The organism is Variovorax saccharolyticus, assembly GCF_030316765.1.
Lineage (GTDB): Bacteria > Pseudomonadota > Gammaproteobacteria > Burkholderiales > Burkholderiaceae_C > Variovorax > Variovorax saccharolyticus.
In genome coordinates, this window is sequence record NZ_JASZYT010000010.1 from 1 (window position 1) to 110,933 (window position 110,933).

The 110,933-nt window shown below is 67.8% G+C and carries 111 protein-coding genes; 42 read left to right on the top strand and 69 right to left on the bottom strand.

Translation table 11 applies throughout. The features are described 5' to 3' along the window. Nucleotides 1-249 precede the first annotated feature (249 nt). On the top strand, nt 250-1,605 hold the full coding sequence (locus QTI45_RS26495; protein ID WP_286656448.1) for an LLM class flavin-dependent oxidoreductase: 1,356 nt from the start codon (nt 250-252) through the stop codon (nt 1,603-1,605). Between the two features lie 20 nt (nt 1,606-1,625). Here QTI45_RS26495 and QTI45_RS26500 read toward each other — a convergent pair whose 3' ends face one another. Both QTI45_RS26500 and QTI45_RS26505 read right to left on the bottom strand, forming a co-directional pair. Further along, nucleotides 1,626-2,207, bottom strand: coding sequence for a cupin domain-containing protein (locus QTI45_RS26500; protein ID WP_286656449.1), 582 nt, complete (start codon nt 2,205-2,207; stop codon nt 1,626-1,628). A gap of 34 nt (nt 2,208-2,241) precedes the next feature. Then, nucleotides 2,242-3,066: a MetQ/NlpA family ABC transporter substrate-binding protein gene (locus tag QTI45_RS26505; RefSeq protein ID WP_286369704.1), complete on the bottom strand. Its 825-nt coding sequence runs from the start codon at nt 3,064-3,066 to the stop codon at nt 2,242-2,244. 226 nt (nt 3,067-3,292) lie between these two features. Between QTI45_RS26505 and QTI45_RS26510 the strand changes: the two genes are divergently transcribed. The 5 genes from QTI45_RS26510 to QTI45_RS26530 all read left to right on the top strand — a co-directional run bounded on the left by QTI45_RS26510 (nt 3,293) and on the right by QTI45_RS26530 (nt 7,933). Then, nucleotides 3,293-4,114 (top strand): MetQ/NlpA family ABC transporter substrate-binding protein, encoded by an 822-nt coding sequence (locus QTI45_RS26510; RefSeq protein WP_444813313.1) that lies wholly within the window; start codon nt 3,293-3,295, stop codon nt 4,112-4,114. A gap of 17 nt (nt 4,115-4,131) precedes the next feature. Continuing rightward, nucleotides 4,132-5,118 (top strand): aliphatic sulfonate ABC transporter substrate-binding protein, encoded by a 987-nt coding sequence (locus QTI45_RS26515; protein ID WP_286369705.1) that lies wholly within the window; start codon nt 4,132-4,134, stop codon nt 5,116-5,118. A gap of 40 nt (nt 5,119-5,158) precedes the next feature. Beyond that, nucleotides 5,159-6,355: an N-methyl-L-tryptophan oxidase gene (gene solA / locus QTI45_RS26520; RefSeq protein ID WP_286656450.1), complete on the top strand. Its 1,197-nt coding sequence runs from the start codon at nt 5,159-5,161 to the stop codon at nt 6,353-6,355. A gap of 11 nt (nt 6,356-6,366) precedes the next feature. Further along, entirely contained in the window at nt 6,367-7,326 is a 960-nt protein-coding gene (locus QTI45_RS26525) for a ketopantoate reductase family protein (protein WP_286656451.1), read from the top strand. A gap of 106 nt (nt 7,327-7,432) precedes the next feature. Beyond that, nucleotides 7,433-7,933, top strand: a complete 501-nt coding sequence (locus QTI45_RS26530; protein ID WP_286369708.1) for a hypothetical protein — start codon at nt 7,433-7,435, stop codon at nt 7,931-7,933. 19 nt (nt 7,934-7,952) lie between these two features. Here QTI45_RS26530 and QTI45_RS26535 read toward each other — a convergent pair whose 3' ends face one another. The 21 genes from QTI45_RS26535 to QTI45_RS26635 form a co-directional block, all read right to left on the bottom strand. Beyond that, nucleotides 7,953-8,825 (bottom strand): ABC transporter permease, encoded by an 873-nt coding sequence (locus tag QTI45_RS26535; RefSeq protein WP_286369709.1) that lies wholly within the window; start codon nt 8,823-8,825, stop codon nt 7,953-7,955. After that, a complete protein-coding gene (locus QTI45_RS26540) occupies nt 8,822-9,649 on the bottom strand; it encodes an ABC transporter ATP-binding protein (protein WP_286656694.1) in 828 nt (275 codons plus the stop codon). Before QTI45_RS26540 ends, QTI45_RS26535 begins: the two co-directional genes overlap by 4 nt. Before the next feature lie 89 nt (nt 9,650-9,738). After that, nucleotides 9,739-10,752 (bottom strand): ABC transporter substrate-binding protein, encoded by a 1,014-nt coding sequence (locus QTI45_RS26545; protein WP_286656452.1) that lies wholly within the window; start codon nt 10,750-10,752, stop codon nt 9,739-9,741. A 1-nt stretch (nt 10,753) separates the two neighbouring features. Beyond that, on the bottom strand, nt 10,754-11,764 hold the full coding sequence (locus QTI45_RS26550) for an ABC transporter substrate-binding protein (RefSeq protein WP_286656453.1): 1,011 nt from the start codon (nt 11,762-11,764) through the stop codon (nt 10,754-10,756). Nucleotides 11,765-11,786: 22 nt separating this feature from the next. Then, on the bottom strand, nt 11,787-12,647 hold the full coding sequence (locus QTI45_RS26555; RefSeq protein ID WP_286656454.1) for a TauD/TfdA dioxygenase family protein: 861 nt from the start codon (nt 12,645-12,647) through the stop codon (nt 11,787-11,789). 131 nt (nt 12,648-12,778) lie between these two features. After that, nucleotides 12,779-14,653 carry a family 2A encapsulin nanocompartment cargo protein cysteine desulfurase gene (locus QTI45_RS26560; protein WP_286656695.1) on the bottom strand — a complete coding sequence of 625 codons (1,875 nt, stop codon included), beginning with the start codon at nt 14,651-14,653 and terminating at the stop codon, nt 12,779-12,781. A 93-nt stretch (nt 14,654-14,746) separates the two neighbouring features. Continuing rightward, nucleotides 14,747-15,685 (bottom strand): family 2A encapsulin nanocompartment shell protein, encoded by a 939-nt coding sequence (locus QTI45_RS26565; protein WP_286656455.1) that lies wholly within the window; start codon nt 15,683-15,685, stop codon nt 14,747-14,749. A 67-nt stretch (nt 15,686-15,752) separates the two neighbouring features. After that, nucleotides 15,753-16,022, bottom strand: coding sequence for a helix-turn-helix domain-containing protein (locus QTI45_RS26570; protein WP_286369715.1), 270 nt, complete (start codon nt 16,020-16,022; stop codon nt 15,753-15,755). After that, complete coding sequence (gene epsC / locus QTI45_RS26575) at nt 16,019-16,951, bottom strand: serine O-acetyltransferase EpsC (RefSeq protein ID WP_286656456.1); 933 nt, start codon at nt 16,949-16,951, stop codon at nt 16,019-16,021. Before epsC ends, QTI45_RS26570 begins: the two co-directional genes overlap by 4 nt. 37 nt (nt 16,952-16,988) lie before the next feature. After that, nucleotides 16,989-17,468, bottom strand: a complete 480-nt coding sequence (locus tag QTI45_RS26580; RefSeq protein WP_286369717.1) for a rhodanese-like domain-containing protein — start codon at nt 17,466-17,468, stop codon at nt 16,989-16,991. Between the two features lie 118 nt (nt 17,469-17,586). After that, complete coding sequence (locus QTI45_RS26585) at nt 17,587-18,942, bottom strand: LLM class flavin-dependent oxidoreductase (protein ID WP_286656457.1); 1,356 nt, start codon at nt 18,940-18,942, stop codon at nt 17,587-17,589. Next, a complete protein-coding gene (locus QTI45_RS26590; protein WP_286656458.1) occupies nt 18,939-19,802 on the bottom strand; it encodes a CmcJ/NvfI family oxidoreductase in 864 nt (287 codons plus the stop codon). Before QTI45_RS26590 ends, QTI45_RS26585 begins: the two co-directional genes overlap by 4 nt. Before the next feature lie 28 nt (nt 19,803-19,830). Further along, nucleotides 19,831-20,928, bottom strand: coding sequence for an ABC transporter substrate-binding protein (locus QTI45_RS26595; RefSeq protein ID WP_286656459.1), 1,098 nt, complete (start codon nt 20,926-20,928; stop codon nt 19,831-19,833). Between the two features lie 37 nt (nt 20,929-20,965). After that, nucleotides 20,966-21,775 carry an ABC transporter ATP-binding protein gene (locus tag QTI45_RS26600; protein WP_286656460.1) on the bottom strand — a complete coding sequence of 270 codons (810 nt, stop codon included), beginning with the start codon at nt 21,773-21,775 and terminating at the stop codon, nt 20,966-20,968. A gap of 28 nt (nt 21,776-21,803) precedes the next feature. Next, entirely contained in the window at nt 21,804-22,616 is an 813-nt protein-coding gene (locus QTI45_RS26605) for an ABC transporter permease (protein WP_286656461.1), read from the bottom strand. A 3-nt stretch (nt 22,617-22,619) separates the two neighbouring features. Then, entirely contained in the window at nt 22,620-23,459 is an 840-nt protein-coding gene (locus QTI45_RS26610) for an ABC transporter permease (protein WP_444813314.1), read from the bottom strand. Between the two features lie 45 nt (nt 23,460-23,504). Beyond that, nucleotides 23,505-23,726 carry a TOBE domain-containing protein gene (locus QTI45_RS26615; protein ID WP_286369723.1) on the bottom strand — a complete coding sequence of 74 codons (222 nt, stop codon included), beginning with the start codon at nt 23,724-23,726 and terminating at the stop codon, nt 23,505-23,507. A gap of 50 nt (nt 23,727-23,776) precedes the next feature. After that, the gene (locus QTI45_RS26620; RefSeq protein WP_286656462.1) at nt 23,777-25,060 is read right to left on the bottom strand and encodes an O-acetylhomoserine aminocarboxypropyltransferase/cysteine synthase family protein; all 1,284 of its coding nucleotides are present in this window, start codon (nt 25,058-25,060) and stop codon (nt 23,777-23,779) included. A 34-nt stretch (nt 25,061-25,094) separates the two neighbouring features. Further along, complete coding sequence (locus QTI45_RS26625) at nt 25,095-26,060, bottom strand: aliphatic sulfonate ABC transporter substrate-binding protein (protein WP_286656697.1); 966 nt, start codon at nt 26,058-26,060, stop codon at nt 25,095-25,097. Nucleotides 26,061-26,098: 38 nt separating this feature from the next. Then, the gene (locus tag QTI45_RS26630; RefSeq protein WP_286656463.1) at nt 26,099-27,127 is read right to left on the bottom strand and encodes a sulfonate ABC transporter substrate-binding protein; all 1,029 of its coding nucleotides are present in this window, start codon (nt 27,125-27,127) and stop codon (nt 26,099-26,101) included. Nucleotides 27,128-27,232: 105 nt separating this feature from the next. Then, on the bottom strand, nt 27,233-27,667 hold the full coding sequence (locus tag QTI45_RS26635) for a DoxX family protein (RefSeq protein WP_286656464.1): 435 nt from the start codon (nt 27,665-27,667) through the stop codon (nt 27,233-27,235). A 200-nt stretch (nt 27,668-27,867) separates the two neighbouring features. Between QTI45_RS26635 and QTI45_RS26640 the strand changes: the two genes are divergently transcribed. Continuing rightward, the gene (locus tag QTI45_RS26640) at nt 27,868-29,223 is read left to right on the top strand and encodes an LLM class flavin-dependent oxidoreductase (protein WP_286656465.1); all 1,356 of its coding nucleotides are present in this window, start codon (nt 27,868-27,870) and stop codon (nt 29,221-29,223) included. Here QTI45_RS26640 and QTI45_RS26645 read toward each other — a convergent pair. Continuing rightward, nucleotides 29,201-29,842 (bottom strand): peroxiredoxin, encoded by a 642-nt coding sequence (locus QTI45_RS26645; RefSeq protein ID WP_286656466.1) that lies wholly within the window; start codon nt 29,840-29,842, stop codon nt 29,201-29,203. The two genes, QTI45_RS26640 and QTI45_RS26645, sit on opposite strands and share 23 nt — an antisense overlap. Before the next feature lie 216 nt (nt 29,843-30,058). On the opposite strand from QTI45_RS26645, the gene QTI45_RS26650 reads away from it, so the two are divergent. Both QTI45_RS26650 and QTI45_RS26655 read left to right on the top strand, forming a co-directional pair. Then, nucleotides 30,059-31,069, top strand: a complete 1,011-nt coding sequence (locus QTI45_RS26650; RefSeq protein ID WP_286656467.1) for a CysB family HTH-type transcriptional regulator — start codon at nt 30,059-30,061, stop codon at nt 31,067-31,069. Next, nucleotides 31,066-32,286, top strand: coding sequence for an acyl-CoA dehydrogenase family protein (locus QTI45_RS26655; RefSeq protein ID WP_286656468.1), 1,221 nt, complete (start codon nt 31,066-31,068; stop codon nt 32,284-32,286). The genes QTI45_RS26650 and QTI45_RS26655 overlap by 4 nt, the downstream gene beginning before the upstream one ends. Before the next feature lie 14 nt (nt 32,287-32,300). Here the strand turns inward: QTI45_RS26655 and msuE are convergent, their stop codons facing one another. The 8 genes from msuE to QTI45_RS26695 form a co-directional block, all read right to left on the bottom strand. Continuing rightward, nucleotides 32,301-32,879: an FMN reductase gene (gene msuE, locus QTI45_RS26660; RefSeq protein WP_286656469.1), complete on the bottom strand. Its 579-nt coding sequence runs from the start codon at nt 32,877-32,879 to the stop codon at nt 32,301-32,303. A gap of 113 nt (nt 32,880-32,992) precedes the next feature. Then, nucleotides 32,993-34,207, bottom strand: coding sequence for a YeeE/YedE family protein (locus QTI45_RS26665; RefSeq protein WP_286656470.1), 1,215 nt, complete (start codon nt 34,205-34,207; stop codon nt 32,993-32,995). 82 nt (nt 34,208-34,289) lie between these two features. Beyond that, a complete protein-coding gene (locus QTI45_RS26670) occupies nt 34,290-35,237 on the bottom strand; it encodes a sulfurtransferase (RefSeq protein ID WP_286656471.1) in 948 nt (315 codons plus the stop codon). 122 nt (nt 35,238-35,359) lie between these two features. Then, nucleotides 35,360-36,652 carry a TRAP transporter large permease gene (locus tag QTI45_RS26675; protein WP_286656472.1) on the bottom strand — a complete coding sequence of 431 codons (1,293 nt, stop codon included), beginning with the start codon at nt 36,650-36,652 and terminating at the stop codon, nt 35,360-35,362. A gap of 1 nt (nt 36,653) precedes the next feature. After that, the gene (locus tag QTI45_RS26680) at nt 36,654-37,166 is read right to left on the bottom strand and encodes a TRAP transporter small permease (RefSeq protein ID WP_286656473.1); all 513 of its coding nucleotides are present in this window, start codon (nt 37,164-37,166) and stop codon (nt 36,654-36,656) included. After that, nucleotides 37,163-38,203 carry a DctP family TRAP transporter solute-binding subunit gene (locus QTI45_RS26685; RefSeq protein ID WP_286656474.1) on the bottom strand — a complete coding sequence of 347 codons (1,041 nt, stop codon included), beginning with the start codon at nt 38,201-38,203 and terminating at the stop codon, nt 37,163-37,165. The genes QTI45_RS26680 and QTI45_RS26685 overlap by 4 nt, the downstream gene beginning before the upstream one ends. 18 nt (nt 38,204-38,221) lie before the next feature. Beyond that, on the bottom strand, nt 38,222-39,214 hold the full coding sequence (locus QTI45_RS26690; RefSeq protein WP_286656475.1) for an alpha-ketoacid dehydrogenase subunit beta: 993 nt from the start codon (nt 39,212-39,214) through the stop codon (nt 38,222-38,224). Next, on the bottom strand, nt 39,211-40,212 hold the full coding sequence (locus QTI45_RS26695; RefSeq protein WP_286656476.1) for a thiamine pyrophosphate-dependent dehydrogenase E1 component subunit alpha: 1,002 nt from the start codon (nt 40,210-40,212) through the stop codon (nt 39,211-39,213). The genes QTI45_RS26690 and QTI45_RS26695 overlap by 4 nt, the downstream gene beginning before the upstream one ends. Before the next feature lie 203 nt (nt 40,213-40,415). Here QTI45_RS26695 and QTI45_RS26700 point away from each other — a divergent pair, with 203 nt between their 5' ends. Next, complete coding sequence (locus QTI45_RS26700) at nt 40,416-40,826, top strand: hypothetical protein (protein ID WP_286656477.1); 411 nt, start codon at nt 40,416-40,418, stop codon at nt 40,824-40,826. Between the two features lie 53 nt (nt 40,827-40,879). After that, a complete protein-coding gene (locus QTI45_RS26705; RefSeq protein WP_286369740.1) occupies nt 40,880-41,170 on the top strand; it encodes a DUF1330 domain-containing protein in 291 nt (96 codons plus the stop codon). A gap of 13 nt (nt 41,171-41,183) precedes the next feature. Here QTI45_RS26705 and QTI45_RS26710 read toward each other — a convergent pair whose 3' ends face one another. From QTI45_RS26710 to QTI45_RS26730, 5 genes are all read right to left on the bottom strand, one after another. Further along, nucleotides 41,184-41,615 carry a universal stress protein gene (locus QTI45_RS26710; RefSeq protein ID WP_286656478.1) on the bottom strand — a complete coding sequence of 144 codons (432 nt, stop codon included), beginning with the start codon at nt 41,613-41,615 and terminating at the stop codon, nt 41,184-41,186. 9 nt (nt 41,616-41,624) lie between these two features. After that, nucleotides 41,625-42,338 carry a TerC family protein gene (locus QTI45_RS26715; RefSeq protein WP_286369742.1) on the bottom strand — a complete coding sequence of 238 codons (714 nt, stop codon included), beginning with the start codon at nt 42,336-42,338 and terminating at the stop codon, nt 41,625-41,627. Nucleotides 42,339-42,482: 144 nt separating this feature from the next. Beyond that, entirely contained in the window at nt 42,483-43,874 is a 1,392-nt protein-coding gene (locus QTI45_RS26720) for a sensor histidine kinase (RefSeq protein ID WP_286656479.1), read from the bottom strand. Further along, nucleotides 43,861-44,535: a response regulator transcription factor gene (locus QTI45_RS26725; protein WP_286369744.1), complete on the bottom strand. Its 675-nt coding sequence runs from the start codon at nt 44,533-44,535 to the stop codon at nt 43,861-43,863. The genes QTI45_RS26720 and QTI45_RS26725 overlap by 14 nt, the downstream gene beginning before the upstream one ends. Before the next feature lie 84 nt (nt 44,536-44,619). Further along, a complete protein-coding gene (locus QTI45_RS26730) occupies nt 44,620-45,189 on the bottom strand; it encodes a thioredoxin family protein (RefSeq protein WP_444813315.1) in 570 nt (189 codons plus the stop codon). A gap of 199 nt (nt 45,190-45,388) precedes the next feature. Here QTI45_RS26730 and QTI45_RS26735 point away from each other — a divergent pair, with 199 nt between their 5' ends. Genes QTI45_RS26735 through QTI45_RS26745 form a run of 3 tightly spaced genes read left to right on the top strand, consistent with a single transcriptional unit; the run spans nt 45,389 to nt 49,281 of the window. Then, nucleotides 45,389-46,279 (top strand): 1-acyl-sn-glycerol-3-phosphate acyltransferase, encoded by an 891-nt coding sequence (locus QTI45_RS26735; RefSeq protein WP_286656480.1) that lies wholly within the window; start codon nt 45,389-45,391, stop codon nt 46,277-46,279. A gap of 20 nt (nt 46,280-46,299) precedes the next feature. Next, a complete protein-coding gene (locus QTI45_RS26740) occupies nt 46,300-48,210 on the top strand; it encodes an FAD-binding monooxygenase (RefSeq protein ID WP_286656481.1) in 1,911 nt (636 codons plus the stop codon). 12 nt (nt 48,211-48,222) lie between these two features. Then, entirely contained in the window at nt 48,223-49,281 is a 1,059-nt protein-coding gene (locus QTI45_RS26745; RefSeq protein WP_286656482.1) for a DUF3500 domain-containing protein, read from the top strand. A 15-nt stretch (nt 49,282-49,296) separates the two neighbouring features. On the opposite strand, the gene QTI45_RS26750 is transcribed toward QTI45_RS26745, so the two are convergent. The 4 genes from QTI45_RS26750 to QTI45_RS26765 are packed head-to-tail and all read right to left on the bottom strand — an operon-like array spanning nt 49,297 to nt 53,024. Continuing rightward, complete coding sequence (locus QTI45_RS26750) at nt 49,297-50,289, bottom strand: Bug family tripartite tricarboxylate transporter substrate binding protein (RefSeq protein WP_286656483.1); 993 nt, start codon at nt 50,287-50,289, stop codon at nt 49,297-49,299. 46 nt (nt 50,290-50,335) lie between these two features. Beyond that, nucleotides 50,336-51,217 carry an isocitrate lyase/PEP mutase family protein gene (locus QTI45_RS26755; RefSeq protein WP_286656484.1) on the bottom strand — a complete coding sequence of 294 codons (882 nt, stop codon included), beginning with the start codon at nt 51,215-51,217 and terminating at the stop codon, nt 50,336-50,338. Further along, nucleotides 51,214-51,738 carry a LeuD/DmdB family oxidoreductase small subunit gene (locus QTI45_RS26760; RefSeq protein WP_286656485.1) on the bottom strand — a complete coding sequence of 175 codons (525 nt, stop codon included), beginning with the start codon at nt 51,736-51,738 and terminating at the stop codon, nt 51,214-51,216. The genes QTI45_RS26755 and QTI45_RS26760 overlap by 4 nt, the downstream gene beginning before the upstream one ends. Further along, nucleotides 51,735-53,024 carry a 3-isopropylmalate dehydratase large subunit gene (locus QTI45_RS26765; RefSeq protein WP_286656486.1) on the bottom strand — a complete coding sequence of 430 codons (1,290 nt, stop codon included), beginning with the start codon at nt 53,022-53,024 and terminating at the stop codon, nt 51,735-51,737. The genes QTI45_RS26760 and QTI45_RS26765 overlap by 4 nt, the downstream gene beginning before the upstream one ends. Nucleotides 53,025-53,133: 109 nt before the next feature. Between QTI45_RS26765 and QTI45_RS26770 the strand changes: the two genes are divergently transcribed. Then, a complete protein-coding gene (locus QTI45_RS26770) occupies nt 53,134-54,015 on the top strand; it encodes an IclR family transcriptional regulator (RefSeq protein ID WP_286656487.1) in 882 nt (293 codons plus the stop codon). Nucleotides 54,016-54,045: 30 nt separating this feature from the next. Here QTI45_RS26770 and QTI45_RS26775 read toward each other — a convergent pair whose 3' ends face one another. Both QTI45_RS26775 and QTI45_RS26780 read right to left on the bottom strand, forming a co-directional pair. Then, nucleotides 54,046-54,603 (bottom strand): cytochrome b/b6 domain-containing protein, encoded by a 558-nt coding sequence (locus tag QTI45_RS26775; protein WP_286656488.1) that lies wholly within the window; start codon nt 54,601-54,603, stop codon nt 54,046-54,048. 3 nt (nt 54,604-54,606) lie between these two features. Continuing rightward, nucleotides 54,607-54,882 (bottom strand): PepSY domain-containing protein, encoded by a 276-nt coding sequence (locus QTI45_RS26780; RefSeq protein WP_286656489.1) that lies wholly within the window; start codon nt 54,880-54,882, stop codon nt 54,607-54,609. Between the two features lie 139 nt (nt 54,883-55,021). Between QTI45_RS26780 and QTI45_RS26785 the strand changes: the two genes are divergently transcribed. Then, nucleotides 55,022-55,495 carry a DUF411 domain-containing protein gene (locus QTI45_RS26785; RefSeq protein ID WP_286656490.1) on the top strand — a complete coding sequence of 158 codons (474 nt, stop codon included), beginning with the start codon at nt 55,022-55,024 and terminating at the stop codon, nt 55,493-55,495. A 25-nt stretch (nt 55,496-55,520) separates the two neighbouring features. On the opposite strand, the gene QTI45_RS26790 is transcribed toward QTI45_RS26785, so the two are convergent. Together QTI45_RS26790 and QTI45_RS26795 are read right to left on the bottom strand one after the other, a co-directional pair. Continuing rightward, complete coding sequence (locus QTI45_RS26790; protein WP_286656491.1) at nt 55,521-56,459, bottom strand: tripartite tricarboxylate transporter substrate binding protein; 939 nt, start codon at nt 56,457-56,459, stop codon at nt 55,521-55,523. A gap of 105 nt (nt 56,460-56,564) precedes the next feature. Then, complete coding sequence (locus tag QTI45_RS26795; RefSeq protein WP_286656492.1) at nt 56,565-58,100, bottom strand: class I adenylate-forming enzyme family protein; 1,536 nt, start codon at nt 58,098-58,100, stop codon at nt 56,565-56,567. Nucleotides 58,101-58,437: 337 nt separating this feature from the next. On the opposite strand from QTI45_RS26795, the gene QTI45_RS26800 reads away from it, so the two are divergent. The 5 genes from QTI45_RS26800 to QTI45_RS26820 all read left to right on the top strand — a co-directional run bounded on the left by QTI45_RS26800 (nt 58,438) and on the right by QTI45_RS26820 (nt 62,462). Further along, nucleotides 58,438-59,166, top strand: coding sequence for an SDR family oxidoreductase (locus QTI45_RS26800; protein ID WP_286656493.1), 729 nt, complete (start codon nt 58,438-58,440; stop codon nt 59,164-59,166). Then, a complete protein-coding gene (locus QTI45_RS26805) occupies nt 59,166-59,939 on the top strand; it encodes an enoyl-CoA hydratase-related protein (RefSeq protein WP_286656494.1) in 774 nt (257 codons plus the stop codon). Before QTI45_RS26800 ends, QTI45_RS26805 begins: the two co-directional genes overlap by 1 nt. After that, complete coding sequence (locus tag QTI45_RS26810) at nt 59,932-60,549, top strand: 2-hydroxychromene-2-carboxylate isomerase (RefSeq protein WP_286656495.1); 618 nt, start codon at nt 59,932-59,934, stop codon at nt 60,547-60,549. The genes QTI45_RS26805 and QTI45_RS26810 overlap by 8 nt, the downstream gene beginning before the upstream one ends. Before the next feature lie 46 nt (nt 60,550-60,595). Continuing rightward, entirely contained in the window at nt 60,596-61,588 is a 993-nt protein-coding gene (locus QTI45_RS26815; RefSeq protein ID WP_286656496.1) for an NAD(P)H-dependent flavin oxidoreductase, read from the top strand. Between the two features lie 121 nt (nt 61,589-61,709). Then, entirely contained in the window at nt 61,710-62,462 is a 753-nt protein-coding gene (locus tag QTI45_RS26820) for an IclR family transcriptional regulator (RefSeq protein ID WP_286656497.1), read from the top strand. Between the two features lie 210 nt (nt 62,463-62,672). On the opposite strand, the gene QTI45_RS26825 is transcribed toward QTI45_RS26820, so the two are convergent. The 10 genes from QTI45_RS26825 to QTI45_RS26870 all read right to left on the bottom strand — a co-directional run bounded on the left by QTI45_RS26825 (nt 62,673) and on the right by QTI45_RS26870 (nt 72,291). Further along, nucleotides 62,673-63,254, bottom strand: coding sequence for a cupin domain-containing protein (locus QTI45_RS26825; protein ID WP_286656498.1), 582 nt, complete (start codon nt 63,252-63,254; stop codon nt 62,673-62,675). Nucleotides 63,255-63,292: 38 nt separating this feature from the next. Next, nucleotides 63,293-64,231, bottom strand: coding sequence for a Bug family tripartite tricarboxylate transporter substrate binding protein (locus QTI45_RS26830; protein WP_286656499.1), 939 nt, complete (start codon nt 64,229-64,231; stop codon nt 63,293-63,295). 89 nt (nt 64,232-64,320) lie between these two features. Then, entirely contained in the window at nt 64,321-65,301 is a 981-nt protein-coding gene (locus tag QTI45_RS26835; RefSeq protein WP_286656500.1) for a Bug family tripartite tricarboxylate transporter substrate binding protein, read from the bottom strand. Then, nucleotides 65,298-66,497, bottom strand: a complete 1,200-nt coding sequence (locus QTI45_RS26840) for an alpha/beta hydrolase family protein (RefSeq protein ID WP_286656501.1) — start codon at nt 66,495-66,497, stop codon at nt 65,298-65,300. Before QTI45_RS26840 ends, QTI45_RS26835 begins: the two co-directional genes overlap by 4 nt. A gap of 111 nt (nt 66,498-66,608) precedes the next feature. Further along, nucleotides 66,609-67,409, bottom strand: coding sequence for an SDR family NAD(P)-dependent oxidoreductase (locus tag QTI45_RS26845; RefSeq protein WP_286656502.1), 801 nt, complete (start codon nt 67,407-67,409; stop codon nt 66,609-66,611). Next, a complete protein-coding gene (locus QTI45_RS26850; protein WP_286656503.1) occupies nt 67,390-68,385 on the bottom strand; it encodes a Bug family tripartite tricarboxylate transporter substrate binding protein in 996 nt (331 codons plus the stop codon). The genes QTI45_RS26845 and QTI45_RS26850 overlap by 20 nt, the downstream gene beginning before the upstream one ends. Nucleotides 68,386-68,456: 71 nt before the next feature. After that, complete coding sequence (locus QTI45_RS26855) at nt 68,457-69,461, bottom strand: NAD-dependent epimerase/dehydratase family protein (protein ID WP_286656504.1); 1,005 nt, start codon at nt 69,459-69,461, stop codon at nt 68,457-68,459. A gap of 2 nt (nt 69,462-69,463) precedes the next feature. Next, complete coding sequence (locus QTI45_RS26860) at nt 69,464-70,249, bottom strand: cyclase family protein (RefSeq protein ID WP_286656505.1); 786 nt, start codon at nt 70,247-70,249, stop codon at nt 69,464-69,466. An 18-nt stretch (nt 70,250-70,267) separates the two neighbouring features. Beyond that, nucleotides 70,268-71,257, bottom strand: a complete 990-nt coding sequence (locus QTI45_RS26865) for a fumarylacetoacetate hydrolase family protein (RefSeq protein ID WP_286656506.1) — start codon at nt 71,255-71,257, stop codon at nt 70,268-70,270. Then, on the bottom strand, nt 71,254-72,291 hold the full coding sequence (locus QTI45_RS26870; protein ID WP_286656507.1) for an SMP-30/gluconolactonase/LRE family protein: 1,038 nt from the start codon (nt 72,289-72,291) through the stop codon (nt 71,254-71,256). Before QTI45_RS26870 ends, QTI45_RS26865 begins: the two co-directional genes overlap by 4 nt. Before the next feature lie 136 nt (nt 72,292-72,427). Between QTI45_RS26870 and QTI45_RS26875 the strand changes: the two genes are divergently transcribed. Together QTI45_RS26875 and QTI45_RS26880 are read left to right on the top strand one after the other, a co-directional pair. Beyond that, a complete protein-coding gene (locus QTI45_RS26875; protein ID WP_286656508.1) occupies nt 72,428-73,342 on the top strand; it encodes a LysR family transcriptional regulator in 915 nt (304 codons plus the stop codon). A gap of 330 nt (nt 73,343-73,672) precedes the next feature. Then, a complete protein-coding gene (locus tag QTI45_RS26880; RefSeq protein WP_286656509.1) occupies nt 73,673-74,674 on the top strand; it encodes an SDR family NAD(P)-dependent oxidoreductase in 1,002 nt (333 codons plus the stop codon). A 242-nt stretch (nt 74,675-74,916) separates the two neighbouring features. Here QTI45_RS26880 and QTI45_RS26885 read toward each other — a convergent pair whose 3' ends face one another. Together QTI45_RS26885 and QTI45_RS26890 are read right to left on the bottom strand one after the other, a co-directional pair. Beyond that, on the bottom strand, nt 74,917-75,423 hold the full coding sequence (locus tag QTI45_RS26885; protein WP_286656510.1) for an ester cyclase: 507 nt from the start codon (nt 75,421-75,423) through the stop codon (nt 74,917-74,919). Nucleotides 75,424-75,532: 109 nt separating this feature from the next. Next, nucleotides 75,533-76,027 carry a cupin domain-containing protein gene (locus tag QTI45_RS26890; RefSeq protein WP_286656511.1) on the bottom strand — a complete coding sequence of 165 codons (495 nt, stop codon included), beginning with the start codon at nt 76,025-76,027 and terminating at the stop codon, nt 75,533-75,535. Nucleotides 76,028-76,145: 118 nt separating this feature from the next. On the opposite strand from QTI45_RS26890, the gene QTI45_RS26895 reads away from it, so the two are divergent. Next, nucleotides 76,146-77,057 carry a LysR family transcriptional regulator gene (locus QTI45_RS26895; protein ID WP_286656512.1) on the top strand — a complete coding sequence of 304 codons (912 nt, stop codon included), beginning with the start codon at nt 76,146-76,148 and terminating at the stop codon, nt 77,055-77,057. A 139-nt stretch (nt 77,058-77,196) separates the two neighbouring features. On the opposite strand, the gene QTI45_RS26900 is transcribed toward QTI45_RS26895, so the two are convergent. The 3 genes from QTI45_RS26900 to QTI45_RS26910 all read right to left on the bottom strand — a co-directional run bounded on the left by QTI45_RS26900 (nt 77,197) and on the right by QTI45_RS26910 (nt 79,791). Then, the gene (locus tag QTI45_RS26900; RefSeq protein ID WP_286369753.1) at nt 77,197-77,937 is read right to left on the bottom strand and encodes a GntR family transcriptional regulator; all 741 of its coding nucleotides are present in this window, start codon (nt 77,935-77,937) and stop codon (nt 77,197-77,199) included. A 93-nt stretch (nt 77,938-78,030) separates the two neighbouring features. Beyond that, nucleotides 78,031-78,792, bottom strand: a complete 762-nt coding sequence (locus QTI45_RS26905; protein WP_286656513.1) for a glutathione S-transferase family protein — start codon at nt 78,790-78,792, stop codon at nt 78,031-78,033. An 18-nt stretch (nt 78,793-78,810) separates the two neighbouring features. After that, nucleotides 78,811-79,791: a quinone oxidoreductase family protein gene (locus QTI45_RS26910; protein ID WP_286656514.1), complete on the bottom strand. Its 981-nt coding sequence runs from the start codon at nt 79,789-79,791 to the stop codon at nt 78,811-78,813. A gap of 150 nt (nt 79,792-79,941) precedes the next feature. Between QTI45_RS26910 and QTI45_RS26915 the strand changes: the two genes are divergently transcribed. The 9 genes from QTI45_RS26915 (at nt 79,942) to QTI45_RS26955 (ending at nt 89,994) form a co-directional block, all read left to right on the top strand. Then, nucleotides 79,942-80,991 carry an ABC transporter substrate-binding protein gene (locus QTI45_RS26915; protein ID WP_286656515.1) on the top strand — a complete coding sequence of 350 codons (1,050 nt, stop codon included), beginning with the start codon at nt 79,942-79,944 and terminating at the stop codon, nt 80,989-80,991. 7 nt (nt 80,992-80,998) lie between these two features. Continuing rightward, nucleotides 80,999-82,717, top strand: a complete 1,719-nt coding sequence (locus QTI45_RS26920) for an ABC transporter permease (RefSeq protein WP_286656516.1) — start codon at nt 80,999-81,001, stop codon at nt 82,715-82,717. 11 nt (nt 82,718-82,728) lie between these two features. Further along, a complete protein-coding gene (locus tag QTI45_RS26925; protein ID WP_286369758.1) occupies nt 82,729-83,784 on the top strand; it encodes an ABC transporter ATP-binding protein in 1,056 nt (351 codons plus the stop codon). Nucleotides 83,785-83,814: 30 nt separating this feature from the next. Next, a complete protein-coding gene (locus QTI45_RS26930) occupies nt 83,815-85,443 on the top strand; it encodes a carboxylesterase/lipase family protein (RefSeq protein ID WP_286656517.1) in 1,629 nt (542 codons plus the stop codon). A gap of 61 nt (nt 85,444-85,504) precedes the next feature. After that, nucleotides 85,505-86,707 carry a CaiB/BaiF CoA transferase family protein gene (locus QTI45_RS26935; RefSeq protein WP_286656518.1) on the top strand — a complete coding sequence of 401 codons (1,203 nt, stop codon included), beginning with the start codon at nt 85,505-85,507 and terminating at the stop codon, nt 86,705-86,707. Beyond that, nucleotides 86,704-87,513, top strand: coding sequence for an enoyl-CoA hydratase (locus QTI45_RS26940; protein ID WP_286369761.1), 810 nt, complete (start codon nt 86,704-86,706; stop codon nt 87,511-87,513). Before QTI45_RS26935 ends, QTI45_RS26940 begins: the two co-directional genes overlap by 4 nt. Before the next feature lies 1 nt (nt 87,514). Then, nucleotides 87,515-88,261: an enoyl-CoA hydratase/isomerase family protein gene (locus tag QTI45_RS26945; RefSeq protein WP_286369762.1), complete on the top strand. Its 747-nt coding sequence runs from the start codon at nt 87,515-87,517 to the stop codon at nt 88,259-88,261. Nucleotides 88,262-88,281: 20 nt separating this feature from the next. Continuing rightward, a complete protein-coding gene (locus tag QTI45_RS26950) occupies nt 88,282-89,244 on the top strand; it encodes a Bug family tripartite tricarboxylate transporter substrate binding protein (protein WP_286656519.1) in 963 nt (320 codons plus the stop codon). Nucleotides 89,245-89,289: 45 nt separating this feature from the next. Beyond that, the gene (locus tag QTI45_RS26955) at nt 89,290-89,994 is read left to right on the top strand and encodes a glutathione binding-like protein (RefSeq protein ID WP_286656520.1); all 705 of its coding nucleotides are present in this window, start codon (nt 89,290-89,292) and stop codon (nt 89,992-89,994) included. An 82-nt stretch (nt 89,995-90,076) separates the two neighbouring features. Here QTI45_RS26955 and QTI45_RS26960 read toward each other — a convergent pair whose 3' ends face one another. Further along, a complete protein-coding gene (locus QTI45_RS26960; RefSeq protein ID WP_286369765.1) occupies nt 90,077-91,006 on the bottom strand; it encodes a LysR family transcriptional regulator in 930 nt (309 codons plus the stop codon). Between the two features lie 133 nt (nt 91,007-91,139). Here QTI45_RS26960 and QTI45_RS26965 point away from each other — a divergent pair, with 133 nt between their 5' ends. The 7 genes from QTI45_RS26965 (at nt 91,140) to QTI45_RS26995 (ending at nt 98,343) form a co-directional block, all read left to right on the top strand. Further along, the gene (locus QTI45_RS26965; protein WP_286656521.1) at nt 91,140-92,096 is read left to right on the top strand and encodes a hydroxymethylglutaryl-CoA lyase; all 957 of its coding nucleotides are present in this window, start codon (nt 91,140-91,142) and stop codon (nt 92,094-92,096) included. Nucleotides 92,097-92,115: 19 nt separating this feature from the next. Next, complete coding sequence (locus QTI45_RS26970; protein ID WP_286369767.1) at nt 92,116-93,270, top strand: CaiB/BaiF CoA transferase family protein; 1,155 nt, start codon at nt 92,116-92,118, stop codon at nt 93,268-93,270. A 30-nt stretch (nt 93,271-93,300) separates the two neighbouring features. Further along, nucleotides 93,301-94,281, top strand: a complete 981-nt coding sequence (locus QTI45_RS26975; protein ID WP_444813135.1) for a Bug family tripartite tricarboxylate transporter substrate binding protein — start codon at nt 93,301-93,303, stop codon at nt 94,279-94,281. A gap of 114 nt (nt 94,282-94,395) precedes the next feature. After that, nucleotides 94,396-95,481: a 4-hydroxyphenylpyruvate dioxygenase gene (hppD, locus tag QTI45_RS26980; protein ID WP_286656522.1), complete on the top strand. Its 1,086-nt coding sequence runs from the start codon at nt 94,396-94,398 to the stop codon at nt 95,479-95,481. Nucleotides 95,482-95,514: 33 nt separating this feature from the next. Further along, complete coding sequence (gene fahA / locus QTI45_RS26985; protein WP_286656523.1) at nt 95,515-96,789, top strand: fumarylacetoacetase; 1,275 nt, start codon at nt 95,515-95,517, stop codon at nt 96,787-96,789. A 25-nt stretch (nt 96,790-96,814) separates the two neighbouring features. Continuing rightward, nucleotides 96,815-97,873 carry an Ldh family oxidoreductase gene (locus QTI45_RS26990; RefSeq protein WP_286656524.1) on the top strand — a complete coding sequence of 353 codons (1,059 nt, stop codon included), beginning with the start codon at nt 96,815-96,817 and terminating at the stop codon, nt 97,871-97,873. Nucleotides 97,874-98,091: 218 nt separating this feature from the next. After that, nucleotides 98,092-98,343, top strand: a complete 252-nt coding sequence (locus QTI45_RS26995) for a hypothetical protein (protein WP_286656525.1) — start codon at nt 98,092-98,094, stop codon at nt 98,341-98,343. 19 nt (nt 98,344-98,362) lie between these two features. On the opposite strand, the gene QTI45_RS27000 is transcribed toward QTI45_RS26995, so the two are convergent. Continuing rightward, nucleotides 98,363-99,367 carry a Bug family tripartite tricarboxylate transporter substrate binding protein gene (locus tag QTI45_RS27000; RefSeq protein WP_286656526.1) on the bottom strand — a complete coding sequence of 335 codons (1,005 nt, stop codon included), beginning with the start codon at nt 99,365-99,367 and terminating at the stop codon, nt 98,363-98,365. Between the two features lie 379 nt (nt 99,368-99,746). Here QTI45_RS27000 and QTI45_RS27005 point away from each other — a divergent pair, with 379 nt between their 5' ends. Both QTI45_RS27005 and QTI45_RS27010 read left to right on the top strand, forming a co-directional pair. Next, nucleotides 99,747-100,577: a phosphate/phosphite/phosphonate ABC transporter substrate-binding protein gene (locus tag QTI45_RS27005; protein ID WP_286656527.1), complete on the top strand. Its 831-nt coding sequence runs from the start codon at nt 99,747-99,749 to the stop codon at nt 100,575-100,577. A 371-nt stretch (nt 100,578-100,948) separates the two neighbouring features. Continuing rightward, nucleotides 100,949-101,587: a DUF2238 domain-containing protein gene (locus QTI45_RS27010; protein ID WP_286371440.1), complete on the top strand. Its 639-nt coding sequence runs from the start codon at nt 100,949-100,951 to the stop codon at nt 101,585-101,587. Here the strand turns inward: QTI45_RS27010 and QTI45_RS27015 are convergent. From QTI45_RS27015 to cheZ, 7 genes are all read right to left on the bottom strand, one after another. Then, a complete protein-coding gene (locus QTI45_RS27015; RefSeq protein WP_286656528.1) occupies nt 101,575-102,678 on the bottom strand; it encodes a porin in 1,104 nt (367 codons plus the stop codon). The genes QTI45_RS27010 and QTI45_RS27015 overlap by 13 nt on opposite strands. A gap of 80 nt (nt 102,679-102,758) precedes the next feature. After that, on the bottom strand, nt 102,759-103,493 hold the full coding sequence (locus QTI45_RS27020) for an RNA polymerase sigma factor FliA (protein ID WP_286656529.1): 735 nt from the start codon (nt 103,491-103,493) through the stop codon (nt 102,759-102,761). A gap of 42 nt (nt 103,494-103,535) precedes the next feature. Further along, nucleotides 103,536-104,417: a P-loop NTPase family protein gene (locus QTI45_RS27025; RefSeq protein WP_286656530.1), complete on the bottom strand. Its 882-nt coding sequence runs from the start codon at nt 104,415-104,417 to the stop codon at nt 103,536-103,538. Between the two features lie 10 nt (nt 104,418-104,427). Then, entirely contained in the window at nt 104,428-106,938 is a 2,511-nt protein-coding gene (flhF, locus tag QTI45_RS27030; protein WP_286656531.1) for a flagellar biosynthesis GTPase FlhF, read from the bottom strand. After that, complete coding sequence (flhA, locus tag QTI45_RS27035; RefSeq protein ID WP_286371445.1) at nt 106,935-109,031, bottom strand: flagellar biosynthesis protein FlhA; 2,097 nt, start codon at nt 109,029-109,031, stop codon at nt 106,935-106,937. The genes flhF and flhA overlap by 4 nt, the downstream gene beginning before the upstream one ends. Beyond that, nucleotides 109,028-110,167 (bottom strand): flagellar biosynthesis protein FlhB, encoded by a 1,140-nt coding sequence (gene flhB, locus QTI45_RS27040; RefSeq protein WP_286371446.1) that lies wholly within the window; start codon nt 110,165-110,167, stop codon nt 109,028-109,030. Before flhB ends, flhA begins: the two co-directional genes overlap by 4 nt. A gap of 119 nt (nt 110,168-110,286) precedes the next feature. Further along, nucleotides 110,287-110,928 carry a protein phosphatase CheZ gene (gene cheZ, locus QTI45_RS27045; RefSeq protein ID WP_286371447.1) on the bottom strand — a complete coding sequence of 214 codons (642 nt, stop codon included), beginning with the start codon at nt 110,926-110,928 and terminating at the stop codon, nt 110,287-110,289. Nucleotides 110,929-110,933 lie beyond the last annotated feature (5 nt).

Consider the following 110,933-nt stretch of genomic DNA (forward strand, 5'->3'; position numbering starts at 1 on the left):
TGGCGCGCGCAGCATGGTCGTGAACGGCGTCAACTACTACCAGGCCGGACCGACCTGGTACAAGCCCTACTTCGGCTCCAGCGGCGTGTACTACGAGGTCGTGCCGGCGCCGTAGGCCGGGCCCTAGCATTGCCGCCGCGACCGCTGCGGCGGCATAGGTGCGCCGCGCATATCGATGCGCGCGAATCTTCGTTCGCCCGGCGCGAGGGCGGCCCTACAGTGCGGTGCCTGCCCCTGCGATCCTCCAAGATGAACCGCTCCCGCGCCGCGCGCGCGCCACGCCGCCTGCACCTCAACGTCAACATCCTTCACTCGGGCTTCCTGCCCTCGGCCTGGCGACCGGCGGGCAGCGACCCGCGCGCCTTCATCGACGTGCAGCACTACATCCGCGTCGCGCAGATCGCCGAGGCCGGCAAGCTCGACGCCGTGTTCCTCGCCGACAACGCGGCCATCGTCGAGCAGATCCACTTCCGGCCGATCACCGCGCTCGAACCCACCGTGCTGCTGGCGAGCGTGGCCGCGGCGACGCGCCATATCGGGCTGATCGCCACGGCATCGACCAGCTACAACGAGCCCTACAACATCGCCAGGCGCTTCGCCACGCTGGATCACGTGAGCGGCGGGCGCGCAGGCTGGAACGTCGTCACCACCGCCGACCTGGCCTCGGCGCGCAATTTCGGCCGCGACGCGGTGCCCGACCACGCCCAGCGCTATGCGCGGGCGGCCGAATTCACCTCGGTCGTCAAGGCGCTTTGGGACAGCTGGGAAGACGACGCCTTCATCGGCGACCAGGCCGCCGGCCGCTTCATCGACACCGCCAAGGTGCAGCCTGTCGCACACCAGGGGGAATTCTTCTCGGTGCAGGGGCCATCGACCCTGCCGCGCACGCCGCAGGGCCATCCGGTGCTGGTGCAGGCCGGTGGCTCGGGCGACGGCCGCACGCTGGCGGCGCGCCACGCGGAGGCGGTGTTCTCGGCCTCGCAATCGTTCGAGGAGGCGCTGGCCTATGCGCGCGACCTCAAGTCGCGCGCCGAAGCGCTGGGCCGGGGTCCCGAAGCACTGCGCGTGCTGCCGGGCCTGACCACCATCATCGGCGACACCGAGGCGGCCGCGCGCCGCCGCCGCGACGAACTGGTCGACCTGATCCCCTGGGACTACAGCCTGGCGCGACTGGCCGGCATCCTCGGCATCACGCCGGATCGGCTCGGGCTCGACCAACGCCTGCCCGAGAACCTGCCGCTGCCCGGCGGCGGCAATGGCAACCACACCTTCTTCAATGCCACGCTGGCGACAGCCAGGCGCCTCGACCTGACGACCCGCGAACTGATCCGCGAACTCGCGGGCGGCGGCGGCCACCGCGTGATCGTCGGCACGCCCGAACAGATCGCCGACGACATCGAGCGCTGGTTCAGGGCCGGCGCCGCCGACGGCTTCAACCTGATGCCGGACGTGCTGCCCGACGGCCTGCAGGCCTTCGTCGAGGGCGTGGTGCCGCTGCTCCAGCAGCGCGGCATCTTCCGCACCGATTACGAAGGCCCGACGCTGCGCGATCACCTGGGACTGGCGCGGCCGCCGGGCCGAAGCGCCGAGCGCGCCGCGGCCTGAGGCGCAGCGCTGCCGGCCGGCTATTCGTCGGCGGCGTGGCCGGTCAGCTCGAGCATCGTGTCGACGAACTCGTCGAGCGAAGGCAGCCCGGCATCGCCTTGTCCGTGCGGAGCCGGCCCGATGCCCGCGCCGGGCTGCGACAGCACGAGCAGGTCGAGCTCGGGCGCTTCGCCGGCATCGCGCAGATGCCGCAGGCCGGCCGGGATCGCCAGCCACTCGCCGGCTTCGCAGAGCACGGCCAGATACCCGCTCGCCGCCTGGAGGTAGACCAGCAGCGTGCCTTCGAGCACCCAGTGCACCACCCAGCCATCGCGTGCGTCCAGCCGCCGCCAGCCGCGCCGGCGTTCGGGCCAGTGGGCGGCTTCGGGCAGGAGCCGGATGCGCTCGACGGATCCGGTCCCGAAGCGCGCGCCGAACTCCGCGACCTCATCGCGCCGGCTGTCGAGCAAGGCTGCCAGCGCGGCATCTGCCGGCCAGGGCGACTCGACCTTCGATCGCCCCCAAGCCGCGCCGAGCCGCTCGACCCTGCCGAGCAGCAGGCTGTCGCACACATGGGTCTCGGCCCAGTTCGCCTGGGCATCGAATGCAACCAGCACACCCATGGCGTGTCTGCCTTGGCCCGGCGGCGCCTGTCGCCTACTGCAGGAAGGTGGGCTTGGCGTAGCCCTGGAACTTGCTGTCCACCACGCTCTGGAAATCCTTGGAGCGATAGGCTTCGACCAGGTCCCTGGCCCACGGCGCGTCCTTGTCGGCGCGCTTCACCGCGACCACGTTGAGGTAGTGGTCGGGCGTCTTCTCGAGGGCCACCGCTTCGGTGAGCTTGAGGCCGGAGGAGATCGCGAAATTGCCGTTGATGATCGCGTACTCCGTGTCGCCCAGCGAGCGCGGCAGCTGCGCCGCCTCGAGCGGGATGAACCTGAGCTTGCGCGGGTTCTCCGCGATGTCCTTCTCGGTGGCGCGGATCGGGTCGATGCCGGCCTTCAGCGTGACCAGCTTGTTCTGCTCCAGCAGCACCAGCGCGCGGGCCAGGTTGCTCGGGTCGTTGGGCAGGGTGAAGCGGTCGCCTTCGCGCGCTTCGGCCAGGGTCTTGCGCTGGGTCGAGTAGACGCCCAGCGGCGCGATCGGGCCCTGCACCAGTTCGACGATGTCGAGCTTCTGGTCGGCCGCGAACTTCTTGAGGTAGACGAGGTGCTGGAAGAAGTTGGCGTCGAGCGAGCCCTGTGCCAGCGCCAGGTTGGGTTGCACGTAGTCGTTGAACTCGACCAGCTTCACCTTGTAGCCCTTCTTCTCGAGGATCGGCACGATGCCGGCCTTGAGCTGGTCGATGTTGGAGCCGGCGGTGCCGCCGATCACCAGCTCCTTCTTGGCCGCGGCCTGGGCCTGCGCTTCGAGCGAGAGGCCACCGAACGACAGTGCGAGCACCGAGAGGGCGAGGATGGAACGACGAGCAAGAGAGGTCATGGGCTGGTTGCGGCCCGCCGATCGGGCCGGGTAAAGCCAGCGAGTATCGGGGCCGGCCGGCAGCGGGGGAACGACGCATTCAGAGGCTGCTTATGCGGATTTCGCGCAAGGCCGATCGAACGCCGCCGCTCGACACCGAGCGCATAAGGTTGCGCGTTTTCCTTCGTTCCCCGCCGCACCGGCGGCCGGCACAGTGGCGGGTCTTCCATTCGACATGCTCATTCCCATGCTTCCTGTCCGCCGCCGCGCCGCGCTGATCGCCGCGCTCTCCCTTGCCTCCATGGCCCTTTTCACCACCAGCGGCACACTGCACGCGCAGGACAGGAAAGCCCTCAAGATCGGCGTCTCCGTCGGCAGCGGCGAGCAGATCTGGGAAGTCGTCAAGAAGGCGGCGGCACGCGACGGCCTGGCCGTCGAGGTCGTCGTGTTCAACGACTACCAGCTGCCCAACGCCGCGCTGGCGGCCGGCGATCTCGACGCCAACGCCTTCCAGCACCAGCCCTTCCTCGACAACCAGAACAAGTCGCGCGGCTTCGACATCGTGCCGGTCGGTCTCACGATCACGGCGCCGCTGGGCTTCTATTCGCGCAAGATCAAGTCGATCGATGCGCTGCCCGACGGCGCGTCGGTCGGCATCCAGAACGACCCGTCCAACGGCAACCGCGCGCTGCTGCTGCTGCAGGAGGCCAAGCTCATCACGCTCAAGCCCGAGGCCGTGAAGAACAACAACGCGACCCCGCTCGACGTGGTGTCCAACCCCAAGAAGCTCAAGCTGGTGCCGCTCGACGCCGCGCAGCTGCCGCGCTCGCTGGACGACCTGACGATCGCCTCGATCAACAACGACTATGCCGAGAAGGCCGGGCTGACGCTGGCCAGGGACGCGGTGATCAAGGAGTCGCCCAAAGGCCCGTACGCCAACATCATCGCGGTGCGCCGCGCCGACAAGGACAAGCCCTGGGCGCAGCAGCTCGTGAAGGCCTACCACTCGCCCGAGGTGAAGAACTTCATCGAGACCAAGTTCAGCGGCGCGCTGGTGCCGGCATTCTGAAGCGGGCCGATCTCTCCATGACCTCCTCCCTGTCGCGCCGCCGTGCGCTGCTCCAGGCCGGCGCCGGCGCGCTCGCCGCCGCCGCGGTGCCGGGCTTCGCCTGGGCCCAAAGCCCCGCCGCACCCGCCAGGACCCTGCGCATCGGCTACCAGAAGTTCAACACGCTCAACATCCTCAAGGGCACCGGCAATCTGGAGAAGGCGCTGGCGCCGGCCGGCGTCACGGTGGAGTGGCGCGAGTTCCTCGGCGGCAGCCAGCTGTCGGAGGCGCTCGCCGCCAACGCCATCGATTTCGGCCATGCCTCGGACGGCATCGGCGTGTTCCAGCAGGCCAGCGGCAAGGGTCTGGCGTACCTCGCGGCCGAAAGCCCGTACCCGGGCGGCGTCGGCTTCCTGGTGCCGAAGGACTCGCCGATCAGGACCGTGCGCGACCTCAAGGGCAAGAAGGTGGTCACGGGCCGCGGCTACAACACCCAGTACGTCCTGATCAAGGCGCTGCAGGCCAACGGCCTGCGCTACGAAGACATCGAGCCGGTCTACATCCTGACCGCCTCCGACAGCGTGGCTGCCTACCAGTCGGGCAGCGTCGCGGCGCTCGGCCTGTGGGACCCGTTCCTGGCCGGGGCCCAGATCGCCACCGATTCGAGGCTGCTGTTCGACGGCACGGGCCTGAGCGGCAATCGGACCTATCACTTCGCCCAGCCGGGTTACGCCCGGGCCAACCAGGCCACGCTCAGGACCGTGTTCGCCGAACTGGCGAAGGCCAACCAGTGGGCCCAGGGCAATCCGAAGGAGGTGGTGGAGCTGCTGTCGCCGCAGCTCAAGGTCGAGCCCAAGGTGCTCGCGCTCGCCACCGGCCGCCGGCAGTACGGCGTGGTCGCGCTGACGCCCGAGATCGCGCGCGAGCAGCAGGGGCTGGCCGACGCCTTCGCCGAACTCAAGCTGATTCCCAAGCCGATCGAGGTCAAGGACGCATTCCTGAACCTGGACCTGGGCCTGGCCTGATGCATCCGCATGCCGCGGCGCGGGCGGCGCGTCCAAGACCATGAAGGACTCGACCCACTACGACGCCATCGTGGTCGGGCTCGGAGCGGTGGGCGCCGCCACGCTCTGCCAGCTCGCGCGGCGCGGCGCGCGCGTGCTCGGCATCGACCGCTTCGCGCCGCCGCACGACCATGGGTCCTCGCACGGCGAGTCGCGCATCACGCGGCTGGCCATCGGCGAAGGCGAGGCCTACGTGCCGCTGGTGCGGCGTTCGCACGCCATCTGGCGCGAGCTCGAGGCCGCCACCGGCCGCTCGATCCTGACGCAGACCGGCGGCCTGGTCCTGGCGCCTCGCGACGGCGCGGCCGACCACCATGGCAAGCCGGATTTCGTGCGCCGCACCATCGCGAGCGCGCAGCGCTTCGGCATCGCCCACGAGGTGCTCGATGCCGTTGGCATCCGCGCCCGCTTCCCGCAGTTCCACCTGCAGGGCAACGAGATCGGCTACTACGAGCCCGAGGCGGGCTTCGTGCGCCCCGAGCAGGCGATCGCCGCGCAGCTCGATGTCGCGCGGGCCTCGGGCGCGCGGGTGCACGTGGACGATCCCGTGCTCGCGCTCGACGGCGGCGCAGAAGGCGAATCGGTGACGGTGCGCACCGCCGGCGCGACCCATACGGCCCGTCAGGTGGTGGTCGCTGCAGGCCCGTGGCTGCCTGAATTCCTGCCACAGGCCGCGCGCGATGCATGGCATGGCGAGTTCGAGGTGTACCGGCAGGTGATGTACTGGTTCGATGCCGGCAACGCGGCGGGCGACTTCGTGCCCGGCCGGATGCCGATCTTCATCTGGATGTACGGCGACGCGGAGGAAGACTACATGTACGGCTTCCCCTCCGCCGACGCCGGCCGGCCCGCGCTCAAGGTGGCGAGCGAGCAGTACGCCCGCACCACCTCGCCGGCGGCGCTGGCGCGCGAGGTCGACGCCGCCGAGGTCGAGGCGATGTTCCGCAGCCGCGTCGCCGGGCGCTTTCCGGCGATCGACGGGCGCGTGATCGACGCCCGTGCCTGCATGTACACCGTGACGCGGGACCGCCATTTCGTGGTCGACCGCCTGCCCGACGCACCGCAGGTGCTGGTGGCCTCAACCTGCTCGGGGCACGGCTTCAAGCACTCCGCCGGCCTCGGCGAGGCGATCGCGCAGCGCGTGCTGGGCCAGGCATCGGACTTCGATCTTCGTGCATTCGCACACCGACGGACTTGAAAGGACGACCCATGAGAATCCTCGTGGTGGGCGCTGGCGCCCTGGGCGGCTACTTCGGCGGCCGGCTGCTGCAGGCCGGCCAGGACCTGACCTTCCTGCTGCGCCCGCGACGCGCGGCCCAGCTCGCCGCCGGCGGGCTGCGCATCCACAGCCCCGCGGGCAACGCGCACCTGCCTTCGCCGCCGGTGCTGCTCGCGCATCAGATCCGGTCGACCTACGACCTGGTCATCGTGGGTTGCAAGGCCTACGACCTCGAGGGAACCATCGCCGCGTTCGCGCCCGCGGTCGGGCCCGGAACCGCGATCCTGCCGCTGCTCAACGGCCTGCGCCACCTGGACCGGCTGACCGAACGCTTCGGCTACCGCAATGTGCTGGGCGGCCTCGGCGTGATCTCCGCCGCCCTCGACGAGAGCGGGGATGTGGTGCACCTGAGCCGGGACCACACGCTGGCCTTCGGCGAACTCGACGGCGAGCGCAGCGCGCGCAGCGAAGCGATCGCGGCCGCCTTCGCCACGGCCAATTTCGAGAGCAGGCCGAGCGACAGGATCCTGCAGGCGATGTGGGAGAAGTGGGTGCACATCGCCACCCTCGCCGGGGCCACCAGCCTGATGCGCGCGAGCGTGGGCGACATCGCGCAGGCCGGGGCGCAGCACGTCGCCCTCGAACTGCTGAACGAATGCAGCCGCATCGCTGCGCACAACGGCTTCCCGCCCAGCCCCGAGGCCGTGGGCCGGACCCGCGCCACGGTCACCGCGCCGGGCTCGGCACTGACCGCCTCGCTGCTGAAGGACATCGAGCGCGGCGCCCCGACCGAGGGCGATCACATCCTCGGCGATCTGCTGCGCCGGGGCCGCTGGTCGACCGCCGACACCGTGCTGCTGCCGCTGGCCTGTGCGCAGCTGCGCAGCTACGAGGCCCGCCGCTCGCGCGAGGCCGCCGAATCCGCCCCCGCGCAACGCCTGGTCGCCTGACCCGCATCGGCTCGAGGGCCCCGCCCTGGCGCGGAGGCTTCCGACAAGATCAAGCGGCGCCGGCGTACACGGCGATGCATGCGAAGCGGCGAGCATCGCCGCACTCATGAAGCTCGTCCTCGGCCTCTATTCCGCGATCCACGCATTGATGGCGGGACTGTTCGGCATCGCGGCCCTGATGCTGATCGCCATTGCCGCCCGGGTCGCCTGGGAAGCCTTCGGCAGCAGCCTCGACGCGTCCTCCGCCGAGGCCATCATCGAGGCCATGGGCCTGCTGGCGGCGGCCGTCGTCGCCTTGCAGATTTCCCAGACGATCGCCGAGGAAGAAGTCATCCGCGATGCCCACATCAGCGCACCCACGCGCGTGCGCAGGTTCCTTTCGCGCTTCATGGTGGTGATCGTCGTTGCGGTCGCGATCGAAGCGCTGGTCGCCACCTTCAAGGCGCGCGAGGATCCCCAGCTTCTTCTCTACGCCGCGGCGACGCTCTGCGCCGTCGGGGTGATCCTGGCGGGCTGGGGCCTGTTCGTGCGGCTCAACCGGTACGCGGAGGAACTCGAACCGGAAGCGATGGCCGAGGCCAAGCGGGAGGACGCCAAGCTGAAGTAGCCCGGCGCCGACCTACCTGCTAGCGCTGCTGCCCCCACTTGCGGACCGTGAGCCGCTCCAGCGTCGCGAAGCCCAGGCTCTCGACCGCCAGGCCGATCAGCACCACCAGCGCAAGCCCTGCGAAGACGCGGTCGGTGTAGAGCTCGTTGCGATTCTGGAAGATGTACCAGCCCAGTCCGCCCTTGCCCGACGAGGCGCCGAACACCAGCTCGGCGGCGATCAGCGTGCGCCAGGCGAAGGCCCAGCCGATCTTGAGCCCCGACAGGATCGCCGGCAGCGCGGCCGGCACCAGGATCTGCAGCACGTAGCGGAATCCCTTGAGGCCGTAGTTGCGGCCGGCCATGCGCAGCGTCTCGGGCACGCCCTGGAAGCCCGCGTAGGTGTTGAGCGCCAGCGGCCACAGCACCGAATGGATCAGCACGAAGACCAGGCTGCCGCGCCCGAGGCCGAACCACAGCAGCGCCAGCGGCAGCAGCGCGATCGCGGGCAGCGGGTTGAACATCGAGGTCAGCGTGCCCAGCAGGTCGCGGCCGATCTGCGTCGACACCGCGAGCGTGGTGAGGCCGAAGGCCAGCAGCACGCCGGCGACATAGCCCTGCAGCAGCACGGCCAGCGAGATGCGAACCTTCTCGATCAGCTCGCCGCTCGCGAGGCCTTCGACCAGCGCCCGCGCGGTCGCGGTGAAGGTCGGCAGCAGCAGGTCGTTGTCCTGCCAGCGCGCGGCCGCTTCCCAGACCAGCGCGAGCACGATCAGGATCACGCCCTTGCGCAGCCAGCCCTGCGCCCAGAGCCGGGTGGCGAAGGGCAGTGAACGCTCGACCGGCAGTTCGGTGAAGGGCTCGAGGCGGCGCTCGTACTCGGGCCGCACGGGTGGGTCGATGACATAGCTCATCGCGCCACTCCCTGCGCCACCGGCTCGTCGAACAGCAGCCGATGGATGCGCTGCGCCACGGCCTGGAACTCGGTGCCGCCCTGGCTCTCGAGCGTGAAGCCGTGGCTGTTGATCTCGGCCCGCATGCGGCCCGGGTGCGGCGACAGCAAGGCGATGCGGTTGCCGACCACCAGCGCCTCCTCGATCGAATGCGTGACGAAAAGCAGCGTGAAGCGCACCTCGCTCCACAGCTCGAGCAGCTCTTCCTGCATCTTGCGGCGCGTGAGCGCGTCGAGTGCGGCGAAGGGCTCGTCCATCAGCAGCACGCGCGGCTGCATCGCCAGCGCCCGGGCGATCGCCACGCGCTGCTTCATGCCGCCCGAGAGCTGGTGCGGATGGACATCGGCGAACGGCGCGAGGCCGACCTTGTCGAGGTAGTGCAGCGCGCGCTCCGCGGCTTCCTTGCGGCCGAGCGTGCGCGACGCCAGCAGCGGGAACATCACGTTCTGCCGCACCGTCTTCCACGGCGGGAGCTGGTCGAACTCCTGGAACACCACGATGCGATCGGGCCCGGGCGCCGTGACGGCGCGGCCGTCGAGCCGGATCTCGCCCTCGACCGGCGCGATGAAGCCGCCGATCGCCTTGAGCAGCGTCGACTTGCCGCAGCCCGAAGGGCCGAGCAGCACGAAGCGGTCAGCCTCGTGGAGCTCGAAGCTCACGCGGTGCGTGGCCCGCACCACCCGCTCGGGCGTGCGGTACTCGAGGCTGACGCCGTCGACCTGCAGCAGGGCGGCGGGGTTGCCCGCCACTGCCGCGCCGTGCGTCGAAGCCGCGCCCGCGAGCACCGGCGCCGACTCGCGCTCCGCCACCGGATCCACGCTGCGCCAGAAGGCCGAGCCCGCGACGCGCGGGGCATGAAGAACGGGCGACACCATCACGATCCCGGCTGCGCGTAGGCTTCTTCGAAGAAGTAGTCCTTCCACGAAGCCGCCTTGTTCTTGACGACGCCGAGCTTCTGCAGTTCCTCGGCATAGACGAAGGTGCGGTGCGGCGACACCGTGAAGTCGTTCTCCGGGTCTTCGACGATGCTGCGCACCAGCTCGGGCGCCAGCTTCGACTTCTGCACCCGGATGAAGATCTCGGCCGCCCGGGCCTTGTCGGCCTTCACCAGCTGCGCCGCCTCGACCAGCGCGGCATAGAACGCCTTGTAGGTCTTGGGGTTCTCGTCGTGGAACTTCTGCGTCGTGTAGAGCACGTTGAAGGTGGCGGGGCCGCCCAGGATGTCGTAGGAGCTGATCAGCTTGTGGACGTTCTTGTTGGCAGCCAGCGCCTGGTAGTAGAACGGCGCGCTCGAGAAATGGGTGTTGATCTCGGACCCGCCGGCGATCAGCGCGGCGGTCGCCTCCGGGTGCGGCAGGCTCACCGAGATGGTGTCGAAGCGCTTGAAATCATCCTTGCCGAAGACCCGCGCAGTCTCGATCTGCAGGGTGCGCGACTGGAAGCCGACGCCCGCGGCCGGCACCGCGATCCGGTCCTTGTCGCTCAGGTCCTTGAGGGTCTTGACCTTCGGGTTGTTCGACAGCAGGTAGTTCGGCAGCGAGCCCAGCGCCGCGACCGCCTTGACGTTCTGCTTGCCCCGGGTGCGGTCCCACAGCGTCAGCATCGGCGGCACGCCGGCCGACACCACGTCCAGCGCGCCGGCCAGCAGGGCTTCGTTCATGCCGGTCGAACCCGAGATGCTGGCCCAGTCGACCTGGATGTCGATGCCCTGCTGCTTGCCGTGTTTCTCGATCAGCTGCTGGTCGCGCACCACGTCGAGGATCAGGTAGCCGATGCCGAACTGCTGGGCGATGCTGATCTTGCCTTCGGCCCGGGATGCCAGCGGCACGAGGCCGATGGCCGCGGCGGCGAACAGCGCGAGTCCGCGCCGAAAGTGGGGCAGGCGCATCTCAGTTGCCTCCCGAGACCAGCGCGTCGTCGAAGAAGTAGTCCTTGACCGAAGCCGGCTTGTTCTTGATGGCGCCCACGCGGTGCATGAACTCGGCCAGCGCATAGGTGTTCTGCGGCGTGGTCTTGAACTGCACCTCGGGGTTCTTGATGATCTTCAGCAGCAGATCGCGGTCGATCTTCGCGTTGCTGACCTTGATGTAGATGTCCGCCGCCTTCTCCGGGTTGGCGGTCACGAAGGCGGCGGCCTCGTTCAGCGCGTCGAGGAAGGCCTTGTAGGTCTTCGGATTCTCGCTGCGGAATTTCTCGGTCGCGTAGAGAACGGTGGCCGAGGCCGGTCCGCCCAGCACCTGGTAGGAGTTCAGGACGATGTGCGCCTGCGGATTGCCGGCCAGCTCCTGCTCCTGGAACGGCGGGTTGCCGAAGTGGGCGCTGATCTCGGTGCCGCCCTTGATGATCGCTGCCGCCGCATCGGGATGCGGAACGGCCACGCTGATCTTGTCGAGCCGCGCGAAGTCCTTGTCGCCCCACAGCTTGGCCGAGGCGAACTGCAGCACGCGCGATTGCACCGAGACGCCGACCGCGGGCACCGCGATGCGGTCCTTGTCGCTGAAGTCGGCAATGGTCTTCACCGCCGGGTTGTTGCTCACGAGGTAGTAGGGGAAGTTGCCCAGCGAAGCCACGCCCTTGACGTTCTGCCGGCCCTTGGTGCGGTCCCAGATCGTCAGCAGCGGGCCGACGCCGGCGCCGGCGATCTCGATGTTGCCGGAGAGCAGCGCGTCGTTGACGGCGGAGCCGCCCGAAAGCTTGACCCATTCGACCTTGGCGTCGATGCCCTCGGCCTTGGCGTGCTTCTCGATCAGCTTCTGCTCCTGCGCGACATTGAGCAGCAGGTAGACGATGCCGAACTGCTCGGCGATGCGGATCTGACCCTCCGCGTGGGCGGCGAGGCTGCCGGCCAGCAGGCCCAGGCCGACGGCCAGCGAAGCGGCCTTGCGTGCGATGTGATTCATGGGATGCGGTGTCCTTGGGAGTTCAATGGGGCAGGTCGCCCACGATCGTGGTGCGGTAGAGCTTGCGGCGCAGGTGGTCGGGCGTGCCGGCCGCCAGGTGCATCAGCGAGCGGTTGTCCCAGAACACGAGGTCGTGCGGCTGCCACTGGTGGCGCAAGACGAACTCCGGCTTGACGCTGTGGGCGAACAGCTCGGCCAGCAGGGCGTCGCTTTCGTCCTTCGGCAGGCCGACGATGCCGGTCGTGAAATGCTCGCTGACGAACAGCGCCTTCCTGCCGGTCTCGGGGTGCGTGCGCACCACGGGCTGCACCGCGGGTGCCACCTGGTCGATCTGCTGCTGCGAGAGCTTGGGCCGCCACGGGTTCTTCGCGCGCAGCTCCTCGTACTTGGCGAGGTAGCTGTGCTCGGCCTTCAGCGGCAGCAGGCGCGCCTGCAGCGCCGGATCGAGTGCTTCCCAGGCCAAGTGCTGGTCGGCGAACAGCGTGTCGCCGCCTTCGGAAGGCAGCTCCTGCGCATGCAGCAGCGAGCCGAGGCTGGGCCTGGTCTTGTACGAGATGTCCGAATGCCAGTAGACGCCGGCATCGCCGAGGCCGATGGGTTCGCCGTCCTGCTTGATGTTCGAGACGATCAGGATCTCGGGATGATTCGGCAGCTGGAACTGGTGCAGGACGTGGATCTCGAGCGGCCCGAAGCGGCGGCTGAACGCGACGTGGTCGGCCGGCGACACCTGCTGGTCGCGGAACACCACCACGTGGTGATCGAGGTGGGCGCGGTGGATGCGCGCGAAATCGGCGTCGTCGATCGGCTTGGAGATGTCGAGGCCGACGATCTCGGCGCCGACCGGGGCGTCGAAGGGACGGATCTCGAAAGACTGGGCAGGCATGAAGAAAACTGTTGTGGATGAGAGCGACCCGCGACTTTAGGTGTCGCGTTTGCTATCAGGAACAACCGTTTTCTCGCTTGCTTATGAAAAAACTATCTGAGACGCCCGCCGCGCCACGTCCCCGCAGCGGGTCAGCCGGCCCTGCGCTGGGCCGCCAGCTTGCGCACCACCGCCACCAGCCGGTCGATCTCGTCGAAGGTGTTGTAGAACGCGAGCGAAGGCCGCACCGTGGTCTCGACGCCGAAGCGCCGCAGGATCGGCTGGGCGCAGTGGTGCCCGGTGCGCACCGCGATACCCTCGTCGTTGAGCGCGTGGCCCACCTCCTCGGTGCTGTAGCCGGCCAGCACGAAGGACATCACGCTGGCCTTGTCGTCCGCGGTGCCGATCAGCCGCACGCCCGGGATCGCGCCCAGCTGCTGCATGCCATACACCAGCAGCTCGTGCTCGTAGCGCGCGATGTTCTCGATGCCGACCCGGTTCACGTAGTCGATCGCGGCGCCCAGACCCACCGCGTCCGCGATGTTGCCGGTGCCGGCCTCGAACTTGTTCGGGATCGGCTGGAACACCGTTTTCTCGAAAGTCACGTCGGCGATCATGTTGCCGCCGCCCTGCCAGGGCGGCATGTCCTCGAGCAGCTCGCGCTTGCCCCAGACCACGCCGATGCCTGTCGGTCCGAACACCTTGTGGCCCGAGAACACGAAGAAGTCGGCCCCGATGTCCTGCACGTCGACCCGCATGTGCGAGACCGACTGCGCGCCGTCGACCAGCGCCACCGCGCCGGCGCGGTGCGCGAGCTCGACGATCTCCTTGACCGGCACCACCGTGCCGAGCGCGTTCGAGACCTGCGTGACGGCGACGATCTTCGTGCGGTCGTTGAGCAGCTTGCGGTACTCGTCGAGCAGCACCTGGCCCGAGTCGTCGACCGGGATCACGCGCAGCTTCGCGCCCTTGGCCGATGCGAGCTGCTGCCACGGCACGATGTTGGCGTGGTGCTCGAGGTTGCTGACGATGATCTCGTCGCCCTCGCCCACGTGCTGGCCGCCCCAGCTCTTGGCCACCAGGTTGATGGCCTCGGTGGTGCCGCGCACGAAGATCACTTCGTCGACCTCCGGCGCATTGATGAACTTGCGCACCCGCTCGCGCGCGCCCTCGTAGGCATCGGTCGCGCGGGCCGCGAGTTCGTGCGCCGCGCGGTGGATGTTCGAGTTCTCGTGCTCGTAGAAATACGAGATGCGGTCGATCACCGACTGCGGCTTGTGCGTGGTGGCCGCGTTGTCGAACCAGACCAGCTGCCGGCCGTTGACGCGCTCCTGCAGGATCGGGAAGTCGCGCCGCACCGCATTCACGTCGAAGGGCTGGCGCTGGCCGGCCGCCACCGCCGGCACGTCGCCGTGCGGCGAGGGCTTGGCCGGCGTCACGTAGCCGCTGGTGAGGCGCACCGAGTCGACGAAGTAGTACTGCGGCTGCGCCGAGGCTTCGGTCGCCGGCACGGACGGCACTGGCGGCTTCGCCCCCGGCAGGCCCTGGACAGCGGCGGCATCGGGCCGCGCGAGCGGCAGGCCCGCCAGCGCATCGTGCACCCGCGGCGCGCTGTCGGTGCCCCGGCCGCCGGCCGAGGGCTGGCCGTAGCTGTCGCCCAGGAAGTAGAACGGCGACGACTGCGAAGGCGTTGCCGCCAGCGCTTCGGGCACGCCGAGAACGGCGCCGCCCAGGCGCGGCTCGTAGGCCGGCAAGGCGCCCAGCAGGTTCTCCGGCACGCCGTTGCCGGCCTGCGCGTGCGGCTGCAGCGCCGGTGCGCGGTTGCCCAGCGACAGCACCTGCGTCGGCGAAGCCGGGATCAGGTTGCTGCCCGGCAGCTGGCCTTGCGGGATCGGCGTGCCCGGCACGCTGGGCCCGAACCCGGCCGGGCTCGCGAGCGGCGAGCCGGGCGGCGCGAGTTGCGAAGGCGCCTGCACGCCGGGCGGCTCGGCCTGGCCCGGCAGGGCCGCGAACAGCTGGCTCGCCATCCGCGCCAGCACGGCCGGGTCGAAGGGCGCCTCGGTCTGCTGTGGCACTTGGGGCAGCCCCGGTGGAGAAAGTGAGGTGCTCACTGCGCGGCTTTACTTGTACGTGTCGAGGACGGTGTAGTCGTGGTACTTGCCGATCTCGACGTCGTCGAGCACGGCCAGTGCGTCGCTGGTCAGCACCGCGACCGAGCAGTACAGCGAGATCAGGTAGGACGCGATCGCATGATTGTTGATGCCCATGAAACGCACCGACAGGCCCGGGCTCTGCTCGCCGGTGAGCCCCGGCTGGAACAGCCCGACCACGCCCTGGCGCTTGTCGCCCACGCGCAGCAGCAGGATCTTGCTCTTGCCGTCGGCCACCGGCACCTTGTTCGACGGGATCAGCGGAATGCCGCGCCAGGTGATGAACTGCGAGCCGAACAGGCTCACGGTCGGCGGCGGCGTGCCGCGGCGCGTGGCCTCGCGCCCGAAGGCGGCGATCGCCAGCGGATGGGTCAGGAAGAAGGCCGGCTCCTTCCAGACCTTGGTCAGCAGCTCGTCGAGGTCATCGGGCGTCGGCGCGCCGGTCAGCGGGAAGATCCGCTGCTCGTCGGTCACCTGCGACAACAGGCCGTAGTCCGGGTTGTTGATGAGCTCGCTCTCCTGGTTCTCCTTGATCGTCTCGATCGTCAGGCGCAGCTGCTCCTTGATCTGGTCGTGCGGGCTGCTGTAGAGGTCGGAGATGCGGGTGTGGACGTCGAGCACCGTGCTGACCGCATTGAGGTAGTACTCGCGCGGCTTCTCCTCGTAGTCGACGAAGGTGCGCGGCAGCTGGTTCTCGCTTTCCTTGGCCGTGCAGACGACCTGGATCGACTCGGGATTCTTGACCTTGTTGAGGCGGTAGATGCCGGCCTCGACCGGAACCCATTGCAGCAGGTGCGTGAGCCAGCGCGGGCTGATCGTTTCGAGCTGGGGAACGCTCTTGGTGGCATTGGCTAGCTGGCGGGCGGCGTTGTCGCCAAGGGCGGTGGTACCACCGACGGTTGCGGTCATGGGGAGGGACTCCGTGGTTTCAAGAAAGGACGATTGCAGGAAAGTGTCCGGGGATCCGGGTTTTCCCTCAACGGGCTATAGCCGCCAAACTGATGAGCTGGCCGGCACGCTGCTGGTCGAGCAGCTGGCAGCGCGAGAGCAAGGCGGCGACGTCGATCTGCAATGCGAAGGCCAGCTTCTCGGCCGTGACGATCGAGGCGATCACGCGGCCGCGCTCGATCTCGCCGACATAGGAACGATCCAGTTCCGAGCGTTCGGCCAGCTGCACCTGCGACCAGCCGTTCTGCACCCGCAGCTGGCGCACGGTCACGCCGAAGCGCTCGACCAGCGCGCTCACCGCGCGGCCACCGCGAGGGCTTCGCCGACCGGCGCGGCGTTCTGCACGCCGGCCTGGGTCACGCTGGCGCCGGCCGGCACGTCGCCGGTCAGCCAGACGTTGCCGCCGATGACCGCGCCGCGGCCGATCGTGACCCGCCCGAGGATCGTCGCGCCCGCATAGATCACGACCTCGTCCTCGACCACCGGATGCCGCGGCAGGCCCTTCTGGAGCAGGCCGTGGGCATCCACGGGAAAGCGCTTGGCGCCGAGGGTCACCGCCTGGTAGACCCGCACGCGCTGGCCGATCACCGCGGTCTCGCCGATCACGACACCGGTGCCGTGGTCGATGAAGAAGCCGCTGCCGATCTGCGCGCCCGGATGGATGTCGATGCCGGTCTGTCCGTGGGCCAGCTCGGCCACGATGCGCGCCAGCAGCGGCAGCTGCAGCCTGTAGAGCTGGTGCGCCAGCCGGTGGTAGATCATCGCCAGCACGCCCGGATAGCACAGCAGCACCTCGTCGACGCTGTGCGCCGCCGGGTCGCCCTGGTAGGCCGCGGTCACGTCGCTGTCGAGCAGCCGGCGAATGCCCGGCAGGGCGGCGCCGAATGCATGCACGGCCTCGCGCGCCTGGGCATCGATCTCGGTCGCCGCGCGCGGCGCATGGCGCCCGACGTACTGAAGTTCGAGCCGCGCCTGCTCCAGCAAGGCATGCAAGGCGGCATCCAGCGTGTGGGCGACGTAGAAGTCCTCGCCGTCGTGGCGCAGGTCCGAGGGGCCGAGCCGCATCGGAAAGAGCGCGCCCTTCAGCTGCTCGATCACCACCGACAGCGCGTCGCGCGACGGGAACTCCCGACCGGCGGGCTCGCGCGAACGCTTCTGCGCATCGCGCCATTCGCCGCGCACGCTGCGCAGCGCCCCGACCACCTGGTCGACATCGAATCCCGACATTGTTTTCCTCCTCGATTCGGTCGCGCGCCGCGCGTGCTCAGTCCTGGACCCAGGGCAGCTTGTGAAAGCGCCAGCCGTCGGCCGAGCCGCGGTGCTGGTCGGCATCGATCTCGCCCTCGAATCCCTCCAGCACGTTGAAGACATGTGTGAAGCCCGCCTTGGCCGCCGCCTCGGCCGCCAGCGCCGAGCGCTTGCCGCTGCGGCACAGCAGCAGCACCACGGCGTCCTTGCCGCCGTCCTTGGCCAGCTTGGCCTCCAGCTCGCGCACGAAGCGCGGGTTGCGCGTCAGCGCGGTGCCGGTGGCCCATGGCACATGCAGGCTCTCGGGCACGTGGCCGACGAACTTGCGTTCCTCGCCCGAACGCACGTCGACCAGCACCGCTTCGCGCCGCTGGACCAGCTGCCATGCGACCGGCGGCGCGACGCCGCCGGCATAGGCCAGGTTGTGTTGCTCGGCTGCGGCCTGGGCTTGCTCCAGCGCGGCCGGAAGTGCGAGGGTCTCGACGTCCGATGACATGAAAGGATGCTCCGTTGTAGGGTGGTTGCTTGGCTCGCCGTGATGGCGATAGCCCACTTTAGGCGTCGTCACAGCCAGCACAAACTACTGAAAAGTCAATTCTTAACAACCATCTCATCTATGGGCCCGTGGCCCGATGCCGTGCACCAGGATGGACGGGCCGCGCCAGTCCCAGGTGCTCGCGAAGCGTGCGGCCCTCGTAGGCCGTGCGGAACAGGCCGCGCCGCTGCAGCTCGGGAATCACCAGCTCGGCAAAGTCCTTGAGGCCATGCGGCAAGGTCGGCGCCAGCACGTTGAAGCCGTCGGCCGCGCCGGTGCTGAACCAGTGCTCGAGCTGGTCGGCGATCGATTCGGCGGTGCCGACCAGGGTCCAGTGGCCCCGTGCACCGGCCACCTTCTCGTAGAGCTGGCGGATCGACAGGTTCTCGCGCCGGGCCATTCCCTCGAACAGTTCCTGCCGGCTCTTCCAGCCTTCCGTGACCGGAAGGTCCTGCGGAAAGGGCCCGTCGATGTCGTAGCCCCTCAGGTCGACATTGCCGAGGAAGGTCGACAGCAGGCCGATGCCCAGCACCGGATCGATCAGGCCCTGCAGCTGCTCGAACTTCTCCTGGGCCTCCTGCTGGCTGCGGCCGACGAAGGGCGAGATGCCGGGCAGGATCTTGAGCTGGTCGGCGTTGCGGCCGTGCGCGGGGAGCCGGCCCTTGAGGCCGCCGTAGAACGCCCTCGCCGCCTCGGCGCTCTGCTGCGCCGTGAACACCACCTCGGCCGTGGCAGCGGCCAGGTCCTGGCCATCGCCCGAAGAACCCGCCTGCACCAGCACCGGATAGCCCTGCGGCGATCGCGGCGTCTGCAGCGCGCCATGCACCTTGTAGTGCTCGCCCTGGTGCGCCACGCGGTGCAGCCTGGCCGGGTCGAAGAAGCGGTTGGCCTCCTTGTCGTGGATGAAGGCATCGTCCTCCCAGCTGTCCCACAGGCCCTTGACGACCTTCACGTACTCGTGGGCGCGGGCATAGCGGTGCGCATGCGCGAGCTGCTGGTCGAGGCCGAAGCTGCGGGCCTCGAAGTCGCTGCCCGATGTCACGAGGTTCCAGCCGCTGCGGCCCTGGCTGACCTGGTCGAGCGCCGCGTACTTGCGCGCCAGGTGATAGGGCGGCAGGTAGGTCGACGAGACCGTGGCCACCAGCCCGATGTGCGTGGTCGACTGCGACAGCGCCGCCAGCGTGATGAGCGGATCGAGCGGATACCACAGCGCATTCTTCGCCACCACCTCGTCGGGCGGGCCCGGCATGCCCACGTTGTCGGCAAAGAATATGGCGTCGAACTTCGCGTCCTCCGCGATGCGCGTCCAGGCCTTCAGCGACTCGATGCTGCTGGCCGCGCCGGGGTCGACGTCCGGGTGGCGCCAGGCCGCCAGGTGATGGCCGACGCCGAAGAAGAAGGCACCGAGGTGCATCTGCCTGCGCGGATTGCTCATGCGGCCTCCGGGGCCCAGAACACCAGCGCCCGCAGCTCGATGCTGCGGCGCGGCGCCGCGTCGGCGGGCGTGTCGGGAAGGTCGAAGGCGGTGTGCGCCGTCAGCCGCGCGGTCCCGTCCTCGCGCGAGTCGTAGATCTTCAGCAGCAGCGCCTCGTCGCTGCGCAGCCGCGGAAACCAGTACCAGCGGTGATCGGGGTTGTGCAGGAACGAATAGGTCTCGCCGACCTTGTCGGGATAGACCAGGTCGCTGGGCACCAGGTCCGAGGGCGCGATCGAGCGCGCATCGCAGAGCGCCAGCGGCAGCCGCTCCACGGTCGCCAGCGGACGCCACAGGTTGATGATCGCGAAGCGGTGCTGCAGGCGTTCGGCCGCCTCGTCGGCCGGCAGATGGTCGCGCACGCGGCGCGGGCCCGAGACAAGGGTCTGGTCGTTGTGCACCCGCTGCACGGGTTCGCGCAGGCTCCGCGTGGCGCGCGAGCCGTTGGCGCTGTCGCGCAGCGTGTGATCGAAGACGACCACCTTCTCGGCACCGGTCTCGGCCCGCAGCAGTTCGGCCGACTCCGCGTAGTACTGGTCGCGGATGAGCGCATCGTCGCTGAAATCAGCGACGCTGCTGCGGTGCGCGAGCGGGGAGAAGCCGCTGCGATCGAGCGACAGTTCGCCCAGCGCTGCCAGCGCCCGGCCGTCCTGGATCGTCACCCGTTGCGGCCGTATGTCGCCGGTGCTCCAGGGCACGCCCGCGGGCGGCTCGAAGGTGTAGCTGACCGGGCGGGCAACGCCCGGCGCCAGGTAGTTGAGCTCGGCCTTCACGGCCGGGATCGTCGCGGCGCCGGGCCACGGGTTCAGGACGGCACTCATGGCTGCTCCCGGCCAGCGGTCCGGCCGCTCATCGCGCCGCCACCAGGCCGGCGGCATTGGTGGGTGCCCAGTAGCCCTCGAGCTTGAGCTCCTTCAGCGCGCGGTTCAGGAAGGAGGGATCGACCCAGGCCTGCGCATCGAAGGTCTGGCGGATGATGCCGACCTTCTTCGCGCCGTCGATCACGTCGGCGTAGTGCGACACGAAGCCGTTGTCGAGCAGCGGCGAGTAGCGGTCCTTGAGGATCGTCCCTTCGAAATCGGTGGCGAACAGCGCCACCGGCAGGCCGCTGATGTCATGGAAGCGGGCGAACAGTTCATTGCGCTTGCCCTCGTCGAGCGAGGCCGCATGCGCCTGCCGGACCAGCACCTTGACCAGCCGCGTGAGCGCCTCCGGGTACCTGGTCGCGAAATCGTCGGTCGCGATCGTGCCCGAGTTGATGCCGTAGATCGGCCCCTTGCCGCGGGTGCTGACCGGGATGTCGGCCGTCCCCGCGAGCTTCAGCAGCTGCAGGTCGGAGCCGCCGAAGGTGGCATCGATGTCCTTGCTCACGAGCGCCGCCTTGGAGGTCGGCCAGTCGAGATTGGTGAAGCGCACGTCCTTCTCGGTCAGGCCCTGGTCTTCGAGCAGCCGGTTGAACGAGAGCTGGTAGGCCGTCCCGCGCAGCACCGCCACCCGCTTGCCCTTCAAGTCCTTGAAGCTCTGGATGTTCGAGCCCAGCGCGGTCGCGAGATAGCTGTTGCTGCCGCGGCCGCCGGCATGCACCACCCGGGTCTTGAGGCCACTGGCGCGGCCGATGACGCCCGCCAGGTCGCCGAGGAAGACGACGTCGAGCTGGCCGGTGGCGAGCGCCTCGTTGATGGCCGGGCCGGCGCCCTTGAAGAACTTCCATTCGACCTTGACGCCGTCCTTCTCGAACTCGGCCTCGATCGCCTTGCTCGCGTAGGCCAGCGACACCGGCCCGGCACCGGCGAACGACTTGCCGGCACTGCCCTGTTCGGGCGCCGCCAGGCGGATCACCCGTGGCAGGTCGGCGGCATGCGCGGCGGCCGCTCCTCCCAGGGTGGCGAGGGCGACGGCGAAAGCCACGAACGGCCGGCGGCCGACTGAAGCGAGAGAGAAGCTCATGGGAGGGTCCTGGGTTCGAAGAAACGGAAGGGATGGGTCAGAGCGCGCCCGCCAGCGCGTCGTGCTCCGCCAGGGAGACGGCTGCCCCGGACGAGGCGCCGAACTCCGCCAGAACGGCTTCCTTGAGCTCGGCGAAGTCCGGCGACGTGCGGTTGCGCGGATGCGGCAGCGGCACCGGCACCACGCGGCGGACCCGGCCCGGCCGCGGCTCCATGACCACCACCTTGTCGCCGAGGAACACCGCCTCCTCGACGTCGTGCGTGACCAGTACCGTCGTGATGCCCTCGGCCTGCCAGATGCGCTGCAGTTCCTGCTGCAGCTGCGAGCGCGTGATCGCGTCGAGCGCGCCGAAGGGTTCGTCGAGCAGCAGGATCTCCGGCCGGTTCACGAGCGCACGGGCGATCGCCACGCGCTGTGCCATGCCGCCCGACAGCTGGTGCGGCCATGCGTTCTCGAAGCCCTTCAGGCCGACCAGCGCGATGTGGTCGCGCACGGCGAAGCGCTTCTGCCCTTCGGTCAGCGGCGCGTTGAGGAGCCCGAGCGCGATGTTGTCCTCGACCGTGAGCCAGGGAAACAGCCGGTGCTCCTGGAACACGATGCCCCGGTCCAGGCTGGTGCCGACGATGCGCCGGCCGTCGAGCAGCAGCTCGCCCTGGTAGTCCTCTTCGAGCCCCACCAGCAGGCGCAGCAAGGTCGACTTGCCGCAGCCGCTGGTGCCCACGATGCTGACGAACTCGCCCGGCTCGATCCGCAGGGAGATGTCGTCGAGCACCTGCAGCGGCGCGCCGTCGACGTCGTATTGCTTGCTCAGGTGCCGGATGTCGAGCGTGCCTGCGTTGTTCGCCATGATGATGGGATCTCTCTCGGGTTGCCGTTCAGAACTGCGCCACCGACCGGCCGCGCCATGCCAGCAGGCGCTGCTCGACCCGCGTCGCGATCCAGTTGAGCGTGAAGCCGACCAGGCCGACCACGATCACGCCGAAGATCACCAGGTCCATCTCGAAGTGTTCGCGGCCGTCGATCATGGTGTTGCCGATGCCGACGCCGGCCACCAGCAGGTACTCCGCTCCGAGCGTCGCCAGCCAGGCGTAGATGAGCGCCAGGTGGATGCCCGCGAAGATCGACGGCGAGGCGCTCGGCAGCACCACCCGCGTCAGCATCTGGCGGCGATCGAAGCGCAGCACGCGCGCCACCTCGATGAACTCGCGCGGCACGCTGCGGATGCCTTCGAAGGTGTTCAGCACCACCGGAAAGAAGGCCGCGAGCGACAGGAAAGCCACCTTGGCCGCATCGCCCAGGCCGAACCAGACGGAGATCAGCGGGATCCAGGCAAACAGCGAGATCTGCTTGAGCGTGTGAAAGCTCGGCCCCACCGCGCGTTCGAACAGCCGCGAGAAACCCAGAGCGGCGCCGAAGACCAGCCCGCCGGTCGCGCCGATCGCGAATCCCGCCAGGTTGCGCCACAGGCTGGCGCCCAACGCCGCCTTCAGCTCGCCGCTGGCGGTGTAGCGCAGCGCACGCTCCCACACTGCAGCGGGCGAAACCAGCAGCGCCGAGCTGCTCCAGCCGAAATGGAAGGCCGTCCACCAAAGGACCAGCAGGCCGGCCGGGATGACCCAGCCGCGCAGCGCCTTCGGCACCGGATGGCGGGCCGGCCGCTGCGCGCTCAGTGTCTGCCCTCGAGCCATCACTCAGAATCCGGCCCGGCGCCAGCGCGTGAGCCGGGTCTCGATCAGCGCCAGCGCCCGGTCGAGCGCGAAGCCCACGGTACCGACCACCACCACCGCGGCCAGCACGACGTCGAGCTGGAACAGCTGCCGGCCATAGACGATCAGGAAGCCGATGCCCTCGCTGGAGGCCAGCAGCTCGACCACCACCAGGGCCAGCCAGGCATGGGTGAAGCCGTAGCGAACGCCGTTCCAGATCGGCGCGAAGGCGGACGGGAAGACCACCTTGGTCAGGAGCTGCCAGCGCGTGAACCGCAGTACGCGGGCGACCTCGATGTAGCGGGTCGGCACGCCCTCGATGCCTTTCAGGGTGTTGAGCGCCACCGGCACCAGCGCCGCCTTCGCGATCAGGATCACCTTGAGCGCCTCGTCGATGCCGACCAGCAGCATCAGGAGCGGCAGCCAGCCCAGCACCGGGATCTGGCTGAAGGCCTTGAAGAGCGGATAGACGTAGTCCTTGAAGGTCGGCCACAGGCCCATCGCGACACCGAGCGCGCCGCCGGCGACCAGGCCGACCGCGAAGCCGGCGAAGACGCGCGTGAGGCTGACCCGCAGATGACCCCAGATCTCTCCGGTGTCGAAGAGGTCGAGCAGCGTGCTCCAGACGGCAGCCGGCGACGGCAGCACCTGCGGTGCGATCCACTCGAAGCGTGCGCCCAAGTACCACAGGAGCAGGACGGCCAGCGGAAAGGGCCAGCCGGCCAGGCGTGGCAGCAGCTGCCGGCTCCAGCGGCGCCAGGCGGGCTGTCCCGATCCGGCCGCGCGGGCCAGGACGACGGGAAGGCGGGCGGACGGCGTCGACACGGGGGATCGGGGCAGCGGGAAATCGGGCGCGAAGCGGCGATGGCCTCAGAGCTTGGCGATCGAGACCTCGGTCGACTTGACGAGGGCCACCACGTCCGAGCCGATCTTCAGCTCGAGTTCGTCGACCGAGCGCGTGGTGATGACCGAGGTGACGATGCCGAACGGCGTCTCGACATCGACTTCGGAGACGACGTTGCCGCGGATGATCTCGCGGACCTTGCCGCGGAACTGGTTGCGGACATTGATGGCGGTGATGGTGGGTGGCATGGGGTCCTGCTTGAATCGGGATGGGAGATCGGGGTTGGACGGCAAGGGGGTCAGGCGGCCGCCAGGGCCTGGTCGAGATCGGCCAGCAGGTCGTCGATGTGCTCGATGCCGACCGACAGGCGGACCGTGTCCTCGGTCACGCCGGCGCGGGCCAGTTCCTCGGGCGAGAGCTGGCGGTGCGTGGTCGACGCCGGATGCGTCGCCAGCGAGCGCACGTCGCCGATGTTGACCAGCCGCGTGAAGAGCTGCAGCGCGTCGAGGAACCTCGCGCCGCCTTCGCGGCCGGCGCCGATGCCGAAGGTCAGCACGCCGCTGGCCTTGCCGCCGAGGTACTTGCGCGCCAGCGCGTGGTCGGGATGGTCCTCGAGCGCCGCGTAGTTGACCCACTTCACGGACTTGCTCTGCTTCAGGTGCTGCGCCACCGCCAGTGCGTTGCTGCTGATGCGGTCCATGCGCAGCGCCAACGTCTCGATCCCCTGCAGGATCAGGAAGGCATTGAAGGGCGAGATCGCCGCACCGGTGTTGCGCAGCGGCACGACGCGAGCGCGGCCGATGTAGGCCGCGGCACCGAGCGCCTCGGTGTAGACCACGCCGTGGTAGCTCACGTCGGGCTCGTTGAGCCGCTTGAAGCGCTCCTTGTGCTGGCCCCAAGGGAACTTGCCCGAGTCGACGATGGCACCGCCGATGCTGGTGCCGTGGCCGCCCAGGTACTTGGTGAGCGAATGCACCACGATGTCGGCCCCGTGCTCGATCGGCCGGCTCAGGTAGGGCGAGGGCACGGTGTTGTCGACGATCAGCGGCACGCCGTTCCGGTGCGCGATCTCGGCGATGGCCGCGATGTCGGTGATGTTGCCGGCCGGGTTGCCGAGCGACTCGACGAAGATGGCCTTGGTCCTGCCGTCGATCAGCGGCTCGAAGCTCTTCGGGTCGCGGTGGTCGGCGAAGCGCGTCGTGATGCCGTACTGCGGCAGCGTGTGGGCGAACAGGTTGTAGGTGCCGCCGTAGAGCGCGGTGCTGCTGACGATGTTGTCCCCCGCCTCGGCGATGGTCTGGATCGCGTAGGTCACGGCCGCCTGGCCCGAGGCCAGCGCCAGCGCCGCGATGCCGCCCTCGAGCGCCGCGACGCGCTGCTCCAGCACGTCCTGGGTCGGGTTGTTGATGCGCGAGTAGATGTTGCCCGGCACCTTGAGGTCGAACAGGTCTGCGCCATGCTGCGCGCTGTCGAACGCATAGGCCACGGTCTGGTAGATCGGCGGCGCGACGGCGCGCGTGGTCGGCTCGGGCGAATAGCCGGCGTGCACCGAGAGGGTTTCGAATTTCCAGTTGCTCGACATCGGGCCTCCTCGGGCCTGCCTCATGGCGTTGGGTTTATCGGATGGGTTGAAAGAGCGCGGACTGCAGGGTGTCGACGCGACGCGGCAGCAGCTTCTCGGCGAAGAAGGCATCGGCGATGCGCTGCTGCTCGCCGAGGCCGGCGGGCACGACCCGGCGGACCTCGTAGCTGCGCCGCGCGTTGGCCTGTTCGACGGTGGCGACGTCGAGCCCCCACACCGGGGCCAGCAGTTCCGCGGCCTCCCGCGGGTTGCTCTTGACCCACTTGCCCGCCTTGTCGAGCGCGGCGTAGATCACGCGCAGCACATCCGGGCGCGACTGCGCGAACTTGGTCGAGGCGAGGTAGTAGCGCTGGTAGGAGGCGATGCCGGTACCGTCGGCAAGCACGCGCACGCCGGCCTGGCGCTGCGCCGCCGACAGGAACGGGTCCCAGATCACCCAGGCATCGATCGCCCCCTTCTCGAAGGCCGCGCGACCGTCCGCGGGCGTCAGGTAGGCGACCTCGATGTCCTTCAGCGGCACCCCGCCCTTGTCGAGCGCGGCCAGCAGCAGGTAGTGGCCTCCGGAGCCCTTGGCCACGCCGATCTTCTTGCCCTTGAGGTCACCGAGGGACTTGAGCGGCGAGTCGGCGCGCACCACGATCGCTTGCGCGGTCGGCGAAGGCGCCTCCTGGGCCACGAAAGTGAGCTGCGCCCCTGCGGCCTGCGCGAACACCGGCACGGTGTCGGCGACATCGGCGCTGAAATCGAGGTTGTCGAGGTTGAGCGCCTCGAGCAGCGGCAGGCCGCTGGTGAACTCGTGCCAGGTCAGCTTCACGCCCAGCGGCGCGAGCTCGCGCTCGAGCGCGCCCTGCGCCTTGAGCACGGCGATCAGCGTGGACGACTTCTGATAACCGATGCGAACCGGCGCCTGGGTCTGGGCCACGGTGACCGTCGCGGCCAGCGCGATGCCGGCGGCCAGCAGCGTGCGCCGCAGGAGTCGGGAGAAGGGTCGGGTTGTCATGTCGTTCATGCGCGTTGGACTCCGTCGGTGCCGGCCGCTCAGGGCTTGGCCACGACGACCGCGTCGCTGACCTTGATCGCCTTCGGGATCAGCTTCAGGTCGAAGAAGACATCCGCGATCTTCTGCTGGTCCGCCGCGACCTCGGCCGTGATCGGCTTCACGTTGAACTCGTAGCGCTGCAGCGCGAGCTCGACCACGTCGATAGGCAGGCCCTGCAGCGGCGCGATCTGCTCGGCCGCCTGGCGCAGGTTCTTCTTGAGCCAGATGCCCTGGGCCACCGAGTCCTCGAACAGCGCCTCGATCACCTTCGGATGCTTCGTGACGAAACCGCGCTCGCCCAGGTAGTACTGGTAGTTGTTGACCACGCCGGGCGTGCCGTCGGCCAGGACACGGGCGCCGGTCGCCTTCTCGGCAGCGGCCTGGAACGGATCCCAGATGACCCAGGCATCGACGTTCTTGCTCTCGAATGCGGCGCGGCCGTCGGCCGGAGCGAGGTAGACGGGCTGGATGTCGCTGAACTTGAGGCCGTTCTTCTCGAGCTGCTTCACCAGCAGGTAGTGCACGTTGCTGCCCTTGTTGAGCGCCACCTTCTTGCCCTTGAGGTCGGCGACCGAGCGGATCGGCGAATCCTTCGTGACCAGGATCGCCTCGGCCCTCGGCGCCGCCGGATCGTGGCCGAAGTAGACGAACTTCGCGCCCGCGGCCTGGGCGAAGATCGGCGGCGCCTCACCCACGTAGCCGACGTCGACGGCGCCGACGTTGAGGCCCTCGAGCAGTTGCGGGCCGGCCGGAAACTCGACCCACTTCACGCCGAAGCCGAGCGGCTGCAGCTTCTTCTCCAGGCTGCCTTGCGCCTTCTGCAGCACGAACAGGCTCGCCGACTTCTGGTAGCCGATGCGCAGTTCTCCCTTGGGCGCCTGTGCATGCGCCGAGGTGGCGGCCAGGAAGCCGGTGATGAGCGCGATGGCGCAGACCACGAGCGTACTGAGCGCGATGTCGCGCAGGATCTGCCAGATGGAGCCATCCGGGGAGTCAGGCTTGAAGTCTTTGGTGGAAGCGTGTGGCATGGAAGAGCTCATGGAGTCGTCAGGAAAAAGCGATCGCGATTGTCCGAAGCGCCGGCGCGAAGTGGAACGACCGTTAAGTCAGTTGCATATAGCCAAATCAACCGACTACGCCGCCGCGGGCGAAGGCGCCGTGGCCGAGCCCCTGGTGCGCAGCGCGTCGACGCTCCACGGACCGGCACCCGCCGCGGCGATGTACAGGAACACGAACGAGAACAGCACCGCGGCCTCGCCCTGGTTCAGGAACGGGACCAGCACGAAGCCCTTGGTCGCATGGCCGAGGAAGTAGGCGAAGGCCAGCAGGCCCGAGAGGACGAACGCGGTCGGCCGCGTGAACAAGCCGATCAGCAGCAGCACGCCGCCCACCAGTTCGAGGATGCCGGCGACGCCGAGCAGCGAGAAGATCTGGAGGTTGTCGAAGAAGGCCACGCGAGGAAAGCCGAGCAGCTTGGCCGAGCCATGCTGGATCAGCAGGAAGGCCGAGACGATGCGCAGCACGGACAGCAGGCGGGGTGCGAGGACTTCGGGATTGCGAAAGGACATGGTGAGCCGATCAATGAAGAAGGAGTGGATGCCGGCGAATTCTGCGCACGCGCAGCGGGCCCGCCAACGAACGAATGCGAGTTTGCAGATGCGCTTTCCGTTGGGGCCGCGCGTGCGGGACGGGCTCGGACAGGCAAGGCATAAGCTTCGAGGAAATCCGTCTTTGGCGGCATCGATGGCCATCGCGTACAAGTGCAGCCATGTCCTCGAACCGCCAACTCAAGCTCGGCGCCTTCATGCGCCCCGTCAGCATCCACACCGGCGCCTGGCGCTACCCGGGCGCCTTCGCCGACGCCAACTTCAACTTCGCCCACCTCAGGCGCTTCGCCCAGACGCTGGAGCGCGCGCGCTTCGACGCCTTCTTCATGGCCGACCACCTCGCGGTGCTCAACATGCCGATGGAGGCGCTCCAGCGCAGCCACACCGTGAGCTCGTTCGAGCCCTTCACGCTGCTGTCGGCGCTGAGCCAGGCCACCGAGCGCATCGGCCTGGTGGCGACCGCCTCGACCACCTTCGACGAGCCCTTCCACGTGGCGCGCCGCTTCGCCTCGCTCGATCACCTGAGCAATGGCCGCGCCGGCTGGAACATCGTCACCACCTCCAACCCCGATGCCGCGCTCAACTTCGGCCTCGAACACCACATGGCGCACGACGAGCGCTATGCGCGGGCGCGCGAGTTCCACGACGTGGTGACCGGGCTCTGGGACAGCTGGGCCGACGACGCCTTCGTCCGCGACGCCGCGAGCGGCCGCTACTTCGATCCGGCGCGCCTGCACACGCTGGCCCACAAGGGGCCGTACTTCTCGGTGCGCGGCCCGCTGCACATCGCGCGGCCGGTGCAGGGCTGGCCGGTGATCGTGCAGGCCGGTGCCTCCGAGCCCGGGAGGCAGCTCGCGGCCGAGACGGCCGAGCTCATCTTCGCCGCGCACGGCACGCTCGACGAGGGCCGCAGCTTCTATGCCGACGTCAAGGGCCGGCTCGCGGCGCTGGGCCGCGAGCGCGATCACCTCAAGATCCTGCCGGCGGCCTTCGTGGTGGTCGGCGACACGGTCGAGGAGGCGCGCGCCATCCGCGCGCGGCTCGACAGCCTGGTGCACTGGGAGAGCGCGATCGCATCGCTGTCGATCTCGCTCGGCGTCGATGCATCGAAGTTCGACCCCGACCGGCCGCTGCCCGCGGTGCCCGACACCAACGCGAGCAAGAGCAGCCAGCAGCGCGTGATCGCGCTGGCCGAGCGCGAGGGCTTCACGGTGCGCGAGCTGGCGCAGCGCCTCGGCGGCTACGGCGGCCTGGCCTTCGTCGGCACTGCGCAGACCATCGCCGACGAAATGCAGGAGTGGCTGGACAGCGAGGGCTCCGACGGCTTCAACATCATGTTCCCGTGGCTGCCGGGCGGGCTCGACGCCTTCGCCGACAAGGTGGTGCCCGAGCTGCAGCGGCGCGGGATCTTCCGGCGCGAGTACGAGGGCGCCACCTTGCGCGAGAACCTCGGCCTGCCGCGCCCCGCCAACCGCTACTTCCCGGGCCCGACGGCTAGCGGTTCGGCTGCGGCGTGATGCGCAGGTAGGGCCGGATCGCCTTGAAGCCCTTCGGAAAGCGCTCGGCCAGCTCGGCCGGGTCCTGCAGGCTCGGGAGGATCACGACGTCGTCGCCGTCCTTCCAGTTCACCGGTGTCGCCACCTTGTGGCTGTCGGTCAGCTGCAGCGAGTCGATCACGCGCAGGATCTCGTCGAAGTTGCGCCCGGTGCTCGCCGGATAGGTGATGGTGGTGCGGATCACCTTCTTCGGATCGATCACGAAGACGCTGCGCACGGTGGCCGTGGTCGAGGCGTTCGGGTGGATCAGGTCGTAGAGGTCGGCCACCTTGCGGTCGGGGTCGGCCAGGATCGGAAAGTCGACCGTGGTGTTCTGCGTCTCGTTGATGTCGCCGATCCATTGCTTGTGCTTGTCCACCGGATCGATGCTGACCGCGATCGGCTTCACGCCGCGCTTGGCGAACTCGCCCGACAAGGCCGCGGTCTTGCCGAGTTCGGTGGTGCACACGGGCGTGAAATCGGCGGGATGCGAGAACAGCACCACCCACGAGTCGCCGGCCCATCGGTAGAAGTCGATCTCGCCTTCGCTGGAGTCCTGGGTGAAATTGGGGGCGGTGTCGCCGAGTCGCAGGGTGGCCATGGAATTTCCTGGGTGATGAAAGCCTGCGATTGTCGAAAGACATGGTTCGAACGCCAACGAACGACTTGTTCTTTCGATATGGAGATTCCGCATGGAAGCGAGGCCTCAGATGATTCCCTTATTTGGAAGCAACGAATCGGTAGTTCGCGGCTTGAAGCCGCGCCAGCAGAATCGGCCCCCGAGCGCTGACCCTCGGCGCTCCATTTTCCCGGCTTCATGAATTTCCAACAATTGCGCTCCGTTCGCGAGGCCGTTCGCTGCGGCTTCAATCTCACCGAGGCAGCCCAGGTGCTGCACACTTCGCAGCCGGGCGTCAGTCGACAGATTCGCGAACTGGAGGACGAGCTCGGCATCGCCCTGTTCGCGCGGCTGGGCAAGCGGCTGACCGGACTGACGGCACCGGGCGACCATCTGCTGCCGATCATCGAGCGCGTGCTGCTCGAGAGCCGGAACCTGCGCCAGGCCGGCCAGGAGTTCCTCGCGCAGGAGGAAGGCTACCTGTCGATCGCCGCGACCCACTCGCAGGCCCGGTACGCATTGCCGGTGGCGGTGCAGGAGTTTCGCCGCCGCTTCCCCAACGTGCGGCTGCATCTGCACCAGGGTTCGCCCAAGCAGATCGCACAGATGCTGCTCGAGGGAGAGGCCGACGTCGGCATCGCGACCGAGGCCTTGAGCGACTATCCGCAACTCGTCGCCCTGCCCTGCTACCGCTGGACCCATTCGTTGATCGCCCCCCCGGGCCATGCCCTGCTCGAAGGTCCCCTGACCATCGAGCGCCTGGCCGCCTACCCGCTGGTCACCTACGACAGCGGCTTCACGGGCCGCACGCGCATCGACCTGGCTTTTGCCGCGGCCGGGCTGAAGCCCGACCTGGCGATCACCGCGATGGATGCCGACGTCATCAAGACCTATGTCGAGCTCGGCATCGGCGTCGGCATCGTCGCCAACGTCGCCTTCGAGGCCGAGCGCGACACGCGCTTGCGCGCGGTCGACGCCGGACACCTGTTCGGCATCAACCAGACCAAGCTCGCGGTGCGCCGCGGCGTCTATCTGCGCGCCTACGTCTATGCCTTCATCGAAGCCTTCGCGCCGACCCTGACGCGCGCCGCGGTGGACGAAGAGCTCGGCGGCAGCGCGGCCGAGGAGCCCGAAGCGCTGCCCGCGGCGGCGTTGGCGCAGTTGCTGGCGCAGGCCCCGAACGCAGCGATCGCACCCCAGACACGATGACACTTCCAGCCACTCCATCCTCCGCCGCGCTCGCCCGGCGATTCCGCCCCATCTTCGATCGCATCGCCGAGGGCGCGCTGCAGCGCGAGAACGACCGCGCACTGGCCTACGAGGCGGTCGGCTGGCTGCGGCAAGCAGGCTTCGGCGCCTTGCGGGTGCCGGTCGCGGCCGGCGGTCTTGGCGCCTCGGTCGAGCAGTTCTTCGATCTGCTGGTGGAGCTCGGCGAGGCCGACTCAAACTTGCCGCAGGTGCTGCGCGCGCATTTCGGCTTCATCGAGCGGCTCTTCGCCGAAGTCGATCCCGGCCTTCATGGGCCCTGGTTGCGCCGCGCGGTCGACGGTTCGATCTTCGGCAACGCCACGACCGAACTGGGCCATGGCGCGCTCGGCACGCTGCAGACCACGCTGCGCCGCGAAGGCAGCGACTGGCTGCTCGAGGGCGACAAGTTCTACAGCACCGGCACGCTCTACGCCGACTGGATCGGCGTCGCCGCCCAGCGCGTGGCGGACGACGGCGCCGGCGAGCGCGTGCTGGTGCTGGTGCCCGCCGACGCCGTGGGCGTCGAGCGGCTGGACGACTGGCGCGGCTTCGGCCAGCGCCTGAGCGCCTCCGGCACGACCCGCTTTCGCGGCGTGCGCGTCGACCCGGCCCACGTGCTGCCCAGCGCACGCGTCGGGCCGACGCCGATGACCGCCTTCTTCCAGCTGGTGCATCTGGCGACGCTGGCCGGGATCGCGCGCGCCATCGAGCGCGATGCCGTCGCCTTCGTGCAGGCCCGCAAGCGGGTCTACAGCCACGGCAGCGGGAACACGCCGCGCGAAGACCCGCTGGTGCAGCAGCTCATCGGCCAGCTCGCCAGCGCCGCCTTCTGCGCCTCGGCCACGGTGCGGGCCGTGGCGGCGGGCCTGGGCGACATCGACCGGCTGCGCGCGGCCGGCGAACCGGTCCCGGAGCAGACGCTGATCGATGTCGAACTGCGGATGGCCAAGGCCCAGGTCGTGATCGGCGACGCGGTGCTGCAATCGGCGACCCGGCTGTTCGATGTCGGTGGCGCCTCCGCTCTCCAGGAGGACCTGCGGCTCGACCGCCACTGGCGCAACGCCCGCACCCTGGCCTCGCACAACCCGGTCATCTACAAGGCACGCGTGGTCGGCGACCATGCGCTCAACGGCATCGACCCGACCTTCTACTGGACCGTGGGCGCGAACGCTTCCTGATCCGCTCGCCCCCGTCAGGCGAGCGCGAGCGTCGGCACGGCATGCGCGCGCTCGCCGCGCGGCCGCAGCACGGGCACCGCGCGTTCGATCGCCAGGGCGATGCGCGCGCGCAGCGCCTCGCTGGTGATGCGGTAGTTGTCGAACTCCTTGTCGGTCGCATAGACGCCGATCGGCAACGTGTGCGCCTGGAAGAAGCTGAACAGGGGCCGCAGCTGGTGATCGATCGCGAGCGCATGGCGGTCACTGCCGCCGGTGGCGGCGAGCAGCACCGGCACGTCGATCAGCGACTCGTGGTGCACGAAATCGAACAGGTGCTTGAACAGACCGGTGTACGAACCGCGATAGATCGGGCTCGCCACCAGCAGCAGGTCGGCCGTCTCGATGTCGCGCAGGACCGCTTCCACCTCGCGCGGCAGCTGCGCGCGCTGCAGCACGCTGCCGAACTTCGGGACCAGCTCGCCGAGCTCGATCAGGCGGGTCTTGGCGGGCACCGCGTCGTTCAATCCCTCGAGCAGCTGCTCGACCAGCGCGAGGGTGCGGGAGGGACGCTGGAGGCCGCCGGAAACGGCGACGATCTTGAGTGTTTTGGCCATGTCTTGAACTCGATTGAAAAGGGGTCCCTGCCGGGCCTTCAGACTGCGCGGCGGGGAGAGTTGCAACTGTGCCGCCGCCGGGCGCTCCCCGGCGGGGTCCGGCTAGAAGCTTTTCAGCTATGGATATTCGGATTTCCGGGTCGGTCGATGGGCAGCAGGCGCTGCGCGGGCGGGCTGCCCAGGCGCAATCGCAGACCGGCCCAGACGGCGAACAGCAGGCTGGCGCCGAAGACCCAGCCCGACAGCGCGCCGGCCATGGTCCCCGACAGCAGGTTTCCGACCGTGCACCCCAGCCCGGTCATGGCGCCCCAGCCCAGCAGCACGCCACCGCCGAGGCCGCGCGCGACCTGCCGCCCGCTCGGCCACCCGGGCCTGAACTGGCCGCTGGCCAGTGCGGCCGCCAGCGCGCCGATGACGATGCCGCCGACCAGCAGCGCGTTCGGGGTCTGCCACAGGCTCTCGGCGACCGCCGTCACGCAGCCGCCGAAACTGTCGAGCCCTTCGAGCCGCGTCGGCAACAGCGCGTGGTGGTCGCCGAAGCCGCGCGCCCCGCTGCCCAGCGCTGCAGTGACGCCCAGCGGGCGCATGCGCAGCACCGCGACCACCGCGATGGCGCCGACCAGCAGGCCCCCCCAGGCGAAGTTCCAGCGTCCCTCGATCAGGGACCGCAGCGCGGCGCCGAAGCTGCGGGTCGCGGGTGAGGACTGCGGCACGGTCCCGGAAGCCGGCAGCCGGCGCCAGAGCAGTGCGCTCACGAAGCCCAGCACGAGGAGTTGCAGCGCCGCCGAGCCCGCATAGCCGAGATGGTGCGGCAGCCAGACCACGGGGGCGGTGGCGATGGTCGCGCTGTAGAGCCAGTTCCAGCTGCCGAAGCCCAGCAGGAAACCGGCGGCCGCGCCCGCCAGCGCGAAGGGCGCGGTCGGCGAGCCTTCGCCGAGGCGGTACCAGTGCGCGCTGATGCAGGAGCCCGAGATCACCATGCCGAGGCCGAAGGCCAGCCCGGCCGCCACCAGCGCCCAGCTGACCGGTCCGATGTGCGCATCGGGCGGCAGGCGGCCCGCCAGCGGCACCGGCAGCCAGGCCGTCATGACCACGTGCATGCCGACGGTGCCGACGGCGATCGCCGCGACGATGGCGAGCAGGCCACGGGAGTCGCCCCCTTCGAAGTAGTCGCGCGCATGGCAGTAGAAGCAGAAGCGCGAGCGCTGCAGCACCACGCCCAGCACGGCGCCGAGGCCGAGCGCGAATGCCAGCGTCCGGCCGCCGCTGCGCTGCCCCAGCAGGTGGACGCCGGCGACCACCAGCGCCAGCACAAAAAAGGCGGGCACGAGGCCCGCCGAACGTCGTACCAGACGACGAGGAGACAACTTCACTGTCACCGTCCAATCGCTCCCATGGGCAGCCCGGGTCTCATTTCGAGGCCCAGATGGTGCCGCTCGGATTGTTGATGGGCACGCCGACCGCATTGCCGTACTCGGTCCAGGAACCGTCGTAGTTGCGCACGTTCTGGTAGCCCAGGATCTTGGTCAGCGCGAACCAGGTGTGGCTCGACCGTTCGCCGATGCGGCAGTAGGTGATCACCGGCTTGCCGCCGTCGATGCCGACGCCGGCATAGAGGGCCTTCAGCTCGGCCGCCGACTTGAAGGTGCCGTCCTCGTTGACCGCACGGCCCCAGGGCACGTTCGCGGCGCCCGGCACATGGCCTGCGCGCACCGCCAGCTCGGCCGCACCCGGCGGCGCGAAGATCTTTCCGCTGAACTCGTCGGCCGAGCGGATGTCGACCAGCTTGGCGTCGCTGCGGCCCTCGGTGGCTGCCAGCACATCCGACAGGCGCGCGCGCAGTTGCGGCTGGGGCTGGGTCACCTTGAAGCGGGTCGCTGCGACCTCGGGCGCGCGGCTCTCCAGCGCGCGGTTCTCGGCCTCCCACTTCTTGCGGCCGCCGTCGAGCAGCTTGACGTTCTGCACGCCGTACTGGTCGAACACCCAGGCGCCCCAGGCGGCGAACCAGTTGTTGTTGTCGCCATAGAGGATGACCGTGCTGTCCTTGTCGACGCCGGCAGCGGAAAGCAGCTTCTCGAAATCGCCCTGGCTCACGATGTCGCGCCGCACCCGGTCGTTGAGGTCGTTGTGCCACGACAGGTTGACCGCACCTGGCACGTGGCCGCGCTCGTAGAGCCCCGGATTCACGCTGACCTCGATCACCCTGAGCTTCGGGTTCCTGAGGTTCTTCTCGAGCCAGTCGGTGGAGACCAGCGGCCCGCTGCCGTCGGCCGCGGGCTGGGACCAGGCTCCGGATGCGGCGACCAGGGCCACGGTTGCGAATGCGACGGCGCGCGACCATCGGGGCAGATTCAGCATGCTCGACTCCAGTTGTTCAACAAACTCGCACCACTTTAAAAAGATCAGGCCGCAATTCAAACGACCCATTCGCGATATCCGAATGACCAAAGCATCTGATCGGCCCGATGGCCACGCGACGCTCAGTACCCGAGCAGGCGCGGCAGCCACATCACCACCGGCGGCCAGAAGGTGCACAGCAGCAGCACGCTCGCCATCGCGAGCACCAGCATGAAGGCCCAGTAGGTGGTCGACTCCATCGAGGTGCCGGCGAACTTGCAGGTCACGACCAGGTTGAGGCCGACCGGCGGATGGAACTGGCCGACCGCGATGTTCAGGGTCATGAGCACGCCGAACCAGACCGGGTCCCACTTGAAGTGCTGCATGATCGGAATGAACAGCGGCAGGAACACGAAGAAGATCGAGATGCCGTCGATGAACATGCCGGCCACCAGCATGATCGCGTTGAGCGCCAGCAGCATCGCGATCTCCGACGACACCGAGGACACCAGCGCCTGCGCGAGGTGCTCGAAGGTGCCCAGCGCATTGCTCGCGACCGCGAAGACCGACGCCAGCGCCAGGATCGTGAGGATCACGGCCGAGATCTCGCAGGCCTCCACCAGCACCTCGTAGATCACGCGCGGCGTGAGCGTGCGATACACGAAGACGCCGATCACGAAGCCGTAGAACACCGCCAGCACCGCCGCTTCGGTCGGCGTGACGACGCCGGTGCGCAGGCTGCCGAGGATGATGACCGGCGCCATCAGCGCCCAGATGGCTTCGCGCAGGCTCTTCCAGAACGGCGGGCGCAGGCCCTCGGCCTCGTTGCCCACGCCGTGCCGCCGGGCCAGCCAGATCGAGCCGAAGATCAGCGCGATCCCGGCCAGCAGGCCCGGCACCATGCCGGCCGCGAACAGCGCGGGCACGCTCGCGGCCGGCACCAGCATGCTGTAGATGACGAACGCGATCGAGGGCGGGATGAGGATGTCGGTCGAGCCCCCGGCGGCCACCACGCTGGCCGCGAAGCCGCGCGGATAGCCGGCCTTGAGCATCTGCGGGATCATCACCGCACCGACCGCCGAAGAGGCGGCCGGCCCCGATCCGGAGATGCCGCCGAGGATCATGGCGACGATGATCGCGGTGGCCGCCAGCCCGCCGCGGCGCGGCCCGACGATGGCTGCCGCGAAGCGCACCATCGAGCCCGCGATGCCGGCGCGCTCGAAGATGATGCCGGCCAGCACGAACATCGGGATCGCCAGCAGCGGGTACTTGGAGATGCTGTTGTAGACGTTGAGCGGCACGCTCGAGAGGCCCAGGTCCGCAAAGGCCACCACCGCGGTGCCGGCCAGGCCGAGCGTCACCGCGAGCGGCACGCCGGCGGCGAGCAGCAGCACGAACAACAGGAACAGAATGGCGCCGAGCGCGTCGTAGCTCATCTCAGCGGCGGCGCGCGAAGAGCAGCTGCAGCAGGCGCCAGACGATCAGCAGCGACAGCAGCGGCACGGCCGCCGTGTACCACCACTGCGGCAGCCCCAGGCCCGGCGACGTGAGGCCGCTGCCGTAGTCGTCCCACCACATCAGGCCGCCCCACCAGGCGAGGATGCCGAACATCGCGAGCGCGCAGAGGATCGCGAACACGCGCTGCGCCGACCGGCCGCGTGGCGGCAGCCGCTCGACCAGGAAGCCGAGCGCCAGGTGGTGGCCGCGCGTGAAGGCGGTGGCGGCGCCGATGAAGGTCATCACGACCACCAGGAACACCGAGAACTCCTCGGTGAATGCAAAGGAGATGTTCGTGAAGTAGCGCGCGAGCACGTTGCCGAAGGTGATCAGGCACAGCAGCGCCATGATCAATGCCGCGAGCGCCTCCTCGAAGTGGAACGGCCGTGGCGCGGCCGACGCCGGCTCGGCCCCTTCGGGCGATGGCTCGCCCAGCGGGCCGGGCACGCTCATTTCCGGCGGCTTTCGGCCACGTCGGCTTCGGCCTTCTTCACCAGCTCGGGGCCGATGGCGGCCGCCCACTTGTCGATGACCGGCCGCGTCGCCGCCGCGAAGGCCTGCTGCTCTGCCGGCGTCAGCACGGTCACCTGCGTGCCGCCGGCGATCACCTGCTTGATCAGGGCGTCATCGGTCTGCGACAGGCCCTTGCGGGTGTCGGCGATCTCGAACTTCGCCGCGTCGATGGCCGCCTGCCGCACGATCTCGCGGTCGGCCGGCGTCCAGCTTTCCCAGGTCTTGGCGGAGACCGCGAACACCAGCGGGTCGTTCACGTAGTTCCAGCGCGTGAGGTACTTCTGATTCAGCGCGCCCATCTTGGCGCCCACGAACAGCGAGATCGGGTTCTCCTGGCCATCGACCGCGCCGCTCTGCAGCGCCGGCTGCGCGTCGGCGAAGGTCATCTGCGTCGGGTTGGCGCCGAGCGCGGTATAGATGTCGTTGAAGATCGGCGAGCCGACGACCCGGAACTTGAGTCCCTTCAGGTCTTCGGGCTTGCGGATCTCGCGCTTCGAGTTGCTGATCTCGCGGGCGCCGTTCTCGCCCCAGGCGAGCGGCACCACGCCCTGCTGCTCGACGATGCCGAACAACTCCTTGCCGACCCGGCCGCCGACCAGGCTGTCGAAGGCCTTGTCGTCGGGCACCAGGAACGGCAGCAGGAACAGGTTGAGCTGCTTGACGTGCGGCGCCCAGTTGATGACCGACGACACGTTGAAGTCGATCGACCCCTGGCGCAGCGCCGTGAACTCGCGCGTCGTCTCGCCGCCGACCAGCGAAGAGCCCGGATACCACTTGACGTTGATGCGGCCCTGCGTGCGCTCCTTCACCAGCCGCGCCCATTCCTCGGCGCCTCGGCCCAGCGGGAAGGCGTTGTTGACGTTGGTGGACAGCCGGTACTCCGGCTTGTAGGCGGTCTCCGCGAGCGCGAGCGGGGCGATGGCCAGCAGCATCCCGAGGGACAGCAAGGCGCGGGCGAACGATTTCTTCTTCGACATAATTCTTTTCTTCCGTGATCAGCGTTGGAGCAATGCATGGGCCGCCTTCAGCACCTTGGCGGCGCCGATGCGCGATTCGTCTTCGAGGACCGGCGCGTAGCCGACCGGGATCCGCGGTGCGCCGAGCCGGCCGACCCGGGCGCCGCTGTGCTCGGCCACGGTGGCTGCGATCTCGGCGCCGAAGCCGGCGACCTGCACCGCCTCGTGCACCACCAGCACGCGGCCGGTGCGCGCCGCCGAAGCCAGCACCGCGTCGCGGTCCCAGGGCCAGAGCGTGCGCAGGTCGATCACCTCGGCGCCGATGCCCTGGTCGGCCAGTTGCTTGGCCGCCTCGACGCAGGCATGGACCTGCCTGGACCAGCTCACGATGCTGAGGTCGCTGCCCGGATGCGCGATGCGCGCCTTGCCGAGTTCGACACGGCTGCCGAGCGCGACCGGGCCCGTGCTGCCCCAGAGTTCCTTGTGCTCCATGTAGACCACGGGGTCACCCGACTCAAGCGCGGCATGCAGCAGCCCGTAGTTGTCCGCCGGCGTGGACGGTGCCACCACCACGAGGCCGGGGATGTGGGCGAACCAGGCTTCGAGGGATTGCGAGTGCTGTGCGGCCGACGAACCCCAGAGCCCGATCGGCATGCGCGCGACCAGCGGAATGCGCCCTTGCCCGCCGAACATGAAGCGGTTCTTGGCCGCCTGGTTGACCAGTTCGTCGATGGCGCAGAGCGCGAAGTCGACCACCCGCAGTTCGACCACCGGCCGCAGGCCCGCCAGCGCCATGCCGACCGACGCGCCGACGATGGCGGCCTCGGAGATCGGCGTGTCGATCACGCGCTCGGGCCCGAAGCGGGCCGCCAGCGACTGCCCCTCGGGGCTGCGGTACTGCCCGAACACGCCGCCGCGGCCCAGGTCTTCGCCGAGCGCGACCACGTTCGGATCGGCCTCCATGGCTTCGGTCAGCGCGACCGCGGCCGCCTGTGCGTAGCTCAGCGTGAGCGTGTCCACCACCGCGTTCATGCCCACACCCCCGCGCCGGTGCTGATCACGTCCTCGTAGGCATCGCTGGCCGATGGCGCCGGGGCCGCCTCCGCCGCGGCCAGCGCGGCGGCGATCTCCTCGGCCGCCTGCAGCTCCACCTGCTCGGCCTCGCGCAGGCGTCCGAGCGCCTCCAGCCGGCCGCGGGCGCGCCGGATCGGATCGCGCTCCAGCGCAGCGCGCACCTCTTCGGGATCCCGGTAGCTGCCGGGGTCCACCGACACATGCCCCTTGTGCCTGTAGGTCAGCGCATGCAGCAGGCGCGGACCCCGGCCGGCGCGCACTTCGGCCACGAGTGCGGAGGCGGCGGCATCGACCGCCTCGACGTCATTGCCGTTGACCCGGGTGGACGGGATGTCCAGCGCCTCGGCGCGGGGCGTGGCGCCGCGCCCCGCCGTCATCGGTGCCGAGACCGTGGTGGCCGAGATCAGGTTGTCCTCGCAGACGAACAGCACGGGCAGTTCGTAGACCACGGCCCAGTTGAGCGCTTCGAGGAAAGGGCCGCGGTTGATCGCGCCGTCGCCAAAGAAGGCCACCGCGATGGCGTCGACCTTGCGCAGCCGCAGCGCATGGGCCGCTCCGACGGCGATCGGCAGGCCGGCCGCGACCACGCCGTTGGCGCCGAGCATGCCGACCGAGAAGTCGGCGATGTGCATCGAGCCGCCCTTGCCCTTGTTGTAGCCGGTGGCGCGGCCGAACAGCTCGCACATCATGCGCGTGCTGTCGGCGCCCTTGGCGAGCGTGTGGCCGTGGCCGCGATGGGTCGACGTCAGCAGGTCGCTCGCACGGAGATGGGCGCAGACGCCGGCGGGGATCGCCTCCTGGCCGGTGGAGAGGTGCAGCGGGCCGCGCACCAGAGCCGGCTTGGCCGTGGTCGACAGGCCCCAGGCCTGCACCCCGCCCTGGCTCGCGATCTCGGCCGCGTCTTCGAATGCCCTGATCCGGACCATGGTCCGGTAGAGCGCAACAAGGTCTGTCATGAAGTGATTCGGGCGAGTGGCCGGCACGGTCGATGGACCGGCGGCTCGTGCCTCTGGGTTGTTCGGAGAAAGCGAGGAGCCTATGGCGGCTCTCCCCGGGCCCCAACGAAGGAATCCGCATATGCATGCGCGGAAGCCGACTAAGTGGCGCCTCGGCGCATCTCGTGCGAGGATCGCGGCCGGTGCATTGCGGGGGCTGCCTGATGCCGATTCCTCTGAAGCGTCGCCTGGTGCTGTTCGTCCAGCGCTTCTGGCAGCCGACCAGCGCCTGCATGACCTGCATGCCCGGGAGCCTGGGCAACCTGCTGAGCATCCCGCACTGGACGCTCGCCCTGCAGACCGGCCTGCTGACCGGCGTGCTCGCGCTGCTGCTGACCTTCACGCCGGCCGCCAGGCTGTTCTCGAATCGCTATGGCAACGCCCTGGTCGTGGGCATCCTGACGATGATCGGCGACAGCTTCTCGCATCCCGGCCACTACGGCATCCCGCACCTCGAAGCCGTCGTCACGGGCATCGTCTCGGGCCTGTTCGCGCTCGCCGGCTCGTACCTGTTCGAGGACCGCGCCCGCCGGCTGCGGGCCCTGTGGGCACGAATTTCCCGGCGCCAACCCTGAACCGGGCCGGTGGCTATGATGGCGGCGATTCACCAGCAAAGAGAGAGATCACCATGGCAAAAGCCTATTGGGTCAGCGCATACCGTTCCGTCAAGGATGCCGACAAGCTGGCCGCCTACGCCAAGCTGGCCGGCCCCGCCATCACCGCCGGCGGCGGGCGCTTCCTGGCCCGCGGCGTGCCGGCCAAGACCTACGAAAGCGGGTTGGCCCAGCGCACCGTGCTGATCGAGTTCGACAGCGTCGAACAGGCCACCGCAACGCACGACAGCCCCGACTACCAGGCCGCACTGGCGGCGCTGGGCGACGGGGCCGAGCGGGATCTGCGGATCATCGAAGGCGTCTGAGCCTCCGGCCGGTTCAGGAACTGATGACCTGGGGGTCGCCGCTGCCGCGAAGGTGCTGGCGCACCTGCTGGGCCAGCGAGCCGAAGATCGATCCCGCCAGCGTGGGTTCGTCGCGGCCGAAGACGATGCGGTCGCAGCCGTAGTCGCGAGCGGCCGTGGCGATCGTCTCGGCGCTGCGCCCCACCAGCACCGTGCTGGCATAGGGCACGCCCGCCAGGTCGAGCAGCTTCTGCGCGTACTGCAGGTCCTCGGCGCCTGCGCTCAACTGCAGGTCGAGCAGTTCGCGCTTGTCGAACAGCATCGCCACATGGCCCGAGACCATCGGCTGCACGCGCAGAAGGCGGATGCTCACCCGGTCGGTCCGTCGCATGCGCAGGACCTGCTCGATGGCCGAGCGCGTTCGAGCCGGCTGGGCCGGGTCGATGGGTACCAGGATTCGCGTCATGCGGCCCCCTCAGACGGCGGCTTGCTTCTTGGTCGCCTGCAGTTGTTCGCGGCGCTGCTCGCGGCGGCCGCTCAGCCACTTTCCGACCGCCACCACCAGCATGGCGCCCAGTGCAGGCACCGCCGTGTGCAGCGTGTGGCGATCGGCGACCCAGCCGGCAATCGCGGGATCCGTGATCGCCATTTCGCCGGCCACCCAGCCGAGCAGGGCGGCGCCGAGCACGATGATGATCGGGAAGCGGTCCATCAGCTTCAGGATCAGGGTGCTGCCGAAGATGATCAGGGGAATGCTGATCACGAGGCCGAAGACGAGCAGCGGCACGTTGCCCTTGGCCGCAGCGGCGACGCCGACCACGTTGTCCAGGCTCATGACCAGGTCGGCCAGCACGATGGTCTTGATCGCGGCGGCCAGCCCGGCATGGCCTTCCAGGCCGTGCTCCTCGTCCTCGCTCTGAAGCAGGCCGATGCCGATCCAGAACAGCAGCGCCGCGCCGACCAGCTTGAGGTACGGCAGGGTCAGCAGATAGACGGCGAAGAAGGTCAGCACCACGCGCAGCACGATCGCGCCGACGCTGCCGAACAGAATGGCCTTCTTCTGCTGGGCGGGCGGCAGCGAACGGGAAGCCATCGCGATGACGACCGCGTTGTCGCCGCTCAGGACGATGTTGATCAGGATGATCTGCGACAGGGCGATCCAGAATTCGGCACTCGACAAAAACGACACGGTGTCTCCTCGTTCAATGGATCGGAACCACAGCGGTTCCGGCCTTGTCGAGCGTAGAGACCTGGCCTGTCATCTTCATGCCGCGGGGCTGACAGCCGGCTATCCGCAAGCTGTCAGGAAGCTTACAAGGCGCTGCCGCGCCGATCAGGCCGCGCGCAAAGGGAAGAAGACGCTGAAGGTGTTGCCGACGCCGTCGATGTCCTCCTCCAGCGTGATGCGCGCGCCATGCAGCGTGGCGATCTCGCTGACGATGGCAAGGCCGAGGCCGCTGCCGTCCTCCTGCGTGCCGAGCAGGCGGTGGAAGCGTTCGAAGATGCGGGCGCGCTCCTCCACCGGGATTCGCAGGCCATCGTCGCTGATCGCGAGGCGGCATTGCGCGTCGTCGATCCGGCTGGCCTGCACGGTCACCCGGCCGCCGGGCTGGCTGTAGCGGATCGCGTTGTCGATCAGGTTGTTGACCAGCTCGCGCAGGCGGTCCTGGTCGGCATCGATCATCAGCGGATGGTCGACGCCCTCGAAGCCCAGGTCGATGTTCCGCTTGATCGCCTGCGGCACCCATTCCATGCTCACCTCGAGGGCGTGGGCATTCAGGTCCAGCGGCTGCAGCTGCATGGAGTCGAGCGCACCGGGCTCGTTGCGGGCCAGCGAAAGCAGCTGGCGCACCAGCCTCGACAGCCGGTCGGCGCTGATGTAGAGCTGCGCCAGCGAATGGCGCACCCGGTGCAGGTCGGTCTCCCTCAGCGCCAGCTCGATCTGGGCTTTCAGGCCGCTGACCGGCGTCTTCAGCTGGTGGGCGGCGTCGGCCACGAAGCGATTCTGGAAATCGAAGGTGCGCTCCAGGCGCGCCATCAGCTCGTTGACCTCGTCCACCAGCGGCCGCACCTCTCCCGGCACATCGTGGATGTCGATCGGACTCAGGTCCAGGTGGGAGCGGTCCGAGACGGCGCGGCGCAGCCGCTGCAGCGGCTCGAGCCCGCGCGACACGCCGAACCAGACCACCGCCGTCGCCATGATGATCAGGAGCAGCTGCGGCAGCACCACGTTCGCGACCATCTCCCAGGCCAGGCGCTCCCGCTTGTTGAGCGATTCGGCGACCTGCACCCGGACCAGCGGCGGCCCGGCGTCCGGCCCGACGGGCATCCAGGCGACCATCATCCGCACCTGCTCCCCGCGCACCGTGTCGCCGTAGAAGTTCGGCTTGCCGGCCTTCCCGACGTGCGCCTCGGGCAGTTGCGCATCGCCGCCCAGGTCGGTGCCGTCCTCGCCGACCACCCGGTAGAAGATCTGGTCTTCCTGGTCCACGAACAGGATGTTGGCCGCGGCCTCCGAGAGTTCGAGCCGGGGGCGTGCGCCATCGAGCTTCACGTGCAGCGCGATCTCGCGTCCGATTTCGTGCAGCGCGCGGTCGTAGGCGAGGTTGGCGAAGCGCAGCGAGTTCCAGTAGGCGGCGGCGGTGTCGAGCACCAGCAGGATCGCCAGCGGCCCGAGCAGCCAGGCCAGCAGCTTGCGCTGCAGCCGAGGCTCAGACCTCCGCATCGCTGCTGTCGATCAGGTAGCCCATGCCGCGCACGGTGCGGATCTCGCAACCGAAAGGTTCGAGCTTCTTGCGCAGCCGGTAGACGTTGACTTCGATCGCGTTGTCCCCGACCTCGTCGCCCCAGCCATAGAGATGGTTGACCATCTGCTCCTTGCTGACCACGCGCCCGGCACGCATCAGCAGCAGCTCCAGCAAGGCGAGCTCGCGCGGCGACAGGTCCAGCGGCCGCTTGTCGTGGAAGACGCGGCGACCGACCGTGTCGAAGCGCAGCAGGCCATGCTCGAGAAAGGGCGTGGAACGCGTGCCGCGGCGCAGCAGCGCCCGCACCCTGGCCTCCAGTTCCGGCAGGTCGAAAGGCTTGGCCAGGTAGTCGTCGGCACCCAGGTCGAGCCCGCGCACGCGGTCGGCCAGGGTATCGAAGGCGGTGAGCATCAGCACCGGCATGGTGGATTTGCGCGCCCTCAGCCGCTTCAGCACGTCGAGCCCGCTCAGTCCGGGCAAGCCGATGTCCAGGATCGCCAGGTCGTAGCTGCCGAGGGCGAGTGCATGGTCGGCCTCCTCGCCGGTGGTGACCACGTCGACGGCATGGGCGGACTGCACCAGGGCCCGCGAAAGCGCATCCGCCAGCACCCGGTCATCCTCGACGAGCAGTATCCGCATCTGTCTCCTGAAGCAAGTTTGCAAAGCGCGTCGGCATTTTCGACCAAGACCCGGCAGCTTGCGGATTTTCTCCGAACTTCAGCCTCATGAGCCTCCGGTCGATGGCGACGCCGGCGCTGGCTCGGCCAGCAAGGCCTGGATCTTCTTCTCGGTGGTGCCGTAGCTGCCCTCGCCGAAATGCGAATAGACGATCTTTCCCTGCTTGTCGATCAGATAGACCGCGGGCCAGTATTGGTTGTTGAACGACCTCCAGGTGGCGTACTGGTTGTCCTGCGCCACGGCATGCCTGATCTGAAGGCGGTTGATGGCGTCCTGCACGTTCTTGGCGGACTTCTCGTAGGCGAACTCCGGCGTGTGCACGCCTACGACGACGAGCCCCTGGTCCTTGTACTTCTCGTTCCACTCCTTGACATAGGGCAGATGGTTGAGACAGTTGATGCAGGTGTAGGTCCAGAAGTCGACCAGCACGACCTTGCCGCGCAATTCGTCCAGCTTGAGGGGCTGGGCATTGAACCAATGGTCGATGTTCGCGAACTCGGGCGCCTTCTGCGCGGCGCTGGCTGCGATGTCTCCGCCAGCCGGCGGCGCCGCGAAGGACAGCACGCCCACGGAGGCCGCGACGGCCGCAATGGCGACAAGCACTTTGGATTTCATGGACACCTGCATGACGATTTCCTTGATGGAGGGTTGAGCCTGGGGAGAGAACGAACGAATTGTTCGGCGCGTTCCTCGTTCCGCAGGACATTCCGTATGCCTGTGTGTCGGTCGCGCACAGCGCACACACTACGTTTCAGGCCGATCTGAAAGAATGGATGCCTCGCCCAGCCCGTGGAACCCAACGCCCCAGCCGCAGATGTCCGCCCCCGCGTCCCCATCGGTCGAGACACTGACCGAGCTCAACCTCGTCGACCTGCTGGATTCGGTCGGCCTGCTGCGGCTTCGGGGCACGCCGCTGCACCGCCTGTTCCGGCCTGCGGCGCGCCGCTTCGCCCGGACTGCGCACGAGTTCGACACCCGCGTCGGCGAGCATGGCCTGGCGCAGGGCAGCGCCTGGTTGATGAGCCGGATGACGGCCGGCATCGTCACCTCGGGCCTGGAACATGTTCCGCCGCAAGGCCCGGTGCTGATCCTGGCGAACCACCCCGGGATGACCGATACGGTCGCGCTGTTCACCAGCCTGGCCTCGCGTCCCGACCTCCGGGTGATCGCCGCCGATCGGCCGTTCCTTCGCGCCCTGCCCAACGTCGCGCGGCAACTGATCTTTCTGCCGGATGAAGAAGCCGGGCGCCTGGCCGTCCTGCGAGCGGCCGCCCGGCATCTGCAGGAAGGCGGCGCCCTGCTGACCTTCCCGGCGGGAGAGATCGAGCCCGACCCCGCCACCTTCGGTGCACAGCGGGCCGCCGCGTCGCTCTGCAACTGGTCCAGCAGCTACACCCTGTTCGCCCGGCTGGCCCCCCGGACGCGCTTCGTGCCGGCGCTGGTGAGCCATGTCATCTCGCCCGATGCGCAGAGGCATCCGCTCACCCTGCTGCGCCGCAGCGCGCGCAACAAGGAGAAGCTCGCGGCTGCGCTGCAGGTGGCGCTGCCGCGCTACCGCGATCTGGTGGCGCGGGTCACTTTCGGCCAATCGCCGATGGCGGGACCGGACGGGCGACTGGCGCTCGACGCCTCCATCGCGGGCCAGATGCGTCAGCTCATCTTCGCCGACGGGCCGGTTCAACGCGGCCCCCGGCCCCACCGCTGATACCCGACCACGGAGGCAGCATGCAGTTCTATCTCAATGGCTACGCGCCCGGCGACCCCGACATCGCCAAGGAGGCGCTACCCGACGCCGTCGACGTCGTCGTGATCGGCAGCGGGCCCGCAGGGGCGCTGCTGGCTGCACAGCTGTCGAACTTCCCGCACATCAGCACGGGGCTGGTCGAACGCCGCGGCGGCGCGCTCCAGGTCGGCCAGGCCGACGGCATCGCCTGCCGCACGGTCGAGATGTTCGAGGCCTTCGGCCTGGGCCAGAAGCTCATGCGCGAGGCCTACTGGGTCAACGAGACCGTGTTCTGGCGTCCCTCCAAACAGGACCGCAGCCGCATCGAGCGCACCGGCCGCATCCAGGACACCGAGGACGGCCTGTCCGAGTTCCCGCACCTGATCGTCAACCAGGCGCGGCTGCAGCAGTACCTGCTCGACTACATGCGCATGTCGCCGTCGCGGCTCGAGGCCAGCTACGGCATGGAGTTCGTCACGCTCAAGGTCGAAGCCGAAGGCGAGCACCCGGTCGTGGTGACGCTGCGCGACGTGGCCAAGGGTTCGGAAACCACGGTTCGCGCCAGGTACGTGGTGGGCTGCGACGGCGCGCACAGCCGGGTGCGCGAGGCGATCGGCGCCGTGCCGCGCGGCGACTTCGCCAACCATGCCTGGGGCGTGGTGGACATGCTGGCCGTGACCGACTTCCCGGACATCCGGCTCAAGGCCGCCATCCAGTCGGCGGACGAGGGCAACATCCTGCTCATCCCGCGCGAAGGCGGCTACATGGTGCGGCTCTATGTCGACCTCGGCGACATCGACCCGAACCAGCGCGAGGCCTTCCGCGGCATCACCCAGGAGCAGGTCCTCGAGACCGCACGCCGCGTGCTGCACCCCTACACGCTCGAGGTCAGAAGCGTGGTGTGGTTCGCGGTGTACCAGGTCGGCCAGCGTGTCACCGACCGCTTCGACGATGTCCCGGCGGACCAGGTCGCGACCCGCCTGCCGCGCGTCTTCATCGCCGGCGACGCCTGCCACACGCACAGCGCGAAGGCCGGCCAGGGCATGAACGTCTCGATGCAGGACGCGTTCAACCTCGGCTGGAAGCTCGCCTCGGTGCTCGAGGGCCGCGCGGGCCCGGAACTGCTGCGCACCTACAACGTCGAGCGCCATGCGATCGCCCAGCGGCTCATCGACTTTGACAAGGAGTGGTCGAAGATCATGGCCTCGCCGCCGAAGGATCCGGACCATCCCGAGCTCGGCGGCGTCGATCCGCAGGAGCTTCAGGCCTACTTCGTGAAGTCGGGTCGCTACACGGCCGGCGTCGCGACGCACTATGCGCCGACGACGGTGCTGACCGCCGAGGCGGACCAACAGCAGCTCGCCCGCGGATTCACGATCGGCATGCGTTTCCACTCGGCGCCGGTGGTGCGCCTGGCCGATGCGAAGCCGGTGCAGCTCGGCCATGCGGCGCGCGCCGATGGGGCCTGGCGCCTCTATGCGTTCGCCGATGCGAGCGGCCAGCGCCTGCGCGAGCTCATGGACTTCCTCGCGGATTCGCCCGCTTCGCCGATCCGCCGCTTCACGCCCACCGGGGCCGAGGTCGACATCGACAGCGTCATCGACGTGCGCGCAGTCTTCCAGCAGGGGCACCTCGAGCTCAAGGTGGAGGAACTGCCGTCCATCCTGCTGCCGCGCAAGGGCTGCTTCGGCCTCATCGACTACGAGAAGGCCTATTGCCCCGACCTCAGGAACGGCCCCGACATCTTCGACCTGCGCGGCATCGATCGCGCGCAGGGTGCGATGGTCGTGGTGCGCCCCGACCAGTACGTCTCGAACGTGCTGGCGCTGGACGCGCACGACGCGCTCGCCGCCTTCTTCGGCCGCTTCCTGCTCGATCGCCGCCCGGCCGGGCCGGCTCGTCATCCCGCGTGAAAGGTGCGACACATGCTGCTGCGTTCTCTCTCCGCCTGGCTGACAGGCTGGGCCCTGCTCGCGGCCGTTCCCCTGGCCGCCGCCGCGGCCGACACCGGCCGCGCGGCGCAGGCGATGACGACCGCGGCGCGGGCGCTGCTGGAAGCCACGCCGGCGGCGCAGCGGCCGGAGCTGCTGCTGCCGTTCACGCTGGAGGCGCGCGGCGACTGGAACTACACGCCTCGCAGCCGGCCCGGCGTCGCGTTCAAGGCCATGGACAGTGCGCAGCGCCAGGCCGCGCAGCAGTTGCTGGCCTCGGCCCTGTCGGAATCGGGGCTGGTCAAGGTGCAGGCCATCATCGCCCTGGAGATCGCGCTGCGCGAGATCGAAACCTTCGGCCTCTCGCGCGATCCGCAGAACTACGCCATCGCGTTGTTCGGTACGCCGGACGCCGGCTCGCCCTGGGGCTGGCGCATCGAAGGACACCATCTCTCGCTGCACTTCACGCTGGCGGACGGCCAGGTCGTGGCCACGCTGCCCCAGTTCCTGGGTGCCAACCCGGCGCAGGTGCCGCGCGATATCCCCGGCAACGGGCCGCGCAAGGGCCAGCGCGCGCTGGGCGAGGACGAAGACCGCGCCTTTGCGCTGCTGGCCGCGCTCACGCCGGTGCAGCGCCAGCAGGCCATCTTCAGTGCGCGGCCCTTCGGCGACATCGTCACCCGCAACGCCGCCCTGCTCGACCCGCTGGCGCCGGTGGGCTTGGCCTTCGGCGCGATGGACGCGGCGCAGCAGGCCTTGCTGCTGCGCATCGTCGAGTCGCTGGCTTCGGTGGCCGAACCGTCGATGGCGCAGCAGCGGCTGGAAGGCGTGCGGGCGGGCGGCCTGGAGAGCCTGCGCTTCGGCTGGGCCGGCGCCACCGAGCGCGGCCAGCCGCACTACTGGCGCATCCAGGGTGCGCGCTTCCTGATCGAGTGGGACAACTCGGGCGGCAACCACATCCACAGCGTGTGGCGCGACTTCGAGGGCGACTGGGGGCGCGACGTGCTCGGCGAACACTACCGGCGCGCGCGCGCCAGCAGCCACCGGCACTGAGCGGCCGGGGCGGCGTCAGTCGAGCTGCAAGCCCGCGGCCTGCGCGGCCTTGGGCAGCACGGCCAGCTCCCGCTTGAGCACCTCGGCGAAATCCGCCGTGCCGTTGCCGGCAACAGGCGCCACGCCGCCGAGTTCGTTCAGCCGCTTGCGGAACGCCGGTTCCGCGACGATCCGCGCGATCTTCTCGTTCAGGAGCTTCACCACCGGGGCCGGCGTCTTGGCCGGGGCGACCACGCCGAACCAGACGTCGAAGTCCACGCCGCCAGGCACGCCCTGCTCGGTGAGCGTGGGAATGCCCGGCCACAGCTCGGAGCGGCCGTTGCGCAGCACGCCGATGGCGCGCAACTTGCCCGACTGGACGAAGCCGCGCGCATCGCCCGTGCCGAGCAGGCCCCAGGCCACTTCGTTGGCCATCAGCGCCTGCACCAGCGGCGCGCCGCCCTTGTAGGGCACGTGCACGAAGTTGCCGTTCGCGTGCGCGTTGATCGATTCCGAGGCCAGGTGCGACAGTCCGCCGGCGCCGGCCGAGCCGTAGGGCAGGCCATCCTTGCCGGCCTTCTTGCCGGCGGCCAGCAGGTCCTGCACGTTCTTGTAGGGCGAGTTCTCCGGCACCACCAGCAGCAGCGGCGCCAGCGAGACCTGCGCGACCGGCACGAAGTCGGAAGCCACGAAACCGGCCTTCTTGTAGATCACCGGGTTGATCGACAGCATGCCGGTCAGCGTCATCGCCAGGGTGTAGCCGTCCGCACTGCTTTGCGCCACCGCGTTCATCGCGATGTTGCCGCCGGCGCCGGGGCGGTTCTCGACCACGATGGTCTGGCCGAGTTCTTCCTGGAGCCGGGGCGCCAGGATGCGCGCCGCCACGTCGGTGGCGCCGCCGGGCGGATACGGCACCACGAGCCGGATCGGCTTGGTCGGAAAGGCGCCGCCTTGCGCGATCGCTGCGCCGAGGCCCAGCGCCAGAGATCCGGCCACGGCGAGCCGGCCTAGAAGTTTGAATGTACGCACGTTTGCTCCTGATCTTTTTTGCGGGGAGAGAGGAAGGGATTCGCCATCAGTGGCCCGCGCCGGTTTCGTACCGGGCCTGTCGCTCTTCGAGGGCGTGCCAGCCGATGATGTCCTTGAAGGCCGCCATCGTCGTCTGCCCGCAGGGCAGACCGTCGAAGTCGCCCGAACGGCGGCGCGCCAGCTCCTCCAGGTTGCCGCGCACCGCGTGCACGATGCTCAGGAGGCTGGCGATGGGGTAGGTGGCGAAGGCCGCGACGCTTTCGATCTGCGCTCGGGTCAGCGTCGTCATCCAGGTGCCCGCCATGAGCTGCAGCGACAGGCGGCGACCGCAGGCCTCGCGCAACTGCACCAGCTGCTCGTAGCGATCGAAGGTGCGCGAGATGGGCTGGATCAGGTCGGCGCCGGCCTCGGCATAGCGGACCGCGCGCTCGAGGGCCTCGCCCGCATCCATCGCGTCGGTGCGGGCGACGATGAGCAGGTCCGGGTCCTGGCGCGCATCGACCGCGGCCTTGATGCGCGTGACCGCCGCCTCCATGGACACCACGATCGACTGCGTGGCCGCGGCCGGGCAGCGCTTGGGGCTGACCTGGTCTTCCAGCGACAGCGCGGCGACGCCGGCCTTCTCGAATTCGCGCACGGTGCGGCCCACGTTCAGCACGTTGCCGTAGCCGGTGTCGGCATCGGCGAAGACGGGCTTGCGCACCACGTTGACCATCCGGTCGACGGTCGCCACGTTCTCGCTCAACGTGTAGAGCTCCATGTCGGGCTGGCCGAGCAGCGAGGCGGAAATGCCGAAGCCCGTGCTGAAGATGCCGTCGAAGTCGGACTGGTCGACCAGCAGGGCCGACAAGGCGTCCTGTGCGCCGCCGAACCAGAAGGTGGGCCCATGGGTGATGCGCTGGCGCAGCGCCTGGCGATTTGAAGTCATGTCGTTTCTTTCGATCCCGCGATGCGGGCTTTCAGGTAGGGGATCAGCCCGCCCGCATCGAGCATGCCGCGCTCGGATGCGGAGAAAGGCTGCAGCGGCAAGCTCTTGCCGGTGCGCTGATTGCGCACTTCGTTGCTGTCCCAGTTCACTTCGAGCGCGTCGCCTCGCATGACCCCGGCGCGGATGCCGGGGCAAGTGACTAGCGGGAAGCCCATGCTGGTCTCGCCGCGGAAGAAGCCCGGCGAGAACGACTCCGCGATCACGCAGGAGATCCCCAGGTGCCGCATCGCGCGCATGGCGGGATAGTGCGGGTGACCGTAGCCGAAGTTGTGGCCGCCGATCAGGACGTCGCCCTGGCGCACGCTGCCGGCGAAGTCGGGCACGTAATCGGCCATCGCCAGGGCGGCGAGTTCCTTCACGTCGGTGATCTTGATGTTGCGCACGCCGACGATGAGGTCGATGTCGTAGTCGTCCTCCTCGAAGACCCAGGCCGCGCGGCCACGCAGGTTGACCAGGCTCATGCCGCGGCTCCCACGGCAGCGGCGGCTTCGGCCAGGTAGGGGCGTGGATCGGCGATGCGACCCTCCAGCGCGGACGCCGCCACCACCGCCGCATTGCAGATGTAGATTTCCGAATCGACGCTGCCCATGCGGCCCGGTGTGTTCAGCGTGCCGGTGGAGACGGCGCGCTGGCCATCGCTCATGGTCGCGATGCGGCCGAAGCAGTAGTCGCAGCTGGGCGAGCTGATGAAGGCGCCGGCTTCCACCAGGCATTCGATCAGGCCTTCGCGTGCCGCTGCCGCCATGATGGCCTTGGAGGTCGGCACCACATGCAGCTGGAAGCCGGGCTGGATGCGGCGCCCGCGCAGGACATCGGCGGCCACGCGCAGGTCTTCCAGCCGGCCGCTCGCGCACGAACCCAGGTAGCCCGTGTGGACCTCCACGCCGAGGTAGTCCTTGAGGTCGCGCGTGTTCGCCGGGCTGGGCGGCACCACCACGATGGGTTCGAGCAAGGACACGTCGATGGTCACGACGCGCTCGTAGACGGCGTCGGCATCGGGATGCACCGGTGCCAGGTCCACCTTCGAGCGGCCCGCCACATAGGCCATGGTCTTCGCGTCGGGCGCGATGAGCATGGTGGTGGCGCCGAGGAACATCGCCTGGCCGCAGAGGGTCTGCCGGCCCTCGATGCTCATCTGGTCGATGACCGGGCCGCAGAGTTCGACCGCCTTGAAGCGGCAGGAAGCCGGCCCCATCACGCGCACCATGTGATGGAACACATCGCGCGCCATCACGCCGGGCTGAAGCGAGCCGATCAGTTCCACCTTCACGGTGGCGGGGACGGTCAGGGTGAGGTTCTCGGTCACGAAGGACTCGATCACGCCCTTGCGGGCCCCGAACGCGAAGCTGCCGAAGGCGCCCAACTGGCTGACGTGGCCGTCGAAGTGGACGACGAAGGCCCCGGGCGTGGCATAGCCCAGTTCGGCCGCCACCTGGTGGCCGATGCCTTCGCGCTCGTAGACGGGCACGCCCTGCGCCTTGCCCCAGGCGCGGGTGACCTTGTGCAGCTCTTCTTCCTTCGGCGCCGTGGCCGGAACCATGTGGTCGATGAAGAGGACGAAGCGCTCCGGACTGGACACCTTGTCGATGCCGAAGTCCTCCCTCGTCTCCTTGAAGAACACGTCGGTGTAGCCGGGGAAGTCATAGGCGATCACGAAGTCGGGGCGCGCCGTGATCTCGTCGCCCGGCTTCACGCTCTCCTTGCCGGAGGCGCGCGCCAGGATCTTTTCGGTCATCGTTTGGGACATGGGTATTTCTGTTCAATTTCCACGATGTGGCTATTGATTACTCTCGATGCCTGCGAATATATTGACGACAACTTGAAACTCGTTCGGGTACAACCCGGATTACTGCCACATGGTGGAAACTAAAATCAAACCATCCCGCAAGCGCTCGACCGGCCCGGACGAAGCGTCCGCGACGCCCTCGGACCCGGAGCAGCACGCGAGAAGCGGCACCCAGAGCATCGAGCGGGTGGTCGGCATGCTGCGCGTGATCGCATCGCGCGGACGCCGGGGCATGCGCATCGCAGACGTCGTCAGCGTGAGCGGGCTGCCGATGTCGACCTGCTTTCGCATGCTGCAGCGGCTGGAGCTGGAAGGGCTGGTGTATCGCGATGCGCTGACGCGCAAGTACCACCTGGGTCCGCTGCTCTATGAGCTCGGCTTGCTGGCCGAGCCGCGCTATCGATTGAGCGAGGTCTGCGACGAAGCGCTGCAGGTGATCGCCGACCAGACGCAGGACACGGTGTACCTCAGCGAGCGGCGCGGCGCCGAGTCGATCTGCACCAGCCGTGCGCTGGGCGACTACCCCATCAAGGCGCTGACGCTCGATGTCGGCATCCGCCGGCCGATGGGCGTGGGCGCGGGCGGGCTGGCCATACTCAGTGCGCTGCCCGAAGCCGAGGCAGACCAGATCGTCGAAGCCGCGGGCCCGCAGTATGCGAAGTTCGGCCCCTTCGATCCCGACTTCCTGCGCGCAGCCGTGGCCGAAAGCCGGACCCGGGGCTATTCGTTCCTGGACAGCGCCGCGACGCCGGGCACCGCCGCGGTGGGCGTTGCCTTCCCGCCGAACAACCCCATCGCCGCCATCAGCGTGGCCGCCATATCGAACCGCCTGGGACCCGCGCGTCGGGTCGAGGTGGCGAAGATCATCCAGAAACAGGTGCGCACGATCTGCACCTTGCTGCAATCCCATGCGCCCGGTCCGGCAGCGGGGCCGCGGAAGAAATCGAACTGAGCCCCGCGCCGATGTCGCGCGGCGGCTGGACTACGGCGCCTCCGAGCGGCTGCCCGTCGTCTCCCGCCGGCGTCCGGTGACCATCGTCGCCGGCAAGTTCTCGCGCCACCGCCAGCTCATCACGCCGACGCCGAGAAGATGCAGGGCGACAGCGGCCAGCAAAGCATCGGCGAGCCATGCATGCACCTCCTGCAGACGCTCGTCGCCCCAGAAGGCGTCGAGTCGGCTCATCCATCCGGTGACGCCGAGGAGGATCACCAGCGACCAGAGAAGCCAGACCATCCACAGCCCGAGAGGATCGTGGCCGATGCAGCGCGGCGCACGGGCGCGCACATAGGCGAGCGTCGCCGCCGCGGACGGCTTGAGTGCGGCCAGTCCGCCATGGCCTCTGGCAAGCAAGGCCCAGAGCAGGCGCGTGACGACCAGGCCGGCGGCCGCGTAGCCTGCGATGCGATGCACCCGGCCGCCGTCGTCCTGAACCGAGCAGAAGACGACCAATGCGGCCAGCATCCAGTGATGAAGACGGACGGCGAGATCCCAGACGAGCGTACGGCTTCGCGTCGGATCCGCACGGCCCGGTTGCGGCATGGACTACTTTTCGATCTCGCTCTTCACCGGCTCGAGTGTCTTGGCGTCATAGTAGATCTCGACCTTCTTGCCGGCCTTGTTCCTGCCGTAGATCTCGTAGCAGTTGCCGTCGACCTTGAACTTGGAGATCGAGTAGCCCTGGGCCTCGATCTTGGCCTTCGCATCCGCTTGCGGCATCCATTCGGCTTTCGGATAGGCCTTGCAGTCCGCCTTGGCGAATGCAGGCACGGATGCAAGGCTGGCCACGCTGAGAGCGACAACGACGATCAACTGTTTCATCGAATTTCTCCTGGCTCGGTGTACGGGCTGAAAAGCTTAGCACTGCATCCCCGTGCGCGACGAGGCCATTCGGCGCGCACGCGCAACAGCGATGGCCATAATTCGTGGCTCTCACGCTCGACCAATGAAGGCAGGACCCATGAAAAGACGCACGCTTCTCGGCATGCTCGCCAGCTTGCCGCTGGTGCAGTCGCTGCCTGCGCACGCGGCCACGCAGGTGCAGGTCTACAAGAACCCCAGCTGCGGATGCTGCGGTGCCTGGGTCGACCACCTGAAGGCTGCCGGCTTCGCCGTTCGGGTGACGGAGACGGACGACGCCGGCAGTGTCCGAAAGCGCCTCGGCATGCCGGAGCGCCTGGCCAGCTGCCACACGGCCGTCGTGGAAGGGTACGCCCTGGAGGGCCACGTTCCGGCGGCCGACGTCAAGCGCCTGCTGGCGTTGAAGCCGCCAGCCGTCGGACTGGCCGTGCCCGGAATGCCGGTGGGCTCGCCGGGCATGGAGTACGGCGATCGCAAGGATCCCTACGAAGTGATCCTGGTCGACCGCAAGGGCCGCGACACGGTCTTCGCGCGCTATCCCCAGCCTCCTGCAGGAGACCGCAAGCGCTTGTAGGGCCCTGCAGGTGGCCTGCAGAGAGCTACTTCTGCGAGAGACCAAGAACCTCGAGAATTTCCTTCTCCCGCTTCATCGACTCGACAGCAAAGGCTTGATAGTCCTTCGGAGCCTTGTAATCGGCCTCCATATCGAAGCGTGCGAGAACGTCCTTGAATTCCTTGGTCCCCATGGCTTGCTTGAAGGCATCATGAAGCCTGGCAGCAATGACAGGGTCCATCCCCCTCGGACCAACCAAACCCCACGGAGAGGTCTGGACGATATCGAGGCCGCTTTCCTTCAACGTCGGTACGTTCGGATAACGACTCATCCTTTTGCTCCCCCACACCGCTATCAACCTCAGCTTGCCGGCGTCCACGTAGGGCACAAAGGCCGATGTCTCAGCAGCAGAATCAACCTGTCCGGCGACGATGGCCTGGAGCGATTCGGCGGAACCCTTGTACGGAATGTGATTGAGCTTGATGCCGTAGTGCCTGGACACCTGCTCCATGGTCAGGTGGTTTGTCGTCGCGATTCCCGGCGTGCTGTAAGTCAGCTTTCCCGGGTTGGCCTTTGCATACGCAACGAAGTCGTTCAGGCTCTTGATTTCAGAGTCCGCGGGCACGACGATTCCGAACGCATAGCCCGTCAGCCCGATGACGTATGTGAGGTCCTTCGACGGGTCCCATTTGATTGCGTGCGTATAAGGCAAGCGATACACGCCGGCAGGGGCGATGGCGAGCGTGTAGCCGTCTGGCACCGCTGCCTGTAGTGTCTGCGTGGGAATCACCCCACCGGCGCCCGGCTTGTTCTCAATGACGACGGGCTGCTTCAGAATCGCTCCTGCCTTTTCAGCCAAGACACGCATCGGCGCATCGGTCGAGCCGCCCGGCGCGAATCCGATCATCACGCGGATCGGTCGCGAGGGATACGCCTCGGGCTTTTCCTGGGCCAAGGACGGGCTCGAGAAGCCAATGACAGCCATGGCGATTGCTGCAAGAGCCGTGCTACTTGATCTGTACTTCAATTCTTGTCTCCGTGAGTGGGATGGGTCGGTGGGTCGGGTAGATAGAGGCACGTCCATGGGCCGTCAGCTGCCGGCAGGCGATCTCGCAAGCTCACGAAGCACATGCTTGAGCACCTTCCCATTCGGAGCCGAAGGCAAGGTCCTCAGCAACCGGATTTCGCTGGGTTGCTTGTAAGGCGAGAGATGCTCTCGCAGATAGGAGCGCAAGTCGTTCAAGTCGAACTCGACGCCCTCCTTGGTCTCGATGAATGCGACGACCTCCTCGTTATCCTCGACTTCGCGACCGACCACCGCGGACTGGACAACTGCGGTGTAAGCATTGAGTACCTGCTCGACCTCGAGCGGGTAAACGTTAAAGCCTGAGCGAATGATGAGCTCCTTCGTACGCCCCGAGATGAACAGCGCGCCGTCGGGCCCGATGCGCGCCATGTCCCCGGTGTTGAACCATCCTTCGTCGTTGAGAACAGTGGCGGTGAGAGCAGGGTTCTTGTAATAGCCCTTCATGACACCGGGCCCACTCGTCCAGAGCTCGCCCACTTCTCCATCCCGTACCTCGCGACCTTCAGAATCAACGATGCGAACGTTCACGTTCGGAATCGGCGGTCCAACGGAGCAATCAGTCCGGTTGCCGCCAAGCCCGGTTTGGGCGATGGTGGGAGCGGTCTCGGTCAGTCCATATCCGTTCTGGAGGGGAAGAGCGAACTCGCGCTCGACCTCGGCTTTGAGACTGGGAGTCAGAGGCGACCCCGCCACCGTGATCAGCCGAAGCCTTGGTGCCCTGATTGGCTCGCCTTTTCTCCGTGCCCATTCGAGCATGCGCGCATACAGCGCCGGAACGCCGGTAAAAATGGTCACCCCACTTTCGGTAATCGCTTTGAGCGCACCTTCTGCGGTAAAGCGTGGCTCGAGGAGCAAGGTGGCGCCTGCCGACATTGCCCCCAGGAACTGCGTGGACAGTCCCACAACATGAGCCATCGGCAGAACGCCATACATGACGTCCCCGGGGCGGATGCTTCTCATGTCACGGGCCGATGTGGCTACAAAAATCATATTGCGGTGGGTCAGCATGACCCCCTTTGGAGCGCCAGTCGTTCCCGAGGTGTAGACCATGGCGGCAACCTGCTGAGCGGGGTCCTCGTGGCAGGGCTCCGCCTCCACGTCCTCAGCCAATGGGCCGATGGCGATTGCGCCAAGCGTTGATGGAAATGGAACAGCGCCGGCTTCGCTCGCATGAGCCTGCGCGTCCGGAGATACATGGCAGAGATAGAGCGCCCGGCGCGCCCCGGAGTGGCTGAGGAACTGACCAACTTCTCTGGACGTGAGTCGTGCATTGACAACGATGGTCCAGGCGTCGATCTTGCTCAGGGCGAGCAACAGGACGCAGAGTGCGACGCAGTTCTCCCCCACCAGAAGCACGCGGTCACCGGGACGCACCTGTTCGTCCATCAGGCGCTGAGCCATCTGTTGTGCTTCATGCTCAAGCTGTCCGTAAGTCAAGGACGTTTGGGCATCTTGTAGCGCGGGGGCATCCGGCTGCGTGGCTACCCAGGGACGCAACAGTTCATGTACCCGGCGCGCAACTTCTGGCTTTGGCTTCATCAAGTTTCCTCTGCGGTTTGTCTCGGCGCCGAGTGTATGAAGCAAGAGCCAGGAGTGGTGCATTTTCAGTTCTGCAATGCAGAACTAGGCTCAGCATTCGGTCCGCCTGCACTTTCCCAGTGAGGGATGCGGCTGCTTGCGGTACGGCGACCAAAGCCAAGGCCCCGTTTTTTAGTTCTGCAGTGCAGAACTTGATTTGGCTTCGAATTCCGTTTTTGAAGGGGTTGAGCCTCAGAATTCAACTCATCGCAGCTGCTTCCCGAGCCCCTCAAGCAAAAGCAGTTCTTCGCTATGGCTTTCCAGGCCGTTGCACTAATCCCGACAACTAGGAGATGACATGAGTGAGAGAAAGGCGGTGCTTGTGATTGGCGCCGGTGACGCGACAGGCGGCGCGATTGCCAAGCGCTTCGCTCGCGAGGGCTACATTGCCTGCGTCACCCGACGCAGCGCTGACAAGCTGGTTCCTCTGGTGGATGAGATCAAGGCGTCTGGCGGCGAGGCCCATGCTTTCGGCAGCGACGCACGCAAGGAAGACGAGATGGTGTCGCTCGTCGAGACCATCGAGCGCGACATTGCTCCCATCGAAGCGGCCGTTTTCAATATCGGCGCCAACGTGCGATTCGGCATCACCGAGACCACCGCCCGCGTGTACTTCAAGGTTTGGGAGATGGCTTGCTTCGGCGGCTTCCTGATGGGCAAAGAAGTGGCCACGAGGATGCTGCCGCGGGGGCGAGGCACCATCATCTATACGGGTGCCACGGCAAGCCTGCGGGGCCGCGAAGGTTTCGCGGCGTTCGCTGGGGCGAAGCATGCACTCCGCGCACTGGCGCAATCCATGGCGCGAGAGCTCTGGCCGAAGGGCATCCACGTGGCCCATCCCATCATTGACGGGGCTATCGACACCGAGTTCATCCGGACGAACTTCCCCACACGCTACGCGCTCAAGGACGAAGGCGGCATCGTGCTGCCCGAAAGCATCGCTGAAGCCTATTGGCAGATCCACATGCAGCCGCGCAACGCGTGGACCCATGAGACCGAGATTCGTCCTTGGATGGAGGCCTGGTGATGGAAGAAGTCACTCGAGTTGCCGACGAAGGGCTCTTGCTGGTCGGCATCAATCGACCGGCGCGGAAGAATGCGTTGACGTCCGCGATGTACGTCGAACTGGCAGAGGCGTTGGCAGCAGCAGAACGCGACGACTCCATTCGAGCAGTTGTCGTTCACGGAACCGAGTCCGCCTTCTGTGCGGGCAACGACATTGGCGACTTTGCCAATCCGCGTTCAATCGAGGGCGAACGGCCATCTGTCAGGTTCATGAAGTCGGTGATCGGGTTGGGGAAGCCCCTGCTCGCCGCGGTGAACGGTCCTGCAGTCGGCATCGGCGCAACGATGCTGTTGCACTGCGACCTGGTTTTCGCGGGCACCACGGCCAAGCTCGCGTTTCCTTTTTCAAAGCTCGGCCTGTGCCCCGAGTTCGCTTCCTCCCTGGTGTTGCCGGTGACGCTCGGCTATCAGCGGGCCGCGGAATTGCTCTTGCTAGGGGATGCCGTCGACGCTGCCGCGGCTCAGTCCCTTGGTTTGGTCAATGCGGTCTTGCCGCCGGAGGAGGTTCTTCAGCACGCGGTCGCAGTTGGCCGTCGCCTGTGCGCGGCCTCCGCCCCCTCGTTGCGAGCCATCAAGTCGCTGATGCGCGGCGATTCCGAAACTTACCTGCGACGCATGGATCGGGAGAACGAGGAGTTCGCACGTCTTCTTGAAACTCCTCACGCGAAGGAGGCCTTCAAGACCTTTCTCATGCCCCGTCCGAGCACAGTCTCTTCGAGCCAGACCCATGCGTAAAGTAGCTGCACAATTCTTGTTCGACTTCGGAAGCCCGAACGCGTACATGTGCCACCGCGTGCTGCGTGATATCGAATGGCGCACCGGCATCCGAATCGAGTATGTGCCGATCTTGCTCGGTGGCTTGTTCAAGCTGACGAACAACCGGTCGCCGGCTGAGGCATTCGCAGACATCCCGAACAAGCGTGCCTACGATGCGTTGGAAGTTCAGCGCTTCCTGGCGAAGCACAAGCTCTCGAGTTTCCGAAGGAACGAGTTCTTCCCGGTCAACACGCTACTCATCATGAGGGGCGCCGTGGCGGCACAGGTGCTCGGCTGCTTCGATGCCTATGTGGAAGCGGTTTTCTCGTGCATGTGGGAGCAGAGCCTGAACATGGCAGACCTCGACATCGCAAGGGGCGCCTTGTCTGCGGCGGGTCTTGATGCAGAAGCCATCCTGAAGGCCACTCAGGACGCCGGCGTCAAAGAGCGCTTGAGTTCCAACACGCATGACGCATTCGCGCGAGGCGCTTTTGGCTCACCTACGTTCTTCGTCGGCGACGAGCTCTTCTTCGGCAAGGACAGGCTGAGAGAAGTCGAGGAGGAAATCTTGAAGCAAAAAGCAGGCTGAGAGGCCGACCTGGACGACCAACCCACCCTCGCGAACCAAGTTACCCATGAAGACCAGAATCACAGAACTATTCGGCATCGAGCATCCCATCATCCAAGGTGGAATGCATTTCGTTGGTCTCGCCGAGCTGGCGTCCGCTGTTTCCAATGCGGGCGGTCTCGGCATCATCACCGGCCTCACGCAGAAGACTCCCGACCTGCTGGCAAAGGAAATCGCTAAGTGCCGGCAGATGACGGACAAGCCCTTTGGCGTCAACCTCACCTTCCTGCCGACCTTCGCCTCCCCGCCCTATGCAGAGTACATTGCCGCGATTGCCGAGGGTGGCGTAAGAATCGTGGAAACAGCCGGGCGTAGCCCTGGGCAGTACATGCCCGCATTGAAGGCGGCCGGGATCAGGGTCATTCACAAATGCACTTCCGTTCGCCACGCGCTGAAAGCCGAGCAGATTGGATGCGACGCGGCAAGCGTTGATGGCTTTGAATGCGGTGGGCACCCGGGCGAGGACGATGTGCCGAACATGATTCTCCTGCCGCGGGCAGCCGACGAGCTGACCATCCCCTTCGTCGCGTCCGGCGGCATGGCCGACGCGCGCAGCCTGGTTGCGGCCCTCGCATTGGGAGCAGAAGGCATGAACATGGGCACCCGCTTTGTCGCTACGAAAGAAGCGCCAGTTCATCCCAACGTCAAGCAAGCCATTGTCGATGCCTCGGAGCTGGACACTCGCCTGGTGATGCGGCAGCTTCGCAATACCGAACGCGTTCTGAAGAACACTGGGGTCGATGCATTGCTGGCGGTCGAGCGCGAGAAGGGGGCCGAAGTCAGCATCGCGGACATCAAGGATTTCGTCGGTGGCGTCTACCCCAGGGTGATGGTCGAAGGCGACATGAACGCCGGCGCCTGGAGCTGCGGTATGGTTGCCGGCCTGATTGACGACATTCCATCGGTCGGCGAGCTGGTCTCCAGGATAATGCGGGAGGCCGAGGACATCATCTCCACTCGACTGTCTCGCTTCGTTGGCCGTGGCGAGGCAGTTGCCTAGCGTGGATGCGCCCACGGTCACCGAACAGATTGCGCAAATGCCAAGAAGTCCCGCGAAGACAAGGCCAGATGCCCCTTCCCCCGCGCCGCCCAGTCGGTCACCCAAGGAAGACCGGCACTTCGTGACGGCATTGGCAAGGGGGCTGCAGGTGCTGCAGGCCTTCAAATCGGGCGAGGAACGCCTCGGAAACCAGGAGATTGCCGAGCGATGCTCCATGCCGAAGTCGACCGTGTCCCGCCTGACGTACACGCTCACCAAGCTCGGATTTCTCCACCACGACGACGACGCGAGTCGCTACCGCCTCGGCATGGCGACGCTATCGCTGGGCGGTACGACGCTGTCCAGGCTGGATGCGAAGGAGGTAAGCCGCCCTGTCATGCAGAAGCTGGCGGACAGCACGCAATGTCTCATTGCGCTGGGCATCCGGGAAGGGATGTCGATGCTCTATGTGGAAACCTGCCGCAGCGACTCTGTCGTCACCCTTCGCTTGAATCTGGGTTCCCGGATGCCGCTCGCGACGTCGTCGATGGGGCGAGCCTACCTGGCCGCAGTCAAGCCTGGAGCCCGAAAAAGCCTTGAGGACAGGATGCGTGCGCTGGACCCCGCAAGCTGGCCAAGCATCGAGGACGGGATTCACAAAGCCATGGAGGAACTTGCGGAATTCGGATGCTGCAGTTCCTTCGGTGATTGGCGCCCCGAGGTTCACGGCATCGCCACGCCCCTGCGAGTCGGCAAGGGCATGCCACTCATGATCCTGAGCGCGGCCGGACCCGCTCAGTCAATGCCGGCAGAGTTGTTCATGCACGCCATCAGGCCGGCGTTGTTGGCGGCCGCCCAAGAAATCGAAGCGCACTTTCGTCCTCGAAGCAGTTGAGCGACGCGAGACGGGGTCGAGGGCAGCGGGCGCGTTCTCCGGCCTTCCGGGTGGGCAGCCGGTGGGCATCCGCTTTGGAGCACGACGAACTTCGGCCGCGGGCCCGGTCCCGTCATTTCCGGTGTGACAGGATGCAGCCCATCTGCGACATCCACGGTTCGCAAGCGACCGGCCGCAACCAGTCTGAAGCTCGCTTTCCGCGCAGCATTCCTAGCTTCGTCCGCGAAGCCTGGTTGCAATGCCTTCTTCGTACTCCCCATCCACCAAGACGAAGAGCATCCGGCATGGCTTGTCAGAGCGATTGGCCCAGGCGTGGTTCGTTCCGCGCTGCACGACGACGCTGCCGGCCTTCAGAGCCACCTCGCCCTTGTCGAGCACCAGCGTGAGTTCGCCTTCGATCACGATGCCGTAGTCCACGGTTTCGGTGCGGTGCATCAGCGGGTGCGGAGCTGCGTCGCCCGCGGTCGAAGCGGCGGCATCGCCGATCTCCTTGAAACCGGCCTGCATGTCCGCCGCGCTGCGCGCGAGCAGTTCGGGCGTGTCCGGCGGAATGTCCACGAAGCGGATGCGTGTGCCATTGCGCGGCGGGGGCAGCATCAGCGCTCCGGGCGTTGGGTCCGGGCCGTTGTCGATGACGGCGGGCGTGCCCGCGGTAGACCACACTTCGTGGAACACCACCCCCGCGATGCCCTGGAGCTCGACCACCGTGGCAAGAGGTCCATCGCTCGCCACGACGGCACGGCCCTCATGGTCGTGCCCTGTCACCACGCGGTGGATGGGAGGAAAGCTCATTCGCGGTCTCCTTTCGAATAAAAGACGTCAGTGCCGAATCACTCGGCGGTGATCTTGTTGTCCTTCACCACCTTGGCCCAGGCGCGCGCATCTTCGCCCAGAAAATGCCGGAAGGCTTCCGGTGATTCGCCGACCGGCGTCAGGCCATAGCCTTCGAGCTTGGCCCGGAAGGCCGGCATGGCAACGACCTTCTGCGACTGCGCAAGGAGGCTCGCCAGCACCGGCTCGGGCGTCCCCTTGGGAGCGAAGATGCCATGCCAGGAATCGCCGACGAAACCAGGCAGCACCTCGGCGATCGCCGGCACATCCGGCAGCCCATCGATGCGCTTCGCGCTCGACACGCCCAATGCCCGCACCTTTCCAGCCTTCACCTGCGGAATCGCACCCGTGCTGGCGTCGAAGGCAACGTCGACACGCTGCGCGATCACGTCCGGCAGAAAATAGTCCTTGTAGGGCACATGCGTCATCGAGACGCCGGCCTGGCCGAGCAGCCTGGCCATGGCCACATGCGTGCCCTGGCCAATGCCCGCGCTCGCATAGGTCATCGTGTCGGGCTTGGCCTTGGCATCACGGATCAGGTCCTGCAAGGTACGGATCTTCGAGTCGTTCGACGTGACCAACACATAAGGCACCGAGAGGATGCGAGTCACCGGAACGAAGTCCTCCGCCTTGTACGGGAGCTTCTTGTAGACATAGGGGTTGATCGAGAAGGTGTTGTTCACCGTCCAGAGCAGGGTGTAGCCGTCCGGTGCGGCATTCGCCGCGGCCTGCGCTGCGATGATGGTGCTGGCGCCGGGCCGGTTCTCCACCACGACCGCCTGGCCGGTTGCCTTGGAGAACTCGTCGCCCCAAAGTCGCGCGATCACGTCCGGCGAGGTGCCCGCCGGGAACGGGACGATCAGCTTGACCGGCCGGGATGGGTACGCAGACTGCGCGCTCGCGGGAAGAGTTGCCGCCGCCAGCAGCGCGCCGGCCATACCCAGCAGTAGCCGCCGTGAAAAGTGATTCGATGTCATTGATCCGTCTCCATAGTTGATTGGTCCGTCGCCGGTTGTGCAGGCGAGCGTCAGGCCTTCAGATCCAGGCGCCGCACGAGCGCCGGGAAGTCCGCCATGTCCTGTCGAATGGTCGCTTCGAGCACCTGCGGCGCACCGCCCACCAGTTCCCACCCGTTGACCTGGGCACGAGCCTTCATCTGCGTGTCGGCCAAGGCGCTGTCGAGCGCCCTGTTCAGCCGCGCGATCACGTCCGGCGACGTGCCACGCGGCACCGCGAGGCCGATCCAGAACGAGGGGTCGTACCGGGGAAAGCCTGATTCGGCCAGCGTCGGCACGTCGCTCATCGAAGCCAGCCGCCGCGCGGCCGTCTGTGCCAGCGGCACGATGGTTCCGCCCTTGAGTCCGGGCTGTGCCGAAGAGAAGTCCAGCAGCGCCAGCTGCACCTCACCCGCCATCAGGCCGGTGGTGAGCGGTCCGGAGCCCTTGTAGGGCACATGGACCAGTTCGATGCCGGCCAGCGCCTTGAATTGCTCGATGGCGATATGGTTGGTGGCCCCGATGCCGGCACTGCCATAGAACAACTTGCCGGGCTGTGCCTTGGCCTGCCCGATGAAATCGCGCAGGCTGCGCCAGGGCGATTTGCCCGGCGTCGCGAGGATGCCGACTGCCCGCAGCGCCAGTCCGACGGGCGCAAGGTCTCGTGGCGGATCGACTTGCGCGCCCTGCTGCACCAAGGGCGCGACGATGTGGTTGGAACGCGAGGTCACCAGAACGGTATAGCCATCCGCTGGCGCGTTGGCCACCGCCGCGCTTCCGATCAATCCGGCGGCGCCCGGCCGGTTGTCGATCACCAGGGGCTGCCCCAGTTCCGCGCGCATCGACTCGGCCAGGAAGCGCGCAACGATGTCGGACGGGCCGCCCGGGGGGTTGGGCACGACCAGCTTGACGGGACGTTGGGGAAAGAGGCCATCGGCCCACGCGCGGCCCACGGAAAGAGGCGCGACGCCCGCCAGCAGGGCAGTGGCGAGGAAGGATCTGCGGTGGCTCATGCGCGTGTCTCCGGAGTGGGCTGCGAATCGGGCAGCGCTGTGCGCCCACCCAGGGTTTCGGCCACCCAATCGGCGATGTAGGCGCCGGCGTTGGCCGAATTGTCGAAACTGGAATGCTGGGAACCGCCCTCGCGGTCAGTGAAGACCTTCAGTTCCCGCTTCGGGCTGTTCACCAGTTGGTCGAAGGTGCGCTGGGCCCACTTCAGCGGAATCTGCGAGTCCTTCTCGCCGTGCGTCACGAGGAAGGGCACGCGGATCCGGTCGACGACGCCATCCAGATGCACGTCCTCTGCGATGCGCATGAAGTCGTCGACGTCCCTGGCGCCCCACACCCAGCACACATGCGACCAGTAGTGCGGCACGGGGAAGCTGCCTTCTTTCTCGAGCCTGCGCTTCTGGACGTCGCGCCAATCGTGGTTTGCACCCCAGACCACACCGCAGGCAAAGCGCGGCTCCATGGCCACGGCCCGCGGGCAGTAATAGCCGCCCAGCGAGACGCCCTCACATCCGATGCGCGCGGGATCGATGTCCGCGCGCGTTTCCAGCCAGTCGACCACGCGGCTTGCCCAATGCTCGCTGTCGTATCGCGCCGTGAGCCCGTGCAGCCGAAGCGCCTCGCCGGTGCCGGGCTGGTCGAGCACCAGCGACGCCACGCCGCGCTGGGCGAGCCACCGCGGCAAGCCGACCCGGTACTTCATTTCCTTGGTCGAATCCAGGCCGTTCAGTTGCACGAGGATCGGTGCGCGAGCGCCGTGCGCGAGGCCTTCGGCGCGAACGTACAGGCCTGCCAGATGCGTGCCACCATAGGGAATCTCGACGCGCTCACAGTTCTCGCCTGCCAGCCGCACGCCGCGCTCGAAGGTGTCGAGGAAACGCTGGTAAAGCGCCTGGCGGCCGGGAGCGCCGTGGGCCTGCAGGCGTTCGGCAGTGATCAGGTAGGTCGCGGCGCGCCCGAGCTTGTCGCCCGCTGAATTCAGCCGGCCGCGTGCCTCGTCCTCGGCCGCGAGTTCGCCGAGCTGGTCGGCCATGCGCTCCCAGCTCGCGCGGAAGGCGGCCGAGGCGGCTGCATCGGGCTGGCGCGCAGCCTCTTGCAACGGGTTGCACATGGTCTCGATCTCGCCGATCCGTGCGCCCATCTCGATGGCGAGGTCGACCGAAAGATTCCAGACGTAGTTGGTGGGAAAGTACTTGAACATGTGTCTCCTGTCTCGACGGGCCGCGCCGCCGATGCTAGTCAGACGGGCGACGCGTGACGAATGGTTCTTCCCGATGCGAGGTATGGGCTGGCGCCATACCTGGTGCCTGCTTCAGCCTCCGTCCGACACCAGCGTGCCGCCGTCGACCACGAGGGTCTGACCGTTGATGAAGCCGCCGGCCGGCGATGCCAGCATCGCGGCCATACCGGCCACCTCGTGCGGCTCGCCCACCCGGCGCAAAGGCGTCATCGCCAGGCGCCGCGACATGAAGTCTTCGTCGTCCAGCAGCGCCTGCGCCAGCGGCGTGCGGATCAGCCCGGGCGCGATGGCATTGGTCCGCACGCCGCGCGGTCCCCATTCGACGGCGAGGTTGCGCGCCATCTGCGACAGCGCGGCCTTGGTGAGGCCGTACAGGCCGATCGCGCGGTTGCCGCGCACCGCGGCGATGCTGCTCATCAGGATGACGCAGGCAGACCGGCGTGAAGCCATGCCCGGTACCAGGGAGGCGCACAACGCATTCACACTGGCCAGGTTCACCTGGAAGACGCGGTCCCAATCGACTCGACCCACGTCGAGCAGCGGCCCTGCGGGACCCTGGATGCCGGCATTGCAGACCAAGGTGTCGATGCGGCCAAAGGCTTCGAGGGCGCGCAAGCCGAGGCTCGCGGCGTCGCGCGCGTCGGAAAGGTCGGCGAACACCGTGCGTGCCCGCACGCCCCACTCACGGCATTGCGCAGCCAAGGCCTCCAACTCGCTGCCGGCCCGGTCGGACAGCACGAGGTCGGCGCCCTGCCCTGCGAAGACCCGGGCGATCGCCTGACCGAGCCCGCCGCCCGCGCCGGTGACCAAGGCGACCTGGCCGTGCAAGCCAAACAGCGCCGGGCCCGTCGGCTCAATCAAGCTGGACTCCAACCTCGCGGATCACCTTGCCCCAGCGGGCGGTCTCGGCGCGGATCAGCTCGGCGAACTCGGCCCTCGAACTGGGCGCCACCACCAGGCCCAGCTCGCCATAGCGCTGCACCACGTCGGACGACTGCACGGCCTTGACCAGCTCGTCGTGCAGCAGATTGGCGATGGGCTCGGGCGTGCCGGCCTTCACCACGATGCCGGTCCAGCCCGGGACGTCGAGCGACGGCAGGCCCAGTTCGCCGATGGTCGGGACCTGCGGCAATTGCGGCAGCCGGCGCTCGCTGCCCACCACCGCGAGCGCCTTCGCCTTGTTCTCCCGCACCAGCGGGATGCTGCTGGGCGTCACGTCCAGCAGCAGGTCGATGTGGCCGGCCATCAGGTCCTGCACCGCCGGGGCACCGCCCTTGTAGGCCACGTGGGTCATGTTGCCCTTGATCTCGCGCTTGAGCATCTCCATCCAGATGTGCGGCTGGCTGCCCATGCCGTAGGAGCCGTAGTTGAGGCCCTGCGCGGAACGTGCCGCCTCGAGCACGTCCTGCCAGGTCTTGAGCCGGCCGTTGGCCGGCACGATCACCAGCGTGGGTGAGACCAGCAAGCGGGTCAGCGGCATGAAGTCCTTGAGCGTGTCGTAGCTCAGCTTGGGATAGAGACCGGCGTTCATCGAGAACGGCCCGAGGTCGCCGTAGAACAGCGTGTAGCCATCCGCGGGCTGCTGCTTCACGTGATTCGCGCCGATCTGGCCGCCGGCGCCTGGCCGGTTGTCGACCACCACGGGTTGCCTGAGGCTGGCCGAGATCTTCTGCGCGAGCATGCGCGACAGCGCATCGCCGAAGCCGCCCGCCGGATAGGGTACGACCCAGGTGATGGGTCGTGTCGGAAAGGCGGCGGCTTGCGCGCCGGCGCGGGCGGCGAGCGATGCCAGCGGCAGTGCAGCGGCCGTGCACAGCAGGGAACGTCGGGTGGGGTGTTGCAGTGTCATATCGATGGGACGGCGGGGCCGTGCTGGGAGAAAAGTTCAGACTCGGAGGGGACGGATGCGGAAGGGACGCATCAGCGCCATGCTTCGCCTTCTTCGGCGAGCTGGAAGCCAGGCTCCAGCGCACGCTGCACCAATGCGGCAGGCGTGCCGTCGTCGCGCAAGCCGAGAGCGCGCGCCGCACGATCGTCCAGCAGCGGGTAACGGCCGAAAACCGCCTCTACCGCGGCTTGCGGCTCGTAACGCACCAGCTGATCGCCGTCCACGCCGTAGACCGTCGACAGCGTATGCACGACCTCGGCCATCGACAGGCGCAGTACCGGCAGCACCCAGGCGCGCGACCCGTCGTCGACACCGCCGGCTCCGGGGTCCATCACCGCGGCATGCAGGAGGTTCTGTGCACAGCGGCGCGCGGACATCCACCAGGCTGTCGCGGCGGGCTCGACCGGACTGATGAAGCCTTCTCCCGCGCGGAGCGAATGCATCACCTCGCTCATGAAGGCCGAGACCAGGCCCGAGGGTGTGCGCGGACGCGCCACGATGCCGGGCAAGCGCAGCGAGCGACCGTCCAGCAGGCCACGACGTGTGTAGTCGGCCAGCACGATTTCGCACGCGAGCTTGTGGGCGCCGTAGGTCATCGGCGGGCGCGTCGGCGTGGTGGGGCCGACCAGGTCCGGAAGCGGATGCCCGTAGACGGCGATCGTGCTGGCGTAGACGACGATGGGCGGGCCTTTGGCGGCGCTGCGCTTGGTGGCCGCTGCGGCGAGCGCTTCGAAGAGATCCAGGCTCGCATCGAGATTCACCCGCCGGCTCAATGCCCGATCGGCCTCGGCGGCGCCGCCCGGCACCGCCGCGAGATGGAAGCACACGTCCGGCGCGAAGGCGGCGATGCGCCCCAGCATCTGCGCGTGGGCCAGATCGCCTGCGATTCCGACCACGCCCGCAGGTAGCGCAGCCAACTGCGTGTCGCATGCCGCCAGCTGTTCGAGGGGCCGGTCACCGACCCGTCGCCGGGCATGCAGCAGTTGCAGGAGGGTCGCGCCGATGAAGCCACCGGCGCCGGTCACGAGCACGCGCATCTTCAGTCCTCGAAGATGGCGACCGCGCGGGTCCAGCCGGCAGAGGCGCCGCGGATCTTGTGCGGAAAGCAGCAGATGGTGAAACCATCGCCTGGCAGCGACTCGAGGTTGTGCAGCTTCTCAAGATGGCAATAGCCGATGTCGCGGCCGGCCTTGTGCCCTTCCCAGATGAGCGAGGTGTCGCCCGTCTCGGCGATCCGGCGCGCGGTGTGGGAAAACGGCGCGTCCCAGCTCCAGGCATCGGTGCCGGTCAGGCGCACGCCGCGTTCCAGCAGGTACATGGTGGCCTCGTAGCCCATGCCGCAGCCGGCCGACACGTAGTCGTTGCAGCCGTATCGTTGGCCGGCACGGGTGTTCACCACCACGATCTCCATCGGCTTCAGCACATGGCCGATGCGCGCCAACTCCGCATCCACATCGGCGGCCGTGGCGACATGACCGTCCGGCAAATGCCGGAAGTCCAGCTTCACACCGGGCCGGAAACACCAGTCGAGCGGCACCTGGTCGATGGTGATCGAAGGACGGCTCCCGCCCAGCTTCGCGTCCTGCGTGGAATGGAAGTGGTACGGAGCATCCAGATGGGTTCCGTTGTGCGTTGACAGGCTCACCCATTCGGCGGCCGCCGCCTCGCCATCCGGGTAGTCCTCCGGCCGGGTGCCGGGGATGAGTTGCATGAACTCGTGCACGGTGTCGCCGTGCTTCTGGTAGGTGATCCTGGGCGCGAGCGGCGGCGGGTCCGACAGGACGTCGTTCTCGAGGAAGATGGACAGGTCGACGAAGCGAGGCATGGTGCGAGTGGCTCCTGCTCACGCCTGCGGTGGGGTCGACTGCACCACGCGCTGGTCGATCACGCCGAAGACGGGTCGGTCTTCGAGGCGCGCTTCCATGCGCACGCGGTCACCGAAGTGCATGAACGGCGTCGAGCTGGCGCCGCTTTCGATCAGCTCGATGGCACGTCGCTCCGCGATGCACGCCGAACCCCTGGCCCCACCGGCGTTGGACACCGTGCCGGAGCCGATGATGGTGCCGGGCGAGAGCTTGCGCGTCCTGGCTGCGTGCGCAATCAGTTCATCGAAGCCGAAGTTCATCTCCCGGCCATTCGGATTGCCGAACCACTGGCCGTTGTATTGCACGTTCAGGTCCAGATGCACGCGCGCGTGGCTCCAGGCCCCGCCGATCTCGTCCGGCGTCACCGCCACGGGGGCGAAGCTGGAGGAAGGCTTGGCCTGGAAAAAGCCGAAGCCGGTGCGCATCTCGCGCGGACCGAAGGCGCGCAGGCTGACGTCGTTGATCTGCACCAGCAGCAGGATGCGGTTGCGTGCGAGCGGCGCGGGACATCCCATGGGCACCTCCCGCACGATGACGCCGAACTCGCCCTCGAAGTCGATGCCATGGGCCTCGTCGGGCAACGGCACATCGTCATTCGCGCCCAGAAGGTCGTCCGAGCCACCCTGGTACATCAGGGGAATCTGGTCGCTGTCCGGAATGGGCGCGATGTTGAAGGCCCTTTCCATCAGCCGCCCGTGGTTCAGGAACGCCGAGCCGTCGCACCACTGGGGCGCGTTCGGCAGGGGTGCCCCGGCCTGAGACGGATCGAAGTCGAAGGTGCCCGGTGCTGTGCCGGCGTTGAGAGATCCGTAGAGCGCAAGGAGGTCGGGCGCCGTGCTGTCCCATCGTTCGATCGCATCCAGCAAGCTGGGCGCGATGTGGGTGGCATCGACGGCCTGCCGAAGGTCGGTCGAAACGACGACGAGGCGGCCATCCTTGCGGCCGTTCTTGAGGGTGGCGAGTTTCATGCGTGAAAGTCTTCGTTCCAGTGGATGGGTGCCAACCCGGGCACGGGCGAGCGGAAACTGGGCAATGTGGTGCCGCGCAGGCTCCCCAGGTAGACGGTCTTCAGGTCCGGACCGCCGAAGGTCAGGCTGGCCATCCACGGCGCGAGCGTGCCGCAGGCCGCGGCCATGATCTCGGGGGTCAGGGTACGGGCTTCGTAGTGGGCGTCGAGCGCACGCGTGGCGTCGGGGTTGCCGTCATCCAGGAGCGTCAGCAACTCGCCGTCCGGCGTGATGGCCACCAGCCGGTCGGCCATCACCAGGGTGACCCACAGGTTGCCGAAGGCATCGAAGGCGAAGCCGTCCGGAAACCCGGGGAGCCTCTGCGGCCCGTACACCTCGCGAAGGCCGAGCGACCCATCCGGATGCACTCTTAGCCGGGAGATTCGGCGAGCGTTGCTTTCGACCACGTAGAGCCATTCCTCCGCCGCATCCATCCGGACCTCGTTGGTGCCCGCGAAGCCTTCGGCCACGATGCGAGGGCCCTGCTCGTCAATGACGGCGATGTAGCCGTCGGCCGCGCGGGCATTGATGGAATCGGTCCAAGGGATCATGCGCGTGGTGACGCTGAGCCAGAGGCGGCCGGAGCGGTCGCGCAGCACGAAGTTGGCCTTCCCCAGTGGCTGGCCGTCGATGCGGTCGACCAGGCGGCGGACACGACCCTCGCGGTCCAGTACGTCCACCGAGTCGGACCCCCAGTTCGCCACAACGATCTCGCCATCGGGCAGGAAGGCCATGCCGTTGGGCAGCGAGCCCTGGCTCTGCACATAACGGCTGTCGAAGTCGCTCGCGGCAGCAGGCTCCGCGCAAGCGCGCGGGACCACCAGGCGCTGCTCCCCGCCTGGAGCAATGCGCACCGCACCGCCGCGTGCATCCGCCGTCCACAGCGTTCCATCGCGTTCGGCCAGGATGCATTCGGGACGTTGGAGATCGTGGCCGACGTGCCGGATCGATGCTCGATCGACCTGCCAGCCCCGCAGGGGATTGTTCTTGACCATGCCGCTCTTGTGTTGAAGAGCGCGCAGCTTAGGTGCGCCTCGGCGCCGACACCAACGGATTCTTCCGATGCCTGCCATCGCCCGGCGCAATACCTGCGCCTCGCTAAGATGGCCGCGGTACTGAAGGAGACATCCCATGCGTTACCAGCGCATCGACCTCAACCTGCTGATCGCGCTCGATGCCTTGCTGGCCGAGCGCAACGTGACCCGCGCGGCGGAACGCATGCACATGACCCAGTCGGCCATGAGCGGCGTCTTGTCGAGGCTGCGCGAGTACTTTGAAGATCCTCTGCTTGTGCCGGTGGGCCGCAGCATGCAACTGACGCCGCGGGCCGAAAGCCTGATCGAGCCGGTGCGCAACATCATTCTTCAGGTGGACGCCACGCTCGGCGTCAAGCCCGAGTTCGAGCCGTCGACGGCGCGCCGCCATTTCCGATTGATCGCCTCCGACTACGTGACGCAGGTTCTGCTGGCCGAAGTGCTCCGTCGCATCGCACAGACGGCCCCGCACTTGAGCTTCGATGTGCGGCCTACGTACAGCGGCATGGCGCAGGACCTCGACCAGGGTCGCGTCGACTTCCTGATCACACCCGCACACCTCACGCTGGCCGAGCACCCGCAGTCGGTGCTGTTCGAGGACACGTATCACGTGATCGCATGCCAGCAGAACCTCGAACTGCAGGAACGCATCACGCTGGAGCAATACCGGTCGTTGGGGCATGTCGTATATCAAGCCGACCAAGGCACCAATCCCTGGTTCGAACAGTGGTATGCGAACCAACATGGCAATACGCGGCGCGTCGAGGTCGTCGCGCACGGCTTCCTGCTGATGCCGCGCTTCGTCGTCGGAACTCGCCGGATCGCAACGATCCAGACCCGGCTGGCCAAGCAGTTCGTTCAGGCCATGCCCTTGCGTCTTCTTGATCCGCCGCTCGAGACACCCAGGCTGACCGAAGTGCTGCAATGGCACCGCTATCGCGACGATGACCCCGGTGTCGGGTGGGTTCGCGACCAGATCACGGAGCTGGCAGCAGCCATGCCGCCAATCTAGTGGCGCGCCCAAGCGCCGCGCACTGAATCGGATCCGCGGGGGAGCTGCCGTGGCCAATGGGCCGGCTCGCGCCGCACCGACGGGGGGTGCCGGAGCCGGCTACCGATTGGGAGGCCAGTACTTGGGGTGCTGGAAGGACCCAGGCGATCAGGTTGGTCGCGTGGCGGCTTTGATGCTTCAGCGCGCGCTCGTCACTGAGCTTGAACGGACACCTTGTTCTGCACCACGCCAGGTGCACCGACGCGGGCGGGTTTGCGAGGGTTTGCAGCGTCGCGCCGGGCGCGCATCATCCTGGGCCGCAAACGCCGAGCAGGCAGGGGAGGCGACGACATGCGATTCGAAGGCAAGACGGTGGTGGTCACGGGCGCCGCATCGGGCATCGGCCGGGCCAGCGCCCTGCGCTTCGCGGCCGAGGGCGCGCAGGTGGTCGCCGCCGACATCGATGCCACGGGCGGCGAGGCGCTGGCCGCCCAGTCGGGGGGGCGCATCGTGTTCCAGTACACCGACGTCTGCGAGGTCGACCAGATCCGCGCGCTGATGGACTTCGCGGCCGAGCGCTCGGGCGGCATCGACGTGCTGTTCAACAACGCCGGCGCCGGCGGCGCGCTGGCGCGCATCGACGAGATCGACGCCGAGGCCTGGGACCGCACGATGAACCTGCTGCTGCGCTCCGTCGCCATGGGGATCCGGCACGCTGTGCCGCACATGATCGCGCGCGGCGGCGGCGCCATCGTCAACACCGCGAGCGTGGCAGCGCTTTCCACGGGCATGGCTCCGACCGCCTATTCGGTGGCCAAGGCCGGCGTTCTGCATCTGTCGAAGACCGCCGCCGCCGACCTTGCGCGGCACCGGATCCGCGTCAACGCGATCTGCCCGGGCTTCATCCAGACCGGCATCTTCACGGCCTCGCTCGGGGTTCCCGACCCGGTGAAGGCCACCGTCAACGACCTGGTCGCCGCGATGGCCGCCAAAGCCCAGCCCGTGGCTGGGATCCGGACACGCCGGGCATGGGCGAGGCGATTCGCCAGCGGGTCGAGGCGTCGATGGCGGCTCAGTCGGCAGCGCGGTAGCCCACGCGGAAGCGCTCGCCTTCTTATTTTCAAGCATGTGCTTGGGCAACATTCGAGCTCGCACTCAGGACGCGCTAGGGCGGGTGGCGTCAGTTCCGGGCAGACGATAGGCGCCAGCCCGACCGACAGCGGAGTCGCACACTTCAGGCGATCGCCTGCACAACTTCCCCGCAGCCACATCGGCCCGTGGACCCTGCCAGGGCCACCATCTTTTGGCAAGCGTGGCAGCGCCGGTATTGCTTGCTTTCCTGCAGCCGCGTGAAGACATCGATAGCGGCTCCCTCGATCCCGGGCGTTGCAAAGAATTTGGACATCGCCTGCGCATGCGAACCGCTATGCATTGCAGACTTCATCTCCTCAGGAGACGCCCAAGTTACGACCGTTGTCAAACGGTTCCCACCAACTACGCTGGTGAATGTCTGCATGGCATCGCCAGCAATGAGTTCAGCCAGAACCTGACGCGATAACTCGTTGACGAAGACCGTGTTTTCGTCGTCACGCGCGTCAATCTCCGTGACGGTCAATGTCTGGGCATCGGCCAAGAGCCTGCGACGCACCGTGGCGCCCTTGCCCAACGTTATCGGCCCCCATTCCTTTGGCTGAACGATAATTTGCCACTCCATTTGCCGCTGCAAGGTGGCTGAGTCGAAATAGCCGACCACGCTCCTGATCCCGTCCGGGGAAGCATGAATCACATCTAGTCCAGGCAGGAATGCCGGCCTCCCGGTTGGCGGGAGGTCCCAGCAGCGACCCGGTGTTGGTCCCCAGCATGGTCCACGCGGCGCACACGACGCCGTCAGATGCCGAGTCCATGCGCCCCGGTTCGAAACTCAAGTCGGGAAACGCCGACCACAGCTGCTCCATGTACGACCGGAACGCCTCGCCCGCAATCGGTCCTGCGGTGATGGGGTCACAGTACGTACCACCCGGGGCAAACGTTTCGAGCACGGCTCCCGCATCGCGCAGTTTCCAAGCTGAGAAGTACCGCTGGGCCAGTTCCTCGGAATCCATGATTCTGCTCCTGGGTTGGTCGGACACGCCCGCGGAGCGATGCGACGCCAACTGCGTGCAGCGTGTCGCGGGCGTGCCCATCATGCAGATGGGAGGTGCGTTGGGGTCTTCACATGGACCGCGGCGGCACCGTTACCAGCGGGGAGAGACCTGCAGTAGCGTGCGCAGCGTTTGCCGGTGCTGGCGGCCGCGCCAGAATCAGTCCATATTGCGCCATCACCTGAGCCAACCTGGCTCGATCAGGAGGCCCGCCCGCGTTGACGACGGCGCCGACATCGTGGAAATACTGCGGCCCGACGTCCGGTGTCATGATGACCAGTGCGCGCACCGCAGCATCGGCCTGGTTGATGAAGTGATGCGTCGAGCCCCGCGGCGTCGTCATCCAGTCACCCGGCTCGAGGTGGCGCGATACCCCGTCGACGGAGTAGCCCAGCGTGCCTTCCAGGACGTAGACGAACTCCTCGTTGTCGGTGTGGCTGTGTGGCGGGGGAACGATGGCCCCCGCAGGCACCGTCAACTCGAACACCCCCAGCCCGCCCTTTTCCGCACCATCGACGAGATAGCGGATCTCGAGTTGGCCCACCGTAATCAATTCGCCGCTCATGACTCTCTCCTTGGTTCGTTGCCGGACCGGCTATCGGGCCGGCGGGTGGAAATTTAGTCCATTGCAGCAATCTGATAAATAGCGTCCAGTTCAACCCATTGTTGCCAGGGCACATCCAATGAAAAGCAGGCTGACCGGCATGAACGTGTTCGCGGAGGTGGTGGGCGCGAAGAGCTTTTCCGCCGCCGCTGACAAGCTCGGCATCTCAAAATCGCTGGCGAGCCGGGAGGTCAGCGCGCTGGAGCGCTCGCTGGCGGTGAAACTGCTGAACCGCTCGACGCGCAAGCTCAGCCTGACCGAAGCCGGCAGCATCTTCTACGAGCACTGCGCGAACATCCTGCAGGAAGCGGAACTTGCCGAGCGACGCGTGACGCAGGCTCAGTCCGAGCCTGCCGGGGTCGTGAAGATGACCGCGATCCCGGCGTTCGCGGTGCGGCACGTGTTGCCCGCAATTGTCGAATTCCAGCAGCAGTATCCAAAGATCCAGGTCAGGCTCTCCTGCAGCAATCGCACGGTGGACTTGGGCGCCGAGGGCTTCGACCTCGGCATCCGTTCGTCGCCCCCGGCGCCGAACCTGGTCGCACGAAAGCTCGCGGTCAGCCGACTCGTCTTGCTCGCCTCGCCGACATATCTCGCGCAGCGCGGCACGCCGCGCCGGATCGAGGACGTGGAGAAGCACGACTGCGTGTTCTTTCCAATGCTCGCGCCCAAAGGGGTCTGGACGTTCCGGCGCAGCGGGCGGAAATACGCGCTGAAGGTTCCGGCTTCATTCGAGACCGATGACTTGGAGGCCGTCCGCGCGGCCACCCTTTGCGGCCTCGGTGTGGGCCTGCTGCCGCTCCACATGGTGAGCGCGGACGTGCGGCAAGGGACTCTCGTGCCGTTGCTGCGCCAGTTCCAACCGGTGCCCGAGGGCGCCATCTATCTGGTCTACCTGCCCAATCGCACGCAGCCGTCGCGGGTGCGGGTGCTGATTGACTTCCTCATCGCGCGCTTCGGGCCTGTGCCGCCGTGGGAGCAGGGTGGGTGAAGTCCGACGGCGCAAGCAAGGCCAGGTGAGGTGCCAAGAAACCGCCGGTCGCAAGCGGCAGCAACTGGCCGTTCAGCAACTTTGAGGAAGGTCAGCTTCCGATTGCGCATCGCCTCTGGTCTGCAACGTCCCGCAGCAGCTATGTCTTCTCGGTCGCACGCCGGCTGCCGGCCGGCGAAGCAGCTTGCGCTTCAGGCTTCTTGGGTGCGGCCAGCGCCCTGCCGACCGGCATGCTCGCGATGGCGTCGGCATAGACATTGCCGCCGCTCGAGATATGCCCGGTCATCGCTCGATCGGCCGCATCTTCATCGCCGGCCACGATCGCCTCCAGGATGGTCTGGTGCTCGGCGAGCGAGTTGCGGATACGGTTGGGCCGGTCGAACAGTGCCCGCTGCGGGTGCCGCATGCGCAGGCGCATCGACCGCAGCTGTCGCGCCAGCACCTCGTTGAGACTGCCGTCGTAGATGATCTCGTGGAAGAGCCGATTGGCCTGACCGTAGGCCTCGGGATCGTCCTTGGCCGCGGCCCGCTGGCAGGCACCATGGGCCTCCTGCAACTGCTTGCGCTGCGCCGCCGGCATGCGGCGCGCGGCCAGCCGCGCCGCCAGGCCCTCGAGTTCCATGAGGATCTCGAGCATCGCGATGTATTCGGGCAGCGACAGCGTCGCGACCACCGCGCCCTGGCGCGGCACGGTGGTGACCAGGCCCGCCGACATCAGCTGCAGGATCGCCTCGCGCGCCGGCGTGCGCGAGACCGCGAAGCGGTCCATCAGTTCCTGCTCGTCGATGCGCGAACCGGCGTCGAGCTTGCCCGAGACGATCTCGGCCTCGAGGGCTTCGCGGATCTTGTCGCTCAGGTTGATGCGGGGTGAACTGGCCATGTGGGGACTCCTGGCACTATCTTAATCGCGGCGAACACACAGCACGGCCGTCCGAATACACAAGCAGATCAACTGAATATGCATGATCCTGCCCTACGCGCCAGCCGCGCTCTCGCGCTGCCGCGCCCGCAGCGCATCGTCGAAGCGGTCGAAGCGCGCCTCGGCGAAGGCCGGGCGCTGCCGCACCGCGGCCCACCAGGCCTGCACGCGCGGATGCAGGTCGGCGCTCAGCGCCCGCGGCGCGAGCTCGTCGATGCGCGCGATGAAGGGAACCGCCGCGATGTCGGCGAGCGAGTAGCGGTCCCCGACCAGCCAGGTCGACGCGGCCAGCATCTGCTCCATCTTGTCGACCAGTTGCAGCAGCCTGTCGAGTGCCGTCGCCTTCTCTTCCTCGGTATAGGGCTGGCGCGCGATCCGGCTCCAGGCCTCGCGGCGCTCCGCCGTGGGGATCCGCGCCAGCTTCTCCTTCAGCTGGGCATCGCTCCACTGGCTGGCGCCGGGCTGCAGCGCGATGCTCCAGTTCAGGATCAGCAGATTGGGCAGCGACTTCTCGTCGGTCCAGCGCACGAAGTTGCGCATCACGGCGCGCTCGTAAGGGTCCGAGGGGCGCAGCGGCGGCAGCGGATGAAGCTCGTCGAGGTACTCGCAGATGGTCGAGCTCTCGTAGAGCGACCGCCCCGGGCCGATCAGCAGCGCCGGCACCACGCCGTTGGGATTCATCGCCAGGAACTCGGGGGCGTGGTGCTCCTGCTTGCTCATGTCGATCGGAATGCCTTCATAGGGCAGCGCTTTTTCTGCGAGGCAGAGCCGCACCCGGCGCGAGGCGCTCGACAACCATCCATGGAAGAGTTTCATGACGCGTGAGTGAGTGGATCAGGGAATGAGCACCGGGGCCCCGGTGGTTGCGCGGCCTTCGAGCTCCCGATGGGCGCGCTGGACGTCGGCCAGCGCATAGCGCTGCTTCACCTCCAGCCGGACGGCGCCGGCCTGCACGGCCTCGAACAGCGCAGCGGCCGAACGGCGCAGGTCCGCGGGGTCGGCGATGAAGCTGCGCAGCGTGGGCCTGGACACGCTGAGCGACTTCGCGTGCAGCAGTTGCAGGTCGAAGCCTTCGACATCGCCCGAAGCGGTGCCGTAGTTGATCGCCATGCCGAGCGTCTTCAGGCAACCGAGCGAGGGCACGAACACATCCTTGCCGACGGCGTCGTAGACCACAGCGACGCCCACGCCTGCGGTCAGTTCCAGGGTCCGGGCAACGAAGTCCTCGCGCCGGTAGTCGATCACGTGATGGCAGCCGTGGGCCTGCGCCACGGCCACCTTTTCCTCGGAGCCGACCGTGCCGATCACGGTGGCGCCGAGCGCGCGCGCCCATTGCGACAGGATCACGCCCATGCCGCCCGCCGCCGCATGGACCAGCACCGCGTCGCCCGGCTTCACCACGTAGAGCCGGCGCAGAAGGTATTCGGCCGTGAGGCCGCGCAGCAGGTTGGCGCCGGCCACTTCCTGCGAGAAGCCGTCGGGCAGCGGAATCACGCGCGAGGCATGCACGTTGCGGATCGCCTGGTAGGCGCCGGGCTGGAAATACGCCACCGGCTGGCCCACGCGCAGCAGGTCGACGCCCTCCCCCAGCGCCTGCACCACGCCCGCGCCCTGCGAGCCGAGCGTGATCGGGAAGGGCTCGCCACCGTGCGGGCCGTGCGCGCCCTTGCGCTGGTAGATGTCGGCGAAGTTCAGACCGATCGCAGTCTGGCGGATCTGCACTTCGCCGGGCGCCGGCGCCCGAACTTCGACCTGGACGTGTTCGAGGACGCTCGGATCGCCGTGCCGGTGGATATGGATCGCGGTGCTTTGCATGCGTGGGATGAAGGGTGGAGGGCCTGCGCATTCTAGGTTCGTGAGGTACTCCGATGAAGTTCATCCGTATACAGATAAACCCTATTTGCATTTTTTGCTGAGCCATCAATACACTCGCGGCCTGTCAAATTCCAAGCACCGGAGACCAGAATGAGCCTCAGCAGAAGACAGTTCGGCAGCTTCGCCGTCGCCCTGGCGGCCACGCCGTGGGCCGGCGCGCAGCAGCAGGCACCGGCGAATCTCGCCGCGCTGCACGAGGCCGCGAAGAAGGAAGGCGAGCTGACCTGGTACATCGTGTTCCTGCCCTCCGAGGATGCGGAGAACATGGCCCGCGCCTTCACGGCCCGCTATCCGGGCATCAAGGTGAACGTGGTGCGCACCACCGCCCAGGTCGCGTTCCAGCGCCTGAACCAGGACCTGAAGGCCGGCACCGCCAACTGCGATGTCTTCTCCTCCACCGACATCGGCCACTACGTGGATCTCAAGTCGCGCAAGCTGCTGACCCGCTACACACCTTCATCGGCGGCGCTGATGGACAGCCGGCTGCAGAACATCGACCCCGACGGCTACTACCACGTGGCCAGCGTCGCGATGGTCGGCCTGATCTACAACACGAACAAGGTCAAGCCCGCGGATGCGCCCACCAGCTGGGCCGACCTGGTCGATCCCAAGTGGCGCGGCCTCGCGTCGGTCGGCCACCCGGGCTTCAGCGGCTTCGTCGGCGCCTGGGGCATCGAGATGCGCAAGCTCTACGGCGACGGCTGGTTCAAGAAGCTGGCCGACAACAAGCCGCAGGTCGGCCGCTCGATCATCGACACGGTCACCACGGTCAATTCGGGCGAGCGCTCGATCTCGGCGGGACCGATCAACCTCGCATCCTTGATGGCGTCGAAGGGCAATCCGCTGGCGGTGGTGGCGCCCAAGGAAGGCACCTCGCTGATGCTCTCGCCCTCGGCCATCATGGCCAACGCACCGCATCCCAACGCGTCCAGGCTGTTCATGGAATGGATGCTGGTCAGCGAGGACACCGAGCGCATCGCGCGCGAGCTGTACGGCATCCCCAAGCGCGCCGGCGCCAAGTCGCTGCCGGGCGTGCTCGGCCTCGGCGACGTCAAGACGGTGCTGCGTCCGACCGCCAAGGAATCGGTCGAGCAGTTGCCGCAGGTCATCGAGCTCTGGAAGGACGCGTTCGGTGTCTGAAGCGAGGATGACTGCCGCTCTCGCCGCCTCGCCGGCCGCCATCCGCGTGCCGAGCCGCCTGGCCGACCCCTCGCTCTGGCTCTTCGGCGGCCTGATCCTGCTGCTCGTCGGGCTGGTCGCCAATCCCATCCTGCGGCTGGTCTGGGAAAGCTTCCATGCGGCCGACGGGTCGCTGTCGCTCGCCAGCTATGCCGCGGCGCTGGGGCGTGGGCGGCACCTGCAGGCGCTGCTCAACTCGCTCTACCTGGGCCTGGCCGTGACGGCGCTGGCGCTCGCGCTCGGGGTGCCGCTGGCGCTGGCGGTGTCACGCACCAACATGCCCGGGCGCGGCTTCACGCATGTGAGCGTGCTGGCCGCCTTCGTGATGCCGAACTTCCTGGGCGCCATCGCCTGGATCCTGCTGGCCGGGCCCAACGCCGGCTGGCTCAATCGGCTCTGGGCCGAGGCGCTGGGCGTGGACAAGGGGCCCTTCAACATCTTCAGCTTCTGGGGCCTGGCCTTCGTGATCGCCCTCTACACCTATCCGCTGATCTACGTCTTCACCAAGTCGGCGCTCGACCTGGTGTCGACCGAACTGGAAGACGCGGCGGCGATCCACGGCGCCGGCAAGTTCCGCACCCTGGCCCGCGTGACGCTGCCGCTGGTCATGCCCTCGATCGTCGGCGCCGCGATCCTGATCTTCCTTGAGTCGGTCGCGCTCTACGGCACGCCCGCGCTGATCGCCATCCCCGCCGGCATCAACCTGGCGACCACCCAGCTGGTGTCTTTCTTCGAGTACCCGCTGAAGGTCGAGCAGGCGGCCGCCTTCTCGATGCCGATCCTGGCGCTGACGGTGCTGATGCTCTACCTGCAGCGCCGCCTGCTCGCGCGCAAGGGCTTCGTCTCGGTGTCGGGCAAGGGCGGGGAGCGCCGGCCCTTCGACATCGGCGCCTGGAAGTGGCTGCTGCTGGGCTATTCGGTGCTGGTGTCGGTGCTGACCGTCGTGATGCCGATGATCATCCTGGTGCTGGCTTCGCTGTCGAAGGCCTGGGGCCGCGGCATCGGCGCCGGCAACCTCACGCTCGCCAATTTCCACAACATCTTCTTCGAGCAGCTCACGGTGCGCTCGGCGCTGCTGAACACCGTGAGCTATTCCGCCGCGACCGCCCTGGTGTGCGTCGCGATGGGGGTCTGCGTGGCCTACGCCACGCAGCGGCGCATCACGCCCTTCCCGACGCTGATCCAGTTCCTCGCGCTGGCACCGGTGGCGGTGCCCGGCCTGATCCTGGCCATCGGCCTCTATGCCGCCTATGCCGGGCCGCCCTTCTCGCTCTACGGCACCGGCGCGCTGATCGTGGTCGCCTTCACCACCCGCTTCCTGCCGATCGCGGTGACGGCCAGCGCGGCCTCGATCCGATCACTCAATCCCGAGCTCGAAGAAGCGGTGCGCATCCTCGGCGGCGGGCGCCTCACGGTGCTGGGCCGGGTGGTGGTGCCGCTGCTCAAGAAGTCGCTGGTGGGGGTCTTCATCCTGGTCTTCGTCATCTGCACCAAGGAACTGTCGACCGCCGTCTTTCTCACCGGACCAGCCTCGCGCGTGGTCTCGGTGCTCACGCTCGACCTCAGCGAGCAGGGCAACTACGAGAGCCTCGCCGCGATGGGCGTGGTGCTGGTGGTCATCGTCACGCTGGTGGTCGGCATCGGCATGCGCATCGCGGGCCGCGATTTCATGCTGCGCCGCGCCTGAAAGGTTTCTCCATGTCCAAACTCGAACTGATCAACGTGCGCAAGCAGTACGGCGCGGTGCCGGTGGTCGAAGACCTGAGCCTGCAACTGCGCAAGGGCGAGCTGGTCACCCTGCTGGGGCCCTCGGGCTGCGGCAAGACGACCACCCTGCGCATGATCGCGGGCTTCATCGAGCTCAGCGCGGGATCGATCGCGATCGACGGCAAGCAGATTTCGGGCGCCGGCCGCACCGTGCCGCCCGAGCACCGCGGCATGTCGATGATCTTCCAGAGCTACGCCATCTGGCCCAACATGACGGTGGCCGAGAACGTGGGCTTCGGCCTGAACGTGCGCCGCGTGGCGGCCGACGAATGCCGGCGCCGCGTGGCCGAGATCCTCGACGTGGTCAAGCTCGGTGCCCTGGCGCAGCGCTACCCGGCCGAGCTCTCGGGCGGCCAGCAGCAGCGCGTGGCGCTCGCGCGCGCGATGGTGGTCAGGCCCGAAGTGCTGCTGCTCGACGAGCCGCTGTCGAACCTCGACGCCAACCTGCGCGAGGAGATGGCCGGCGAGATCCGCCGGCTGCACGACGAGTTCCATTTCACGACTGTCTACGTCACGCACGACCAGACCGAGGCGATGACGATCTCGGATCGCATCGCGGTCATCCACCAAGGGCGGCTCGAGCAGATCGACACCCCCTGGAACCTCTACAACCGGCCGCGCACCCCCTTCGTCGCCGGCTTCATCGGCCAGACCAACCTGGTCGAAGGCCAGCTGCACGACGGGCGCATCGCGCTGCGCGGACTGGAAGGCACCCTGCCGGTCGAAGGCACCTCGTCGTCGGCGGCCGCGCGCGTGTCGATCCGGCCGCAGTCGCTGTTCCTGGGCCCGGCGGGCAGCGGCGCGCTGCCGATGGGATCGGTGTCGGTGCTCGCCCGGACCTACCTGGGCGAGTACTGGGACTACCTGGTACGTCCGGCCGGCGGCGGCGACGACCTGAAGGTCCATGCACCGCCGTCGAGCGTGCTCGACATCGGCCACGAATCACTGCTCTCGATCGACCCGCGCGGCGTCGCGCTCGTGAGCTGAAGCAAAACCAAGAGGACGGAGATCGCAACCATGCAGAAAGACCCCCAATCCATTCGCCGCCGCAGCCTTCTGGGTGCCGCCGCGGCCACCGGCGCCCTTTGGTGCGCCCAGGGAGCGCGCGCCATGACCGAAAGCGAGATATTCCCGATCGTCGAGACCTCGAACGGCCGCCTGCGCGGACTGATGTCGGGCGGCATCGCGGTGTTCAAGGGCGTTCACTACGGCGCCGATACCGCGGGCACGAACCGCTTCATGCCACCTGCGCCGGTCGCGCGCTGGGCCGGCGTGCGCGACGCCACAGCCTACGGCAACTACGCGCCGCAGCTGCCGGCCGACCGGCGGCGCGCCTACGCCGACCTCATCATGTACGACCTGCAGCCCGGCGGCATGGGCGAAGACTGCCTGGTGATGAACATCTGGACGCCTTCGGCCTCGCCTTCGTCCAGCGCCAAGCGGCCGGTCATGGTGCACCTGCACGGCGGCGGCTACTACGCAGGCTCGGGTAATTCGCCGCAGTTCGACGGCGAGATGCTGGCGCGCTTCGGCGATGCGGTGGTGGTCACGCTCAACCACCGTCTCGGCTCCTTCGGCTTTCTCGACCTGTCGGAACTCGGCGGCAGCGACGCCGCCCGGTCCGGCACAGTGGGCATGCTCGACATCGTGGCGGCGCTCGGCTGGATCCAGCAAAACATCGCGGCCTTCGGCGGCGACCCGCAGCGCGTGCTGGTGTTCGGCCAGTCGGGCGGCGGCCTCAAGACCAGCGTGCTCATGGCGATGCCTTCGGCCCGCGGACTGTTCCACCGCGCGGGCGTGATGAGCGGCTCGGCCCTGCGCGTGACCACACAGGACGCTTCGCGCCAGGCGGCGAGCGAATTCGTCGCCGCGCTCGGCCTCGGCAAGGACCCGCTGCGCCAGCTGCAGGCCCTGCCGATGCAGACCCTGCTGGCCGTGCAGGTGACCATGGAGAACGCCGACCGCGCCAAGGGCGAGGCGCCGCGCGCCTTCTCGCCGGTGCTCGACGGCAGCGCCATCGCGCGCCATCCCTTCGATCCCGATGCCCCGGCCCTGTCGGCCGAGGTGCCGATGATCGTGAGCACGGTGCTGGACGAGCGCGCCTACCGCATGGTCAATTTCGACCTCGACGAAGCGGGTCTGCTCAAGTTCGCGCAAGCGCGCGTGGGCGCGGACGGCCGCCAGCTGGTCGCGATGTACCGCGACGAGGACCCCGCGGCCTCGCCCTACGTGCTGCAGGCGCGGATCGACACCGACATGACCTTCCGCCGCACCGCGCAGGTGCAGGCGGCGCGCAAGGCCGCGGCCGGCGCCGCTCCAGCCTACAGCTACCTCTGGAAGATCCCGAGCCCGGCCTACGGCGGGCGCTACGGCGCGCCGCACGGCACCGACATCGGCCCCAGCCTGCACGACATCCGCCACGGCCTGAACGGGCCGAGCGCCGAGAGCGTGCGCCTGGCCGACCAGCTGGCCGGCGCCTGGGTCGCCTTCGCGGCCAGCGGCGACCCGAACAACGCCCGCACGCCGCGCTGGGCGCCCTACACGCCCGGGCCACGCAGCACGCTGGTCTTCGAGGGCGACAGCAGTCGCACGCGCACGCAGGACGACCCGCGCAAGTCCTTCCGCGAGTACTGGGCGGCGCACTGAGCTCGATGTGCGGGGCGCTCCTTCCGCTCTCTTTTCTCTTTACTTATCTTCCAAGGCTCCCATGTCGACTTCCGTGCCTACGCCGCTTCCACTTTCGGGCTTCAAGGTGCTCGACCTGACCATCGCGCGGGCCGGCCCGACCGCCGTGCGCCTGCTGGCCGACTGGGGTGCCGACGTGACGCGGGTCGAGCCGCCCGCGCGCAAGGACCGTGGCTCGGTCACGGGCCGTCGACGCGGCCCGGATGAGCAGAACCTGCACCGCAACAAGCGCAGCCTCTGCCTGGACCTCAAGACGCCCCAAGGCGCCCGGGTGCTGCGCCGCCTGATCGAGCGCAGCGACGTGGTGGTCGAGAACTTCCGCTCGGACGTCAAGACGCGCCTGGGCCTGAGCTACGAGCAGTTGAAGGAACTCAACCCGCGGATCATCCTCGCGAGCATCTCGGGCTTCGGCCAGGATGGCCCCTACAGCGATCGCCCGGGCGTGGACCAGATCGTGCAAGGGATGTCGGGCCTGAGCTCGGTGACCGGCGAGCCCGGCCGCGGCGCGGTGCGCACCGGCATCGCGATCTCCGACACCACTGCGGGCATGTTCCTGGGCCAGGGCATTCTGCTGGCGCTGCTGCACCGCGAGCGCAGCGGCGAGGGCCAATGGGTGCATACCTCGCTGATCGAGGGCATGCTGAACAAGCTCGACTTCCAGGGCGCGCGCTACACGGTGGCCGGCGACATCCCGGTGCAGGAAGGCAACGCGCATCCGACCCAGGTGCCGATGAGCACCTTCGACGCCCGCGACGGCCAAGTCAACATCTGCGCCAGCACGCAGTACATGTGGGCCGGCTTCTGCGAGGCGCTGGGCGCGCACGCGCTGCATCAGAACGCGGACTACCAGAGCTTCGACTTGCGCGTGGCGCATCGGCGCCAGCTCGACGCCGCGGTCAACGAAGTGACGCGCCGGTTCACGGTCGCGGAACTGGTCGCGAAGCTGAATCCGGCCGGCGTGCCCTGCGGTCCGGTCTACAACATCGGCCAGGCCTTCGAGGACCTGCAGGTCAAGCACCTGCGCATGACGCGCCCGGCGAAGCACCCGGTGCTCGGCGAAGTCAACCTGATCCGCTCGCCGATCAATCTGTCGGCCTTTCCGCATCCCGAGTATTTTCATCACGCAGCGCCCGACCCCGGCGAGCAGACCGACGCCCTGTTGGCGGAGCTGGGCTACGGGGCCGACGAGATCTCGGCGATGAAGAACGAAGGAGCGGTCGAGTGAGCGCCCGCTCGCTGCCCCTGGCGACGGCCAGGATCATCGCTGCGGTAGAGGACGGCGTGGGCTGGATCACCTTCAACAACCCCGAGCGACGCAATGCGATGTCGCTCGAGATGTGGAAGGGCCTTGGCGATGCGGCCGAGGCCTTCCAGCAGGACCCCGAGGTGCGCGTGGTGGTGATGCGCGGAGCGGGCGGCAAGTCCTTCGCGGCCGGCGCCGACATCTCCGAGTTCGAGCAGCACCGCGCGAACGCCGAGCAGAAGAAGAGCTACGGAGACATCGCGGCGCGCGCCCACATCGGCATCTCGCAGCTTGGCAAACCGCTGATCGCGATGATCGAAGGTTTCTGCATCGGCGGCGGATTGGCGCTGGCCCTGGGCGCAGATGTGCGCTTCGCAAGCACGGGGTCGAGCTTCGGCATCCCGGCAGCCAGGCTCGGCCTGGGCTACGACTACGACGGCCTGGCGGCGCTCGCGCGGGTGGTGGGTCCGTCGGCCGCCAAGGACATGCTGTTCAGCGCCCGCTTCCTCGCGGCCGACGAAGCGCTGCGCATCGGCCTGGTCAACTTCACGGTCGATGGCGCGGACCTGGAAGAACGGGTGCGCGCCTACGCCGCGGTCGTGGCGGCCAACGCCCCGTTGACCGTGCTCGCCGCCAAGTCCGCGGTGCGCCTCTTCGAGCAATACTCGGCGGCCGCGGACGCGCGCGAGGTGGCCGCGGCAGTGGACCGCTGCTTCGACAGCGAAGACTACAAGGAAGGCCGCAGCGCCTTCCTCGAGAAGCGCAAGCCGCAATTCCATGGACGCTGACATGAGCACCCCCGAACTTTCAGTGAGCGGCGCCGTCGCTACCATCACGCTGCGCCGCCCCGAGCAGGCCAACCGTCTGAGCCCGGACGACCTCTCGACCCTGGCCGGGCACATCGCCACGCTCAACACCATGCCCGAGGTACTGGTGCTGCAGCTGCGCGGCGAAGGCAAGTACTTCTGCAGCGGCTACGACATCTCGCGCATCGGGGCGGCACGCTCCGTGAACTTCGAGGAGGTGGTCGATGCCCTCGAAGACGCGCGGCCCGTGACCATCGCGCTGATCCACGGCGGCGTGTACGGCGGCGCCACCGACTTCGCGTTGGCCTGCGACTTCCGGCTCGGCGTGCCGGGCGCCGACATGTTCATGCCGGCCGCGCGGCTGGGCCTGCACTTCTACCAGCGGGGCCTCGAAAGGTACGTGAGCCGGCTGGGCCTGGACAACGCGAAGCGGCTCTTCCTGACCGCCGAGAAGATCGGCGCCGAGGAAATGAAGGCCATCGGCTTCCTCACGCAACTGGTGGAGGCCGGCGAGCTGGAGGCGGCCGCAGCCCGTCTCGCGACCACCTGTGCCGGCATGGCGCCGATCGCCCTGCTGGGCATGAAGCGCCACCTCAACCGCATCGGCCGCGGCGTGCTGAACGTGGCCGAGCTGCAGCAAGACATGCGGCGCGCGATCGACTCCGACGACCTGCGCGAAGGCCAGGCCGCGTGGTCCGAGAAGCGCGCGCCGCGATTCACGGGCCGATAGGGCCAGCACCAGGAGACAAGATGACGACCAAGATCCTTCTCGCCGCGCTGGCGGCCCTTGCCTGCATGGCCGGTGCGCAGGCCCAGACCTACCCGAGCAAGCCGATCCGCCTCGTCATCGGCTACTCGCCGGCCGGCGCGGCCGACTTCATCGCGCGCATCGTGGCCGATGCCATGGGCAAGGAACTCGGACAGCCGATCCTGGTGGACAACAAGCCCGGTGCCGGCAGCACGCTGGCTTCCGGGCTGCTGTGGCGCGCGCCGGCCGACGGCTACACCTTGGGGCTCGCGACCGGCACGCTCTACGGCATCGACCAGCATCTCTACAAGGTGAAGTACACGGCGGCCGACTTCACGCCGATCACCCTGCTGACCATCTCGCCGCTGGTGCTGGCGGTCAACCCGAAGCTGGGCGTCAACAGCCTCGGCGAACTGGTCGCCAAGGCCCGGGCCAACCCGGGCAAGCTCAACTATTCGTCCTCCGGCATCGGCGGCTCGCCGCACCTGGCGGCCACGTCCTTCGAAAGGGCGATCGGCGCGCCCATGGCCCACATCCCGTTCAAGGGCGGCGCGCCGGCCTTGCAGGCGGTCGCGGCGGGCGACGTCGACCTGTCCTTCGGCACCGCCGCCTCGGTGCTGCCGCTGGGCAAGCAGGAGGTGGTGAAGATGCTCGGCGTGACCACAGCCCAGCCCTCTGCGGTGGCGCCCGGCATGCCGACCCTGGCGTCGCAGGGCCTGCCCGGCTTCGACTTCACGTTCTGGTTCGGCCTGTTCGGGCCAGCCAACCTCCCGCGGGAGGTGAGCGAGAAGCTGTTCGCCGCCGCCACCCGGGCGCTGGCCGATCCCCAGGTGCAGGAGAAGCTGCTGGGCACCGGCAACGAAGCCGCGCCCTCGGCCTCGCCGGCCGACTTCCACCGCTGGGCCACGGCCAGCGGCCGGGTCCAGCTGGACCGGATCAGGGAAGCGAACGTCAAGGTCGACTAGCGACGTCTCCAGCCCGCTCCTTCATCATCGCCACCCCGCACCACCATGCCAGACTTGCCCATCGACGTCTTCTCCTGGCCCACGCCCAACGGCCACAAGGTCCACATCATGCTGGAGGAGTGCGGGCTCCCCTACGCGCTGCATCCCGTGAACATCGGCGCCGGCGACCAGTTCGCGCCAGCCTTCCTGGCCATCAGCCCGAACAACAAGATCCCCGCCATCACCGATCCCGCGGGTCCGGACGGTGCGCCGATCTCGCTGTTCGAATCGGGCGCCATCCTGCTCTACCTGGCCTCGAAGACGGGCCGCTTCCTGCCAGCCTCGGACCGCGCACGCTTCGACGTGCTGCAGTGGCTGATGTTCCAGGTCGGCGGCGTCGGGCCGATGCTGGGCCAGGCCCATCACTTCCGGCTCTACGCGGCCGAGAAGCTGCCCTACGCGATCGAGCGCTACTCGAACGAGGCCCGGCGTCTCTATGGCGTGATCGAGAGGCGGCTCGCAGCCAGCCCTTTCATTGCGGGCGAGGACTACACGATCGCCGACATGGCGATCTTCCCGTGGCTGCGCAACTGGGCCAACCAGGGCATCGTGCTGGGCGAGTTTCCGCACCTGGAGGCGTGGTTCAACGCCATCTCAGAGCGACCCGCGGTCCAGCGGGCTCCGCGGCTGATGGCCGAACTGCGCAAGCCGGTGCGCGACCCCAAAGAACGTGAAGTGCTGTTCGGCAAGACACAATACCTGAAGCGCTAGGGACCCGTCCATGCGAGCGTCTTGACTCGTGGTTCGGAGTCACGCTTGCTGGCATTCGCTCCATTACGCTCCGAGAACGCCTCTAGTCTCGGCGTCGCGAAGCTTCATGGCGAGTCGTCGCCAACGATTCCAGATGTGCAGCCAGCGCCCTTGCGGCAGGCGACAGGCGCTTCTCGTCGTAGTAGCAGATGGCAAAGCTGCGCTGCGCCCAGGGGTCGGTCAGCGGCAGCACCTTGAGTCCATACGTCGAAGCCACCGGCTCTGCGACCTCGCGCGGAACGACAGCGATGCCAAGATTGGCGCGCACGCAACGCAGACAGGCATCGAAGGTGGAAACCACGGCGCGGTAGCTGATCGACTTGCCGATGATGGCGGCAGCGCGCGCGAGCATCGTATGAACCGCAGTGGATGCGGGCAGTCCCACGTGGTCGTAGTCGAGCGTGTCCTCGAAGGCGCAGCGCATCTTGCTGGCGATCGGGTGCGTGGGGTTGGCGACGATGGCGAGATGATCATTCCGATAGGGCCGCGTCTGCAAGCCCTCGAGATCCGCAGCGTCCCAACAGACCGCCAGGGGTGCCAGCCCCTCTCGCAAACCGGTGACGACGTCACGGCTGAGCGCTTCCTCGATGTCGATTCGAATCTCCCGATGCTCGGGGACCTGAAGAAAGGAAGCGATGTCGTCAGGGAGGAACTCGGCGATCGATGAAACCGTGGCAAGAACGCGAACCTGACCCTTGATCCCCTTGCCAAAGGCAGCCATGTCGCGTGCGACCCGGTCCGCACCGGCGAGCATGCCGCGTGCATGTTCCAACAGGATTTCGCCAGCGCCGGTGATCGCGACACCGCGACGATTTCGTTCCACCAAGACGTTGCCCAACGTGCTTTCCAACTGGGCAATTCGCTTGCTGATGGCGGAGGCAACGATGTGATGCTGTTCAGCAGCGCGCGCGATATTTCGTGTCTCGCAGACCGCAACGAAGAGCCGAAGACTTGTGAGATCGAGGTCGTGCATGGGGTAGACGTGGTGTGAAGTTCCAAACCGGAACTTTGCTCGTTCCAATTTACCGCTTTTCACGCAAAGATGGAATGCCTAAAGTCTCCCCCACGACGTCACAACCGTACGTCGAGAGCCTGGAGACAACCCCATGACACTTCCTTCCGCCCGCCTGCCGCGCAGCGCCGTGATCCGCGAAGTCGGCCTGCGCGACGGCCTGCAGAGCATCGCCACCATCCTGCCGACGGCGCAGAAGATCGAGTGGATCCGCGCCGCCTACGAAGCCGGCCAGCGCGAGATCGAGGTCGGCTCCTTCGTGCCGGCACGGCTGCTGCCGCAACTGGCCGACACGGCCGAACTGGTGGCCTTCGCGAAGACGCTGCCGAAGCTGTTCACGTCGGTGCTGGTGCCGAACCTGCGCGGTGCGGAGAGCGCCATCGCTGCCGGCGCCGACCTGATGATCGTTCCGCTGTCGGCCAGCCATGCCCACAGCCTGGCCAACCTGCGCAAGACCCCCGACGACGTGGTCGCCGAAGTGGCGAAGATCCGCGCCGCGCGCGACAGCGCGGGATCGCGAACCCTGATCGAGGGCGGGGTCGGCACCGCCTTCGGCTGCACGCTGCAGGGCAAGGTCGACAAGAACGAGGTGCTGCGCCTGATGCAGGCCCTGCTGGACGCCGGCGCCGACCGCGTGAGCATCGCCGACACCGTCGGCTACGCCGACCCGGCGATGGTGCGCGAGCTGTTCGAGGACGCCGTCAAGATCGCCGGCGACCGCTTCTGGTGCGGGCACTTCCACGACACGCGCGGCCTCGGCCTGGCCAACGTCTATGCCGCGCTCGAAGTCGGCGTGGCCCGCTTCGACGCCTGCCTGGCCGGCATCGGCGGCTGCCCGCATGCGCCGGGCGCCAGCGGCAACGTCTCGACCGAGGACCTGGCCTACATGCTCGCCAGCATGGGCATCGCGACCGGCATCGGCATCGACCGTCTGCTGGCGCTGCGTGCGCAGGTCGCGCAGTGGCTCGCCGGCGAGACGCTTCATGGATCGCTCTGGCAGGCCGGCCTGCCCAAGACCTTCGGCCTCGCGGCTCAAGCCGTATCAGCCTGAACAACCGGGAACCCACTTCATGACCACCGCTGCCAATCCCCTCCCCCTCGCCGGCGTCCGCGTGCTCGAGTTCACCCACATGGTGATGGGCCCGACCTGCGGCATGATCCTCGCCGACCTCGGCGCCGAAGTCATCAAGGTCGAGCCGCCGGGCGGCGACAAGACCCGCAAGCTGCCGGGCCTGGGCATCGGCTTCTTCCGCTCCTTCAACCGCAACAAGAAGAGCGTGGTGATCGACATCGGCACCGACGAAGGCCGCGCCACCGCGGCCGAGCTGGCGGGCCAGTGCGATGTCGTGCTGGAGAACTTCCGACCCGGGCTGATGGCCAGCTTCGGGCTCGACTACGAGACCTTGTCGAAGAAATACCCGCGCCTGATCTACGTCACGCACAAGGGCTTCCTGCCCGGCCCGTACGAAAACCGCCTGGCACTCGACGAGGTGGTGCAGATGATGGGCGGGCTGTCTTACATGACCGGCCCGGTCGGCCGGCCGCTGCGCGCCGGCACCTCGGTCAACGACATCATGGGCGGCATGTTCGGCGCCATCGGCGTGCTGGCCGCGCTGCGCGAGCGCGACCTGACCGGCAAGGGCCAGGAAGTGCAGAGCGCGCTGTTCGAGAACTGCGTGTTCCTGTCGTCGCAGCACATGCAGCAGTACGCGATGACCGGCGAGCCGCCGCCGCCGATGCCCTCGCGGGTGTCGGCCTGGAGCGTGTACGACGTCTTCACGCTGGCCGATGGCGAGCAGCTCTTCATCGGCGCGGTCAGCGACAAGCAGTTCCTGACGCTGTGCCGCGTGATCGAGGCGCCCGAGCTGGCGGCCGATCCGGCGCTGGCCAACAACGCGCTGCGCGTCGCCGTCCGTCCCGCACTGCTGGCTAAGCTGGGAGAAAACCTCAAGCACCACCGCGTCGAGGAGCTTTCGCCGAAGCTCGAAGCGGCCGGCATTCCCTACGCGCCGATCATGCGACCCGACCAGCTGGTCAACGACCCGCACCTGAAGGCCAGCGGCGGCCTGGTGCCGATGGAATGCGAGGACGGCGAGACCACCGACGTCGTGCTGCTGCCGCTGCTGATGGGCGGCCGCCGCCCCGGCGTGCGGCATGCGCTGCCGAGCGTGGGTCAACACACCGAGGAGATCCTCGCCGGTCTGCCGAGCCACGTTCCCGCCTGATACCCACCCCAAAACTCACGGAGACAAACCATGAACCTCAGGATCCAGCGTCGCGGCATGACCGCACTCATCGCCGCCACCCTTGCACTCAGCGCATCGTGCGGCTTTGCCCAGGGCTCCGACAAGCCGTTGCGCCTCGTGCTGCCGGTGGGTGCCGGCTCGGGCGTCGACACCATCATGCGGGCCGCCACACCCTCGCTCACCAAGGCGCTCGGCGGGCAGGCGGTGGTGATCGAGAACCTGCCCGGCGCAGGGGGCATCACCGGAACCAGCGTCGTCGTTCGCGCGACGCCCGATGGCCAGACGCTCGGCGTGGTCTCGAACAACCACGTGGTCAATCCAAGCGTCTTCAAGAAGATGCCCTTCGACGCGATCAATGACATCACGCCGATCTCGGTCGTTGGCGAAACCCCCTTCGTGCTGGTCGTGAACCCGAAGGTGCCGGCGAAGAACGCCAAGGAGCTCCAGGCGCTGCTCAAGGCCAAGCCCGACGGCTACAACTATGCGTCCTCCGGCAACGGCACCATCATCCACCTGGCCGGCGCGATGTTCATGGACGCGGCCGGCGTCGACGTGCGCCACATCCCGTACAAGGGCGTTGGCCCGATGGTGGCCGACATCATCGGCGGCCAGGTCGAGATGGGCGTCGTCGCCCTGCCCGCGGTGCAGGGCCAGCTCAAGAGCGGCCAGCTGCGCGCCATCGGCGTGATGGGCAGCAGCCGCGTCCCCTCCCTGCCAGACCTGCCGACCATCGCCGAACAAGGCTTCCCGACGGTCGACGTCGGGGGTTGGTTTGCTGTCGTCGGCCCGGCCAAGATGCCGCCGGCCGAGGTGAAGCGCCTCCATGCCGCGATCGTCGCCGCCTTCAACACGCCGGAAACCAAGGAAGCGATGGCCAAGCAGGAGAACATCATCAAGCCCATGACGCCAGAGGCCTCCGCCCAGTACTTCAAGTCCGAGCAGGAGCGCTACGCCAAGCTGGTCAAGAAGGCCAACATCGTGGCGGACTGAGCCGCGGAAGCTCCGAAAGACCGACATGGCCCTCTACAGCATCGGCGGCAAGATGCCGCAAGTCGCGCAGTTGCTACGCGTCGACTGAACCCTCACCACTCCAGGAAGAATGCAATGACCGATCTGTTCGACAACCCGATGGGCCTGATGGGCTTCGAATTCGTCGAGTTCGCCTCGCCCACGCCCGACACGCTGGAGCCCTTCTTCGAGAAGCTCGGATTCACCCTGGTGGCGAAGCACCGCTCCAAGGACGTGGTGCTGTACCGCCAGGGCGACATCAACTTCATCGTCAACCGCGAGCCCAACAGCCCGGCGGCCTACTTCGCGGCCGAGCACGGTCCCTCGGCCTGCGGCATGGCGTTTCGCGTCAAGGATTCGCACAAGGCGTACTCGCGCGCGCTCGCGCTGGGCGCCCAGCCGATCGAGATCGCCACCGGCCCGATGGAGCTGCGCCTGCCGGCCATCAAGGGCATCGGCGGCGCGCCGCTGTACCTGATCGACCGCTTCGAGGACGGCAAGTCGATCTACGACATCGACTTCGAGTTCATCGAAGGCGTGGAGCGCCATCCCGCCGGCCACGGCCTGAAGCTGATCGACCACCTGACCCACAACGTCTACCGCGGGCGCATGGCCTTCTGGGCCAACTTCTACGAGAAGCTGTTCAACTTCCGCGAGATCCGCTACTTCGACATCCAGGGCGAGTACACGGGCCTGACCTCGAAGGCGCTGACCGCGCCGGACGGCAAGATCCGCATCCCGCTCAACGAGGAGTCGGCCAAGGGCTCGGGCCAGATCGAGGAGTACCTGATGAAGTTCAACGGCGAGGGCATCCAGCACATCGCGCTGCTGAGCGACAACCTGATCGACACCATCGACCAGTTGGGCCTGGCCGGCGTGCCGCTGATGACCGCGCCCAACGACGTCTACTACGAGATGCTGGAGACGCGGCTGCCCGGCCACGGCGAGCCGGTAGGCGAACTGCAGGCGCGCGGCATCCTGCTGGACGGCACCACCGAGGGCGGCACGCCGCGCCTCTTGCTGCAGATCTTCTCCGAGACGGCCTTCGGCGGCCCGGTGTTCTTCGAGTTCATCCAGCGCAAGGGCGACTACAGCGAGGGCTTCGGCGAGGGCAACTTCAAGGCGCTGTTCCAGTCGATCGAGCGCGACCAGGTGCGCCGCGGCGTGCTGCAGGCGGACTGAGGTCCGACCCTGCACGCCAACGAGGAACCCGCCATGGCACTCAACACCGACACCACGCACGATGCGAGCCTGCAAAGTTGGCTCGAATCGGCCAACGACCCGGCGACCGACTTTCCGATCCAGAACCTTCCGTTCGGTCGCTTCCGGCGCGAGGACGATGACGGCCTGTGCATCGGTGTTGCCATCGGCGACCAGGTGCTTGACCTGCGCCGCGTCGGCCTCGTCCAGAACGCCCAGATGAATCAGCTGATGCGGCTCCCTCGAGAGGCACGTCAGATCCTCAGGCAAGCGATCTCCGAAGGCTTGCGCCAAGAAAGCGCGCAGGAGGGCAAGTTCCGCGCTGCGCTGGTGCCCCAATCGGAAGTCAAGATGGGATTGCCCTGCGAGATCGGCGACTACACCGACTTCTACACGAGCATCCATCACGCCACTACCGTCGGAAAGCAGTTTCGCCCCGACAACCCCTTGCTGCCCAACTACAAATGGGTGCCCATCGGCTACCACGGCAGGGCCTCGTCGATCTTCGCCAGCGGGCACAGCTTCCCGAGGCCGTTGGGCCAGACGAAGTCACCGGACGCGGAGATCCCGACTTTCGGACCGTGCCGGCGCCTGGACTACGAATTGGAACTCGGCATCTTCATCTCTCGGCCCAACATCGCGGGCGACCGCATCCCGATGTCCTCGGCCGAAGAGCACGTGTTCGGAATCTCCCTCTTCAATGACTGGAGCGCTCGCGACATCCAGGGCTGGGAGTACCAGCCGCTCGGCCCCTTTCTCTCGAAGAACTTCGCCAGCACGCTGTCGCCGTGGATCGTGACGATGGATGCCCTCGAGCCCTTCCGCAAGGCCTTCGCCCACCCCCCCGGCGATCCGCAGCCGCTTCCCTACCTGGATTCGCCGGCCAACCGTGAAGGCGGTGCCATCGACATCGAACTCGAGGTCTGGCTGCAGACCCCTGCGATGAAGGCAGACGGTTCACCGGGCGAACGCCTCATGACGTCCAACTATGCGGATGCCTACTGGACAGTGGCGCAGATGGTCGCGCACCACACTGCCAACGGCTGCAATTTGCGAGCCGGCGACCTCTTCGGTTCTGGCACGCTGTCCGGCCCTGACGTCGGACAGGGCGGCTCTCTTCTGGAACTCAGTGATGGAGGCAAGAAGCCGGTCAAGCTGGCCAATGGTGAAGCCCGCACTTTCCTGGAGGACGGCGACACCGTTATCTTGCGCGGCTACTGCCGGAGGGAAGGCTTCCGGCGTATCGGATTCGGCGAATGCCGCGGCACCGTCGCCCCGGCTCGTCCGTGAGGCAGGAGACACCGAGTCCAGCCGAATGAACTCTACCGTCGCCGCCGACAAATTTTCAGCCAAAGCGCTCAAACGCTGGACCACTGCCGTTCTTACAACTCAAGGCATGCCAGCCACGGCCGCCACGCTGAGCGCAGATGTCCTTGTGCGGACCAGTCTGCGAGGTATCGACACCCACGGGATCTCGCGTCTTCCAAGCTACGTCGAAAAGCTGGCCTCTGGCGAAGTCAATCCGCACTCGGTCCCGAGATTCGAGGAACGCGCCGGGCTTCTGCACTGCGACGGCGACGGTGGGCTTGGGCAGTTCGTCGGAACATCAGCAGTGATTAGAGCCGTGGAATTGGCCGGCTCTACCGCCCTGGTCGCATGCAGCATCGTTCGCACGGGCCACTTGGCCGCGTTGGGTACATTCGTCCTCGCCGCCGCCGAGCGCGGCTTCTTCTCCATCCTGTGTCAACGTACGCCCCCCATCATGGCCATGGCCGGGGCCACTGCACCGGTCATCGGAAACAACCCGATCGCCTTTGCAATTCCCGTTCCGGGCCGCGCACCCCTCGTGTTCGACATGGCCCATAGCGTCGTGGCGCGCGGCCAGGTGGTGCAAGCCTTGCGCGAGGGCGTCGACACGATTCCTGGCGATTGGGCGATTGGACCTGACGGTACGCCGACCACGGATCCCGCCCTGGCGCTGCAAGGTGCCATGCAGCCGATCGCAGGCTACAAAGGCATCGGACTCGCCATGCTGGTGGAGTGTCTGGCAGGCAGTCTCAGCGGCGCCGTGGCGGACCTTGGGTCTGGTCAAGCAAGTACCAGGCAAGGCTCGGCAGCGAATGTCAGCGGCTTTCTCATGGTCATCAACCCGGACCTGGCGATCGGCCGCGATGCCTTCGATGCGAGTGTCAACGCTTGGATGCAGACCTTCCTGAACGGATCGGGCCCTCGGGCGCGCTACCCGGGCCAGCGGCAGGCAAGCTGCGAAAGGGAGCGCGGTGAGCAAGGCATTCCGATTCCCGCCGGTCTGCTTGCCGAACTCCGATCCCTCGGGACGCGAGTGAAGCGCCCCTTCGACCTTCACCCGGTCTGAGACCTGAAGTGCCGGCAGCGATCCGGCATGCGTCCCATGTTTCGCTGCGCACCGACAAGACGGCCACCGTGGGGATCAAGGTGAGCAACGCCGAGCGCGCGCTATCCCCTGCCTCTGCAGGTGACCGCAACCGCCTGTAGCGCTGTCGCGAGCGCAGGTCGCAGCTCCTGCTCGATGGCGGTATGCTGGACGCAGAGGCGCATCTACAGGAGTTGGCCATGCTCTACACCTACGTCGACGAGGACGAAGGCAAGGACCCGATCGGGCCCAGCAGTCCGCTGGAACTGCTCAGCCGGGCGGCCGTGGAGGTCGGACTCATCCGGGCTGGCGATCCGCTCGACCAGAACCTCGTCGACTACGCCAAGCTGGTCGTTCGCATGTGCGCAGCCATCGGCGACAACTACCTGCAGCCCGAGAGCCCGGAGGAGACGGTCGGGGATCGCATCCGGGCCGACCTCGGCGCTTCCTAGGCGCTCGTACGCCGATGTTTCATTGCAGCTCGATCCTGGCGCGCTTGATGATGGCTTCATGGCGCTTGGACTCGGCCTGGATGAAGGCTTCGATCTTCGCGCGATCCAGCGCCAGCGGGACGTAGCCCAAGGTCGCGTAGCGATCCTGCACGTCGGTACTGGCGACCGCCTCGGCGATGTCCTGGCGGATCTTGTCCCTGACCGCCAGCGGCAAGCCCTTGGGCGTGGCGATCACGTTCCAGCCGCTGACTTCGTAGTCCTTGGGGCCGCCGGCCTCGGCCACGGTCGGCACGTCGGGATAGGCGGCCAGCCGCTGGGGCGCACCCACGGCCAGGAAGCGAACCTTGCCGGCCTTGTACATCGGCCCGGTCGTGCCGGCCGTGCCCAGCGTGACCGGCAACTCGCCGGTGGCGACCGCGGTATAGAGCTGCGAGGTCTCCTTGTACACAACATGCTGCATGCTGGTGCCGGTCAGCTGCTGCAGTTCTTCCATCCCCAGATGCACCGGGTTGCCGATGGACCAGGAGCCGTAGTCGATCTTGCCCGGGTTGGCCTTGGCGTCGGCGACCACGTCGCCCACGGTCTTGTACTTGCTGCCGGTCGGCACCACGAACATCAGATAGGCCTTCCACAGCGTGGCCTGGACGTCGAAGTCCTTCGCCGGGTCGTACGGCAGCTTCTTGAACAGGTACGGATAGGCGGCGATGTGCACGCTGTCGAGCTGGATCAGGTCGTGCCCGTCCTTGGCGCCGCGCTTGAAGGCATCGATCGCGATGAAGCCGTTGCCGCCCGGCTTGTTCTCCACGATCACGCTCTGGCCCCACTTGCGCGAGAGCTTCTCGGCCAGCACCCGGGCAATCGTGTCCGGCGCGCCGCCCGTCGGATAGGGCGTGACCAGGCGCACGGTGCGCGTGGGCCACTTGTCGGCGTCCTGGGCCTGGGCGGCCGGGCCGTAGGCGGCCAAGCCCAGGGCCGACAGGGTGAACAGGGCGGCGCGCCGCTTCAAGAAATGGGATGTCGTCATGGCGTTGTCTCCTGGAGTTGCGATCGGTTGTTTCCGCCAAGCCGGGGGTGGTCGACGGGTGGTCGCCGTGCGGTGATTGCTTGCTTGGTCGGGCAACGATAGACGGATCGACCTCCAGCGGACAGGCTTCGCCCTGGCTTGATGTACGACGATCGATCAAAACTGATCGTTAATCGCGCATTACGCGGGCTTCCACTAGGCCTGCGGCATGGGCGCATGCATGGCGCCGGCACTGGCGGCTTTCCCGCCGGCAGCGAGAGGCATCAGCGAAGTTGCGCACTTTGACTCGAAAAATCCGGCCAGAGCTCAGCCGATTCGCCCACAGCGGCCCGCCGCTCGCCTATTCTGCGGACCATTCCAATTATTCGAGACAACCGTGATGAACGACCGCGCCGATCGCCTCCCGAGCCTCGTCCCCTGGGCTGCGGCCTTCCTTCTGGCCGCCGCCGCCCCCGCCCATGCGCTGGTCATCGGCGTGACCGAGGGCGTCACCTACCAGGCCAGCGACAGCCAGATCGAGGCCAAGTTCGAGCCGATCGCCGAGGCGCTGGGCAAGGCGCTGAAGCAGCCGGTGACCATCAAGGTCCTGAGTTCTTACCGCAACGCGCGCGAGGCGCTCAAGGACAACCAGGTCGACCTGGCCTTCGTGCATCCGGCCCACGTCGCGTTCGAGGCGATCAAGGCGGGCAACTTCAAGACCCTCGCCTGGACCGCAGGCTTCACGGACTACAAGGTGTCCTTCCTTTGCAAGGATCCGCAAGCCATCTCCAACTGGAAGGACATCGCCGGCAAGAGCCTGGTCATGCCCGATGCGGACTCCATCACCGCCGTGATCACGCGCGCGATGCTGCGCGAGCAGGGCCTGAAGGACGGCGCGGTCAAGACCACCAACACGCGCTACCAGGATGCGGTGCCTTTCTATGTGCAGAACGGATTCGCCGCCTATGGGGCCACCGCCTCGGCCGGGGTGGTCAAGGCCTGGACCGCGACCGGCGGCAAGACCTGCGCCGAATCGCGCGCGGTTCCCATCAAGCAGTGGCTGGCCTCGAGCAAGCTCGACGCCACCGCGATCGCCACAGCACGCGACACCCTGCTGGGCCTGGGGCAGTCCGATGCCGGCAAGCGAGCGCTCACTACGTCAACGTATAACGGATTCGTCGCGCCCTCGGCGGAAGTCGAGAAGACGCTGATGGCCTGGCTGGGCATCTGAGCCCGGAACGGCGAGGCGAGCGGCCGCGCCGCCTCGAAAATCTCGAATCCTGAATGCTTCTGCTCGTTCGTTGAGCATCGCAATGGAAGCCACGCGGAATGCGGCTTCGGCGAGTTGCCCCGTGGGTTATCCACAGAGTCATGCACCGCCCAAGGGGAAAACAAGGCCTTGACTTCCGTATTTTGGTGCAGTGCACAACGCCCTCTTCTCATTGGCGCAAGCACGATTCGAGTGCGGCAGAGCCATGCACTGCAGCACGCCATGCTGGTGCATCGGCGCGCCATCTTTTCCACAGCGCGATGCGAGCGGCAACTCACTTGCGCAAGCTGCGCCGCGCGGCCCGCCTCGCGCGCTCCGCGATACTGAGGCACATGCCCGCCCACCGCACCACCGCCCTGCTCCTCGCCTCGGCCGCCCTGGTCGCCCTGCTCGTTCTTTCGGGCCTGCACCCGCACGATCGCGCGACCTGGTGGATGGAGGTGGCGCCGGTGCTGATCGCGCTGCCGCTGCTGTGGGCCACCCACGCCCGCTTCCCGCTCACCTCGCTGCTCTACGCCCTGATCTTCGTGCACTGCTGCGTCCTGATGCTCGGCGGCGCCTACAGCTATGCGCGCGTGCCGCTCGGCTTCTGGCTCCAGGACCTGATGCAGCTGGGGCGCAATCCCTACGACAAGATCGGCCACTTCATGCAGGGCTTCGTGCCGGCGCTGGCAGCGCGCGAGATCCTGATTCGCGGCCGGTACGTGCGGGGCCGGAAGATGCTGGCCTTCCTGGTGGTCTGCATCGTGATGGCGATCAGTGCCGGCTACGAGCTGATCGAATGGGGCGCCGCGCTCGCCATGGGGCAAGGCGCCGACGAATTCCTCGGCACCCAGGGCGACCCCTGGGACACGCAGTCGGACATGTTCATGGCACTGGTCGGCGGCGTGGCGGCGCTGCTGCTGCTGCCGCGCCTGCATGACCGGCAGATCGCCGCGCTGGCGCCGGCCGCGGCCGATCAGAAGCTGTAGCGCAGGCCCAGGTCGTAGCCGTTCGAACTGCGATCGGGGGCGGTCAAGGCGCCGTTCAGACCGACCGCCGAGCCGCCGCTGTTGCTGACGTGCGAGTAGGTCGCGTAGGCCACCGAGCGCCTGGAGAAGTTGTAGACATAGCCCAGCGACAGCTTGCGCGCCGCCGGGTTGCCGATGGCGTCGGTGCCGTAGCGCGACCAGGCGAACTTCAGCTGGTCGAAGCCGACCGGGACGATCACGCCCAGGGCATAGCCGGTGGCCGTGACCTCCGGCAGGCTGTCGACCTTGTCGTGGTAGTAGCCGGCCGACACCTTGAAGATCTTGAAGTCGTAGCTGGCGCCGACGTTGGCCGAGGTGATGTCGCCGTTGTTCAGCGTCCGCTGATAGTCGGTGTGACCCGCCGCCACGGCGATGCCGAACGGTCCCGAGCGCCAGCCGATGCGGCCGCTGTAGCCGTTGCCGTCGTCCGACGCCGGCGTGTGGTTTGGGTTCTCGCCCATGAAGTACTGCAGTTCGCCGAAGAAGCCGCCCAGCCCCGGCGGCAGCAGGTAGCCGACCATGTTCGAGGCCCGCGTGGAGGTCGGGCCGGCGATCGAGCCGACCTGCGGCTGGATGGTGCCCACGCCGTTGTTGTCGAAGGGATCGACATCGGTGCGGTTGCGGTAGTGCGCGGTGAAGTCGCGCCCCAGCCTGAGTTCGCCCCATTGGTCGATCAGGCTGACGGTGGAGCGACGGTTCCAGCTCATGGCATCGGCCGAGGTGGCGCCGCTGGCCTGGTTGTTGGTGTTGCCTGCGACCCCGGTGCCGGTGTCGTAGGCGACGCCGGCTTCGAGCCAGAAGCCCGCCGCCAGGCCGCCGCCCAGGTCCTCGAGGCCGCGAAAGCCGATCCGCGAAGCCGAGTTGCCGCTGCTGTAGAGCTGGGTGCGGTGCGTGTAGCTGCCGCTGCCGTAGCCCACCACGGCATCGGCGACGCCGAACAGGGTGACGCTGCTGGCCGTGACCGGGCCCTGCACGACGCTCGTCTGGGCGAAGGCAACGCTAGAGGCGCACACGGCGCTCCACGCGGCCACCGCGAGGCTGGCTCTTTTCATCGGATCTCCTCCGCGCAAGGCGCGTCACTCCGCGCGGATCATAGTCGTCCGGGTGCCTTGCGGGCCAGGGCGTGTTGACCCTAGAGCAGATCCTTCAGCTTCGCCCGCAGCCGGCTGATCGCCTGGCTGTGCAGCTGGCACACCCGGCTCTGGCTCACTTCGAGGATGGCGCCGATCTCGCGCAGGTTCAGCTCTTCCTCGTAGTACAGGTTCAGCAGCAGCTGGTCGCGCTCGGGCAGCGACGAGATGGCGTCGATGAGCTGGTGGCGAAAGCCGCTTTCGAGCAGTTGCGCCAGCGGGTCGTCGCTGGACGCCTGGCCCTTGCGCGCCTGCTGCGCGTGCAGGTCGAGAAACGGGTTCTCCGACTCCCCTTTCGCGAAGTCCTCGACATAGACCAGCTGGCAACCCTGGATCTCCTGCAGCAGCGACTGGTAGGCCTCCAGCTCCATCTTGAGTTCCTTCGCGATCTCCCCTTCGCTCGGGGAGCGGCCGAGCCGGTGCTCGAGCGCGTGGATCGCCTTCTCGACCCCGCGCGCCGACTGGCGCAGGCCACGCGATCCCCAGTCGCTGGCACGCAGCTCGTCGAGCATCGCGCCGCGGATGCGCTGGCTGACGAAGGTCTCGAACTGCGCGCCCTTGTTGTCCTGGTAGCGGCTCGACGCATCGAGCAGGCCCAGCATGCCGGCCTGGATCAGATCGTCGAGCTCGACGCTCGCCGGCAGCTTGGCGATCATCTGCAGCGCGATGCGTCGCACCAGCGGCTGGTGCTGCTCGAGCAGGTGAGACTTGTCAATGGTGCCCTGTGCGGTGTACACGTGCGGTCCTTTGTAGCTTGACGGTTGTTCGAATCGTTGCGGTCAGGCGACGGCACTGCGGGGCAGCGGCGTCGCACGGATCAGGGGCAGGTCGATGCGCGGTCCGCGCAGCGGCTCCACGGCGGCTCTCTGCGCGCGGCCGCGGGGGACGGCGGTGCGCCAGGGCCAGGCGCCCATGTCGACCGCGACGCGCCGGAAGTCGACCGCGGCCGGGCTGGCCGGGAAGGCCTCCACCACCGTCTGCCGCAGGCGCCGCGCGTCCGCGCGATGCGCATCGGTGCGCACCCAGCCCGCGGCCTCCAGCGACACCGCCAGGTAGCGGCTGCCGGTGCTCGAGAGATTGGTGGTGATGCGCTGCGCCTCCTCGGCGCCCGCCACGCCCTCGACCAGGAAGCGCAGCTGCTTGAGGCCGTGCGCATAGTGCAGCCGCTTGATGCCAGCGTAGGCCGAGGTGATCGAGGCCGCGTTCGGCTGCAGCACCAGCAGCAGTTCGTCGGCCAGCCGCGCAAGGGGCGACAGCCGGCCCTCGCCGTCGATCTGGGCGTCGATCAGCACCACGCCGCCCGCGCACAGTGTGCGCGGATCGATCTCCGCATGCCGATCGCCGAGCGGGGCCGGCAGCACGCCGACGCCGCAGTCGGCACGGGCGATCGCGCCCTCGCGGCTCAGCCGCCGATCGGCGACGTCGGCCAGGTCACCCAGCGGGTCGATCGCCCAGGCGGCGCAGATCGCCGCCGCCGTGCCCCCGTGCTCGTCGAGCACCAGCACGTCCTTGCCCTGCTGCACCAGGGCCGCGCCGAGGTTCATGGTGGCGTCGCTGGCGCCACCGCCGGCATCCATGCCGGCGACCGCGATGACGCGCGTCGGGGTGTTCGCCAGGAGGCGGCGCAGTCCGTCCGCCTGATCTGCAACCAGCTTGCTCATGTGCCGCTCCTCAACCTTGTTGTTCCAGCACCCGGGGCTGCTGGGTGGGCGCGGTGGATTCGGTGCCGAGCGCCTCGAGCAGCATGAACAGCTTGGCGACACCGACGTACAGCGCATTGCCGGTCAGCGGCCGGCTGGAACGCACCGGGCGCCCCGAGAGCTGGTTCATCAGCATCCGCGTGCGGTCGGCCCAGTCGCCCTTCGCCTGCAGCAGCCGCCAGACGGTGGTGCTCACCTGGCCTGCGACCAGCAGCCGCTTCATCATGTCGGGATCGCCCAGCTCGCCCATGCCGCCGACCAGTTGCACGCCCTGGCGCAGCAGGCGGAAGCAGGGCTCCGCCTCGGCCGCCCAGCCCTGCCATTGAGCGAGCTGCAATGCGCTCGCCTCGCCGCCGAGGTTCGACAGCAGGTAGCTCTGGCTCAGGATCTTCTGGCCGCGGGCGTCGAGCACGCGCGTGACCACGCAGCGCAGAACCGGCAGCGCCGCCGGGTCGACCGCGGCCGAGGGGCTGATGCGCAGCCGCACCTCGGCCTCGGCCTCGCACTGCAGCGCCGGCTTGCCGCGGAAAGTCAAGGCGCGCGGCACGCTGAACGCAAGGCCGAGCCGTGCCAGCTTGCCGGTCGCGCCGGTCACCGGGTCGATCACCGGGGTCGAGCCCGGCGCGCGCGCCAGCCAGCGCTGCCCCTGGGCCTGCCACTCGATCATCGCTTCGAGGGTCGGCAGCCGCGGCAGCACGTGCACCAGCTTGCGGCCGAGCGCCTGCTGGCGCAGCCACTGGACCTGGCGCAGGCCCGGCTTGCGCCTGGCCTCCTGGCCGCCCGGCACCGCCGCCGTGGAAAGCCACTGGTTGGGTGCCGCCAGCGGCAGGCCGGTGCGGTCGGACAACAGCAGGCTGCCCTGGCATTCGTAGGCATCGCCGCCTTCGTTCGAACGCAGGCCGACCTGGCCGGACAGCGCCAGCACGTAGGCATCGCATCCGCCCGAGACCTCGCTGCGCGCCTGCAGCATCAGGTCCTCCAGCACCGCCTTCTGGCCGACGGCTTCCTCGCCCGCGTGGCGCCACAGGCGGCGCGCACCCTCGAAGCCGATCTGCGCCCCGGCCAGCGCGCCGGCGGCGGTCGCCAGCTCCTGGGCGTCGTGCGCCATGGCGCGGATCAGGTTCTGGTACTGCATGCGAAGCCGCTCGGCCTCGGCCTGGGCCTGCACCACCTGGGCGGAAGGAGCGGCACCGGCCGGCTCGTCCTGCAGGTCGACTTCGGCCGGCACGAACAGCGCGTTGTGGCGGCGCGGCTGGAACACGCTGTCGACCAGCTGCGCGCGGTCGGCCAGCATCAGGTTCTCGGGCACCTTCTGGCCGCTCGAGATGTAGTGCACCGGCAGCCGGTGGCGGATCACGGTGTCGATCAGCGCGCCCGGGTGCGTGGCTTCGTCGACCTTGGTGAAGATGCAGCCCGCTAGGTCGTTGCCGCCGCCGCCATGGCGATAGGCGTGCACCACCTCGTTGAGCGTGTCGCCGTGGCTGGTGGCGTTCAGCAGCAGCAGGCGCTTGACCGGCCGGTGGCTGTTGCACAGCATCGCGATCTGGTCCGACACCGAGCGATCGCGCTGGCTCATGCCGACCGTGTCGATCAGCACCATGTGCTTGTCGCGCAGGTCCTGCAGCACCAGGTGCAGGTCGGCCGCGTCCTTCACCGCGAACACCGGCACGTCGAGGATCTGGCCGTAGATGCGCAGTTGCTCGTAGGCGCCGATCCGGTAGCTGTCGGTGGTCACCAGCGCCAGCTTGTCGGCACCGAAGCGCATCACGCAGCGTGCCGCCAGCTTGGCGGTGGTGGTGGTCTTGCCGACGCCGGTCGGACCCATCAGCGCATACACGCCGCCCTGCGCCAGCAGCGCGTCCTCGTCCTCGTGCACCGGCACGGCGCGGATCAGTTCGGCCCGGGCGAAGGCCATGCCCTCGGCGTAGCTCTGGCCGGTGGGCAGCTTCTCGAGCATCGCCTTCGACAGCTTGGCGCTGAAGCCGGCGCCGAGCAGGGTGCGCAGCAGGCGGCCGCGCACCGGGTCCTGGCGCTGGCGGTCGTTCCAGACCACGCTGGCGAGCTGCTCCTCGAGCATGCCGCGCATCGAATGGAGTTCATTCATGACCAGGTCGGCGGGCGCAGCCGGCGTGGGAGCGACGACGGCCGCGGCCGCGGCCACCGGTGCGGCGGCGGCCGGCAGCGGCGCCTGGATCCTTGGCGGCGCCGCGACGGGCATGGGCTGCGGTGCCGGCGCTGGCGCCGGCTCGGGTGCCGGCACCGGTGCCCTGGCGGCCACCAGCGGCGCGGCGCTCGCCACCGCCACGGCCTGGGAGACCTCGCCTTCGGCCATGGCGACGATCTCGACGCCTTCGGGAGTCGCGCGATGGTTCAGCACGATGGCTTCGGCACCCAGGGCCTCGCGGACCAGGCGCAGGGCTTCGCGGCTGGTGGCCGCGACGAATTTGCGGGCCGTGGTCCGCACGTCTGTAGCGATGTTCAAACTCTTCCTCCGATGGTGGCGGTGATCTTGATGTTGCGGGAGTCAGGGATCTCCGCATGGGAGAGCACCTTGAGTTGCGGCAGGCTGCGGCGCAGGAAGCGCGACAGCAGCACGCGCAATGCGTGTTGGACGACCAGCACGGGCGTCAGGCCCATCTGCTCCTGCCGCACGATCGCGGCCTGCGTCTGGCGCAGCAGGTTGTCGGCCAGGCCGGGCTCGATGCCGCTGCTGCTGGTCATGGCCTGCTGCAGAACGCTGTCGAGCGAGCCGTCGAGCCCGATCACCTGCAGCTCGGTGTCGCCCGGGAACAGCTGCTGCGTGATCGCGCGGCCCAGCGCCAGGCGGACCAGCGTCGTCAGTTCGGTCGCCTCCTTGACGGTCGGCGCATGCTCGGCCAACACGTCGAGGATGGTGCGCATGTCGCGGATCGGCACTTCTTCCTCGAGCAGGTTCTGCAGCACCTTGTGCAGCGTGCTCAGCGAAATCACCTTGGGCACCAGGTCCTCGGTCAGCTTCGGCGCGGTCTTGGCGATCTGGTCGATCAGCTGCTGCACTTCCTGGCGGCCGAGCAGCTCCGCCGCATGGGTCTGGATCAGGTGGTTGAGGTGGGTCGCCATCACGGTGCAGGCATCGACCACCGTGTAGCCGTGGATCTGCGCCTGCTGGCGCAGGTTGCCGTCGATCCACACCGCCGGCAGGCCGAAGGCCGGGTCCTGGGTCGGCGTGCCGGGCAGGCTGCCCGTCACCTGGCCCGGGTTGATCGCCATCCACTGGTTCGGGAAGGCCTCGCCGCGGCCGATCTCGACACCCTTCAGGCTGATGACGTAGGTGTTCGGCTTGATTTCGAGGTTGTCGCGGATGTGGACCACCGGCACCAGGAAGCCGATCTCCTGCGCGATCTTCTTGCGGATGCTCTTGATGCGGCCGAGCAGCTCGCCCTGCTGCGACTGGTCGACCAGCGGAATGAGCCGGTAGCCGACCTCCATGCCGAGCGGATCGACCAGCGCGATGTCGTCCCAGCTGGCTTCGGCCGCCTCGGCCGCCGCCGGCAGCGCGGCCTGCGCCGCAGCAGCCTGCGCCGCTGCCGCCTGCTGCGGCTTGCGCTTGATCAGGCGGTATCCGAACCATCCGAGGCCGCCGGCGATCAGCAGGAAGGCCAGGTTCGGCATGCCCGGGATCATGCCCATAAGGCCGACGATGCCGGCCGTCAGGAACAGCACCTGCGGGTTCGAGAACAGCTGGCCCGTGAGCTGGCTGCCGACGTCCTCGTCGGTGGTGACGCGCGAGACGATCACGCCGGCCGCGGTCGAGATCACCAGCGCCGGGATCTGCGCCACCAGGCCGTCGCCGATGGCCAGCAGCGTGTAGGTCTTGCCGGCGGTCGAGAAGTCGAGCCCGTGCTGCACCATGCCGACTACCAGGCCGCCGATGATGTTGATGACCATGATCAAGAGGCCCGCCACCGCGTCGCCGCGCACGAACTTGCTGGCGCCGTCCATCGAGCCGTAGAAGTCGGCTTCCTGGGCCACCTCGGTGCGGCGCTTGCGGGCCACGTCCTCGCCGATCAGGCCGGCATTGAGGTCGGCGTCGATCGCCATCTGCTTGCCGGGCATGGCGTCGAGCATGAAGCGCGCGCCGACTTCGGCGATGCGGCCCGCGCCCTTGGTGATCACCATGAAGTTGATCAGCACCAGGATGATGAAGACCATCACGCCGACCGCGAAGTTGCCGCCGACCAGGAAGTGGCCGAAGGCCTCGATCACCTTGCCGGCCGCATCGGGCCCGGTGTGGCCGTGCATCAGCACCACGCGGGTGGAGGCCACGTTGAGCGACAGCCGCAGCAAGGTCGAGAACAGCAGCACCGCCGGGAAGGCCGCGAAGTCGAGCGCCTTCATGGTGTACATGCTGACCAGCAGCACCATCACCGAGAGGGCGATATTGAAGGTGAACAGCAGGTCGAGCAGGAAGGGCGGCAGCGGCAGCACCATCATGCTCAGGATGAGGATGATGAGGATCGGGCCGGCCAGTCCCTTGAACTGGGTGCCGGAGAAGAACTGCGTCGGCAGACGCATCAGGTTGGTCATCGCGTTCATACGGGCACGGTGTATTGAAGTTCGTCGGGCACGGCGACATCGGTAGGCGTGCGCGGCGCCTCGCCGCCTTCGGTCTTCCAGCGCTTGAGCTGGTAGACCCAGGCCAGCACCTCGGCCACCGCGGTGTAGAGGCCGGCGGGAATCTCGTCGCCGATGCGCGTGTGCTTGTAGAGCGCCCGGGTCAGCGGCGGCGCCTCGAGGATCGCGACCTTGTTGGCGGTGGCGATCTCGCGGATGCGCTCGGCCACCAGGTCGGTGCCCTTGGCCACCACGCGCGGCGCGCGCATGTCGCCGTCGATGTACTTGAGGGCGACCGCGAAGTGCGTCGGGTTGGTCACGACGATATCGGCCTTGGGCACGTCGGCCATCATGCGGCGCTTGGCGATCGCCTGCTGCTGGCGGCGGATCTGCGCCTTGATGTGCGGATCGCCTTCGCTCTCCTTGTGCTCCTGGCGCACGTCCTCGCGCGACATCCGCAGCTTCTTGTAGTAGGACCAGAGCTGCCAGGGCACGTCCACCAGCGCCACCAGCACCAGGGCGGCGGCGATCAGCGCGCAGCTGCGCGCCACCAGCATCAGCGTGTGCGGCAGGGCGATGGATTCGGACTGGCCCAGCAGCGCCATGACGGCCTCGAGGTCGTCCATGATGACGAGGTAGGCGACGCCGCCGATCAGGAGCGACTTGGCCAGCGCCTTGACCAGTTCGGCCAGCGCCTGGGTCGAGAACATGCGGCCGATGCCGGCCAGCGGATCGAGCTTGCCGAAGTTCGGCGCGACCGCCTTGCCCGACAGCAGCCAGCCGCCGAGCATCATCGGCGCCGCCACCGCGGCCACCACCATCATCGCGAACAGCGGCGCCATCGCGAGCAGGGATTCGAGCGCCATCCAGCCGGTGCGCGCCATCATCTGGGACGGCTCGAAAGCCATGCCGCGCTCGAACTGCAGGCCCCGGCGCATGGCAGCGGCGAGGGTGCCGCCGAGCGACTCGGCGCTCAGCCAGAGACCGCCGATGGCGGTGCCCAGCATCACCAGGGTGGTCAGCTCGCGGGAGCGGGCCACATCGCCTTCCTCGCGCGCCTTTTCAAGGCGCCGCTCGGAGGCGGGTTCCGTTTTTTCGAGATCGCTTTCCTCAGCCATTCATGCTCCTGGAGCAGCAGGCGAGAAACGCCTGCACATGACTGATTATTCGATTCGAAGGACCGGAACAATCGCCCGATCAAGAGCGCTATCGCCCTCCTTCTCGCTGAATCAGAGACTCAGAAGCCGAGGCTTTCCAGCAGGTCGTCGACCTGCGACTGGTCGGCCACCGCATCGGGGTTCCCGGCCACGATCTGCGGGCCGTTCTGCAGGCTGTTCTGGACGATTTCCTGCCGCTTCTCGAGCGGCGTGTTGTCGATCAGGACCTGGAGCAGTTCGGTCTCCATGTCGTTGACCACTTCCATCATCTTCTTGATGACCTGGCCGGTCAGATCCTGGAAGTCCTGCGCCATCAGGATCTCCATCAGCTGGGTGTTGATCGCGTTGGTCTTGTTCGGCACGTCCTGCAGGTAGCCGCGCGTGTCCATCACCAGCGCGCGCGCCTGGTCGAGCTCGACCGGGTTGGCGAACCACTCGTCCCAGCGCTTGGTGAGGCCCTTGGCATCGGTGGCAAGACCTTCCTGCAGCGGCTGCGCCACGTCGATGGCGTTGAGCGCGCGGTGGGCCGCCCGCTCGGTGGTCGCCGCCACGTAGGCCAACCGGTCGCGCGCATCGGGAATCGCCTGTGCTGCCTTGGCGACCTCCTTGTCGAGACCCAGCTCGCGCAGTCCTTCGCGCAACTGACGCGTCAACTGCCCGATGCGGCCCAGCAACTCTTCAGCGGTGTTCCCCTGTTCGGCGTCGAACGCGTTCTTGGTCATGGCGC

Coding starts and splice junctions, on each gene's coding strand:
- QTI45_RS26500 (WP_286656449.1), bottom strand. CDS start 2,207: ATGGGTGTGCTGGTTGCATTCGATGCCCAGGCGAACTGGGCCGAGACC.
- QTI45_RS26865 (WP_286656506.1), bottom strand. CDS start 71,257: ATGAAACTCGCCACCCTCAAGAACGGCCGCAAGGATGGCCGCCTCGTC.
- QTI45_RS26730 (WP_444813315.1), bottom strand. CDS start 45,189: ATGAAATCCAAAGTGCTTGTCGCCATTGCGGCCGTCGCGGCCTCCGTG.
- fahA (WP_286656523.1), top strand. CDS start 95,515: ATGGCACTCAACACCGACACCACGCACGATGCGAGCCTGCAAAGTTGG.
- QTI45_RS26545 (WP_286656452.1), bottom strand. CDS start 10,752: ATGCGCCTGCCCCACTTTCGGCGCGGACTCGCGCTGTTCGCCGCCGCG.
- QTI45_RS26945 (WP_286369762.1), top strand. CDS start 87,515: ATGAGCACCCCCGAACTTTCAGTGAGCGGCGCCGTCGCTACCATCACG.
- QTI45_RS26740 (WP_286656481.1), top strand. CDS start 46,300: ATGCAGTTCTATCTCAATGGCTACGCGCCCGGCGACCCCGACATCGCC.
- QTI45_RS26870 (WP_286656507.1), bottom strand. CDS start 72,291: ATGGTCAAGAACAATCCCCTGCGGGGCTGGCAGGTCGATCGAGCATCG.
- flhB (WP_286371446.1), bottom strand. CDS start 110,167: ATGGCTGAGGAAAGCGATCTCGAAAAAACGGAACCCGCCTCCGAGCGG.
- QTI45_RS26925 (WP_286369758.1), top strand. CDS start 82,729: ATGTCCAAACTCGAACTGATCAACGTGCGCAAGCAGTACGGCGCGGTG.
- QTI45_RS26960 (WP_286369765.1), bottom strand. CDS start 91,006: ATGCACGACCTCGATCTCACAAGTCTTCGGCTCTTCGTTGCGGTCTGC.
- QTI45_RS26915 (WP_286656515.1), top strand. CDS start 79,942: ATGAGCCTCAGCAGAAGACAGTTCGGCAGCTTCGCCGTCGCCCTGGCG.
- QTI45_RS26930 (WP_286656517.1), top strand. CDS start 83,815: ATGCAGAAAGACCCCCAATCCATTCGCCGCCGCAGCCTTCTGGGTGCC.
- QTI45_RS26880 (WP_286656509.1), top strand. CDS start 73,673: ATGCGATTCGAAGGCAAGACGGTGGTGGTCACGGGCGCCGCATCGGGC.
- flhA (WP_286371445.1), bottom strand. CDS start 109,031: ATGAACGCGATGACCAACCTGATGCGTCTGCCGACGCAGTTCTTCTCC.
- QTI45_RS26720 (WP_286656479.1), bottom strand. CDS start 43,874: ATGCGGAGGTCTGAGCCTCGGCTGCAGCGCAAGCTGCTGGCCTGGCTG.
- QTI45_RS26935 (WP_286656518.1), top strand. CDS start 85,505: ATGTCGACTTCCGTGCCTACGCCGCTTCCACTTTCGGGCTTCAAGGTG.
- QTI45_RS27005 (WP_286656527.1), top strand. CDS start 99,747: ATGAACGACCGCGCCGATCGCCTCCCGAGCCTCGTCCCCTGGGCTGCG.
- QTI45_RS26510 (WP_444813313.1), top strand. CDS start 3,293: ATGCTTCCTGTCCGCCGCCGCGCCGCGCTGATCGCCGCGCTCTCCCTT.
- QTI45_RS26800 (WP_286656493.1), top strand. CDS start 58,438: ATGAGTGAGAGAAAGGCGGTGCTTGTGATTGGCGCCGGTGACGCGACA.
- QTI45_RS26620 (WP_286656462.1), bottom strand. CDS start 25,060: ATGTCGAGCAACTGGAAATTCGAAACCCTCTCGGTGCACGCCGGCTAT.
- QTI45_RS26530 (WP_286369708.1), top strand. CDS start 7,433: ATGAAGCTCGTCCTCGGCCTCTATTCCGCGATCCACGCATTGATGGCG.
- QTI45_RS26585 (WP_286656457.1), bottom strand. CDS start 18,942: ATGAGCAATCCGCGCAGGCAGATGCACCTCGGTGCCTTCTTCTTCGGC.
- QTI45_RS26990 (WP_286656524.1), top strand. CDS start 96,815: ATGAACTCTACCGTCGCCGCCGACAAATTTTCAGCCAAAGCGCTCAAA.
- QTI45_RS26595 (WP_286656459.1), bottom strand. CDS start 20,928: ATGAGCTTCTCTCTCGCTTCAGTCGGCCGCCGGCCGTTCGTGGCTTTC.
- QTI45_RS26590 (WP_286656458.1), bottom strand. CDS start 19,802: ATGAGTGCCGTCCTGAACCCGTGGCCCGGCGCCGCGACGATCCCGGCC.
- QTI45_RS26710 (WP_286656478.1), bottom strand. CDS start 41,615: ATGACGCGAATCCTGGTACCCATCGACCCGGCCCAGCCGGCTCGAACG.
- QTI45_RS26560 (WP_286656695.1), bottom strand. CDS start 14,653: ATGGCGAGCCAGCTGTTCGCGGCCCTGCCGGGCCAGGCCGAGCCGCCC.
- QTI45_RS26630 (WP_286656463.1), bottom strand. CDS start 27,127: ATGCCACACGCTTCCACCAAAGACTTCAAGCCTGACTCCCCGGATGGC.
- QTI45_RS26650 (WP_286656467.1), top strand. CDS start 30,059: ATGAATTTCCAACAATTGCGCTCCGTTCGCGAGGCCGTTCGCTGCGGC.
- QTI45_RS26780 (WP_286656489.1), bottom strand. CDS start 54,882: ATGAAACAGTTGATCGTCGTTGTCGCTCTCAGCGTGGCCAGCCTTGCA.
- QTI45_RS26910 (WP_286656514.1), bottom strand. CDS start 79,791: ATGCAAAGCACCGCGATCCATATCCACCGGCACGGCGATCCGAGCGTC.
- QTI45_RS26640 (WP_286656465.1), top strand. CDS start 27,868: ATGTCCTCGAACCGCCAACTCAAGCTCGGCGCCTTCATGCGCCCCGTC.
- QTI45_RS26745 (WP_286656482.1), top strand. CDS start 48,223: ATGCTGCTGCGTTCTCTCTCCGCCTGGCTGACAGGCTGGGCCCTGCTC.
- QTI45_RS26505 (WP_286369704.1), bottom strand. CDS start 3,066: ATGACCTCTCTTGCTCGTCGTTCCATCCTCGCCCTCTCGGTGCTCGCA.
- hppD (WP_286656522.1), top strand. CDS start 94,396: ATGACCGATCTGTTCGACAACCCGATGGGCCTGATGGGCTTCGAATTC.
- QTI45_RS26645 (WP_286656466.1), bottom strand. CDS start 29,842: ATGGCCACCCTGCGACTCGGCGACACCGCCCCCAATTTCACCCAGGAC.
- epsC (WP_286656456.1), bottom strand. CDS start 16,951: ATGTCGGGATTCGATGTCGACCAGGTGGTCGGGGCGCTGCGCAGCGTG.
- QTI45_RS26905 (WP_286656513.1), bottom strand. CDS start 78,792: ATGAAACTCTTCCATGGATGGTTGTCGAGCGCCTCGCGCCGGGTGCGG.
- QTI45_RS26775 (WP_286656488.1), bottom strand. CDS start 54,603: ATGCCGCAACCGGGCCGTGCGGATCCGACGCGAAGCCGTACGCTCGTC.
- QTI45_RS26670 (WP_286656471.1), bottom strand. CDS start 35,237: ATGCTGAATCTGCCCCGATGGTCGCGCGCCGTCGCATTCGCAACCGTG.
- QTI45_RS26615 (WP_286369723.1), bottom strand. CDS start 23,726: ATGCCACCCACCATCACCGCCATCAATGTCCGCAACCAGTTCCGCGGC.
- QTI45_RS26625 (WP_286656697.1), bottom strand. CDS start 26,060: ATGACAACCCGACCCTTCTCCCGACTCCTGCGGCGCACGCTGCTGGCC.
- QTI45_RS27010 (WP_286371440.1), top strand. CDS start 100,949: ATGCCCGCCCACCGCACCACCGCCCTGCTCCTCGCCTCGGCCGCCCTG.
- QTI45_RS26970 (WP_286369767.1), top strand. CDS start 92,116: ATGACCACCGCTGCCAATCCCCTCCCCCTCGCCGGCGTCCGCGTGCTC.
- QTI45_RS26815 (WP_286656496.1), top strand. CDS start 60,596: ATGAAGACCAGAATCACAGAACTATTCGGCATCGAGCATCCCATCATC.
- QTI45_RS26795 (WP_286656492.1), bottom strand. CDS start 58,100: ATGAAGCCAAAGCCAGAAGTTGCGCGCCGGGTACATGAACTGTTGCGT.
- QTI45_RS26855 (WP_286656504.1), bottom strand. CDS start 69,461: ATGCGCGTGCTCGTGACCGGCGCCGGTGGCTTCATCGGCGCGACCCTC.
- QTI45_RS26835 (WP_286656500.1), bottom strand. CDS start 65,301: ATGAGCCACCGCAGATCCTTCCTCGCCACTGCCCTGCTGGCGGGCGTC.
- QTI45_RS26885 (WP_286656510.1), bottom strand. CDS start 75,423: ATGGATTCCGAGGAACTGGCCCAGCGGTACTTCTCAGCTTGGAAACTG.
- QTI45_RS26600 (WP_286656460.1), bottom strand. CDS start 21,775: ATGGCGAACAACGCAGGCACGCTCGACATCCGGCACCTGAGCAAGCAA.
- QTI45_RS27015 (WP_286656528.1), bottom strand. CDS start 102,678: ATGAAAAGAGCCAGCCTCGCGGTGGCCGCGTGGAGCGCCGTGTGCGCC.
- QTI45_RS26955 (WP_286656520.1), top strand. CDS start 89,290: ATGCCAGACTTGCCCATCGACGTCTTCTCCTGGCCCACGCCCAACGGC.
- QTI45_RS26810 (WP_286656495.1), top strand. CDS start 59,932: ATGCGTAAAGTAGCTGCACAATTCTTGTTCGACTTCGGAAGCCCGAAC.
- QTI45_RS26675 (WP_286656472.1), bottom strand. CDS start 36,652: ATGAGCTACGACGCGCTCGGCGCCATTCTGTTCCTGTTGTTCGTGCTG.
- QTI45_RS26785 (WP_286656490.1), top strand. CDS start 55,022: ATGAAAAGACGCACGCTTCTCGGCATGCTCGCCAGCTTGCCGCTGGTG.
- QTI45_RS26705 (WP_286369740.1), top strand. CDS start 40,880: ATGGCAAAAGCCTATTGGGTCAGCGCATACCGTTCCGTCAAGGATGCC.
- QTI45_RS26840 (WP_286656501.1), bottom strand. CDS start 66,497: ATGTTCAAGTACTTTCCCACCAACTACGTCTGGAATCTTTCGGTCGAC.
- QTI45_RS26895 (WP_286656512.1), top strand. CDS start 76,146: ATGAAAAGCAGGCTGACCGGCATGAACGTGTTCGCGGAGGTGGTGGGC.
- QTI45_RS26495 (WP_286656448.1), top strand. CDS start 250: ATGAACCGCTCCCGCGCCGCGCGCGCGCCACGCCGCCTGCACCTCAAC.
- QTI45_RS26760 (WP_286656485.1), bottom strand. CDS start 51,738: ATGAGCCTGGTCAACCTGCGTGGCCGCGCGGCCTGGGTCTTCGAGGAG.
- QTI45_RS26635 (WP_286656464.1), bottom strand. CDS start 27,667: ATGTCCTTTCGCAATCCCGAAGTCCTCGCACCCCGCCTGCTGTCCGTG.
- QTI45_RS26555 (WP_286656454.1), bottom strand. CDS start 12,647: ATGCCTGCCCAGTCTTTCGAGATCCGTCCCTTCGACGCCCCGGTCGGC.
- QTI45_RS26920 (WP_286656516.1), top strand. CDS start 80,999: ATGACTGCCGCTCTCGCCGCCTCGCCGGCCGCCATCCGCGTGCCGAGC.
- QTI45_RS26770 (WP_286656487.1), top strand. CDS start 53,134: ATGGTGGAAACTAAAATCAAACCATCCCGCAAGCGCTCGACCGGCCCG.
- msuE (WP_286656469.1), bottom strand. CDS start 32,879: ATGGCCAAAACACTCAAGATCGTCGCCGTTTCCGGCGGCCTCCAGCGT.
- solA (WP_286656450.1), top strand. CDS start 5,159: ATGAAGGACTCGACCCACTACGACGCCATCGTGGTCGGGCTCGGAGCG.
- QTI45_RS26535 (WP_286369709.1), bottom strand. CDS start 8,825: ATGAGCTATGTCATCGACCCACCCGTGCGGCCCGAGTACGAGCGCCGC.
- QTI45_RS26825 (WP_286656498.1), bottom strand. CDS start 63,254: ATGAGCTTTCCTCCCATCCACCGCGTGGTGACAGGGCACGACCATGAG.
- QTI45_RS26995 (WP_286656525.1), top strand. CDS start 98,092: ATGCTCTACACCTACGTCGACGAGGACGAAGGCAAGGACCCGATCGGG.
- QTI45_RS26830 (WP_286656499.1), bottom strand. CDS start 64,231: ATGGCCGGCGCGCTGCTGGCGGCGGCAACTCTTCCCGCGAGCGCGCAG.
- QTI45_RS26680 (WP_286656473.1), bottom strand. CDS start 37,166: ATGAGCGTGCCCGGCCCGCTGGGCGAGCCATCGCCCGAAGGGGCCGAG.
- QTI45_RS27025 (WP_286656530.1), bottom strand. CDS start 104,417: ATGAGCAAGCTGGTTGCAGATCAGGCGGACGGACTGCGCCGCCTCCTG.
- QTI45_RS26700 (WP_286656477.1), top strand. CDS start 40,416: ATGCCGATTCCTCTGAAGCGTCGCCTGGTGCTGTTCGTCCAGCGCTTC.
- QTI45_RS26860 (WP_286656505.1), bottom strand. CDS start 70,249: ATGCCTCGCTTCGTCGACCTGTCCATCTTCCTCGAGAACGACGTCCTG.
- QTI45_RS26950 (WP_286656519.1), top strand. CDS start 88,282: ATGACGACCAAGATCCTTCTCGCCGCGCTGGCGGCCCTTGCCTGCATG.
- QTI45_RS26890 (WP_286656511.1), bottom strand. CDS start 76,027: ATGAGCGGCGAATTGATTACGGTGGGCCAACTCGAGATCCGCTATCTC.
- QTI45_RS26690 (WP_286656475.1), bottom strand. CDS start 39,214: ATGAACGCGGTGGTGGACACGCTCACGCTGAGCTACGCACAGGCGGCC.
- QTI45_RS26550 (WP_286656453.1), bottom strand. CDS start 11,764: ATGAATCACATCGCACGCAAGGCCGCTTCGCTGGCCGTCGGCCTGGGC.
- QTI45_RS26685 (WP_286656474.1), bottom strand. CDS start 38,203: ATGTCGAAGAAGAAATCGTTCGCCCGCGCCTTGCTGTCCCTCGGGATG.
- QTI45_RS26755 (WP_286656484.1), bottom strand. CDS start 51,217: ATGACTTCAAATCGCCAGGCGCTGCGCCAGCGCATCACCCATGGGCCC.
- QTI45_RS26655 (WP_286656468.1), top strand. CDS start 31,066: ATGACACTTCCAGCCACTCCATCCTCCGCCGCGCTCGCCCGGCGATTC.
- QTI45_RS26565 (WP_286656455.1), bottom strand. CDS start 15,685: ATGACCGCAACCGTCGGTGGTACCACCGCCCTTGGCGACAACGCCGCC.
- QTI45_RS26900 (WP_286369753.1), bottom strand. CDS start 77,937: ATGGCCAGTTCACCCCGCATCAACCTGAGCGACAAGATCCGCGAAGCC.
- QTI45_RS26525 (WP_286656451.1), top strand. CDS start 6,367: ATGAGAATCCTCGTGGTGGGCGCTGGCGCCCTGGGCGGCTACTTCGGC.
- QTI45_RS26735 (WP_286656480.1), top strand. CDS start 45,389: ATGTCCGCCCCCGCGTCCCCATCGGTCGAGACACTGACCGAGCTCAAC.
- QTI45_RS26695 (WP_286656476.1), bottom strand. CDS start 40,212: ATGACAGACCTTGTTGCGCTCTACCGGACCATGGTCCGGATCAGGGCA.
- QTI45_RS26725 (WP_286369744.1), bottom strand. CDS start 44,535: ATGCGGATACTGCTCGTCGAGGATGACCGGGTGCTGGCGGATGCGCTT.
- QTI45_RS26515 (WP_286369705.1), top strand. CDS start 4,132: ATGACCTCCTCCCTGTCGCGCCGCCGTGCGCTGCTCCAGGCCGGCGCC.
- QTI45_RS26965 (WP_286656521.1), top strand. CDS start 91,140: ATGACACTTCCTTCCGCCCGCCTGCCGCGCAGCGCCGTGATCCGCGAA.
- QTI45_RS26805 (WP_286656494.1), top strand. CDS start 59,166: ATGGAAGAAGTCACTCGAGTTGCCGACGAAGGGCTCTTGCTGGTCGGC.
- cheZ (WP_286371447.1), bottom strand. CDS start 110,928: ATGACCAAGAACGCGTTCGACGCCGAACAGGGGAACACCGCTGAAGAG.
- QTI45_RS26790 (WP_286656491.1), bottom strand. CDS start 56,459: ATGGCTGTCATTGGCTTCTCGAGCCCGTCCTTGGCCCAGGAAAAGCCC.
- QTI45_RS26580 (WP_286369717.1), bottom strand. CDS start 17,468: ATGTCATCGGACGTCGAGACCCTCGCACTTCCGGCCGCGCTGGAGCAA.
- QTI45_RS26850 (WP_286656503.1), bottom strand. CDS start 68,385: ATGACACTGCAACACCCCACCCGACGTTCCCTGCTGTGCACGGCCGCT.
- QTI45_RS26975 (WP_444813135.1), top strand. CDS start 93,301: ATGAACCTCAGGATCCAGCGTCGCGGCATGACCGCACTCATCGCCGCC.
- QTI45_RS27000 (WP_286656526.1), bottom strand. CDS start 99,367: ATGACGACATCCCATTTCTTGAAGCGGCGCGCCGCCCTGTTCACCCTG.
- QTI45_RS26875 (WP_286656508.1), top strand. CDS start 72,428: ATGCGTTACCAGCGCATCGACCTCAACCTGCTGATCGCGCTCGATGCC.
- QTI45_RS26765 (WP_286656486.1), bottom strand. CDS start 53,024: ATGTCCCAAACGATGACCGAAAAGATCCTGGCGCGCGCCTCCGGCAAG.
- QTI45_RS26605 (WP_286656461.1), bottom strand. CDS start 22,616: ATGGCTCGAGGGCAGACACTGAGCGCGCAGCGGCCGGCCCGCCATCCG.